This window comes from Bacteroides sp. AM23-12, assembly GCF_003434395.1.
GTDB lineage: Bacteria > Bacteroidota > Bacteroidia > Bacteroidales > Bacteroidaceae > Bacteroides > Bacteroides thetaiotaomicron.
In genome coordinates this window covers 1-115,343 of record NZ_QTLF01000003.1, presented here as the reverse complement: position 1 = coordinate 115,343, position 115,343 = coordinate 1, and the positions used below count along the sequence as shown (strand labels likewise).

Sequence of the window (115,343 nt, the reverse complement as noted above, 5' to 3'; positions counted from 1 at the left end):
TATATTCGTGATCATATAGATGAATATAAAGCATTTATAGCAATGTCTTCTGATTATGTCACCTTTTATTACACTGCATTGTATGCAGGAAGAAAAACAATAGCTATTCCTACAATGCATAATATGGGTATTTCTTTCCGTTCTGTATTAACATCTGCTTTTTCAAATATAGCTTATGTTGGTTTTAATACCGGAGAGGAACAGAGGCTTGCTGAAAATATTCTGGGTAAGGCTTTGGGGGCTCATGGGATATTGAGTGTAGGAATAGAGGAGTCTTTATCCGCAGATTGGGCGATGACAAAAGAAAAGTTTCAATTACCAGAGAAATATTTGTTATATATTGGCCGTATTACTCCTAAAAAGATTCATCGTTTACTTACATATTTTGTGAATTATAAGAAGAAATATTCAGATTCAACATTAAGATTAGTATTGGTAGGTGGGCTGGCTATGAAGCGATTTGAGCATCCCGATGTTATATACACAGGCTTTGTCAGTGATGAAGAGAAAATGTCAATTCTACAGCATGCCGAAATTGTAGTGAATCCTTCTCGTTATGAAAGCCTTTCTTTAATACTTTTAGAGGCTATGAGTCAAAAGAGGCCAATGCTTGTAAACGGACATTGTAAAGTTTTGAAAGAACATTGTTTAAAAAGTGATTTTGCTTCTTTTTATTATATGAATAATCGTGGGTTTAATCAAGCACTTCGCCGGATTGAACAATCGGAAGATTTGAGAGAGGAGATGGGAGAAAAAGGTGCATCTTATGTGGAGAGTAATTATAATTGGTCTCTTATAATGGGAAGATTGAAGTCAGATATTAATTTTATAAAAGAAAATGGGAAAAGATAAGATAGCTTTCGTAGTTGTCCGGTATGGGGCAGATATTAATGGTGGAGCAGAATATCATTGTCGTATGCTGGCAGAAAGATTGGTAGATGATTATGATGTAGAAGTGCTTACTACTTGTGTGAAAGACTATATGAAGGGGGGCAATGATATTGCAGAAGGGGCTGAATATATAAATCGTGTAATGGTACGCCGTTTTAAGGTTGATCCGATTCGGGATATGTCAGAGTCTGAGTATTTGAAGAGAGCTAAACCTGTACGGCGTTTAAGAATGTTTCTTTATCGAATTCGAGGGTTGCGGTTGTTCTCCTATTTTATACCAGTTTGGACTTATTATCGACAAGAAGAACTGGAATCTATGAGGAGATGTGTCTTTTATTCGTCCCAGTTACATCAGTTTATAAAGGAAAATAAGGATGTTTATAAGGCATTTATTGCATTGACAATAGACTATACTCCATTTTATTATACAGCTATTTTAGCGGGAGAGAAAAGTATTGCGATTCCTACAATGCACTATACAAAGATATCTTTTCGTGGAGTGTTGACTGAGGCTTTTTCAAAGTTTGCATATGTTGGATTTAATACGAAAGCAGAACAAAAGTTGGGTGAACGAGTGTTTGGTAAAGCCCTCGGGGCTCATGGGATCATAAGTGTAGGTATTGAACCAATAAAAGCGGCAAATTGGGAAGAAACAAAGAGGAAATATAGGCTTCCTGATAAATATCTGCTTTGTGTCGGTCGTGTGGAGAAAGCCAAGGTCAATGATCTTATAACTTGTTTTTCCAACTATAAGCAGCAATATAAGGAGTCTTCATTAAAGCTGGTGATGGTTGGTGGTATATTTGGAAAAGTTCCTGATGCTGCTGAAGTTATATATACAGGATTTGTCTCTGATGAAGAAAAGATTGCTATTATTCAACATGCTTTTCTTGTAGTTAATCCTTCTCAATATGAGAGTCTGTCTCTAATACTTCTGGAAACGCTGAATCTGGAGATACCGATGCTTGTGAATGGGCGATGTGCTGTACTAAAGGAGCATTGTAAATTAAGCCATGGTGCCGTTGATTATTATATGAATGAACAGCAATTTATTCGTAAATTGAATAAGATAGAGAGTTTTCCCGTATTCAGAGAACAGATGGCGAAAGGTGGAAAACAATATGTGGATAATAATTATAACTGGAATTTGATCTTATCTAGGCTAAAACGGGTTATAGAATTAGTTGCAAAATCAAAACAGAGGAAATAGGTTATTATATAGACTCTCTCTCAAGCAATTATTTATAGGATTTGAGAAATATATTAATTAGCTTTTTGATGAGTTTTCTTGTTTTTCTTTTTTGATGTATTAAAAGGAACAAACAGCATTTACTTTTAAATAATATTGTTTTACTATGGGTGATTTGTCTAATTAAAGGAAGCAGTTTATACAATTCACTATGGGGGTAATTGGGCGATAGAGAGGATATTTCCGTAATAGTTAGTAGGAGCCTTTCTTTTAGAGTTAATGGGGATGTTTGGTTTTTGCTGGTATAATATGCCTCTAACCAATTAAAAAAATCAATTGTGGCTATGGCTTTTCTTTTTTGTGTGGAGATGTTATATGTTGAAGATATATTTACTCCACTATCCCTCCAAAGAACTTTAGCCTTTTCTATCGAGAAAATACCTTTTTCTTCGGCGCATACCAATACTGTTGCATTGTCTGATCTGTATGCAAGATCAAACTTTATAAATCTCCCAGTTTCGTTAAAATGAGATGTCCTAAAAATAAATTCGGGCATTCTAGCGTCTATTTGATAAGTGTATATGAGACGGATAAATTCGGATGCAGATAAAATCTGAGGATATTCATTACAATGTTTTGTGATATTTTCATGTTGATCAATAATATCTATATTGTAGTGGTAGACATCATATATATGATTACATGCGAGCGCTTGATAAAACATTTCTACACAATTTGCCTCCATTATATCGTCATCTGAAAAGAGAATGAAGTACTCTTCATTCTGTATCATGTCTAGGCACCTTTCCCATTGTGAAATAAGATCACTTTTTCCTCGATTGTCGGAAAATTTCTTATATGTAATATTTAGTAGACTGATATATTGGTTGATGATGTCAGGTAGATTTTCCGGGCTGCAATCATCACCTATATATACAGAGAAATTTTTATTTGTCTGTTGCACTAGTGAGTCTAAGGTTCTTTTGAGGTAAGCTCCTTTATATGCTGGAATGATAATAGCTAAGTTCTGATCCATTTATATTAAAATATAATTTATTGCTGCAAAGATACAAATAATTGGCTATAAAAGGTCTTTGAAAGCCAAAAAGGGCTTGAGTAGGATTATGCTTGTTTGGATGGAATATCATTTAGTTGATTAAACGTTGTATCTTATTTGTTTTTTACATTACTTTTGTAAGCCAATATAGTTTGAGATAAATGTGAGTCAATGGTACGTAATATGAATGATATGAATTCTCTATATAGTGTAAGCGTTATTATTCCGGTTCATAATACAGCTCCATATTTGGAACGATGTGTAGAATCTGTGAGAAATCAGACCTTAAAAAATATTGAGATTATCTTGGTTGAGAATAAATCTCAAGATAATTCTCCGGTGCTATGTGATGAATATGCAAGAAGAGATCCAAGAATAAAGGTGCTGCATCTTTCGATAGCTGGGTTATCTATAGCTAGAAATGCCGGGCTTAAAATAGCCTCTGCTCCTTATGTTGGTTTTATTGATAGTGATGATTACATAAGTGAAACAATGTTTCAGGACTTATTGGATGCCATTAGTAGTAGTCAAGCGGAAATGGCTTATTGCAACTTCTGTTATGAATATGAGGATGGGAAAATAGAAACTGTTTATACTGACTCTGGGCATACATGCATACGACAGCCTAAAGAGGTTATTGAGGATATCATATGTGAAAAAGTGAGTAGTTCTTCATGCACAAAGTTATTTAAGAAAGAACTGTTTGCTTCTCTTTTATTTCCCGAAGGAGTTTTTTTTGAGGATCACGCAGTACTTTATAAATGGGTAGCTATGTGTACGAAAGTTGTATGGGTTGATAAAGTCTATTATTATTATTATCAGAGGGATGGAAGCATCTGTCATACTCTCGATATGAATAAGCATTATCACTTTTTTATGGCCGAATATCCGAGATTAGATTTTGTGAAAGAGAAGAGGCTGTTTTCAGAGAAAGAGCGCGGAGCGATTATTAAAATGATTGCTCAAACTTGTTTTTATCACTTTTCAGATTTTATGCAAGAAGCTAAATTTCTAAGGGATAGAAAGCAGATTAAAGATATGAGAGTTCGGATGCGTAAATGGCTCTCTTTACCTTCAGATGAAATAGACAAAAAGTTGTATAAGAGGATAAGAAAGATTACTTATTTCTGGCCAATTTATTATTGGAAACATTATGCTCGTAAAAAAAGAGAGTAAGGAGGGTTGTGTCAAAACGTTGGCACAACCTTATAATTTTTTACTAAGACACTGTCCACAATTTTGTGTAAATGAAAACAGGATTCAGTTGTAATTTCTTCTTATATCTGTATTCTGTTTTCAAAAATAAGCATAAATTGGTTCATAATCAATCCCCAGTTATGAATTGGCTGTGTCCATTTCTTCTCAATCTCCATCAGTGACAGATATACCGTTTTCTTCACGGCATCATCCGAAGGGAATGAAAGTTTTGATTTCGTGTACTTTCTGATTTTTCCGTTGAGATTTTCAATAAGATTTGTGGTATAGATTATTTTTCTGATTTCCAATGGGAACTGGAAGAAAACAGTTAGTTCATCCCAGTTGTTTCTCCATGAAAGTATGGCATAAGGATACTTTCCTCCCCACTTCTTTTCCAGATTGTCAAGCTCTGCTGCAGCCACCTCCTTGTTGGGTGCATTATAGATATTCTTCATATCTGCCGTAAACTCTTTCTTGTCCTTGTAAACGACATATTTACAAGAGTTTCTGATCTGATGTACTACACAGATTTGAGTGGATGATTGAGGGAATACGGTTCGAATGGTGTCCGTAAATCCATTCAAATTGTCGGTACAGGTAATCAGTATATCCTGCACTCCACGTGCTTTTAAATCAGTCAGGACGCCCATCCAGAAAGAAGAACTTTCCGATTTGCCGACCCACATGCCGAGGACTTCTTTCAGACCGTTCTGTTTCAGCCCGACACAAAGATAAACGGTCTTGTTTATGATCTTGCCGTTATCACGTACTTTGAAGACAATACCGTCCATCCAGGTTATCAGATAAACCGGATCCAAAGGACGGTTCTGCCATTCCTGAGCAGCCTGATGTACCTTATTTGTAATGATGGAAATGGCTGATGTTGAGAGCTCTATTTCATAGATCTCACGCATCTCTTCCTCTATGTCAGAAACGCTCATTTCTTTGGCATATAGGGAGATAACAAGCTTTTCTATGGAAAGTCCACGGCTTTCATGTTTTGGAACTGCTATCGGTTCAAACTGACTGTTACGGTCACGCGGAATGGAGATGACAGACTCTCCATGTTCAGTTTGGATTTTCTTCGGATAACTGCCGTTTCGGGAATTGCCGGTGTTATTTCCTGCCACAGAATTCTTCTCATAACCCAAATGGGCATCCATTTCACCCTCAAGCATTTTCTCCAGTACTTGGGCATGTAACTGTTTAAGAAACTTGCTCACATCAGCTTCTGTCTTGAACTGGCTAAGGAACTCCTTGCTTAATACCTCATCAGGCACTACTTGATTCTTTTCTTTCATAATCTTCTTCATTTTGCAAATGTATAAAATAAAAAATACGAGACTCAAACTGGAATCCCGTATTTCCATTTACACAAAATATTTTATAGTGCCTTTACTAATTTCCAATTTAAATTCAGAAGTTTTCTATTTGCATAAAATGGGACAGTACCTATTTCTACTTACTAAATACATAACCTCTATGTCCCCAATACTCATTCTCCCACTTACTTATTTGCATTTGAACTTCTTCCCATGACCAAACATAAAAACGATCATTTAAAAGAGGCGAATACATTTCATAAATAGGTTGTGTATTAGCTTCTGGTTCTGATAATATGTAACCTCTAAGCCCCCAATTCTCATTTTTCCAATCATTTATTTGCCATTGAACTTCATTCCAAGAAAAGGCATAAAACCGATCGTTCATCGTCGGTGCGAACATCTCATAGATAGGTATTGTATTTACTCCAGGTTTTGCTAATATATATCCCTTAAATCCCCAAAATTCATTATTCCATTTATTTATTTGCATTTGAACTTCATCCCAAGAAAAGGCATAAAATCGATCGTCCATCGTCGGTGCGAACATTTCATAAATAGGATTTAATTGTAAAACTGACAACTGACTGTCATTTATATATTTTATCACTGCTTTTTTTACCTGTTCTCTCTTTACTGGATCAGAAATAAATTCATAAATAGGGTATGCTTTATCCCAGTTTATTTTTGTTAAACCAGCATTAGCAGCAGTTACTGATTTTTCCCATGAGTATTTATCAATAGTAGGATAACCTGTTTCTAAATTATATGTTCCACCAACTCCGTCACCGCCTTTGTACTCCAAATGTAAAGTTCGGTTTATGTTCTCCGCACTAGTCGATACATTCTCTATTACTGTTTTATCCACGTCAGCACTCAATCCGATTTTTGCTAATACTCCTTTCAATCCAGCTTTTATAACTTTCGTTTTTTTCTCTTGATCATCTTCCTTTATTATGCTGGAACTATACATGACTCGGAGGACACCCCCAATTGTTATATCTGCTAATACATGTGTTCCATAATCTTTTACGAACTGTTCAGGGGATGTCATGTTAGAAATATCCCTCTTGAATTTGTCAGTCAAGAAATTTGATAACACATCGACACTCTCAGCCAATCGGAGCCATCTCACGTCTTTGCAGATATCCGCACTTGCATAAGAATATTTGGTAGATAATTCATGCCTTGTGAAATTTTCTTTAGAGAAAGAACCTGTAAAACTTAAATTTCCTTTGACTATTGGTATACTATCACAGCTAACAGAGGTATTAACACCTGTTTTTTTTGTAATTTCTTTTATATAGTCATACGAAGTGTAACCATAGTAATATTGGTTCTTTCCGCTAACTTCATTGCTGGTGATGATGCTGTTCTTATCAAACTCACGCAATTTTACAATATCAATTACAGAGTTTCTAATTGAATATTTGTCTAAATAATCACCTGTAACATCATATCCAAAACCCAAAGCATGATCGTCTGTATCAAGTGATCTAGTTGTTAATTCCTTATTCTCATTTTGTGTTTGCTTTGTAGAATCATCAAATTGTTGAATCTCGTCTGAACAAGAAATTAGTAACAAGATAAGGGAAAGAGCGCATAATTTGTTTTTCATAATAAAAGTATTTAATTTATATTTTGCCCAATAAATAACATTCTTTTTATCTCCCCAATAATTAATTTACATCTCTAATCTTAAATAATAATTTGTTTAAAAGAGTTCTGGATGACAATGTACAAAGATAATATTAAATATACAAGAAAAAGGAAAGAAATCAGGGTAATCGTGCCAAATTTTACTGTACTTTCTAAAAGCATTACATCCGACGTATGAATATTTCTTTGTATTCTTGTTTTTCTGATAAATAAGCTAATATGAGACAAAGCAGCGCGGTGTTTCTCCCACCACAGAAGGTATTAGGGGTTTGGGTAAGCGAGTCTGTATTTCTTAATAGGAGGTTGAATATCCAATGAGATTATAGCTATTCCTTTTATATTAAATGATATAAATGTAAAAGATAGAGTTCTTACTATTGATTCCATGAGAGTTTAGTGAAAAATCGTGGAAGAGGAGAGGCATTATTTATTAACTCTAAAAGCCAATCAAAAAAGATGTATAGTGGGTTTTCAAAACGAATAGTAGAGAAATCATAGAAGCAGGCTATGGACATATAGAAATCCACAAGTATATATTTCGAGTCACAGAATATTTGATGGAAGAGAATATCTGGGCATAGAAAAACCTAGGAACTATTATTAGTTTGGAAGTAAGAGGTGAGGTGCAAGGAAAGACACGTTATTACATCAGTGATGAGAAAGAAGAGAGTGCATGAGGGGGCAGTGTAGTCTTAAAACCCCAGTGAAATTGGTATTTGGATGTCACATTCAGAGAGGATTTGTGTAGAGCTAGAATAAGGTGTGTTTCACTTTCTAAAAAAAAGAAATAGTATTGAATATAGCCCCAGAGTAGAAGGATAAGTTGAGTGTCAAGAAGAAACTGTATGTCAGCTATGAGCTATCTCAATAGATTATTGAAGTTCTGATGTAGTTACCTTGAGAGAAGATTATGGTTCAATGGAATATAAAACATATATTTCAATACTAGTATTACATTAGACTTGGAACTAAATAGAAATATGGAATAGAAAAAAGGGATACTTACTTAATATCCCACTAAATATTTTTCTCCTTTTTACTTCCTTTTGTTTCCTTTTATATTGAGCCATTTTTCTAATCTTAATTGCATGAATCTGAGATGGAATCGGCGGACTCTTCTTCGCATACGTGCGGAGACATAACTAGGATTAATGAGTTTTGAATAGTGTCTGGCCTTTTTATACATGCCCAGATGCATATACTTATCGTATAAATCATAATAAAAGCAACTTAGGGATCGTAAGTATGGCTCTGTTAATGGAGTATTAAATTTGTGGATATAAAATGCAGTTATATCAATGGTCGATAATATGAATCTTTCATATTTTTGTATATCATTAGAATGACTTGCTGACTCTTCTAAGACACGGTATACGGTAGTGCTTTCCGGAAGAAATTTTATTTTGTGATAATATGATATCCATAGCCACATAGGATAGTCTCCCATTAGCCAGTTTTTGCTCTTGGGTTCCACCTCTTTCAAGTACTCCATTACTAAGGCACTGCGTATGCAAGATGTAAGGGTTGGAATACAATTTCCGGATAATAACTCTATATAACCATTAAATTCCCGTCCAATAATATCTTCTTCTATTTTGCCTTCCTTTTGGTTATATACCTTGCTGGTAGTATATATCATGCCGTAATCAGGATTGTTTTCTAGAAAATCGATTTGTTTCTGAAGTTTTAATGGGGCAATCCAATAATCGTCTCCTTCGCATATTGCAATATACTTTCCTCTGACTCGTGAGCATTGGTATTTGGCAAAGATATCTTCTTTCTTTGAGTATTTGTTTTCTTTCTGATATATGGGTCTTATGACTTGAGGGTGATTATGCTCGTACTCGCGAATGATATCAGGAGTATTATCAGTGGATGCATCATCATGGATTAGAATTTCAAATGGAAAATTTGTCTTTTGCATTAGAAAACCGTCTAGACACTGGGATATATATAATCCATGATTATATGTGCTACAAATTATACTTACTAATGGAGTATTTGCTATATCTTTCATTCAATATCAACTTTTATGTATCTCTTTCTTCATTAAATACTTCTCATCCCTATCCTCAGCCTCATAAAATCCCATTTTATGATATGCTTGAAGTGCATTGTTATTGTCTTTTCTAACTTCGAGCAATATCTTCTGAATATCGGTAGAAAGATGTTCTATGATATAATTAATTGTTTTTTGAGAGATCCCATGACCTTGATGGTCGGGGTTTACACAGACATAGGGTATATATAAAAATCTCTCTTCTCTATTGTAATAGCCAACAATTAAGGATATAATGTTAGATCCGGAAATAGTATAGTACATAGAGCCGTTATGGTACATTTTCAATATCCATTCATCCAGGTTGGGCATCTGTAACAGAGAAGGAACAAACCAGTTTGCAGAGGATATGATAAAATCTCTGAATTCGGTATATGCTAGAGGTTCTGTATGGATTGTTATGCTCATATTTTAATCAATAATAATATGTACAAACTGGTCCATGTTTTCTATAACATTAAACATTTCTTCTTTCGAAGAATATTTGAGGATAAGTGTCCCCAATGCATCGCCAGCATCACGGAAAGCATGAACATTATCTCCACTTTTCAGTTCTGTTACACAATCTACCAGATTGTTTTTTGCAAAGTTTTCATCAAATGATATTTCTTTAAACCGTCCGGTCTGCTTGCTATGTAACATATAATTAGACCAATATCCCCTTGCAGGTGACATCTCTATTTCGGAACAATCTTCTCCCAAAGCTGCTTTTATCACATATTTAACCATGTTGACTCCTGTTGCCAGTTCCGTAATCTGAGGTATTAAACTGCCACCGCTTCTGGCACCTAACTCCAGTATATACAATTTCCCGTTTTTGCCAAGAATAGCCTCGACATTATATGCGGTTGTCCCCATTTTTAGTTCAGAAATCAGACGCTGTATGTCCTTTTCTAGCTCTGTTATAATTTCAGGTTTCATTTGGAAAGGCCAGCATTCACCAAGTGGGGCGAAATCTTTGACAACTGAAGAACTGTAGTATTCGTTTCCAAAACAGTGGAATTTTAAAATTCCGTCTACGGAAAAGGCATCTCCTGATATCTGATATCCGTCCTTCTCTATGAATTCCTCAATAATAATGCGTTTTTCACGGGAATATGAGAGGGCATCTTCTATAAAGTCTTTTAGTTGATCTACGTTAGTCAGTTTATTGATGCCTTTACTTCCTGATGAATCGACAGGCTTTATCATAACAGGAAGGGTTAAATTCTTGATTTGTTCCAAAGCCTCCGGGTATGAAGAACATCCGACGTATTTGGGAACATTGAAATTATGTTCAGCCAAGTATCGTCTGAATAAGTCTTTCTGAGAAAGAATTTCTACAGAAGTATAGGGGCTGGTAGGCAATCCTAGTTTCTCACAAACATAAGCAGCTGTAGGGGCTGCAGGATCTGAAGCATATGCAACGACGCCATCTACTTGAAGTCTTTTGGCTAACTCGTAAACAGCCTCCTTATCTGTTGTGCTGACATTATAATATTCGTGGGCATACTGATGTCCTGGGTTATTCGGCAAGTAATCGCAGGTGATTACATAATATCCCATTTTTACAGCTTCTTTAATCGCATAGACCTGATATAAAGAGCCTCCTAACATTAAAACTTTTTTCATCTTATAAACTTTCGACAAATCGCTTAAGTCTTTGAATTCCTTCTTTAATTTTATAAATATCTAATGTAAAAGCAATCCGGATAAAATCCTCGCAACAATCACCGTAAGTTATTCCAGGAACCACTGCTACCTGTTCTTTCTCTAAAAGGGCATATGCGAACTCCTCAGATTTTAATCCGGTAGATTTTATATTTAACATTGCATAAAAGGTTCCTTGTGGCGCATCGACTGTTATTGTTTTGATTTTGGCAACTTCTTCCAATAAAACATCTCGGCGGAGAGTGAATTCCTCAATCATACCAGCCGAATATTTCTCCGAATTTCTTAGTGCTTCTATTGCTGCATACTGAGACGGCAATGGAGCACAAGCAGCTATGTTCTCTTGAAACATTGTCATGACTGATATTAATTCTGAAGGTGCAGCTACATAACCCAAACGCCATCCGGTCATACAGAATTCTTTTGATAAACTATTGATAACAACAGTGCGTTCCTTCATCTTGTCGCATGTAACAATACTTTTGAAATGAGCATTATCATAAAGTAGGGTTTTGTATACCTCATCTGTTATTACTATCAAATCATTCTCAATAGCTATCTGTGCTATTTGTTGGATGGAGTCATCAGAAATTATCCGCCCGGAAGGGTTGCTGGGCGTGTTTAAAATAATAGCTTTTGTTTTAGGAGTGATTGCCTTCCTTATGTTTTCTATAGATATCGATAAGTCATTGGTGCTGACAGGAGCTGTGATAATGGGCTCTCCACTACACATACATACCATCTGTACATAGTTTATCCAATATGGAGCTGGTATAATGACTTCATCCCCTCTGTTTAGAATGGCTAGCAGGGTTAAATATAATCCTTCCATTCCCCCAACTGTAACCATAATCTCATTTGCCGGGTTGTATTCTATATTATATTGTAACTTGTATCTGGAAGATATTATTTCTCTTAATTCTAATAATCCGGCATTAGGGGAGTATCTTGTACGACCTTCCAGTATCGCTTTACAGCCAGCTTCTTTTATTTTATCGTGTGGATGTATATCCGGATCTCCCAATGTGAAATCTATAACATTGTCATATTTTTGGGCCAAGTTAAATAGACGCCTTGTTAAGGAAGGGGATATAGAGTTTGTTATTTCTGATAATTGTATCATACTATTTCTTTATAATTTGGAGGATATACTCGACTTCATTTTCACTTAAAGCATGGTGCATTGGCAAGCAGATGACGTTATTGGACATTTGGGTTGCTATTGGCAGATTGTCAGGGTTAGCAGAATCTAATCCGCGATATGTTGAGAATGTACTGATTAGCGGATAGAAATAACGGCGTCCGAATACATTATGTTCCTTCATCTTAAAATAAAGTTCATCACGCGTCATTCCATATTCTTCAGCATTTATGAAAATTGGGAAATAAGAATAATTGTGGCGTACTCCTGGTATATCATTGAAAAAGGTTATCCCTTTAACACCTTGAAGTTCATCTCTATATCTTATGGCTACTTTGCGACGGGAATTGATTGCATGATCTACTTGCTTAAGGTTAAGTAATCCGTATGCAGCGCGTACCTCATCTACTTTACTATTAATACCGGGGGCTACAACTTCAGTTTCACTGGCAAAACCAAAGTTTTTTAGATAGTCGATGCGCTTTTTTGTCTGCTCGTCATGAACGACTAATGCTCCACCTTCCAAAGTATTGTAAACTTTCGTTGCATGAAAACTCAGAGTAGCCATATCTCCAAAGTTTAAAATGCTTTCCCCGTTTATTTCTACTCCAAAAGCATGAGCGGCATCATATATGACTTTTAATCCATATTTATTGGCAATTTCTTGAATCTCTTTCGTTTTACAAGGCTTCCCGTAAACGTGTACAGGCATGATAGCTGTAGTCTTGGGGGTAATGGCTGCTTCTATTTTACTAGGATCCAGATTACAGGTTTCTGGCTCAATGTCTACAAAAACAGGTTTGATTCCATTCCACCAAAGAGAATGTGTTGTTGCTACAAAGCTAAAGGGAGTAGTTATCACTTCACCGGTAATTCTCATTGCTTGTAAAGCGGTTATTAAAGGTAGAGTGCCGTTCGTAAACAAACTGAGATAGGGAACTTTAAGATACTTAGCTAATTCCTCTTCTAGCTTTTGGTGGAAGTTGCCATTATTTGTCAGCATTTTGCTTTCCCATATTTCTTTTAATAAGAAAGTAAAATCTTCCAAAGAAGGCAGTAGGGGGGAAGTCACATATATAGGTTTGTCTATCATTGTAATTATGGATATTATTGGTCTATATAATAGTTGTTTAGGTTAATGACGTTATTGTCTTTGTCTCCATTAAGAACCGGGTGTCAACTCCAATTTAATGATTTAAGACTTAAATTTCACAAAGATAGATAGATTCCAATACTTATCAAAATATATGTTTGGAATTTATCTAACTATTGTTGTATTGGAATTCTATCTGTTGTATCTTTGCATGATAATGAACTTATTTAATGATGCAAAGGTAATGAGACATGCTTTTTTAATTCTGGCCCATAATGAATTTCAAATATTGAAGATACTACTTTCTATGCTTGATGATGGGAGGAATGATATATATCTGCATATTGATAAGAAAGTCGTGCTCGGACCTTTAGAGCAAGATTTATTTCGGCTTGCAAAAGCTCGTCTTTTTGTACTTGAGCAACGTCTTGATGTTAGATGGGGTGATATTAGTGTGGTAAAGGCTGAACTGTTGTTACTTGAGACAGCCAGTATGAAAGGCCCTTATGATTATTATCATTTGTTGTCAGGGGTAGATTTACCGATAAAGTCACAGGACTATATTCATCGTTTCTTCGAGAAAAATAAGGGGTATGAGTTTGTGCCTTACTCTTGTGGTGAGGCTAATTTAAAAGATCTTGAAAGAAAGGTTTTTAAATATCATTTGTTCTGTCGTTATTATAAAATTCCACCTCGTATTTTTAAAAAGCAAGTACAATCTCTTCGAATAAATTTTTTAAAGTTGCAGGATTTCTTCCATTATAACCGACCTAAAGAAATTGAATTTAAAAAGGGTTCCAATTGGGTTAGTATTACGCATGAGTTGCTAACAATTATATTAGCCCAAAAGTCTTTTATTTTAAGGCGTTTTAAAAATGTTTGCTGTGGTGACGAAATATTCCTTCAATCTATATTGTGGAACTCAGAAAGGCGGAGTCATATTTATCCTGGTAGTGAGCAGTTGAATGCCGGACTTCGTGCAATTGATTGGGAACGGGGGAATCCTTATGTTTGGAAAATGGAGGATTTGCAATATTTATTAGAAACAGAGCATTTGTTTGCTCGAAAATTTGATTCGCAGAATATGGATGTTGTGATCAAAATAAGGGAGCTTTTTTCTTGAATGTATAAAGTGATGTGTGGTGGTAACTCATGAAGATGAGTGGAGATATTGCACCTTAGATATCATTCTATGATTTAATCTAATGGAGAAGTAACATTATTTATTTTTGTATATTTAGTTATACTTTTCTTTGCTGGTCTTACATATTATTTATAATATTGTACCGTTTTATAAATCTCCTGTAGGTAGTTGGATCAAAATCAATAAAAGAGTATTGGATGATGTCTGTTTTTAATAAGCGTAGAGAGTTTGTTCGTTTCATATTGGTTGGTGTTCTGGCAACTGCTACTCATTATGGTATTTATTTCTTTTTATGTGTATTGATGTTACCAGCTATTGCATATACTATTGGTTATGCTATTAGCTTTATTCTGAATTTTTACTTGTCTAATGTGTTCACTTTTAACACTAAGCCTACTGTTAGAAAAGGAATAGGATTTGGAATCAGCCATTTTGTCAATTATTTGTTGCATATCGGGCTATTGTCATTATTTATATGGATCGGAGTCCCGGAGAGATGGGCACCTCTTCCTGTGTTTGCATTAGTAGTACCGGTTAATTTCCTTCTTGTTCGTTTTGTTCTAAAATCTAAAAAAATATGAGTAAAGTTAGTGTTTTAATACCTGCATACAACGAGGAACTCTCTCTTCCGGAGCTCTATTCGAAGCTAAAAGAAATGATGGATTCTTATGCAGAATATGAGTGGGAGATTTTGTTTGTTAATGATGGCAGCCATGATAAAACATTGGAAGTTATTAAATTTTTGAGATCACAAGATGAGAGAATTAATTTTGTCGACCTGTCGCGCAATTTTGGAAAAGAAGTAGCAATGTTAGCTGGTTTCGATTATGCTACGGGCGATTGTCTGGTGATTATGGATGCTGACTTGCAACATCCTCCTCACTTAATCCCTGAAATGTTGAAATATTGGGAAGAAGGGTATGATGATGTATACGCAAAGCGAATAACCAGAGGCAAGGAGAGTTTGATGCGTAAATATCTGTCCTTGTTATTCTATAAGTTATTGCAGAAAACGACCCGTGTGGAGATTCTCCCGAATGTCGGTGATTTCAGACTGTTAGATCGTTGTTGTATAAACGCTTTAAAACAGCTGCGTGAGAGCCAAAGATATACTAAAGGTATGTATTGTTGGATTGGATTTCGTAAGAAAGAGATCAAGTTCGAGCAGGAAGATCGTGTTGCCGGTACATCTTCGTTTAACTTTTTCAGCCTTCTGGGTCTGGCTGTGGAAGGGGTGACTTCCTTTACTGTAGCTCCTTTACGCATTTCTACTTTTGCTGGAATTATAGTTTCCCTGGTTGCTTTCATATACATGTGCTTTATCATGTTTAAAACATTGATATGGGGCGAAGTTGTACAGGGTTTCCCTACTCTGATGGTTGTGATTCTTTTTCTAGGTGGGATACAGTTGCTGTCCTTGGGAGTCATAGGGGAGTATATAGGACGTATTTTCAATGAAACAAAGAATCGTCCTACCTACATTGCAAGAGAATATAATGGTGTGAAACAATAGCTAAGATTATGAGTAAAAAAACGGTTCGGATTGGTATTGGCGCATTTCTGTTGATAATAGGAAGTTTATTTTACCTGATGAATATGTACACTCCGATATGTGGAGATGATTATCTTTATTCATTCTATTTGACTCCTGTGGCAGCTAAGTCTTTCTTTGAAGGCACATCGATAGGATTTGAGCAGAAGATATCATCATTTACCGATGTTATTTTTTCGCAATATAATCATTATTTTTATGTGAATGGCCGTACCATTCCTCATATTCTGGAGCAGTCGTTTGCCGGACTTTGGGGGGAGAATTGTTTTAATTTAATCAATGTATTCGCTTTTCTGTTACTTAATATGTTGGTTATATGGATTTCCGGAAAAAGAAATCTGACAAAATTCGGTTACTGGGTTGCTGCAGTTTTCTTTATATGGTTCTTATTGCCTTGCCCGGTTGATCTCTTTTTACTGATGAGTGGTGCTCTCAATTATACTTGGAGCGCCGTTCTTTGTTTGGCTTTTCTGCTTGTTTATACTAAAGTGCGGCAAATGGAAAGGGTGAATTGGGGAGTTGCTTTTCTTCTTTTTTTGCTGGGCGTCATTTCTGGTTGGACACATGAATCTTTGGTTATAGGCATTTCCGGGGCTTTGTTTATTATTTATTGTGTACAATATAATAAGAGGAAGCCTAAATCACCTGAAATAGCTTTGGTTGCCGGCTTTTGGCTTGGGACCTTGTTGTTGTGTTTATCGCCTGCTGCCCGCGGGCGCGCGTCGTTTGATCATCCTTCCATCTGGGAAACCTTCTTATTGATAATCGGTGAGCTTCGGGCATTTTATGTTCTTCTGTTTTTGCTGGTATATACTTTTTTTCGTGAAAAGAGAAACAACAATAATCATACCCTGAGAAAGTTTTTCTATGATAATCAACTTTATTTTTATGTAATCTTAATTGAACTTGTTTTTAGCTTGGTTATAGGATTTCGAAATGTCCGGCAATTGTTTGGAATAGAGTTGTTTTCTGTTGTGATTTTAATCAAGCTGATCAGTGAACAGACTTCATTTAATGCGGTTTGGTGTAGAAGTGTATCAATTGTGGCAGCAAGTGCGATCGTTTTGCATATGGCATTTGTCATTCCATGCGCAAAACGTTCTCATGCGCAATTTCAGGATATAGTGACCACTTATCTCCACTCAGAAGACGGTGTTGTTTCTTTCAGATACGAAGAGTTTCCCTGTTGGGTCGATTCTTATGTCTGGCGATTCGGAGGGTATGCGGATTGGGAAGCTTTTTGTATTTCCGTCTATTATATGGGAGACAAAAAGCCGATGAAAGCTTTGCTGATTGATTAGTATTCATTTGTGATAATAGATGATTGTCAGTTAAGATGTTTTTCGGTAGTAATATTTTTTGCTGTGTATAAAAATTGTAAAAAGAAGTAGGATTTTGCATGTGTTCATATTAATAGCTCTATATTTGTATAATTGAACCTAAACCCTTTTACAGTTTACTTATGGAGCTATTGAAAAGTCATTTTTTTAAAATGAGAAAGGCTTATATTGAGTCGTTTATTATTCTTTTGTTTCTGTCCTGTTGTCCTTTCATTGTTTCTTCCTGTCACGAGGAAGAGAAAGAGGAGATACCTGAATCTCCTTTTGACGAAGAAGATATTCAACACGAACAAGATCTGAATGCTTATTTGGGAAAAAGCTATTCGTGTAAAATTTCTCAGGTCTCAGTAATGGAATCTTCCGTTTGCGTTACTGGTGAATATACCGGTGAAGGCAACTTCTTTTTAGGTGAGATTCCTCCTTATTTGGATATCATAGATGTGAAGAAGGCTCCTTATAAGTTGAAGTTAGAAGATTCATCTTTTGAAATTAAGTTAGAGCGCTATGTAGAAAGGGATGGAGCGTTATATGACCGTCTTTTGTCAAAGTGGGCTATTTATAAAGAGGGAGTAGAAAGAGACCAACTGGTTTCTCATGCGCATCAAGCGGATGAAATTCATGCGTTTCAGAATCTTCCGGCTATCAAACTGACTTCAAAGAAAGGGTTGGGTGGAATTATTCCTAACCAATATATATCGGATTTTACTTCGTTGGGGATAAGCAGTGCTACGATTAATGTTTGTATCACTCAGTTTATGCATCTGACGCCAAGAGCGGGAGATATTGCGCATACTTATGGGGGAAGAACCTATTATATGGATGAAGGTTACCTCAAGACTGTGCTTGACGTTCCTCTTTTAGAAGCAGCCAAACGGAATATTGCTGTTGCTGCCATCATTCTTGTCGAACCGGCAGCTAAATGTGTAGACCCTGACTTGGGGGCATTGTTGCAACATCCGGATTATGAAAGAGGGGTTTATACAATGCCTAATATGACTACTCTGGAATCGGTGAATTGTTATGCGGCGGCATTTGATTTTCTGGCGAAAAGATATTGTACGGCGGACAATCGCTACGGGCGTATAGCTCATTGGATTATGCATAATGAGGTAGACGGCTGTATAGACTGGACAAATATGGGAGTAAAACCTCTTACTGTATTTACGGATACCTATATAAAATCAATGCGTATATGTTATAATATAGTACGCCAATATGATAAGCAGGCAGAGGTTTTGGGCTCCTTTACACATTCCTGGACACAGATAGCGAATGTGGGATGGTGGCTCTATACAAGCAAGGAAATCATTGATTTGTTGAATGTTTATAGTCGGGTAGAAGGGGACTTTCAGTGGGGATTAGCTTATCATAGCTATTCTCAGGATTTGACGAATCCATGTGTTTGGATTGATCCGAACGCAACGTTTTCCATGGATACCCAATTTATTACGTTTAAGAATCTGGAAGTTCTGAGTAAGTGGGCGCTTACCAAAGAAAATAAATATAAAGGGACTATTAAGCGCTCTGTCTGGCTTTCTGAGGCTGGAGTAAATTCTCCTACTTATTCGGATGAAGATTTTCAGAAGCAAGCGGCTAGTTTGGCTTTTGCCTGGAAGAAAATCAATGCATTGGAAGGGATTGATGGGCTACAATGGCATAATTGGTTTGATCATCCGGGAGACGGAGCTTGCTTCGGATTGCGTAAATACTTGGATGAATCTTACAGAGGGGAAGCCAAACCTGTGTGGGAAGTTTATCGAAAAGCAGGCACAAATGAAGAAGATGAATACTTCGAACAATTCTTACCTTTAATTGGAATTCCTGATTGGAATATTATTGAGAATTTTTAATCAACGACATTATTAACTAAAACTGAAATTATGGAAAATTTGAAAGCTTTCTTTACGAGAAGGCCTGAACGCCTGCTAGGGCGATGTGGCATGTTGTTTTTAATGGCATTTTTTGTGATGAACTTGTCTTCCTGTAATGATGACTTTATTGAAGACGATGGGGGAGAAGTTATTCCTCCTGAGGAAATTGTTACCCCGCCTGTTTATATGTTATTGGATGGGCCCTATAAGTCGGGAGTAACGTTAACTCAGAATGAAGACAGTAGTTATACGATAGAAACTACTAATGGTGATCCTTGGGCGACTGCCGGTTTGTTTAAAGAAGATGTTCCCGAAGAATGTAATGTTCTTGAATTTGAATATCAGACGGAAATGGGGATGAGTAACCTTGAACTCTTTTTTGCTGATGCAAAAAATGGGATTGATGCTACTCATAGCATGAGCGCGGGAACCGTTCCTGCTTCTACGGAATGGGCTTCATTCAGCGTTCGTCTAAAGAAATATAGACAGGAGTTTGATTGGGGAAAAGTGAAAGATTATCTGCGTTTGGATTTTGGAGACCAGCCTAATAATATCATACAAATGCGTAATATACGCCTACGTACAATGAATGATGAGGAAAAACAGGCGGAAGAGGACGAGAATAATGAAGCGCTTAATAAAGAGAAGTACGAACAAGGAATTAAAGATTATCTGAATAAAGAATATGATTGCCATGTAACTGATGTGGTGGTAGGAGAGAGTACGATCAGTATTCAAGGTAACTATACGGGAGAAGGTACTTTCTTCTTGGGAGAGATTCCTCCATTTGTGGATATGTTCAAAGTGGAAAAGGTGGGAAATAAAACACCTTTATCAAACGGCTCTTTTAACGTTCAGTTGGATAGATATGTTACTATAGGTGACTATAAGTATGATCGTTTATTGTCTAAGTGGGCTATATACAAAGAAGGAGCTTCCAAGGATGAGATTGTTTCTCATGCCTGCTATGCGAACGTGGATAAAATACACGTAAAACAAAGTGTTGAGGCTATTCCTTTAAAATCTAAGAAGGGGTTGGGAGGATTGATAAACCATGGATTCCTTGCATCTGATTTGGATGCTTTAGATATTGCTAGTGCCACCATCAACATTCCTATCTCTCATTTCATGCATCTTTCTCAACAAGAAGGAGATATTCCGCATACTTACGGTGGCAGGACATATTATTTTAATGAGGGATATATGAAGAGTTCATTTGATGCTGTGTTGGAGCAAACGAGTAAACGTGGAATCTCAGTAGCAGGTATTTTGTTGGTTCCTCCTACTGGGGATGCCGGTACTCTTTTGAAACATCCGGATTTTAATGGTATAGCTCCTTATACAATGCCCAATATGACCACAATAGAGTCTACAAATTGTTACGCTGCAGCACTTGACTTCCTGGCAAAAAGATATAGTGCTCCTAATATGCGCATAGCGCACTGGATTATACATAACGAAGTGGATGGAGGAAGTCATTGGACCAATATGGGTGACAAACCGATTGCCACGTTTATGGACACTTATCTCCGTTCGATGCGTATGTGCTATAATATTGCGCATCAATATGACCAGCACTCGGAAGTCTTTATCTCTTTCTCACATGGATGGAACATCGCTGCCGGTGGCGGTTGGTATAAAGTAAGAGATATGCTCGACTTTATGAATCAATTCAGTGAAAGCGAAGGTGATTTCTTCTGGTCATTGGCGTGTCATAGTTACCCGGCTCAGTTAGGTAACCCGTGCACTTGGGATGATGAACAGGCAACTTATTCTATGGACACGGAATATGTGACCTTGAAAAATTTGGAGGTTTTGGATAAGTGGGTAAGTCTTTCCTCCAATAAATATAAAGGAACAGTGAAACGTTCTGTCTGGCTTTCTGAGGCAGGAACATGTTCTCCAAGTTATAGTGATAATGATTTGCAGGATCAGGCTGCCGGCTTTGCTTATGGCTGGAAGAAGATTAATAATTTGGACGGCATTGATGGAATACAATGGCATAGCTGGTTTGATCATTTGGGAGATGGTGCCTGTTTGGGTTTGCGTAAGTATACCGAAGCGCCTCATAATGGTGAAGCCAAGCCTGTATGGACAACCTATCAAAAAGCGGATACAGATGAAGAAGATGATTATTTTGAACAGTATTTATCTCGAATAGGGATTGATAGTTGGGAAGGAATTATTCAAGATATTCCATAAGCGATATTAGGTAAAAGAGGAAACTCATTTGGGCTTCCTCTTTGGGTGTTGTGACTATATCTAAGTCCGCTATAAAAGAATTTTTTTAGTCTCACGGTCTCACTACTTTTACATAATCGCCAAATAATTAAGATATTATAGAATGAGAGATACTTTTTACAAAGGTATCTCTCATTCTTTTCTCACTGGAATTACTCTATTTTACCCTATCTCTCATTCTATTTTACAACTATTTCCCATAATGTCCTGGACACGGCACATAAATCGGTTGCGTACGAATTCCGATATTCTGCAAAGAACCTTCTTCTTTCAACCTGCGAATATGGCGTGCCGCCATACTGTGTGTGAATTGGCAAAGTGACTGCATATCAGAGCGGGTCAAAACCGTATGCGTAGCGAAGTACCCGGTTAATTTTTTGTCTATTTCTTCCTGGGAGAGGGTAGCCGAGTGGGGTTTATACTTTGAGCGTTGTGCATGCATACCTATAAGCTCACCTTTTAAATCTCTGTCCGCCAGGAAACTGACCGATTTAAACTTCACTTTGTCAGCGTGTGCGGCCATGGAATGTATCGGCTCTGTTGCTTGTAATGTGATCTGAAAATAGCCGACCCCGTCAAGATGTACTCTTTGCCCTTCGCGTAAGTGATTTCCCATGCACCGACTGAGTTCCATTAACATTGCTTCCACTTCGGCCTTGCCAAAGGTAGTTGCCGAGTGAATTTCGGCTGCCAGTCTTTGGGTAGTCACGTGTTGAAAATTCACGACTCTGGGATGATAACTTGTTTCCCCCTCTTCTTCTCCCTGAACGGGATTCTTATAAAATTCGAATTGTACTGCCATCTTAATTGTTGTTTATATATGGTGTTACTTATCTCTTCGGCATTTAAAGCCTTTATCTGCGTGTCATCTTACTGACATCTTCATCGTTCTACCCGGGTGAACCGATCATTGCACCTTCGAGAACGTATCTGTGTACCTGGGTGAACAGGTCGGTTCACCCGGGTAGTATGATGAATAACGTCTTTCAAAGATACGACAATAATAGTTGTAAAACAAGCAATTATAGGATTGTTTGCATGATAATGAATGGTAAAATATATGCGCCTTAAAGTACTTCTAAAAGGAGAAATGTATAGGTCTGAAATTAAATAATGGAAGTTAGAAAGCAGAATGAGAGATAATCAAAAGAAGGTGAGAGACAGGTTAGAAGAGAGTAATTTCAGTGGGGAAATGATGAGAGATACCTCTGTAAAAAGTATCTCTCATTCTATAATATATTAATTATTTGATGATTATGTAAAAGTAGTGAGACCGTGAGACTAAAATATACTTTTTCTTTTCTAGTAGAGGGAGAGGAGATGGGAATGAAACTTATGATCAGAAACTTGTTTACATAGAATGTTTACAGTACTTTTGTGCAAAATATATATTGCCCTACAACGCAAGCAGGACAAACAGCGAAAGAAAAAATGAGAATAACACAAGTGAGAGACGATGGCAAAGTAAATACGATGCGTACGTTGAAGATTGAACAGCTCGTAGAGCAGATGAAAAAGGAAACTAAAGCACAACTGGTCTCTAATATGAGAGAAGTCCTGCCTTATATACTTCCCGGTGATAAAAATGATTATATAGAGAGGGTCCCAAAGATACTTCCGGCGGCAGCATTTGTCAGAAAAAACGGTGTAATGGCGATGGCCGAATATAATGGAATCGTTATGCTTCAGGTCAACGGGTTATCCGGACGTATGGAAGCTGATGAGGTGAAGGAGTGTGTGAAGGAACTGCCTCAGACGTATCTTGCTTTTATCGGTTCTTCAGGAAAGTCTGTAAAGATATGGGTTCGTTTTACGTATCCCGACAATCGTCTGCCTGATAATCGCGAACAGGCGGAAGTCTTTCATGCGCATGCTTATCGTCTGGCTGTGAAATATTACCAGCCCCAACTCCCGTTTGATATCGAATTAAGAGAGCCTTCGCTGGAACAGTATTGCCGATTAACTTTCGACCCGGAGCTGTATTTTAATCCCGAAGCCATGCCTGTTTATCTGAAACAGCCAGCATCTTTGCCGGGGGAAACCACCTATCGAGAGCAGGTACAGGCGCAGGCTTCTCCTTTACAGCGGCTTGTTCCCGGATATGATAGTTACGAAGCACTTTCTGTTCTTTTTGAAGCAGCGTTTGCCCGAGCATTTGCCGAGCAAAAAGGATACCGCCCAGGCGATGATATACACTCATTGCTTGTTTGTCTGGCTGAGCAGTGTTTTCGTGCCGGCATTCCACAAGAAGATACCGTGCGATGGGCACGTGCTCATTATCGTTTACCGAAAGATGAATTCCTGATTCGCGAGACGGTGAAGAACGTGTATGGTACGTGCGAGGGTTTTGCCGATAAAAGTAGTTTGCTGCCGGAGCAATTGTTTGTCATGCAGACAGATGAGTTTATGAAACGCCGCTATGAGTTTCGTTTCAATATGCTGACTTCGAGCGTGGAATACCGTGAGCGGAACAGTTTCAACTTTTATTTTCGCCCCATAGACAAACGGGTGATGGCAAGTATTACGATGAATGCGATGTATGAGGGCATCAAACTTTGGGATAAGGATGTGGTCCGATATCTGAATTCCGATCATGTTCCCGTTTATCACCCTGTCGAGGAATTTCTTTATGATCTTCCCCATTGGGACGGTAAAGACCACATCCGTGACCTGGCTGAAAGAGTTCCTTGTGATAATCCTCATTGGGGACAACTTTTTCGTCGTTGGTTTCTCAGTACAGTGGCGCACTGGCGTGGAGTTGACAAAAATCATGCGAACAGTACTTCACCTATTTTAATCGGTCCGCAGGCTTATCGTAAGTCCACCTTTTGCCGTCTGATTCTGCCTCCTTGTTTGCAGGCGTATTATACGGACAGCATTGACTTTAGCCGTAAAAGGGACGCCGAGTTGTATCTGAATCGTTTTCTTCTCATCAATATGGATGAGTTTGATCAGATAGGTGTCAATCAGCAATCATTCCTTAAACATATTTTGCAAAAACCGGTTGTTAATACCCGTCGCCCGAATGCGTCAGCTGTAGAATCACTTCGGCGGTATGCTTCTTTTATCGGGACGAGTAATCATAAAGACTTACTGACAGACACTTCCGGTAGTCGCCGTTTTATCGGCGTCGAAGTGACGGGAGTGATTGATGTGGTGCGTCCCATTGATTATGAGCAGCTTTATGCACAAGCAATGACGGCGCTTTATAAAAATGAACGGTATTGGTTTGATGAAGAAGAGGAAGCTATTATGACGGAGTCTAATCAGGAGTTTGAGCAATCTCCTGCGATCGAGCAATTGTTTCAGGTATATTATCGGGCGGCAGGCGACGAAGAGGCAGGAGAATGGTTGCTTGCTGCGGATTTGCTACAACGAATACAGAAGGCTAGTAAGATGAAGTTTTCACCTCGGCAAGTATCTTATTTGGGGCGTATTCTGCAAAAGCTGGGAGTGAAATCGTACCGGAGATCTCATGGGGTTTATTATCATGTGGTGCCCATATCTTTTGATAATGAGTAGTGTTGGAGTGAAATAGACGAATAAATGGTCAAGAAGGTGGCTATTATATAATTCGTATTAATTATTAAAAGAAACCTTCAACTGTTAGACAGTTTTATTGTATCTTTGCAGCCTTAACTTATTTTATTTCAAATAATGAAGGAATTTTTGCAACTGATGCGACGTTTTGTGTCGCCATATAAGAAGTATATCGGATGGGCTATTTTGCTGAATATCTTGTCAGCTGTATTCAATGTGTTTTCATTTACTTTGTTAATTCCGATTCTGGACATTTTGTTTAAAACAGGAGAGAATAATAAGGTATATGAGTATATGGAATGGGGAACTGCCGGTTTTAAAGATGTTGCGATAAATAATTTCTATTATTATGTTTCCCAAATGATTCAGGATAATGGTCCTACTACTGCTTTGATTTTTCTGGGACTGTTTTTGGCTTTGATGACTTTATTTAAAACTTCCTGTTATTTTGCATCTTCAGCTGTGATGATTCCATTACGTACAGGAGTTGTCAGGGATATCCGTATCATGGTATATGCGAAGGTAATGCGTTTGCCGATGGGCTTTTTCTCAGAGGAGAGAAAAGGAGATATTATAGCTCGTATGAGTGGTGATGTGGGAGAGGTGGAAAACTCTATTACCAGCTCATTGGACATGCTGATAAAGAGCCCTATCATGATTATATTGTATTTTATAACATTGATTGCTACCAGCTGGAAGTTAACTCTTTTCACCGTTTTGGTATTACCGGCTATGGGCTGGCTGATGGGTAAGGTCGGAAGAAAACTAAAGCGTCAATCACTGGAGGCACAAGGTAAGTGGAGTGATACAATGTCTCAGTTGGAAGAAACATTGGGTGGTTTGCGTATTATCAAAGCGTTTATTGCAGAGGACAGAATGATAAATCGTTTTACGAGGTGCAGTAATGAGCTTCGTGATGCAGTCAACAAAGTTGCTATGCGGCAAGCTTTGGCTCATCCGATGAGTGAGTTCTTGGGAACAATTCTGATTGTATCTGTATTATGGTTTGGTGGTGCTTTGATTTTAGGGCATAATTCGTCATTGACTGCACCGACGTTTATATTTTATATGGTTATTTTGTATAGCGTGATAAATCCGTTGAAAGACTTTGCCAAGGCTGGTTACAATATCCCCAAGGGGCTTGCTTCTATGGAACGCGTGGACAAAATATTGAAGGCTGAGAATAATATTAAAGAAATTCCTAATCCGAAACCATTGACTGGAATGAATGATCGGATTGAGTTTAAAGATATAAGCTTTAGCTATGATGGTAAAAGAGAAGTGCTGAAACATGTGAACTTAACAGTGCCAAAGGGAAAGACAGTTGCTTTGGTAGGACAGTCAGGCTCAGGAAAATCGACGCTCGTAGATTTATTGCCACGTTATCATGATGTGCAAGGAGGAGATATTACCATCGATGGTACAAGTATTAAAGATGTACGTATTGCCGATTTGCGCAGTTTGATTGGCAATGTAAATCAAGAAGCCATTCTTTTTAATGATACATTTTTCAATAATATTGCTTTTGGCGTAGAAAATGCAACTATGGAACAAGTCATAGAGGCTGCTAAGATTGCCAATGCCCATGATTTTATTATGGAAAAGCCGGAAGGATATAATACAAATATCGGTGACCGTGGCGGCAAACTTTCCGGTGGACAGAGACAGCGTGTCAGCATCGCCCGTGCTATTCTGAAGAATCCTCCCATCCTGATTTTGGATGAGGCTACTTCTGCACTGGATACTGAATCGGAACGTTTGGTACAGGAAGCATTGGAAAGATTGATGAAGACGCGTACCACAATTGCAATTGCTCACCGTCTTTCTACTATCAAAAATGCGGATGAGATTTGTGTGCTCTATGAAGGGGAAATCGTAGAGCGTGGACGTCATGAAGAATTATTGGAATTAGATGGTTATTATAAAAGACTAAACGATATGCAAGCATTATAGGCTGTGGTTGCATATTTGCAGCAACTCACAGCAACAAACGTAAACTAGACTAATATTGGAATGATTTTATTAAGTTTTGACATTGAGGAATTTGATGTGCCCAAAGAACATCAGGTGGACATATCAATGGAAGAGCAAATTAAAGTTTCTGTAGAGGGGACTACCCGAATTTTGGATTGCTTGGAACGGAATCAGGTAAAAGCGACCTTTTTCTGTACGGCAAATTTTGCTCTTCATGCTCCTGATATAATAAAGCGCATTCAGGAGGGAGGTCACGAGATTGCTTCTCATGGTTTCTATCATTGGACCTTTAAAGTGGAAGATCTGAAAAGGTCGAAAGATCAGTTGGAGGAAATCACCGGAACCAAAGTTTATGGCTATCGGCAGGCACGCATGATGCCTGTGTCGGAAAAAGCTGTATATGAGGCGGGGTATATATATACTTCTTCCTTGAATCCGACATTTATCCCAGGAAGATATATGCGGCTTTCTACTCCCCGTACTCCTTTTATAAAAGACCGTGTGATGCAAATGCCGGCATCAGTTACTCCTTTGCTGCGTTTCCCTTTATTTTGGCTTTCATGTCATAATTTGCCCGCTTCACTTTATCGTTGGTTGTGTAAATGCACTCATCGGCATGATGGATATTTTGTGACATACTTTCATCCGTGGGAATTTTATCCGTTAAATGAACATCCGGAATGGAAACTGCCATTTATTATAAGGAATCATGCAGGAGAAGGAATGGAAAAAAGGCTGGATGCTTTCATTCGATATTTTAGGAAAAAGAATGTTAGTTTTGGTCGTTTTATAGATTATATAAAACTAAACAAGGATATAATAAAATGAAAAATATAATAAGATTTATACTAAGGTTAGTGCAAAATCCTATTGTATTAGCAATTTTGTGGTTTGGGGTGGCTATCAGGGGATTTTGGGTAAGCTGGACAGAAGGACTTGCAAATAACTACTTGATATTTTCCCGTTCATTTTTTCATGCTTTGGAGCAAACGCCTTTATATGTAGAATATCCTAAAGAATATTTTGATTTATTTCTATATGGCATTCCTTTTACTTTATTGATTGCTCCTTTTTCAATCATGCCAACAATGGTGGGTTCTGCTTTGTGGAGTTTGTGTAATGCTCTTTTATTGTACTTTGCTATAAAGAAGTTAGAATTTGAAAAATGGAAAACTGCCATTATCATTTGGTTGTCATATAATGGCTTATATTTATCTGTTGTGACTCAGCAGTATAATGCAGCAGTAGCCGCTTTCATTCTTTTTACTTTTATTCTTGTCGAGAGAAAAAAAGATTTTTGGGCTGCATTGATGATTGTTTTAGGCACATTAACCAAAATTTATGGGGTTGTGGGGTTGGCTTTTTTCCTTTTCTCTAAAAGAAAATTATATTTTCTGTGGGGAATTCTATTTTGGGCATTCGTTCTATTTGTAGTTCCAATGTTTTATACTTCTCCACAATATGTATTTGATTCTTATAAAGAATGGATTAGTATTCTTGTAGTTAAGGATGATGTTAATGAGTTGAGCTTTTATCAGAATATCTCTTTATTAGGAATGGTTCGAAAGATTACTCATGCTGTTGAATATAGTGATATGTGGCTGATAATTCCTGGAATTGTTTTATTCTTATTACCTTATTTTCGTATTGGACAATACGAGAATAGAAATTTTCGGCTTTCGTTTTTGGCATCAGTTCTGTTATTTATGGTCTTGTTTAGTACGGGAACGGAAGAATGTGGATATGTGGGAGCTCTAATTGGTGTGGGTATATGGTATGTAAGTACGCCAACGTATAAAAAATCGTTTGTGCTGAATACATGCTTATTGCTATTCTGTTTTGCGTTGACGGCAGCGTCTTCAAGCAGTATTCTTTTTTCAAAACATTTCAGGACTGAATACATTACTTCATTTGCACTTAAAGCTCTCCCATGTGCTATTATTTGGTTTAAAATCATCTGGGAACAATTAACTCAGGACTATACATCAAGAACCCCAACTCCTTTTCTACATAAAAAAGATGATAAACGGATTGATGTCATATTGCCCTGTTATAATCCTCATGAAGGATGGGAGCAGCAACTGATTGAAAAACATAAAGAGTTGGAAGGGATGCTGAACGGGTACAATATTCGCTTTATCGTAGTAAATGATGGTTCCAAACACGGATTTACGGAAGAAGCTGTACTTCGTTTGACAAATAACTTACCCAACACTATCATTGTAGACAATAAGATAAATCAAGGGAAAGGAGCTGCTGTTCGTGATGGTATAGCACATTCTGATTCAGAGCTGGCTCTCTATACAGATTATGATTTTCCATATAAGATTGAGTCTGTTTGTCAGGTGATTAAATATCTTGAGGCAGGGTATGATGTAGTTGTAGCAAATCGTAATCATACGTATTATTCACAACTTTCTACCCGTAGAAAGTTGGCGAGTCATGCTTCACGTTTCTTGAACTTTATGCTGTTAGGGCTGACCCACACAGATACGCAGGGGGGATTAAAGGGGTTTAACTGTAAGGGAAAAGCTTTTCTTGCGTCCACTCGTATTAAACAGTTCTTATTTGATACGGAGTTTATATATAAGGCTTCTCTTGATGATACCACCTTCGTCAAAGAAGTTCCTGTAGACTTAAGAAGTGAGGTGATGTTGCCTGATATGAAAAAGGGGGTATTTGTAAATGAACTAAAAAACTTATTGATGATATGTTGGAGAGGTTGAAAGGATATGTGCAGAATCCCGTCTTTCTATTCATCTTGTGGATGGGAGTAGGATTAGCTTGCAGTTTATCATTGATGATGAAGGGGACATATAGCAATTATGTTATATTTAGCCAGTCTTTTTGGCATGCGATATCTTCTTCTCCTTTATATGTAGAATATCTTCAGGAACAGAAGGATTTCTTTCTGTATGGTATTTCTTTCACTGCGTTGATTTCTCCTTTTGCGGTTCTTCCCAGACCGTTGGGGATGATCCTTTGGTGCCTGGTGAATTGTGGTTTCCTTTATTATGCTATCAGCAAGTTAGATTTGAAAAAGTGGCAATTTGCTGTTGTTATATTAGTTTCTGTAAATGACGTTTTTACAGCTGTTTTGTCTCAGCAATATAGCATAGGTATTACCGCTATGATTATATTCTCGTATGTGCTGATCGAGAAAGAAAAGGATTTTTGGGCTGCTTTGATGATTGTGTTAGGGACTATGACCAAACTTTATGGGATAGTCGGACTGGCTTTCTTTTTATTCTCGAAACACAAAATGAAACTCACCGGCGGATTAGTCTTTTGGGCAGTGATCGTTTTTCTGCTTCCCATGCTCTATGCTTCTCCGGAATATGTCGTTCATTCGTATAAAGAATGGTTCGATGTGCTTGTCTATAAGAATGGGCTGAATCAGTTTAGCGTCAATCAAAACATATCTTTGCTGGGTATGTTACATCGGATAACGGGAGCCTCCTTCAGTGATTTATGGATAATCGTTCCCGGAATGATTTTGTTTGCCCTTCCTTATTTACGCATCCGGCAATACGGAAATGAATCTTTCAGATTCTTGTTTCTATCCTCTGCACTTTTGTTTATGGTGCTATTTAGCACCGGCACTGAAACCTATGGCTATCTGACTGCTATGATTGCTGTTGGAATCTGGTATGTAAAGACACCGACAAAAGCTGCTACACCAATATTGAATCTGTCATTGCTTATATTCTGTATTCTACTGACTTCTTTGTCTACTACCGATCTTTTTCCAAGATTCATAAGAGCGGAATATGTGAAACCTTATGCTCTGAAGGCTCTGCCTTGTACTTTGATATGGCTGAAAATAGTGTGGGAACAACTGACTCAGGACTTTGCGCGTCCATCTGACTGAATGAAAATGAAACATCTGAACTGAACTATAAAACTAAAACTACTTACTAATGGAAATTGTAAAATCAGTATTTCAATCGAAGAGTAAACGCTACCAGTTTATTCGTTATTGCACGGTGGGAACGTTGGCCGCCGGAATACATTATGGGGTTTATTATCTGTTGCAGGAATACGAAATGACCAACTTGAATATTGCCTACACGATAGGCTATGTGACGAGTTTTATCTGTAATTTCTTTCTGACTTCTTATTTCACGTTCCGTAGCAACCCTTCTTTGAAAAGGGCTTTGGGATTTGGAGGCAGCCATTTGGTGAACTATCTGATACATATGGGATTGTTCAATTTGTTCCTGTATCTGAATGTAGATCAGGAGATAGCTCCCTTGTGTGTGCTCGCTGTGGCTGTTCCCACTAATTTTCTGATGCTCCGCTTTGTGTTTAAACATAAGAAGGAACAGGCTGCTGATCAAGTCGCAGAATAGACTTTCCGGCTATTATTTTCTGCCGAAATCTGCCGGAATCTCTCCCCACGCCTTGGTTTCCCATTTAAGAATACGGGTAGTGTAAGTGTTCTCTCTGAGCCACTTCTCTGCCCGTTCTATTACTTTAAACAGTTCTTTAGTTTCCTCATTTCGGGGAAGTTTGGTTTTGCATTTTTTCTGTCGCACCCAGCTGATGGCATTCACGCTGTCGCTATAAATGGGCATATCAAATCCTTTCTGTTTCAGCAACGCCAGTCCGTGCACGATGGCCAGAAACTCTCCGATATTGTTTGTACCTTTCATCGGGCCGAAATGAAAAATTTCCTGGCGGCTTGCCACGTGTACTCCCCGATACTCCATCGGACCGGGATTGCCACTGCACGCAGCATCGACTGCCAGACTATTGTCAATGACGGAAGCAGGCAGTGTATCGGAACCGGTTCGGGCAGCTTCCGTTTTTTTCTTCGCATTCTTGCCGATGTAAGCGTAAGGTGACGAGGCCAGTGCACGTTCCGCCTCTTCGCGGGTGTCAAACGATTTGTACTTTGCACCTTCATAACCCTTGATCTGGAGCTGGCAATCCGTCCAGGAAGCATATACTCCCGGCGTCACTCCTTCCCATACTACGTAGAACTTTTCTTTAGCCATTTTCTGATAATGAATGATTATGTCAACAGCATTGACGGTGCGAAGGTACAAATATATTCCGGAATCGAACAAGTTGGCAGAGAAGCTTGTTCTAATTTATAAGGAGTTTAAGAAAATAAAATTAAGAAAGGAGCCATTATGGAAAGAACTTTTAGTGAAGCTTTGAAGAATCGTCGGACTTATTATTCGATTACCGACCAGTCACCTATTCCGGATCAGGAGATAGAATGCATTATCAATCTGGCTGTGAGACACGTGCCGTCGGCATTCAATTCTCAATCTACCCGTGTGGTGCTTCTTCTTGGCAAGTCTCATAAAAAGTTATGGAACATTGTAAAAGATGCGTTGAGGAAGATTGTGCCGGGAGAAGCGTTTGCGAAAACCGAAGAAAAGATTGACAATTCCTTTGCCTGTGGATATGGTACGGTGTTGTTCTTTGAAGATCAGAAGGTGGTGAAGGGGCTTCAGGAAGCTTTCCCGTCTTATCAGGAGAATTTCCCCGGATGGTCATTACAAACCTCGGCGATGCATCAGCTGGCTGTTTGGGTCATGCTTGAAGATGTGGGCTTCGGTGCTTCCTTGCAACATTATAATCCGTTGATTGATGATGAGGTGCGTCGGGCATGGAATTTGCCTGCACATTGGCATCTGATTGCGGAAATGCCGTTTGGAGTGCCCGTCAATAAGCCGGGAGAAAAAGAGTTCCAGCCACTGGAAGAACGGATAAAAGTTTTTAAATAATAGAGAATCATTCTTCATTATTCATTAAATGATTAATTTTGTGAGCAAAATTAATCATTTATGGTTCGTATCTTCCTTACCGGCTATATGGGTGCCGGAAAAACTACTTTGGGCAAGGCTTTTGCCCGCAAACTGAATGTCCCGTTCATTGATCTGGACTGGTATATCGAAGAACGTTTTCATAAAACTGTCGGAGAACTATTCACGGAACGGGGGGAAGCCGGATTTCGTGAGTTGGAAAGAAATATGCTTCATGAGGTAGCTGAGTTTGAGAACGTCGTTATCTCTACAGGCGGGGGAGCACCCTGCTTTTATGACAATATGGAGTTTATGAACCGGACGGGGAAAACCGTTTTCTTGAATGTACATCCCGATGTGCTGTTCAGACGCTTGCGTATTGCCAAGCAGCAACGTCCCATTCTTCAGGGAAAGGAAGATGATGAATTAATGGATTTCATCATTCAGGCGCTTGAAAAGCGTGCACCTTTTTATACGCAGGCGCAATATATCTTTAATGCGGACGAACTGGAAGACCGCTGGCAGATTGAATCGTCTGTGCAACGCCTGCAGGAACTGCTGGAAATATAAATTAAGACCGGTTATATAGACCAATTGAAAGAAATAATATCCAATTAATTGGCAGCCTGTAGATAAATCTGTATTTTTGCCATCCAATTATTTACTAAAAACACTGAATAACAGAAAATGAGAAAGTGGCGTATTGAAGATTCTGAAGAACTCTACAACATTACGGGTTGGGGTACTTCGTACTTTAGTATTAATGACGCAGGTCATGTTGTTGTTACACCGCGGAGAGATGGAGTGACCGTCGACCTGAAGGAACTGGTTGACGAGTTACAATTGCGGGATGTGGCATCTCCCATGCTGTTGCGTTTCCCGGATATTCTGGACAACCGTATTGAAAAGATGTCTTCCTGTTTTAAGCAGGCTGCCGAAGAGTACGGGTATAAAGCCGAGAATTTTATCATCTATCCCATTAAGGTCAACCAGATGCGTCCTGTGGTAGAAGAGATTATCAGCCACGGAAAGAAATTCAATCTCGGACTGGAAGCCGGTTCCAAACCGGAACTTCATGCGGTGATTGCCGTCAATACGGATTCTGACTCATTGATTGTTTGTAACGGCTATAAAGACGAAAGTTATATCGAACTGGCACTCCTTGCCCAAAAGATGGGCAAACGTATCTTCCTCGTAGTAGAGAAGATGAACGAACTGAAACTGATAGCCAAAATGGCGAAGCAGTTGAATGTACAGCCCAATATCGGTATTCGTATTAAACTGGCTTCTTCCGGCAGTGGAAAATGGGAAGAATCGGGCGGTGATGCCAGCAAGTTCGGTCTGACTTCCAGCGAACTGCTCGAAGCGCTTGACTTTATGGAAAGCAAGGGCTTGAAAGATTGCCTGAAACTGATTCATTTCCATATTGGCAGCCAGGTGACGAAGATTCGTCGCATTAAGACGGCTTTGCGCGAAGCTTCTCAATTTTACGTGCAGCTTCACTCTATGGGATTCAATGTGGAGTTTGTGGACATCGGCGGCGGACTGGGCGTTGATTATGACGGAACCCGTTCTTCCAATAGTGAAGGTAGTGTAAACTATTCCATTCAGGAATATGTGAATGACTCCATTTCTACATTGGTAGATGTCAGCGATAAAAACGGCATCCCGCATCCGAACATCATTACCGAGAGCGGACGGGCATTGACGGCTCATCACTCTGTCTTGATCTTCGAGGTGCTCGAAACAGCTACTCTTCCGGAATGGGATGATGAAGAGGAAATCGCTCCGGATGCACATGAGCTTGTGCAGGAACTGTACAGTATTTGGGATTCGTTGAACCAGAATAAGATGCTGGAAGCATGGCATGATGCACAACAGATTCGGGAAGAAGCGCTCGACTTGTTCAGTCATGGTATTGTGGATTTGAAGACCCGTGCTCAGATCGAACGTTTGTATTGGTCCATTACACGGGAAATTAATCAGATCGCCGGAGGCTTGAAACATGCGCCGGATGAATTCCGGGGATTGTCCAAGTTGCTGGCGGATAAATATTTTTGTAATTTCTCATTGTTCCAGTCCTTGCCCGACTCTTGGGCGATTGATCAGATATTTCCGATTATGCCTATTCAGCGGTTGGATGAGAAGCCGGAGCGTTCGGCTACCCTGCAGGATATCACCTGTGATTCGGACGGAAAGATTGCAAATTTCATTTCTACCCGGAATGTAGCTCATTATCTGCCTGTGCATAGTCTGAAGAAAACAGAACCTTACTATCTGGCTGTTTTCCTGGTCGGAGCTTATCAGGAGATTTTGGGAGATATGCATAATCTGTTTGGAGATACGAATGCTGTTCACGTTTCTGTGAATGAAAAGGGATATAATATCGAACAGATTATTGATGGTGAGACAGTAGCGGAAGTGTTGGATTACGTACAATATAATCCTAAAAAACTGGTACGTACCCTTGAAACATGGGTGACCAAGTCTGTAAAAGAAGGAAAGATATCGTTGGAAGAGGGTAAAGAGTTTCTGTCCAACTATCGTTCGGGACTTTACGGCTATACTTACTTAGAATAACCGGCAAGGTGCCGGAGCCGAGTTCTCCATTCGGCAAACTTATTAGAATTGAATAAAAAATGAGGGAAAAACTAACTGTAATTAAGGTGGGTGGAAAAATCGTAGAAGAGGAAGCCACCCTTCTTCAGTTGTTGAATGACTTTGCCGCCATCAGCGGACATAAAGTGCTGGTTCACGGCGGCGGTCGCTCGGCAACAAAGATTGCCGCACAACTAGGTATTGAAAGCAAAATGGTAAATGGTCGTCGTATTACCGATGCGGAAACGTTGAAAGTGGTAACGATGGTGTATGGTGGTCTGGTAAACAAGAATATTGTTGCCGGGTTGCAGGCCCGTGGAGTGAACGCTCTTGGACTGACCGGGGCGGATATGAATGTGATCCGATCGGTAAAGCGTCCGGTGAAAGAGGTTGATTATGGTTTCGTGGGCGATGTGGAGAAGGTAGATGCTTCTTTGCTGGCTGATCTGATTCATAAAGGAGTGGTGCCCGTGATGGCACCGTTGACACACGATGGTCAAGGTAATATGCTGAATACAAATGCGGATACCATTGCCGGAGAGACGGCAAAGGCTTTGTCGGTGCTGTTTGACGTGACGCTGGTGTACTGCTTCGAAAAGAAAGGTGTGCTGCGTGACGAGAATGATGACGATAGTGTGATCCCTGAGATTACCCGTGCCGAATTCGAACAATACGTTGCTGACGGCGTTATTCAAGGTGGCATGATTCCTAAGTTGGAAAATTCTTTTGAAGCAATTAATGCAGGAGTTACAGAAGTTGTAATTACCTTAGCATCAGCGATTAAAGGCAGCGAAGGAACGCGGATAAAAAAATAATTCAAAAAAAGTAATGGGCGTCTGTAACTTTTCGTATCCCAGCCCGTCATTATTATAGAGATGCAAGAGATCAGCTTCCGAAACGATATTTTGCCGTTGAAGGATAAACTCTTTCGACTGGCGCTCAGAATAACCCTGGATAGGGCAGAAGCCGAGGATGTCGTTCAGGACACCATGATAAGAGTGTGGAACAAGCGTGATGAGTGGTCGCAATTTGAATCGGTTGAAGCCTATTGTCTGATAGTGGCAAAGAATCTGGCTATAGACCGGAGCCAGAAGAAAGAAGCTCAGAATGTGGAAATCACCCCCGAAATGGAGGAAGAACCTGATGCAAACAGTCCGTATGACCAGTTGGTTCATGATGAGAAAATGAACATTATCAATAGACTGGTGAACGAACTTCCCGAAAAACAGCGGCTTATCATGCAACTGAGGGACATTGAAGGTGAAAGCTATAAGAAAATTGCAACCCTTCTGAATCTGACAGAGGAACAAGTGAAAGTGAACCTTTTCAGAGCCAGACAAAAGGTAAAACAAAGGTATTTAGAAATTGACGAATATGGATTATAAGGATATAGAACAGCTCCTGGAGCGATATTGGCAATGCGAAACTTCCGTGGAGGAGGAATCTGTGTTGCGCGACTTCTTCACAAAGGAGGAAGTACCCGCTCATTTGCTCCGCTATAAAAACTTGTTTGTTTATCAGCAGGTTCAGCAGGAGGTAGGACTGGGCGAAGACTTTGACGCACGTATTCTGGCACAGGTGGAAACTCCGGTAGTGAAGGCAAAGCGTCTGACACTGACAGGAAGATTCATCCCCCTGTTCAAGGCCGCTGCTGTGATTGCAATCATCCTTTCATTAGGAAATGTAGCGCAACATTCTTTTTCCGGAGATGATGGAAGAGTATTGGCAACGGATACCATTGGTAAACAGGTGACCGCACCGTCGGTAGCTCTGTCAAATGAGCTGAAAGCAGATCAGGCATTGGCTGACAGCCTTGCGAAGATCAACAAGGTGCAGGTTATGAAAGAATAGACATTTTCATTTGCTTTAAACATATAATATAGTTAGTGTGCTTTAATTAAAACAACATCGAAAGCGAAACTGTGAAGTTTTCAATTCTCTCAAATTTTTTATAATGAAACTAACTAAATAAATGGGCTACCGCGAGATGCAGTAGCCCTTTTATGTTTTTGGGATGTTTATGGATTTAGTCTAGTTTGCGGAGCTTCTTGTGAGGGAAATCAATAGCCTGAGGATTTCCTTTGTAAGCGACGTTGCCGCTTCCGCTGACGTGCCCGCCTAGTTTGCCGTTGACGAAGCAGCTGATGTTACCCGAACCTGAGATGCCTGCATATACGTCCGTAGCTTCCAGAGCGACAGCTTTGATGTTGCCGGATCCTGATATGTTGTACTTTGCTGCGTCTGTCATGCCGTCAAGGGTGATGTTGCCCGATCCGGAAATGCTTGCAGAGCAGGTTTTGCTGTCGATTTGTTTGAGTCTGACATCACCCGAACCATGAATTGAGATGGCCAGATGTCCGGTATCGAATGTGCTTCCTCCTAAATTGCCCGAACCGTTAATCGTTACTTTAAGATCTCCCTCGGTGTGAATGCCGTTCGCAAAGAGAATGCCACCCGATCCGTTGAGTGTCAGTCCGTTCAGGTCCGGTGAGAAAACTTTGATCTCTAGTTTGCCCTTGTCGATGATATTGACATTCTTTTTAAATTTTATATTCAATGTTTTTCCGTTTACTTTTGTTTCCAGGAGTTCTACGATATTGTCCGAACCGTAAATCTCGATGCGGGAGGAGGAGTCTTGCTGGTAGATGATGTTGGCACTTCCGGACATGCTGATGTCATTGAAATGTTCCAGATTCTCTTTTTTGGTGATGTAGTTTTTACTGCCTTTCACAATAGGGCCATTAAAACAGGAGGTGGCGGAGAATATCAGAATTATTCCGAGCAGCCATGCAGTCAATGTGTTTCTTTTCATAATTGATAGTTGATTTTAATATGAGTTTATATGGATTAGACGTTGCGAGTTACTATAAAGTTGCATTGAATATCACTTTTTTCGCCACCGGCTTCTTTTTTTATTATTTTTGCAGCATCGGTTAAGGAGGAGAAAATGGATACAGTGATAGAAGATGATGAATTGGGAAGTTTGATAGTACGTGTCAATCCACGTGCCCGCAGTTTGGTGTTTCGTACCAAAAGCGATGCGGTCTACGTTTCGGTACCTCCCGGCACCACGACGAAAGAGGTGAAGCGTGCTATTGAGAATCTTCGTAGTAAGTTGCTGCTTTCCCGTCAGAAGGTTGCCCGTCCGTTGATTGACTTGGACTATAAGATTGATGCCGAGCATTTCAAACTATCTCTCATCTTAGGTGAAAAGGAGCAGTTTCTGGCTAATTCGCGATTGGGTGTCATGCAGATCGTTTGTCCGCCTCAAGCGGATTTTACTGATGAAAATTTACAGAACTGGTTGCGTAAAGTGATTGAAGAATCTTTGAGGCGGAATGCGAAAAGTATTCTTCCTCCTCGTTTGGAGCATCTTTCGGCGCAATGTGGATTGTCTTATGCCAGCGTGAAGATAAACTCCAGCCAGGGACGCTGGGGGAGTTGCTCGGCGAGAAAAAATATAAATCTGTCCTATTATCTTGTCCTGTTGCCTTCCCACCTGATCGACTATGTGCTTCTGCACGAGTTGTGCCATACTCGTGAGATGAATCACGGTGAGCGTTTCTGGGACTTGCTGAACCGGTTCACAGATGGCAAGGCCCTTGCTTTGCGTAAAGAATTGAAGAAGTATCGCACAGAGATATAAGATGCTTGGGATAAGGAACTCCTGATATTAAGCAGACTCTTATTTAGCAAGCTGTTTGATTCCGTCCGTTTCTTTTTCAAACTGATAAGTTCCTCCCTTCTCGCTGAGATCGAAAACGGATGCTATTTCCGTTTTATTGTCTACAATCATCAGTGCGCTTTGTTCTGCAAACCGACCGACCTCTACCGTAAAGGCTTCTTCCTGCATGACTTGATTGGCGATAAGGCTGTCATTGACGAATAGCGAAATGGAATCTCCGGCAAATCCTTTTACCAGGCTGATCGTATAAGTTTCAATATAATGTCGTTCTGCCTGGTTTTCCCGTTGCAGGCGTAAGCTCATATAAATGAAAATAACTACGACAAAAATGACGGCAAAAGCCAGAATGCCATTGCCGACCATAAACTGTTTGTTGGTGTTGAGATGATGTGCCATAGCCGTTGTATTTTTAATTATTGCGGTGTAAAGATACAATTATTTTTTGTATTACTAAGAATTTCATTATCTTAGCAACCAACATCCGTCTGAATTCAGGATTGTATCGGTGTCGTGGAGTGTGTAAACCTAAGTTGAATATATACAATAAAGATTATGGATCATGAAGTGTTTATTAGCTATTCAAGTGCCAATATACAGACGGCACAGGCAATATGTCATGCATTAGAAAGTAACAGGATCAAGTGTTGGATGGCTCCGCGTGACATAAGACCCGGAGCGGAGTATGGTGATATTATTGAAGAAGCTATTGTGACCTGTAAAGTGTTCCTGATTGTCTTTTCTGAAACGTCTCAAATATCCCGCTGGGTGCGTAGTGAACTGAATATTGGCTTTAGCAGCAATAAGCCTATTATACCTTTCCGCATAGATCCTACTGATCTGAAAGGGTCTATGAAACTGATGCTGAATGATAAACACTGGCTGAATGCTTATCCTAATCCGGAAGAGAAGTTTAGTGAGCTGGCTGCGGTCATACTTGATTTGTTGCAACATCCGGCTGTGGATACAATTTCACCTCCCGGCTTTCAACCGGCTTCGAATGTCGCTTCTGCAGACGGTAGTAATGCCGGTGCGCAGGGGTTATTCGGAAAACTGCTCAATCAGCTGTTCGTTAAGCGGAGAGTGAAAGTAACTTCTGATCATGCTGCCGAAATATTCCTGAATGGTGAGAGAAAAGGAAAACTGGATGCTTATGAAACTGGTAACTATTCTGTCAGTGAGGATTTCTATCAGCTGGAAGTTTATAGCTGTGAGTACGGGAAAAAAGTGAAATGTGAATATAGCGGATCTTTTTCCAATTCTTCGACAGTTATTATTTCTGTGGATATGGCTACGGCTGAAAAGCAATATCTGATGAAAGCTAAAAATATAACTTCCGGGCGGATCAATGATTTGGGAATTATCTTCCTGGATGAAGGAAAATTTGAAGATGCCCAGGAGTGTTTCCTGAAAGCTGCAAGTATGGGAGAAGCTGCCGCTGCTTATAATTTAGGAATGATGTACCATTTTGGCAAAGGGGTGGAAATAGATTACGATGTCGCGCGTGAATATTATGAAGAGGCGGTAAAGAGTGACTATCCGTTGGCGCTGAATAATTTGGGCTCAATTTATTATAACGGACATGGAGTGAGAAAAGACATTGCGAAATCGTTCCCATATTTTTGTCGTGCGGCAGAGAGAGGGGTGGAATCCGCTCAGTTTACGGTTGCTACCATGCTGTTTTACGGTCAGGGAGTGGCAGTAGATAAAGCCAAGGCTAAAAAGTGGTTCCAAAAAGCCGCAGCTCAAGGCTGTAAGGATTCTCAAAACTATCTGAATTCCTGGGTTGATGATTAGATATTGGTGTTTGTGCCTGATATACGACTGTTAATTCATACTTTTTTTCTTTAATGTTTTGTAGTCGAATAGATTATTTATATCTTTGCAACCGAAATGGATGAAAGGTGGAGGGGCGATTAAGCTCCTTTTTTTGTTCTTATATAGTTAATAAATGATAGAAAAGAAAACTGTTTGTCAGATTGTTGAAGAGTGGCTGGAAGGAAAAGACTACTTTCTGGTAGAGGTGACCGTGAGCCCGGATGACAAGATCGTGGTCGAAATAGACCACGCAGAAGGAGTTTGGATTGAAGACTGCGTAGAGCTTAGCCGCTTTATCGAGTCGAAACTGAACCGTGAAGAGGAAGATTATGAATTGGAAGTGGGCTCTGCCGGTATCGGACAACCCTTTAAAGTGCTGCAACAGTATTACATCCACATCGGACAAGAGGTGGAAGTAGTGACCAGAGACGGACGTAAACTGGCAGGTATCCTGAAAGATGCCGATGAAGAGAAGTTTACGGTAGGCGTAGAGAAGAAGGTAAAACTCGAAGGTTCCAAGCGTCCGAAGCTGATCGAAGAGGACGAAACCTTCACTTATGAGCAAATAAAATATACTAAATACTTAATTAGCTTTAAATAGTTATGGCCAAAAAAGAAGAAACAATCAGCTTGATTGATACATTTTCGGAATTTAAGGAACTGAAGAATATCGATAGAACGACGATGGTTAGCGTACTTGAAGAGTCGTTCCGTAGCGTAATCGCGAAAATGTTTGGCACCGATGAGAATTACGACGTGATCGTGAACCCGGACAAGGGTGACTTCGAGATATGGCGTAACCGTGAAGTTGTGGCCGATGAAGATTTGACAAACCCCAATATGCAGATTTCGCTGACAGAAGCACAGAAAATCGATGCTTCATACGAAGAAGGCGAAGAAGTGACTGATGAGGTGATCTTTGCCAAGTTCGGACGTCGTGCTATCCTGAATCTTCGCCAGACACTGGCTTCAAAGATTCTGGAACTTGAAAAAGACAGTATTTATAATAAATATATTGATAAAGTAGGTACAATCATCAACGCGGAAGTATACCAGATCTGGAAAAAGGAAATGTTGCTTCTGGACGATGAAGGAAACGAACTGCTGTTGCCTAAGACTGAACAGATCCCGAGCGACTTTTATCGCAAAGGTGAAACAGCCCGTGCAGTGGTTGCCCGCGTAGACAACAAGAACAATAATCCGAAGATTATTTTGTCACGTACTTCTCCCGTTTTCCTGCAACGTCTGTTTGAAATGGAAGTACCTGAAATCAATGATGGTTTGATTACCATTAAAAAGATTGCCCGTATCCCTGGCGAACGTGCCAAGATCGCAGTGGAATCTTATGATGACAGAATCGATCCCGTAGGCGCCTGCGTAGGTGTAAAAGGAAGCCGTATTCATGGGATTGTTCGTGAATTACGCAATGAAAATATCGACGTGATTAATTATACATCGAACATTTCATTGTTTATCCAGCGTGCTTTGAGCCCGGCTAAGATTTCTTCTATCCGTCTGAATGAGGAAGAGAAAAAGGCTGAGGTATTCCTTAAACCGGAAGAGGTATCGCTTGCTATTGGTAAAGGCGGTTTGAATATCAAGCTGGCCAGTATGTTGACTGAGTACACTATCGACGTGTTCCGTGAATTGGATGAGAATGTGGCTGACGAGGATATCTATCTCGACGAGTTCAGAGATGAAATCGACGGATGGGTGATTGATGCAATCAAGGCTATCGGTATCGATACAGCGAAGGCTGTGTTGAATGCGCCTCGCGAGATGTTGATTGAAAAGACGGACCTGGAAGAAGAGACAGTGGACGAGGTAATACGTATTTTGAAATCGGAGTTTGAAGAAGAACCGGCAGCAGAGATGGAGCCTGAGACAGAGGCGGAACCTGAAGCTGAACCAACACAAGAGTAATATGCATTACGATTGAATTTTCTTCGCTCCATTTATTCATTAAATTTTAAATATGACGATAAGGTTAAACAAAGTTACAAGAGATTTGAATGTAGGAATCGCGACGGTAGTTGAGTTCCTGCAAAAGAAAGGGTATACCGTTGAGGCTAATCCTAATACCAAAATTAGTGAGGAGCAGTACGCTGTGCTCGTTAAAGAGTTTAGTACAGACAAGAACCTTAGACTTGAATCGGAGCGTTTCATCCAGGAACGTCAGAATAAGGAACGTAATAAGGCATCGGTATCTATCGAGGGCTTCGAGAAGCAGCAGGAGAAACCGAAGTCGGAAGATGTGATTAAGACAGTCGTACCGGAGGATGCACGTCCTAAGTTTAAACCTGTCGGAAAAATAGATTTGGATAAATTCAGCGGTCGGAGAACAGATAAAGTAGAAAAAGCGCCGGAAAAGAAAGTAGAACCTGTAGTAGAACAACCTGTGGTAAAGCAACCCGTTGCTGAAAAAACAGTCGTTGAGAAACCAGTGGTTGAACCCGAAGTGAAAAAGGAAGAGCCGAAAGTGGAAAAGGTGGAAGTAATTGCACCGAAACCTGCACCGGCATCTGCTCCGGTAGAACAGCCAGTAGTAGCGCCGAAACCTGCAGTGGAGACAAAACCGGTAGAAGTTGAGAAAGTAGTAGTGGAAGAAGTAAAGAAAGAAGAGCCGAAGGTGGTAGAAACTGCACCTGTGAAGGCAGAAGAACGTAAAGTAGAAAGAACGGCAGAAGTAACTGCAACAGTGACAACTCCGACTGAAGAAAATGCGTCGAAAGAAAATGAGGTGTTTAAAATCCGTCAACCGGAACTGGGAGCGAAGATCAATGTCATCGGTCAGATTGACCTGGCTGCATTGAACCAGTCTACCCGTCCTAAGAAGAAATCGAAGGAAGAAAAACGCCGTGAACGCGAAGAAAAAGAAAAAGTTCGTCAGGATCAGAAGAAACTGATGAAGGAAGCTATCATCAAGGAAATCCGTAAAGAGGACAGTAAACAGGCAAAACCGGGCGTAAAAGATAATAATGCCGATGCTGCCAGAAAGAAACGGAATCGTATCAACAAAGAAAAGGTGGATGTCAACAATGTGGCAACTTCCAACTTTGCTGCTCCGAGACCCAATACTCAGACCGGTAAAGGTGGTGGTAACCATCCCCGTCCTCAGGGTCAAGGCCAGGGACAGGGCAATAATAATAACAAGAAGAATAATAATAAGGATCGCTTCAAGAAGCCGGTTATCAAGCAGGAGGTTAGCGAAGAAGATGTAGCAAAGCAGGTAAAAGAAACTTTGGCACGTCTGACAACCAAGGGTAAGAACAAGACTTCTAAGTACCGCAAGGAAAAACGTGAAATGGCTTCCAACCGTATGCAGGAACTGGAAGATCAGGAAATGGCAGAAAGCAAGGTACTGAAGCTGACTGAGTTCGTAACGGCTAACGAGTTGGCTACAATGATGGACGTATCAGTCAATCAGGTTATTGCAACTTGTATGAGTATCGGTATGATGGTTTCCATCAACCAGCGTCTGGATGCGGAAACAATCAATCTGGTAGCCGAAGAGTTTGGTTTCAAGACCGAATATGTAAGTGCGGAAGTGGCACAGGCTATCGTGGAAGAAGAAGATGCTCCGGAAGATTTGCAGCCACGTGCTCCGATCGTAACGGTGATGGGACACGTTGACCACGGTAAGACATCCTTGCTTGACTACATCCGTAAGGCGAATGTAATTGCCGGTGAAGCCGGAGGTATTACACAGCACATCGGTGCTTACAACGTACAGTTGGAAGACGGACGCCGTATTACGTTCCTGGATACTCCGGGACACGAGGCGTTTACTGCTATGCGTGCCCGTGGTGCGAAAGTAACGGATATTGCGATCATTATTGTGGCAGCCGATGATAACGTGATGCCGCAGACGAAGGAAGCGATCAATCATGCGATGGCAGCAGGTGTACCTATTGTATTTGCAATCAATAAGGTAGATAAGCCGACTGCTAATCCGGACAAGATTAAAGAAGAACTGGCTGCAATGAACTATCTCGTGGAAGAATGGGGTGGTAAATATCAGTCACAAGATATCTCTGCCAAGAAAGGTATGGGTGTGGAAGATTTGATGGAAAAAGTATTGCTGGAAGCTGAAATGCTTGATTTGAAGGCAAATCCGAACCGCAATGCAACAGGATCCATCATTGAATCTTCATTGGATAAGGGACGTGGTTATGTAGCTACCGTGCTGGTATCGAATGGTACTTTGAAAGTAGGAGATATCGTATTGGCAGGAACCAGCTACGGACGTGTGAAAGCCATGTTCAACGAACGTAATCAGCGCGTGAAAGAAGCGGGACCGGCCGAACCGGCATTGATTCTGGGACTGAACGGTGCTCCTGCTGCAGGTGATACGTTCCATGTAGTTGAAAGCGATCAGGAAGCCCGTGAGATCACGAACAAACGTGAACAGCTGGCTCGTGAACAAGGCTTGCGTACACAGAAGATCCTGACCTTGGACGAACTTGGCCGTCGTATTGCTTTGGGTAACTTCCAGGAATTGAACATCATCGTCAAGGGTGACGTGGACGGTTCTGTAGAAGCATTGAGCGACTCGTTGATCAAGTTGTCTACTGAACAGATCCAGGTAAATGTGATTCATAAAGGCGTGGGTGCTATCTCCGAATCGGATGTATCATTGGCTGCTGCTTCGGATGCGATTATCGTCGGATTCCAGGTACGTCCTTCGGGTGCTGCCGCTAAGATGGCGGAACAGGAAGGTGTCGATATCCGTAAGTATTCCGTCATCTACGATGCAATCGAAGAGGTGAAGGCCGCTATGGAAGGTATGTTGGCTCCGGAACTGAAAGAACAGATTACAGCTACGATCGAAATTCGCGAAGTGTTCAATATCACGAAAGTGGGACTTGTGGCCGGTGCGGTAGTGAAGACCGGAAAAGTGAAACGAAGCGACAAGGCTCGTCTGATCCGCGATGGTATCGTTATCTTCACCGGAAACATCAATGCACTGAAACGCTTCAAGGACGACGTGAAGGAAGTAGGTACAAACTTCGAGTGCGGTATCAGTCTGGTGAACTGCAACGACATGAAGGTAGGCGATATGATCGAGACATTCGAAGAAATAGAAGTGAAACAGACGTTATAAATTGTACTGAATCGGGAATATACGGAGGCACAGAGTGGATTTACAACTCCGTGCCTCCTTTTTCTTTTAAAAAGAGATAATGACAACGATTGATATAATCATCCTTATTATAATAGGTGCCGGTGTGGTGGCGGGTTTTATGAAAGGCTTTATCCGTCAGCTGGCTTCTATTCTGGGATTGGTCGTCGGTTTGCTGGCAGCAAAGGCTTTGTATGCAACGTTGGCGGAGAAGCTTTGTCCGGCTGTGACGGACTCGATGACGGTTGCACAGGTATTGGCTTTTATTGTCATCTGGATCGCTGTTCCGCTGATATTCACGTTAGTGGCGTCCTTGCTGACGAAAGCGATGGAAGCTATTTCACTGGGGTGGCTGAACCGTTGGCTGGGAAGTGGATTGGGAGCACTCAAATTTCTGTTGCTAACGAGCCTTGTGATCTGTGTGATAGAGTTTATCGATAGCGATAATAAGTTAATTAGTGCAACAAAAAAGAGCGAATCATTGTTATATTATCCTATGGAAACGTTTGCGGGAATCTTTTTCCCTGCTGCTAAGAATATAACGCAACAATATATATTAGATAATAAAGATGCAACAAGAAGAACCCAATAAATATGTAAAGGAACTGACGCAGGAGAAGTACAAATATGGCTTCACCACGGAAGTACACACCGATGTTATTGAGCGTGGACTCAACGAAGATGTAGTCCGTCTGATTTCATCGAAAAAAGATGAACCCGAATGGCTGCTGGAGTTCCGACTGAAAGCGTATCGCCATTGGCTGACGCTGGAAATGCCGACTTGGGCACATCTCCGTATTCCGGAGATCGATTATCAGGCAATTTCGTACTATGCCGATCCGACGAAGAAGAAAGAAGGACCAAAGAGTATGGATGAAGTAGATCCGGAACTGATAAAGACATTCAATAAACTGGGTATTCCCTTGGAAGAACAGATGGCATTGAGCGGAATGGCTGTGGATGCAGTGATGGACTCGGTATCCGTAAAGACTACTTTCAAAGAGACGTTGATGGAGAAAGGCATTATATTCTGCTCCTTTAGTGAAGCGGTACGGGAACATCCGGACCTTGTGAAGAAGTATATGGGCTCGGTAGTAGGCTATCGGGATAACTTCTTCGCTGCTTTGAACTCGGCCGTGTTCTCTGACGGTTCTTTCGTTTATATACCGAAGGGAGTACGCTGTCCGATGGAGCTTTCTACTTATTTCCGTATCAATGCCCGTAACACGGGACAGTTTGAACGTACGCTGATTGTGGCGGACGATGATTCGTATGTATCTTATCTGGAGGGATGTACCGCACCGATGCGTGATGAAAATCAGTTGCATGCGGCTATCGTGGAGATTGTGGTACATGATCGTGCAGAAGTGAAATACAGTACGGTTCAGAACTGGTATCCGGGTGATGCCGAAGGTAAAGGTGGAGTCTATAACTTTGTGACGAAACGCGGCAACTGCAAAGGGGTGGACAGCAAACTGTCCTGGACACAGGTGGAAACTGGTTCGGCTATTACGTGGAAGTACCCTTCCTGCATATTGACAGGCGATAATTCGACGGCTGAGTTTTATTCTGTAGCCGTGACAAATAATTATCAGCAAGCAGATACCGGAACAAAAATGATTCATCTGGGAAAGAATACCCGCAGCACGATTGTCAGCAAAGGTATCTCTGCCGGACATAGCGAGAACTCTTATCGCGGTCTGGTACGTGTAGCTGAAAAAGCCGATAATGCACGCAATTACAGCCAATGTGACTCTTTGCTGCTGGGTGATAAATGTGGTGCGCATACTTTCCCGTATATGGATATCCATAATGAGACGGCCGTGGTGGAGCATGAGGCGACTACCAGCAAGATCAGCGAAGATCAGATATTCTATTGTAATCAGCGGGGAATCCCGACAGAGGATGCTATCGGGCTGATTGTTAACGGATATGCGAAAGAAGTATTAAATAAACTTCCGATGGAGTTTGCGGTGGAAGCACAGAAATTGCTTACTATTTCGTTGGAAGGAAGCGTGGGATAAAAAATAAATAAGCTTATGTTAGAGATAAAAGACCTGCATGCCAGCATTAATGGCAAAGAGATATTGAAAGGTATTAACCTGACGGTGAAACCGGGCGAAGTACATGCGATAATGGGGCCGAACGGTTCCGGAAAGAGTACGCTTTCTTCTGTTTTGGTGGGAAATCCTGCTTTTGAGGTGACAAAAGGTTCGGTCACTTTCTATGGCAAGAATCTGCTGGAGTTGAGTCCGGAAGACCGTAGTCATGAAGGTATTTTCCTTAGTTTCCAGTATCCGGTAGAAATCCCCGGAGTAAGCATGGTGAACTTCATGCGGGCGGCTGTCAATGAACAACGCAAGTATAAAGGTCTGCCTGCGTTGACTGCCAGCGAATTTCTGAAACTGATGCGTGAGAAGCGTGCCGTAGTCGAACTGGACAATAAACTTGCTAACCGTTCGGTGAATGAAGGTTTCTCCGGTGGTGAGAAGAAGCGTAACGAGATCTTCCAGATGGCAATGCTGGAACCGCGTCTGAGCATTCTTGACGAGACAGATTCCGGTTTGGATATTGATGCCCTTCGTATTGTAGCGGAAGGCGTGAATAAGCTCAAGACTCCCGAAACAAGTACGATCGTCATCACTCACTATCAGCGTCTGCTCGATTATATCAAACCGGATATAGTGCACGTACTCTATAAAGGTCGTATTGTGAAAACCGCCGGACCGGAACTAGCCTTGGAACTGGAAGAAAAGGGATACGATTGGATTAAGAAAGAAGTAGGAGAATAACGATGAATGTAGAACAACAATACATAGATCTCTTCTCTCAGACGGAAGCCATGATCTGCAAGCATAGTGCGGAAGTGCTGAATGCACCCCGTGCGGCTGCTTTTGCCGATTTTGAGCGTCTCGGATTCCCGACCCGTAAGATGGAGAAGTATAAATACACGGATATAAGCAAGTATTTCGAGCCCGATTACGGTCTGAACCTTAACCGCCTTCAGATTCCGGTCAATCCGTACGAAGTGTTTAAGTGTGATGTCCCGAATATGAGCACAGCCTTGTATTTTGTGGTAAACGACGCATTTTATAATAAAGCGCTTCCTAAAACTCATTTGCCGGAAGGAGTCATCTTCGGCAGCCTCAAAGAAGTCGCTGCGGAACATCCCGAACTGGTGAAGAAGTACTACGGCAAGCTGGCTGATACCTCCAAGGATGGCGTAACAGCTTTCAATACGACTTTTGCACAGGATGGAGCCATCTTCTATGTTCCGAAGAACGTAATCGTAGAGAAGCCCATCCAGCTGGTGAATATCCTTCGTGCAGATGTTAACTTCATGGTGAACCGTCGCGTGCTGATCATCCTGGAAGATGGAGCGCAGGCACGCCTGTTGATCTGTGATCATGCGATGGATAATGTGAACTTCCTTGCAACGCAGGTGATCGAAGTATTTGCTGGAGAGAATGCGGTATTCGATATGTATGAGCTTGAAGAAACACATACAAGTACGGTTCGTATCAGTAACCTGTACGTGAAGCAGGAAGCAAACAGCAATGTTTTGCTGAATGGCATGACGCTGCACAACGGAACTACCCGTAATACAACGGAAGTTCTGCTAGCCGGCGAAGGGGCTGAGATTAATCTTTGCGGTATGGCAATCGCTGATAAAAACCAGCATGTGGACAATAACACCTCCATTGATCATGCAGTACCGAATTGTACCAGTAATGAATTATTCAAGTACGTGCTTGATGACCAGTCGACCGGTGCTTTTGCCGGACTGGTATTGGTACGTCCTGATGCCCAGCATACAAATTCTCAACAGACCAACCGCAACCTCTGTGCCACACGCGATGCGCGTATGTACACGCAGCCGCAGCTTGAAATCTATGCGGACGATGTGAAATGCTCTCACGGGGCAACTGTGGGGCAGTTGGACGAGAATGCTTTGTTCTATATGCGTGCACGCGGAATAGCGGAGAAAGAAGCACGCTTGCTTCTGATGTTTGCATTCGTCAATGAAGTCATCGATACGATTCGTCTGGATGCACTGAAAGACCGTCTGCACCTGTTGGTAGAAAAACGCTTCCGTGGCGAACTGAACAAGTGCCAGGGATGTGCAATATGTAAATGATGAATAAGTAAAATGGATATTCAAAAGATACGTGAAGACTTTCCGATATTGAGCCGTACGGTGTATGGTAAACCATTGGTTTATTTCGATAACGGTGCGACCACTCAGAAACCTCGTCTGGTGGTGGATGCGCTGGTAGATGAGTATTACTCTGTGAATGCGAATGTGCATCGTGGAGTACATTACCTTTCCCAGCAGGCAACGGAACTGCATGAAGCCTCCCGCGAGACGGTACGGCAGTTTATCAATGCCGGCAGCACGAATGAGGTCGTCTTTACACGGGGTACGACTGAAAGTATCAATTTGCTTGTTTCCAGTTTTGGAGATGAGTTTATGCAGGAAGGCGATGAAGTGATCCTTTCGGTGATGGAGCATCACAGTAATATCGTTCCCTGGCAACTTCTGGCTGCCCGCAAAGGAATTGCCATCAAGGTCATTCCGATGAATGACAAGGGCGAACTGTTGCTGGATGAATATGAAAAGTTATTCACCGAGCGTACAAAGATAGTCAGTGTAGTTCAGGTGTCGAACGTATTGGGAACCGTAAATCCTGTCAAGGAAATGATTGCGACGGCTCATGCGCATGGAGTACCTTTTCTAGTGGATGCTGCACAGTCTATCCCCCACATGAAGGTGGATGTGCAAGACTTGGATGCCGATTTCCTGGTGTTCTCCGCACATAAGGTTTACGGCCCGACAGGTGTCGGTGTGCTTTATGGAAAGGAAGAATGGCTGGACCGTATGCCCCCTTATCAAGGAGGAGGAGAAATGATTCAGCACGTCTCTTTTGAAAAGACTACCTTCAACGAACTGCCTTTCAAGTTTGAAGCCGGTACGCCGGACTACATCGGTACTACCGGACTGGCAAAAGCCCTTGACTATGTTAATGGCATCGGACTCGACCAAATCGCTGCTCATGAACACGAGCTGACAACGTATGCGCTGAAGCGATTGAAGGAAATACCCAATATGCGTATTTTCGGTGAGGCGGCAGATCGGGGAGCGGTGATTTCATTTCTGGTGGGAGATATTCATCATTTCGATTTGGGAACATTGTTAGACCGTTTAGGTATCGCTGTCCGCACGGGGCACCATTGTGCGCAACCGTTGATGCAACGGCTCGGAATCGAAGGTACGGTACGTGCATCATTTGCCATGTACAATACACGATCGGAAGTGGACGCATTAGTGGCTGGGATCGAACGCGTCAGCCAGATGTTCTAAAGATATTAATCGCTATTCCTGCAAGAATAGCGATTTTTTTTATTCTTTAACTAAAAAAGTCTCTTTGAAGTGCAGTGATTTGAAGTTTCCTGCGTCTAATAAGAAAGAATAAAAATCATTTTAGGTATATTAAGTTGGTCGTGAGACCGCGCTTTCTATAAATTCTCTCTCTCTTTAACTCTAATTGGCGGCTATATCGCATTGATTTGCGGTATAGCTGCAATTTTTTTAGGGTGACATTGCAACCTTTTGGGGATATCCTGCGTCTAATAGGATAGTAAACAACTAAAAAAGAAGAAAAAGATCATGTTAGTGACTACAACTCCCATCATTGAGGGAAAACGAATAGTAAAGTACTACGGAATTGTTTCCGGAGAGACAATCATTGGTGCCAATGTATTCCGTGACTTGTTTGCAAGTATTCGGGATATTGTAGGAGGTCGTTCCGGTGCATATGAAGAAGTACTACGTATGGCAAAAGATACAGCTTTGCAGGAGATGCAGGCACAGGCAGCAAAGTTAGGAGCCAATGCAGTGATCGGTGTCGATCTGGATTATGAAACAGTAGGAGGCAGCGGTAGTATGCTGATGGTAACTGCCAACGGAACTGCTGTAACGATTGAAGATTAGTTGATTGTTTTATTGTATGAGAAAGGGGATTCACCACGAACGGTGTTTCCCCTTTTGTTCTTAATGTTTGTGCCATGCCTTTGGCACAGTTGTGCCACTGCGTTGGCACTGCTATGCCAAGCCCTTGGCACAAGCGTGCCAAAGGCTTGGCATGAGTAAGGCAGTAGGAAGTTATCTGCCGTAAGCTCAATCACGCGGCTAAAGGCTTGATTAGTGGTGAAAGCATCTATGCCCACTTTCATCAGATAATCACTGGAATAAGTCTTTTCGTTGGCAGCCAGGCTGGATTTACTATTCGGCATCAGATTGATTTCTTTTACCTTATACATTTTCTTGGCATCCAATCCCTGTAGTTTAACAGGCAATAGTTAGTTTGCGGGCATAAAAAAAGGCTATCTATCCCAGACAGCCAATCTTTTGTTAACCTTAAATCTAATACTATGAAAAACACACTACAAAGATAGGGACTTTTCGGCTATCTCCAAATTTTCGGGGCAAAGTGAGGCGCTTTATAACATGGTTTAATAGAAATAACGGGTTTGTTAACGATTAACGTAATAAGACTAAAAATTAACTAACGAGCTATTGGCCTGATGCTCTTTTGCAGGATTCTCAAAAGACTTTTTTACTTGTTTTACCTTCGTTTCATTGAGAGTTATCGCATCAATCGGCAAGTTGGATTTTTTTTCTCTTTTGCTTGCTTTTTTCGTTTGATTTCCATACTTTTAGCCTCCATAAAACCCTTTAATAATTAATTCTATGGATAGCATTCTTTTCTGGCTGGTTCCGGTCGCTTCAGTGTTAGCCCTCTGTTTTGCTTATTACTTCCATAAGCAGATGATGAAAGAGAGTGAAGGTACTCCCCAAATGATAAAAATAGCCGCTGCGGTACGCAAGGGAGCTATGTCTTATCTGAAACAACAGTACAAGATTGTAGGTTGTGTTTTCCTTGGGCTGGTTATTTTGTTTTCAATTATGGCTTATGGCTTTCATGTTCAGAATGTGTGGGTTCCCATAGCTTTCCTGACGGGTGGTTTCTTCTCCGGTCTTTCCGGTTTCCTGGGTATGAAGACGGCAACCTATGCTTCGGCACGTACGGCGAATGCGGCACGCAATTCATTGAACTCCGGACTGAGAATCGCTTTCCGCAGTGGTGCGGTAATGGGACTCGTTGTAGTCGGACTGGGGTTGCTCGATATATCTTTCTGGTATCTGTTGCTGAACGCGGTGATTCCCGCCGACGCACTGACACCGACTCATAAACTTTGCGTAATCACTACCACGATGCTGACGTTCGGTATGGGAGCTTCCACACAGGCGCTCTTTGCCCGTGTAGGTGGCGGTATATATACAAAAGCTGCCGACGTAGGCGCCGACCTTGTGGGTAAGGTAGAAGCCGGAATTCCCGAAGACGATCCGCGAAACCCTGCCACCATTGCCGATAATGTAGGCGATAACGTAGGCGACGTGGCAGGTATGGGAGCCGACTTGTACGAATCTTATTGCGGTTCTATCCTGGCGACTGCCGCATTGGGTGCTGCCGCCTTTATACATTCGGCAGATACGGTCATGCAGTTCAAAGCAGTTATTGCCCCGATGCTGATTGCTGCGGTAGGTATTCTGCTTTCCATTATCGGCATCTTCTCCGTGCGCACCAAAGAAAATGCGACGGTGAAAGATTTGCTCGGCTCGCTGGCATTCGGAACAAACCTGAGTTCCGTGCTGATTGTGGCTGCTACCTTCTTAATCCTGTGGCTCTTACAGTTGGACAACTGGATTTGGATTTCATGCGCTGTCGTAGTCGGCCTGTTGGTCGGCATTGTGATCGGACGTTCTACCGAATATTATACTTCCCAGTCGTATCGCCCTACTCAGAAACTGAGTGAAAGCGGAAAGACTGGACCTGCCACCGTCATTATCTCCGGTATCGGTCTGGGTATGCTTTCTACGGCTATTCCCGTGATTGCGGTAGTGGTGGGTATCATTGCCTCCTTCCTGCTTGCTTCCGGTTTCGATTTTTCCAACGTGGGTATGGGACTCTACGGTATCGGTATTGCCGCTGTCGGTATGCTGTCCACATTAGGAATCACACTGGCTACGGACGCTTACGGCCCGATTGCTGATAATGCAGGCGGTAATGCGGAAATGGCCGGTCTGGGTGCCGAAGTCCGCAAGCGTACCGATGCGCTCGACTCTTTGGGAAATACAACCGCGGCAACCGGAAAAGGTTTTGCTATCGGTTCCGCTGCATTGACCGGACTGGCTTTGCTGGCATCCTATATCGAAGAAATCCGTATCGGTCTGACCCGTTTGGGGACAGTAGACCTGAGTATGCCGAACGGCGATGTTGTCTCAACCGCCAATGCTACCTTTGTCGATTTCATGAACTATTACGACGTGACGCTGATGAATCCGAAAGTTCTTTCCGGTATGTTCCTCGGTTCGATGATGGCGTTCTTGTTCTGTGGATTGACGATGAATGCGGTCGGCCGCGCAGCCGGACACATGGTAGATGAGGTGCGTCGTCAGTTCCGTGAGATCAAAGGCATTCTGACAGGAGAAGCCGAGCCGGATTATGAACGTTGTGTGGCTATCTCAACCAAGGGTGCGCAGCGCGAAATGGTGATTCCGTCGCTGATTGCTATCCTTGCGCCTATCGCTACCGGATTAATCTTCGGAGTGACCGGAGTACTGGGACTGCTGATCGGCGGTTTGAGCACAGGTTTTGTGCTGGCTATCTTTATGGCCAATGCAGGCGGTGCGTGGGATAATGCGAAGAAATATGTAGAAGAGGGGAACTTTGGAGGCAAAGGCGGTGAAGTGCATAAGGCAACCGTAGTAGGCGATACTGTGGGCGACCCGTTTAAGGATACTTCCGGCCCGAGTCTGAATATTTTAATCAAGCTCATGAGCATGGTAGCCATTGTGATGGCAGGGCTTACCGTCGCCTGGAGTTTGTTTTAACTAAAAGAAGGTTTGTTTATTGAAGAGGGCGATAGCCGGAGATAAGTCCGGTTATCGCCTTCTGATTATATAGAACCGGGTAAACACCTTTTTTGCGCACTTAATCACTTTTTTCCGGCAGATGATCCTGTTTCGGGGCATTTCATGCAAATACTCGCTCAAAGCCATTTTCTCGTCTCTTATTATTTAGATACTTTTGCAAGACGATATATTATAAGTTATAAAGGGGAAATGGAAGAAATCTATCATAATGGCTAAGGGGAAAGGCTGATGTTATCAACGAACAAAATCTGTAAAACGAATGGTAGGGTGATGGTTCCGGTCGTCAAGGCTGTGAACCGATAAAGTATATTGGGGAACAATTGCTTGTTTGTGTGAATGAATGACGGAAAAAGGGGACTTTGAATGAGGTCTCCTTTTTTATTTCCTTTATCTTTGTGGCAAATAAGAAAAAAAGAATAAGTATGCTACTACCTTATTTAAATAAAGACCTGATAGAAGCCGGCTGCGATGAGGCCGGCCGCGGTTGCCTGGCAGGATCAGTGTATGCCGCTGCCGTCATTCTTCCTAAAGATTTCAAGAATGAGCTGCTGAATGATTCGAAGCAACTGACCGAGAAGCAACGCTACGCACTTCGTGAAGTGATAGAGAAAGAAGCGCTGGCATGGGCGGTAGGAGTGGTGTCGCCCGAAGAGATAGACGAGATAAACATTCTCCGTGCCTCCTTTCTGGCGATGCACCGGGCTGTCGATCAGCTCTCTGTCCGTCCTCAGCATTTGCTGATCGACGGAAACCGTTTCAATAAATATCCTGACATTCCTCATACTACCGTGATAAAAGGAGACGGAAAATACCTCTCGATAGCCGCCGCTTCTATACTGGCTAAAACCTACAGAGATGATTATATGAATCGTCTTCACGAAGAATATCCGTTTTATGACTGGAATAAGAATAAAGGATACCCGACTAAAAAACATCGTGCCGCCATCGCCGAACATGGAACGACCCCTTACCACCGAATGACCTTCAATCTGCTTGGTGACGGGCAGTTGAACCTGAATTTCTGATATTGTCTTTTGTTTCACTTTCTACATATTTTTGCAGAATAAGCACGAATTTTCTCCAAATAGCCATGAAAATGTTCGGTTTATGCTAAAAAAGTGTTGACTTGTGCTTTTATTTGTTACTTAAATGCTATATATTTGCATTCGATAACAAGAATTAAAAAAAGATAAAATCATGACAACAAGCAGACTTTATGCATCTAAGAAGTTCATGGGGGCTTTTCTTCTTATGATGGGTTTTGTTTTACCTGCCAATGCGCAGTTTTTACGTACCTCTTATTTTATGGAAGGTACTCATTATCGGCAACAATTGAATCCGGCTCTGATTCCGACTCAGGGGTATTTTAATATTCCGGTATTGGGATCGGTCAATGCTACTGTCGGGTCCACTTCATTGGGTTATCAGGATATTATCGACATTATTGACGATAGCGACAATTTCTACTCTAATCCCGATTTCCTGAGCCGTCTGAAAGATAAAAACAACTTAAATGTAAACGTAAGTACGGAGATTCTTTCTGCCGGATGGTATAAAGGAAAGAACTTCTGGTCATTCAACGTAGGTGTTCGTGCGGATATAGGTGCAAGCCTTACCCGTTCCATGTTTACTTTCCTGAATGAGATGGATGCGCTTGAAGATAACTGGAGAAACAGTAATTACGATATCAGCGGTCAGAAACTGGATATAAACGCTTATGGTGAAGTTGGTTTGGGGTATGCGCGTCAGATCAATAACCGTTTGACAGTCGGTGGTAAGGTGAAAGTATTGCTGGGTATCGGCAATATGAATCTGAAGATTAACAATGTAATGATGAACGCTAAACTTCCGAGTGATGCCCGCATTAGCCAATTGCAGGACCCGAATTATCTGTCCGGATTGGATGCTGCCGGTATCACAAAGCTGAAATCTGAAATTGAAAGCTACCATGCCAATCTGAATGTTGACGCTCATCTGGAAAGTTCTTTCAAAGGATTGGAATTGGTACAAGAAGATGGACAGGACTATATCAGTGACTTTGACTTTGACAGTGGAAAACTGGGTATTGCAGGTTACGGTTTCGGCATTGATTTGGGTGCTTCTTATAAAATTATGGATAACCTGACAGTGTCCGCTTCTGTTCTCGACCTGGGATTTATTTCCTGGACGAAAGGCGCTACTAAGATAGCTTCTGCCAATCCGGAATCAATCAATATGAAAGGAACTAGCTATGTCAACGGTATTGATCCGAATGATATTCCTAATTCTATTACTGCGATTCAGAACAATATTACTCAGCTGCAGGCTGATGCTGACGGATACATGAACCGTGTAAATGGTGGTGATGTACTCGACTATGAAATGTTGCAACTTCAGACAGAGGAAGCACATAAATCACGTAAGTCTAGTCTTGCATCTACAGTTGTGGTAGGAGCAGAATACGGCTTCTTTGAGAACAAGCTCGGAGTAGGTGTATTGTCTACGACTCGTTTCGTACAACCGAAAACGCTGACAGAAGTAACATTCTCCGCAAACTATCGTCCGAAAAGCTGGCTTAACGTTGCGCTCAGCTACTCGGCTATTCAATCTGCCGGTAAGTCATTCGGTCTGGGCTTGAAGTTGGGTCCGGTGTTCCTCGGAACTGACTATATGTTCTTAGGTAAGAACACCAATTCTGTAAGTGGATTTGTTGGCATTTCTGTGCCATTGGGCGGAAAGAAATCCAGTAAAGAAGGATAAAATAATTTCTCTCTCTTAAACATTCTCTTTTTAATATTCTCTATCGAATAAAAAACGTATTGTGTGCAGCCTGTCATCGCCGACCTTGAATTCAGGTCTTAAGAATGACAGGCTGCTTTTTTATGTCTCTGACGTAAAGGGAGATTTAGAACTGCTTGAATTGCAGTCGCTTGAATTAGAACCACTTGATTTTCCGGAATACGATAAACGCTAATGTCGACAGCACGACAGAGCACAGGATAATCAGTGCAAAGGCATACGGCATCTCTTCCAGATGGATATCCACATTCATTCCGTAGAAACTGGCTATCAATGTCGGGATCATCAGTGTAATGGAAAGGCTGGTCATGCGTTTCATGATGGCATTCACGTTGTTGGAGATGATGGAGGCAAAGGCGTCCATCGTTCCGGTGAGGATATCGCTGTAGATATTCACGGTATTAAATGCCTGTTTCAACTCGATAATCACGTCTTCCACCAGTTCCTTGTCCAGAAAGTCGGTGTCCTGAAAGATACTTTGCAGCTTTCCGATCATTACTTCATTTCCTCGGATGGAGGTGTTGAAGTAAACGAGTGTTTTTTGCAGTCTCATCAGACGGAGCAGGTCTTCGTTGCGGATACTGCGTTCCAGTTCTTTTTCGGCGGCGCTGATATCCAGATTTATCTGTTTCAGATATTTCAGAAACCATACGGCAGACGAATAAATCAGCCGGAGAATCAGATCGAGTTTGTTGCGGACTTCGATTCCCTTTCGGCGGGTGTGTTCGATGAAGTCCGGTAGCAGGTCTGTATTGTGGTAGCAGACTGATACAATGATTTCATTGTTGGTGATGATGCCGATGGGTACGGTGCCGAAGGGAAGACTTTCGTTCTGACCGTTTTGCATCGGGATGCGCAGAATCGTCAATAGCCAGTTGCCTTCCGTGTCGGTTCGCGGACGTTCGTCCGTATCGGCTATATCGTTCAGAAATGATTCGGGTACGTTCAGGGTTTTAGTCAGAAACTCAAAGTCATCGTTGTCCGGGCATACTACATTTACCCAGCAGTTAGGAAGCCATTGCGGTTTTTCCACAAAGCCAGCTTCACAATAAAGATATGTTCTCATCTTATTGCCTCCTTTCGTTTGTTTACACGAGCAGAGGCATCAGTTTTCAATGACTCTGATCGCTTTAATTAATACTATAAGTGCACGTTCGCGGGTTTGAATCGTCCATTTTTCTATGATTTAATTTAAAAGCGATACAAAAGTACGGAAAATTAACCGAGGTTCCGTCTTTTGCATCGCTTTTTTTAGATTTTCTTGTTGTTTATGGTCTTTCAGCATGCGGGGAGTTCATTGGTTGGCTATGGTAAAATCACTTGTAAGATAGTGCTAAAGTTCCCGTTAGCTCCTTACATAGTAGACTTTCCTTATAAGGAAAGTTGGGATAAGGTGCCGACATTGTTAGTTGTTCACGGCCGTGGTAAGAGTTGCTCACGGTCGTGGTAAACGCTGCTCACGGATGTGATCAGGTCTTGTCACGGCCGTGAACAGGTAAAGATGTCGGTAGCTTAATGGAAGTATAAAGGCATGATGAGCTAAAAGCATTGGTAGCTTATGGTATTTGTTGTATAAGGACAAGGCTCGGATGAGGCGTGATAGGTAATAAGTAACAGGTAATAAGTAATAGGTAATAAGATGGGGAGGAAGTGACAGGTAATAAGTCGTGAAATAGGGGTAAAGTGACAATAAAAAGCATGATTTACGGCTATTATCACCTTATTATCACCCTATTGTCACCAGCTATTATCACCCGAAGTGTGTTTATTATCAGTTTGTTATCTTCGAAAGGTGATAAGTGACAATAGAAAAGCATTTATTTCTAGAGAGTATTTGTCATGCTGAACTTGTCGAAGCATCTCCTCTTAGTATAAACTGAAGAAGAGATGCTTCGCTATCAATGTGTTCCACTTAGGTTCAGCCGGGATTACTGAGCATTTTCTCCCTGTCCGGCAGATTCGGAAACGGGGAAGTGCTCCTCCAAATACTTTCTGATTCTATGCGTCCCCAGTTCTTCCTTGGAGATACTGCCGTCTTTTAGCACAAGTTCATAGTGCGGAATGCCGTTGAAGCGGAAAAGTTGGCGCAGATAATTGAACTCTGAGTCGGTGACATAATAGCTGGCTTCTCCTTTCAGATTCTTTTCCACGTATTGCTTATATGCACCGGCTGGTGAGTCTTTCTGTCCGGTGATATAGATGAACTCGAACTCCGGATGATCTTTGTATTTTTTGCGCAGGTCTGCCGTCGCTTCTATTCCTGCGCGACAAGGTCCGCAGGTCGTTGCCCAGAAGTCTACGAACAAGACTTTGCCCGGATGATTCTTAATAATGTTGCGGAAAACGTTGGTGGCTTTGCCTTCCGGAAGTTGATAGGAATTGACTTTTTCCTTCGGATGCGTTTTGGCGAACAGATATTCGGCCTCTTCTGCCAATTGTGGGTGAGTGAGCTTTTGCTTGATACTGTCCACATACTCACGGGCAATGGAACGTGTCTTGATATTCTGCAGGCTGAAACCCAGGTTGCGGACTTTGGCTATTTGCCAAAGCAAAGGATCGGGCACATCATATAGCCGGGCAAGAATGCTGTCTTTCTTATGACCGGTTTTTTGTTCCATCGAGATAAAGTTTCTGTCCATGTCTTGCTCTGACTGCTTGTTTTTATACTGCTTGTCGATGTACTCCAGGACCAGTTTTTCTTCTTTTTCGTATAAGCCTTTCACCTTGTCATTCTCTTCTTGAAGTTCTTTTAAGGGGATTCTGACGGTTGTTCCTGCCAGTTTCTCCTGTTTCAGTCTGATTGCCTCCTGTTCTGCATTCAGTTTTACTCCTTTCTCTTTAAGGAAAGCGAGAAGCGATTCTTCCGGATACGTGTAAGAGATGGTATCCTTTGCTTTCGGTGCATGATAATTATAGGCTGTTCTGAAGGCGTCCATATATTCAAACCGGTTGATAAAAGAGCTGGCATTGGCATCGGCGAGCACTGTTTCATCATTCAGCGGCATCTTCTTCAAGAAGTCGTAATAAGAATCTTCTTCTTTCACTTTCAAGGCTTGGTTGGCTGTATCCTGCTTCGCATAATAATCTCTGCTCATCAGAAAGTCGAAGAATAAGCCTCCTGCCTGCAGGTCTGCCTTATTCTTGATCAGACGGGCAGCCTTTGCCGATGGGCGGCAAATCTGAATAAGTGAATCGGCTGTATGCTCCCATCGGGCGACAATCGGCTTCATGTGCTCCTGATATTGGCTGGGAGTCAGTTTGTTGCGCGCGTTGGATAAATCATCGTAACGGTAGGGGATCAGCGACTTGAATTCCTTCAGCAGATAGGAGAGGGAAGCCGACGGGCCCATGTAGGCTGTGTTCTTGATCGGGAAATAATAGTCGCGTGCACGGCTGCGTGCCAGCAATGCTTCCCAGTCGATATACATGGTAAGCGTCTGTCCGGGCTCGATATAGAATGGAATCCAGTTGTTGTCAAGCGTGACCGACTGTTCTACAGGATGCTTGATGACAAACTTGCACAGGAAGCTGCCGTCTTCGTCTATCTGAATCACAGTCGGGTAGTCCTGGCGGGTGATATGGTTGGATAGATAGATGAGTCCGGTGTCAAATCCCAGCCGGCGGTCATAGCCATCGATATACCCTTGCAGACAGGTGGTATCTGTGTGGAAGAACTGCTGAAAGCCTGTGTCGGCAGCGATTGTCTTGGTAGCTCCCCTTTGCCGGGTATACAGCTGATTCTTTTCTCCATTCACTTGTATCTGGCAGCTTCCGTCTTTCTGCGGAGTCACCAGCAGGGTGCGTATGTCTCCATTCTGCTTGTCCTTGACGGTGATTTCCACCCGCTTCCCTTTCTTACGGATGTTTTCGTTGGTAAATATCCGGTTGTCCATAATCGTAACAGAATCGTAGATGCCGTATTCCCAGGCGTTTAAATCATCTGCCTTGAACCAGTTTCCCTTGATTGCCGCCAACGGCGAAACGTTTTTGCCGGAGGACGGTACTAAAGATATGTCATACGTATTTCCTTCCGTATCGCTCGGACTAAGGAGATGGATGACCTGCGTCTCTTCCGGCAGGGCTTCGAAAACGAGCACATAGTCCATCTCGCCCGAATCGGGCATATACACTTCTTTATTGAGCTCAATGCCTTCCGCACTCTTGAACTGATATTTCTTGCCGGTGGCTGCATCTTCCAGATAACTGTCTCCTTCTTCCTTTATCCACCAGTGCGGACGGAAGATGGCGTGAATATAAACACGCGTGCCATCGGGCGTGCGTTCTATACGGGTGATGTTACCAATACTTCCCGAACGGGCTTTGAATGGCGGATTGTCGACGGTTTGTGCTGTGAGCATACCCGACAGCATGAGCATCATGCAGAGTAGAATCGTTTTCATAATATTAAATTTTGAATAAATGCGTTTAGTAGTTCCCTATACAAAGAAAGAAAAATATCCATCGCTCCCTCTCTTTTTCCCCTTTAACTTAACATAGATTAAACGTTTACGTAATCATCTTTTTTGTACCTTTGCACCCGAAAATCAGAGTGATAATTTAAATATTGAAATATTATGAGTAAGAAAGCCCTTTTAATGATCCTCGATGGTTGGGGACTAGGCGACCAAAAGAAAGACGACGTAATCTTCAACACTCCCACTCCTTACTGGGATTATCTGATGAACAATTATCCTCATTCCCAACTTCAGGCAAGTGGTGAGAACGTAGGTTTGCCCGACGGACAGATGGGTAACTCGGAAGTAGGTCACCTCAACATTGGTGCCGGACGTGTGGTTTATCAGGATTTGGTGAAAATCAACCGCGCATGTGCTGACAACAGCATCCTGCAGAACCCCGAAATCGTTTCTGCTTTCTCTTACGCGAAAGAAAACGGAAAGAGCGTTCATTTCATGGGACTGACTTCCAACGGTGGCGTACACAGCTCAATGGTTCATCTTTTCAAACTTTGCGACATCTCCAAAGAATACGGCATCGACAATACATTCATCCACTGCTTCATGGACGGTCGTGACACTGACCCGAAGAGTGGCAAGGGATTTATCGAAGAACTTTCTGCACACTGCGAGAAATCGGCAGGCAAGATCGCTTCTATCATCGGACGTTATTATGCTATGGACCGTGACAAACGTTGGGAACGTGTGAAGGAAGCCTATGACCTGCTGGTAAACGGCCAGGGTAAGAAAGCTACCGATATGGTTCAGGCTATGCAGGAATCTTACGATGAAGGTGTAACGGACGAATTCATCAAGCCGATTGTAAACGCCAACTGCGACGGAACCATCAAAGAAGGTGATGTCGTTATCTTCTTCAACTACCGTAACGACCGCGCCAAAGAACTGACTGTCGTACTGACTCAGCAAGATATGCCGGAAGCAGGTATGCATACGATTCCGGGACTGCAATATTACTGCATGACTCCGTATGATGCATCCTTCAAAGGTGTTCACATCCTGTTCGACAAGGAAAACGTTGCCAACACACTGGGCGAATACATCGCTTCCAAAGGACTTAACCAGCTCCATATCGCTGAAACAGAGAAATATGCTCACGTTACTTTCTTCTTCAACGGCGGTCGTGAAACTCCGTTCGACAACGAAGACCGTATCCTTGTTCCATCTCCGAAAGTAGCCACTTACGACCTGAAACCGGAAATGAGCGCTTACGAAGTGAAGGATAAACTGGTAGACGCTATCAACGAAAACAAATATGATTTCATCGTGGTGAACTTCGCTAACGGTGACATGGTTGGTCATACCGGTATCTACGAAGCAATCGAGAAGGCTGTTGTGGCTGTAGACGCTTGCGTGAAAGACGTGATCGAAGCTGCTAAAGCACAAGGTTACGAAGCTATCATCATCGCCGACCACGGTAACGCTGATCATGCCTTGAACGAAGACGGCACTCCGAATACGGCTCACTCTCTGAACCCGGTTCCTTGTGTGTACGTAACAGAAAACAAAGCTGCGAAAGTAGAAGACGGTCGCCTGGCTGATGTGGCTCCGACTATCCTGAAAATCATGGGTCTGGAAGCTCCGGCTGATATGAACGGTCAGATTTTGATTAAGTAATTTAGAATGCTATAACCAAAGGGGCGGGGGGATACTCCGCCCTTTTTGTCTCACATAAGTTTTATGATTCAGATAGAAGATGTAGTAGTGAGCTTCGATGTCCTTCGGGAAAAATTCCTTTGCAATCTGGACGCCTGCAAGGGCGAATGTTGCATTGAAGGGGATGCAGGGGCACCTGTGGAATTGGATGAAGTGGAAAAGCTGGAAGAGGTTCTGCCGATAATATGGGAGGAACTGTCGCCGGAAGCGCGTGCTGTCATTGAGAAGCAAGGAGTCGTATACACGGATCAGGAAGGTGATCTGGTGACTTCTATTGTTAATAATAAGGATTGCGTCTTTACTTGCTATGACGAGAAAGGATGTTGTTACTGTGCCATCGAAAAGGCTTATCGGGATGGCAAGACAGACTTTTACAAACCAGTATCATGCCATCTCTATCCCATTCGGATTGGAGATTACGGACCTTATAAGGCGGTGAACTATCATCGTTGGGATGTGTGTAAGGCGGCTGTGTTGCTGGGGAAAAAAGAAAACGTAGCTGTCTACCAATTCTTGAAAGAACCTCTGATCCGTAAATTCGGCGAGAAGTGGTACCAGGAACTGGAAGTCGCAGTGAAGGAATTAAAGGCGCATGATATGATCTGATATTTCTTTCATTTCCTCGACTCTTTGCGTTTGGATCGTATCAGAAGAAATAACAGGCAGATCATAGCTACGATAATGCAAGCCGGAGTAATCCATGCCTCCGGATGGATAATAATTAGGAACAGGCAAGTGACAATCACACAGGATGCCAGGATTCTGAGATAGAGTCTGATCTTGGCAAATACAGGATTTGGGGTAGTCGTTTTCATAAGTGTCCTCCTTCATTTTCGGCAAGATAGTGATTTTGACCGGAAAAAGATTTAACTGTTAGGTTTTATTAAGACATAGAAAAGCGCCGGCACGGAGGATTTTCCTTCGCTTGCCGACGCTTCTTCGTTGTAAGATGTGAGGTTGGTTTATAAAAACGTAATATTAAAATTATGTATCGATATTCGCATATGTTGCATTCTCTTCGATAAACTCGCGGCGCGGACCTACGTCTTCACCCATTAGCATGGAGAAGATGTAATCGGCTTCAGCGGCATTATCGATGTTTACTTGCTTCAGCATACGGTTGTCGGGATCCATAGTTGTTTCCCACAACTGCTGGGCGTTCATTTCACCCAAACCTTTGTAACGCTGTGTATGAACCGCATTTTCCAGACCACCGCCATAGGTATCGATAAACTTCTGGCGTTGCGCGTCTGTCCAGCAATACTCTTCTACTTTACCCTTTTTGCAGAGGTAGAGCGGGGGAGTAGCGATGTACAGATAACCGTTCTGAATAATCTGCGGCATATAACGGAAGAAGAATGTCATGATCAGTGTGTCGATGTGAGAACCATCGACGTCGGCATCGGTCATGATGATAATCTTGTGATAGCGCAGCTTTTCGATGTTAGCCTCTTTGCTGTCGTCTTCTGTTCCGATAGTGACACCCAGTGCCGTATATATATTGCGGATTTCATCGCTTTCCAGTGCTTTGTGATACATCGCTTTTTCGACGTTCAGAATCTTACCGCGTAGCGGAAGGATGGCCTGGAACATACGGTTACGTCCTTGCTTGGCAGTACCACCTGCCGAGTCTCCCTCGACGAGGAACAATTCGCATTTTGAGGGGTCTTTATCCGAACAGTCGGCCAGTTTACCCGGCAGACCGCCTCCGGACATCGGAGATTTGCGTTGTACCATTTCACGGGCTTTTCTTGCTGCGTGGCGTGCTGTGGCAGCCAGAATCACCTTGTCTACAATTGTTTTTGCCTCCTTTGGATGTTCTTCCAGATAGTAGGCCAGTACTTCACCGACAGCCTGGTCTACGGCACCCATTACTTCGTTGTTACCCAACTTCGTTTTGGTCTGTCCTTCGAACTGTGGTTCGGCTACTTTAACGGAAATAACGGCAGTCAGACCTTCGCGGAAGTCGTCTCCCGAGATTTCAACTTTCACCTTTTCCAGCATCTTGCTGTCTTCGGCGTACTTCTTCAGCGTACGGGTCAGTGCACGGCGGAAACCGGCAAGATGCGTACCTCCTTCGATTGTATTGATATTATTGACATAGGAATGTACATTTTCGGAGAATCCTGTATTGTACATGATGGCTATTTCAATAGGTATTCCCTGCTTCTCAGAGTTCAGATAGATAACGTCGTTGATCAAGTGTTCACGTGAAGACTCGATGAAGCGTACAAACTCTCTCAGCCCTTCTTCGGAATAGAATACTTCACTCTTGAAGCTGCCGTCTTCTTCATTCACTACCCGACGGTCGGTCAGTGAAATGCGGAGACCTGCATTCAGGTATGCCAACTCACGCAGACGTGAAGCCAGTATTTTATAATCATACACCGTTTCGGTAAAGATTGTATCATCCGGCCAAAATTGTTGGCGGGTTCCTGTAATATCCGATACCCCCACTTCTTTCACAGAATAAAGCGGCTTACCGATTTCATATTCCTGCTGATAGATTTTACCATTGCGGAATACCTGTGTAGTCATGTGTGTTGACAGTGCATTTACGCAAGACATACCTACACCGTGCAAACCTCCGGAAACTTTATACGACCCTTTGTCGAACTTACCTCCGGCGTGCAGAACGGTCATCGCTACTTCCAGTGCCGACTTCTTTTCTTTTTCATGATAGTCGACCGGAATACCACGTCCGTTGTCCTGTACGGTGATTGAATTATCTTCGTTGATTGTCACTTCGATGTGGTCGCAATACCCGGCCAGTGCCTCGTCAATGGAGTTATCAACGATTTCGTATACCAAGTGGTGAAGTCCCTTTATACTGATGTCACCGATGTACATCGCAGGGCGTTTTCTCACTGCTTCAAGACCTTCCAATACCTGGATGCTATCCGCAGAATAAGACCCGTTATTGGGAGTGATTTGTTCTTCGCTCATAATTGCCTTTCTAAGTTATAATAACAGAGCAAATATAGTGAAAATTGTCGAGTTGGCGAAGTTTCGGAGGTGAAAAATGTAGAATAAAAGCGGAATTAGTGAATGGGAAAGTAATCTGATATTCAGTGGTTTATAAACACAAAAGGCCGAACTTAAAAGTTCAGCCTGAATGCTATATAGAATTGTTGTTTTTCTATTATTAAGCGAGCTTGTTGATGTAAAGAGCCAGCTTAGATTTCAGATTGTTAGCTTTGTTTTTGTGGATAACATTTGTTTTAGCTAACTTGTCCAACATCTTAGTGATGCCAGGATACATTGCAACAGCTTCTGTTTTGTCAGTAGTTGCACGAAGTTTTCTAACAGCATTTCTCATGGTCTTACCATAATATCTGTTATGAAGTCTTCTTGTCTCTTCTTGTCTGATTCTCTTCAGTGATGATTTGTGATTTGCCATTTCGACTAATCTATTTTTTTAGTTCTTTATTCTTTTTACTTGTAGCCCGTGGGGGAATCGAACCCCCCTTTCAAGAATGAAAATCTTGCGTCCTAACCGATAGACGAACGGGCCATCCTGTTGTTGCATTTCTGCTTTTTGCTCTCTCGAATCAGTGTTTGTTTCTCGATTGCGGATGCAAAGGTAGGAACTTTTTTGAAACTGACAAACAATTCATGAAAAAAATATGTAGTTTTTTCTCTTTTTTTCTGTGGGGTGGGGTGATAGTGCTTGATTTTCAGTAAAATATGAGATTACGATTTTTCGAAAAAAATATCTCCGTCTATAAGACTATGAATAATGTGCTATATTTATACCTTATTATATATAAGGATTTATGGACTTCCATTCTTATTGTTACATTGATTTTGAAAAAACGATGTATTTGCGACTTTTCTTGTAATCGGATGATTGTTTTAACGACTAAAGGAGTATGCTTGTGAACTATCAGAAACAGTAGAGCGTTTATAGATATACGGATATAAACAAACGTATCATTTGTCATGTATGCAAATGACAGTGATAGTCTTTTATTGAATGAGTAAAAGCGCACCCATCCTCGCTTGAACGGGTGCACCAACACAAACAAAACAAACAATTAATAAAACAGTCCTTCAATGAAGTGCCGTTTTATAAGGAAATTTAGCATGTTGTGGGAAACTAAACATGCGAATAAAGGGTATAAAATACCACTCGGATACTTCACAGTAGCCTTTTCTGTAGAACATCTCACCTAAATTCCGTACGCATACAATCAGTCATGTGTTCCTAAAACTCCAGTTCTGAGTCATTCAGCCTTACGGTCCATCCGTTTACCATTATTCTCGGGCATATCTTCGGAATCCCCATATCCGATGACTGTATGAAGAATAAAAGGGTGTATGAATCCTGCCTGTCAAGATATTCCTGATCGCCCATCTCATCGCCGGTATGACTGTGGATTTTGGATAACAGTAGATACTGGGTGAGCGGAAGACGCAGAATTTCCTGTCCGCTGGGTACATGCTTTATGGTCAATGTGGTCTGATCTCCTTTCATGATGCGCAATGTGTTCAACCGGGCATGGATGACAGGGGTTTCTTCTTCATCGAGTATACTGACTTCCTGCCGGTATGGACGATAGTAAACCGGCTCCGTCCCCAACGGAGTGTTGGTATGATCCATCACACCATTGGCAGCCTCCAATGTGAAAGTGAAATCTTCCTGATTCAGCAGGTTGTTGCCATTCTGAAGGATGCATGAGAAATAATTGGTGTTTTTGACTAAGGGAGCATCCAATACCTGATAGTCATTACTGATAGTTATATTTTCAAGGCTACCGTAGAAGAGGCCGTTCAATTTCCCGTTCATCTGTTTTTCACTGTTGCATATCAATGAAAGGAGCAATGATTTCCGTTCCGTCTGACCGGTTTTGAGATAAGGGAACCGGTATTGACGGTCGGAGGCTCCTCCCCACAAGAGCAGATGATAGCTCCCTTCGGGAAACGGCACTCTTACCATACAGTAGCCTTGATGTAATGCGATACTGTCTACGTCCAGTCTGTCCACATACTTGTTGTTCTTGTCGAAAGCAAAAATGGTGATGTCGCCTACTTGCGAGGAAGCGGCATCCACATCTAGTATATTATAGGTATACGAGATTTTCAACCAGGTCCCGGTAGGGCAGTCTGACAGATCGTCGTTCACCCAGTTGCAGGATGAGAACAGCATGACGATGCAGATAATATGTAGTAAAAATGGACGCATTGGTAATAAATTTAGTTCAAAGTGGCCGATACTTATTCAAGTTCTACATCTTGGTTACGTACGGCCCACGGAAAAACATCGATGTTGATGTTCAGTTCTGCTTTGTATTCATCCGGTTGTTCCGGTTCGATAAATGGTTCGCCGCTGCCCAGGCCTGCTACTTTATTGACTGACAGTCTGTATATATTGTTGCGTACGATACCAAATTCCATGACTCCCATTTCGGTGTCGTTGTTGTTGTCTTCATGCTTGATCCAGTAGTTGTAGTAGCATGCGTAGTTTTCGGTTTTCTTGAAACGCTTGATGCTGTATTTGGCAAGCTCTTCTGTTGTCGAGTTGTCGGTAATGTCTCCGGGCAGGTTGTTGAGTGCCAGTTTTCTGATTGCATTTACGCTGGTGTAGAAGTTGTAGTTGAAGTAGAACAGGTTGGTCGGCCAGTTGGACGGGTTGCTTACTGTTTCTCCGCTTTCGTTGAATACGCGGTCGGTGGCAATGTCGAGACTTGCTTTGAACATCACTCCTGTGGTATAGGCATTTAGCTGGGCGGGACGGAACATACAGTTCTCCAGACAGTAGATGCGTGACCAGCTATTTGCCGGAGCCATGCCTGCCCAATTGCTGTCGTCAATGTTAAGCTGTACCAATGCCTGTGCAAAGAAACCGTCCTCATTCTTGAAGTCTTTGGCACCTTCTACGGTTTTCTTGAAGAAGTAAGGGTCTATTACATAACCGTCGTTATCGTTGATGTTGCCGAAGTTCTCATCAGTGTATGAGTCCGGTTCCTGAAGGCTGGTCAGCACGGCTGTATGGCGGAAAGTGTAGAATTCGGTTGCCAGGTTCAACATTCTGAAGTTATTGAGTTTGACCGTACAGTAAGTTTTTCCGGCCGGGTCTTTCAGGGGGAAAGTCTCCTGTGTCTGTGTCACTTCAATTTTGGCAACGACACGTTCCAGGCTAATGGAAATGTCGGTTACTTTGTCGGAATCTGTGGGTTTGCTTACTTCGACATTCAGATTTGCGGCACCACGGTTGGTCATTACGAATCCTCTCTCGGGTACACTTGGAATCTTTCCTGCGCTGTATGTCACTTTGTCGATAGCTCCGAGGAATTTGTCCTGTGTTGCAATGTCCGCTGTGATTGCTTCACCATTGGCGATGGCGAATACGTTGTAAGTTCCCGGTTTCATTGTGATTTTGTTGGCGGTGTAGTGTATTTTTTGTCCGCTTGTCCCTGCCAGTGTGATGTTTTCAAGAGGCTGGGACTCAACGAAAGTTTTAGTGGCTGAGTCAAAGAAGTAGACCGTAAGGGTTTTTACCGCATATTCTTCTTTCGAGCCTTCTTCGGTTACACCCGATGATTCGGCACTCCGGCTGGCGGGAACATTCGGGATTTCAAGGAACAGGGCTACGTTGCCGTTCGAGTCCGACTGCGTTTTGTCGGGGATTGCTACATCTGCATCATTGATGCAACTGTACTGTGTGGCTGCTGTAAACAGAAGCATTGCCATTAGTTTTGTAAATTGTTTCATCTTACCATTGATTTTAATTAAACATTTATTTAAGCTCTAATATTTGTTTCAGATTGTTGTCAGCTTGTGACAGTCCGGCAGCTTTGGCCTGTTTGAAGAGTGTTTCCGCTTCTTCATAATTCTCTTGAAGAAGGTGCAGGACACCTTTTGCCAATGCTGTTTCCGGTACTTCCGGTGCTTTCTCCAAATAATGTGTGGCGGACTGCACGTCTCTTTGCATCAGAGCGATGCAAGCTGCGTTCAGGTTGGCGACAGGATTATCTGGGAATAATTGTACGGCAGTCATGAAGATTTTGTTGTATGCTTCGCTTCCCGGCGTACAGGTGAGTGCGAGGCGGAACATCTCTTCAAGACTTAGGTTCTTGGGATTAGTGGCGAAAACATTTCGTGATTCTTCTACGCTGAAAGGACGTACACGATATTCGATGGTATAATCGGAATGTCTGAGCAGCGTGAACCAGTGTTCCAGCACAAAGCGATAGAATGCCGGAAATTGTTTTTTCAACTTCTCTTCCTTGCGGTCGGGGTGCAGGTTGCCTGTCACGATTTTCATGACTGCCTCCTTCCGCTGAAAGGTTGTATCAGTGAGAAGGGCTTCGAACCCTTCCCAGTCTTCGGGAGTATGAGAAGTATGAATATCCGTTGGGTTGAACGTGTATAACCGGCACACATATTCCTTCAATGCCTGTGTGCGTTCGCGGGATAACCTTTCGTTAAGCTGATAAGGGCCGTCGGGAGATGCATAGCCGTGTATGCTGATATGTGTGATGGTTACATTCGAATCATTTCTGATGGCGTCTATGGTTTGAATGATCTTATTCAGTTCCGTCGCATTGTTGCTGTATGTTTCGTGTATGATGACGTCATTTACGGGAAAGTCGATGAATGCGCATCCTTTCTCAGTTCTGGTTTTCAGCCCTTCCACTTGTGGGGTGAGAAATACGAGTTGCGGAACAGGTATCGGTTGCGGATGCAGGCGGGCGATACAAGTGAAGGCTTCTTCGCCGGAGATGCCACAACCGCAACTTTTCTCTATCAGGGAGAGTGTAGCATGATTCATCCACTTCTCGAAAGGAACGGATTGCAGATAATGTATGCTTTGCCTGCTTCCGTTCTTTCTTTGCAGCGAACGGGCTTCTTTCTCTTTTTTGCCCGTTTCGCGCATGAATATGATTTGCTGTTTCCGGCTATTGATATAGATGGAAGGCAGTTCCAGCCAGTGTTCCAAGCTGTCGGTGACAACGGGTACGAGAATCAGCGATTCGTTGGGCGAAAGGTCGCGGGTGATTTCTACCGAAATAGAAACCACCAGTTCTTCCCCTGCCTTGTGAAGGCTGGAAGCGGTAGCCCGGATCGTTCCGTTAGCTTCTTCTACGGTCGTTTGCGCCTGTAGCGATAGAGATGCTATGACGGCAATGATAAAAACTCCTCCCAGTTTCATAGTCGTACTAATAATGGATCTATATTTAAACACAGCCTGTTCACCAAGGATAGATATGAGATATAATTCCGTATTGCTGAAGTTCTTCCAATATCCTCATATCTTTCAATGTCTTTCCTCTGCCACCATGTCCCAAGTGGTAGACCCTCCACGGGGTAGACCGGTGTTTGCGTGCTATCTCCATGTAGACGTGTCTCCGTTTGGAGAACCAGACTTTCCATAATTTTTTCATCTTTCTTTCTTCTTCTTTAAAATAGGTAGATTAAACTTATAGAGGCCTTGCTAGGTCCTACGTAATGATATTTTCCTTCTTCTCTTAGCTTTGCGCATTTGTCTACGCAGTTGTATTGCCTGTAATGGATAAATTCGTATCCTACTCCTACACTTGTTTCTATGTTCCAGTGGTCATTCAGCATCCAGTGATATCCGCAGCTGATGCCTCCGCCTGCCAGCCAGCCTTCGTACCGGTGGCGTTTCAGTTGGGAGAATATGCCGAAAGGCAGTTTCTTACCTCCGATGTTGAATTGGGCACCGTTCAGATACCCTCCCCAGAAAAGACCGTTATACTTCTGGCAAGTCCAGTATTTGTATTCGGGTTGCAGGAGCCAGTAACGGTTGACATATTCTTCGTTCCGCTTCCACGGTCGCAGGCTTCCGGTAAGCTCGACTGTGCTCTTGTTTCCTATGGCATACGAAATTCCCCCTCCGAAAGCTCCGTCTATGGCAGAAAGCGCATTCACCCTGACAGCTACTTTCTGCGAGTAAGCGTCCAGGCATCCAAGTAATAAGAGCAGGAATATGAAACGTTTCATTGTATCCGTTGATTAAGGGCGTTTATTGTTTTCAAAAAATGCATTCAGATTATATGCAGCTTCCTCGGAGCCTTCGGCCTTGGCGGCTTTCAGCATTCGGATGCCTTCGTAGGTGTTTCCGGACATTAGTTCGTATACTCCGCGGCAGTTTTTGTAGGCCAGACTGTCGTGAAGAGCCATTGAAAGGAACTTACCTGCCGATTTGACGTCTCCCTGTTCAATGGCGGCAGCTGCTGCATTCAGGTTGGCAACCGGATGTACGGGATATAGCTTGACGCTAATATTGATAATCTTGTAAAACCGGACTTTGTCTTCCGTATAAGACAGGGCGACTGTGTATAGTTCGCGGAGAGACAGCATCTGCGGGTTGATCTCCGCTATCATTTTCGCCTCTTCAAGGCTAAAATTCAGTTCCTTCTGATTTCGTGCGTCCACATCATCCGTTTCGGGCGAGACGTAAGTACCTTTGTATTTCATTTTGCTGCTGGCTACCGGACTCGTAGGACGTTCATTGACAGCAGGAAGAGAAACGACCTCTTGTGTAGCCGTACCGGAAGGAACTATTGCGCCGGAAGATGCTGCTATGTTCTCTTGGGTTATGACGATTGTATCTTTCAGAGACTGTTCACCTTCCGGACGGACAATAGTTCTTTTAAGTGTCAGTGTTGCATTGTTCATCCAATCCTCTGCCGGCAATGAAGTCCGGTAGGAAATGGTGCGGGAGTGGTCCTCGTCAATGCCGGCAATCAGATAAGCTTTCGCATCCTCTTCTTTCCGGTCATTCTTATTGCGTAAAATCTGATTGCGCAGATATAGTTTCTGTTTCTGCTTACCGTTCAGTTGTATGTGCGGCAGTGATACTCTTTTCTCCTGGCTGGTCAGCACGGGTGTCAGCATAAAGGCACTCTTGGAATCCATGTCCTCTATATGGACTGAAATATCCATGGACAGAAACAGTGAATCTGCACGGACGCCGAAGAAGTGGGGTACGATATCCAGCTTAACGTTCTGTGCCGGTAGCAAGTTGCATATCAATAAACTGAAAAAGATGAATGCTTTCGTTTTCATGTTATGTTGTGATTTAATTGATTTACTGAATGAAATACACGAGTGATATTCCTATCTGCGTGGGTCCCCAGTAGTTGCAGTGGGATTTTTCGATAAAGGCAGCGCCTTCGGGCTGCCCATAGCGTTTGTAGTTGAGGTGGGCATATCCCAGTGAAAGTCCCGCTTCCAGGTTCCATTGCGGACTGATCATCCATTGATAACCATAGGAGATGCCAAAGCCCGCCAGATTGCCTTGATACCGGTTGTTGGCAATCTGCCTGTTTTCGATACCCAGCATTTTACCATTTCCGAATCCCCAAGGGAGCATTCCGCCAAAGTTGAATAGAGCATAGTGAAGTTGAAAACCGATGTAACTTCCCATAAACACTCCGTCAAACCATTTGCGGTACTCCGGTTGGAGCATGAAATGCTTCATCTTTTTGTTTCCTCCGAAGTTCCAGGGATTGTAGTTGACAGAGAGATTAAGCGTGTGCGTATCATCGCATCTTATCTCTCCCCCTATATTGAAAGTGGTTGTGAGGTCATAGAGCAGATTACTCTTGACGGCTATCTTCTGCCCGTATAGACTGGAGGCGGGCAAAAGACAGGTAAGGAAGATACTTGCCAACAAACATTTCAAGACTGCCTTGAGTCCCTTTATGCTGGCGGCTGTAGATGTCCTTTTTCTATTTCTATCAGGTTTGTGTGTCATAATCTTTTGTTTATGTGTTTCTGTTACTTCTTAGGTAACGGAAATCCGGTCTTATGACCGGTATGTGGAGGGGAAAGAAGTAAAAAAAGGCAGCGGTCTTTGAGTGCTAAAGCGTATTTATAGGTTTCCGGCTGAAAAATAGTCCGGCAGACACAATAGCGGTCTGGAACATGAAACAGATATAATTCATGCTCCTGTATTCTTTTTTATTTTTTTTGAAAGAAAGGAAGTGAAATAATGTATAATTAATTTGGAATGTGATGTTCTTTTTCTATATCTTTGCGCTGTATTTATTTCCGTTACCTAAGAAGTAATAGATAAGGTAATTTGTTTATATTCAATAGCTTGTCTCTCAGTGCTTGTTCGCAACGTAGTTCTCTACGTAAAAACAATTCAATTTATTTGCTTCTGTCCGTTTTTCCAGTCCAAAGCCTTTCAGGTAAGTTTGCGTGGTCTTTATTGATTTATGTCCCAATGATTCGCTGATCATTTCGATGGGGATTCCCTGATATTTGGCGCTCGTTGCCCAGGAATGCCGGATGGTGTATGAGGTGACAGGCGATTTGATGCGTAATTCTCTGGAAAGACTCTTCAATTGATTGTTGAATCGTCTGAGAGCCGACTGATACTCTTTATATCCTGCCTCTCCTTTCCGCTTTTTATCTCCTTTCATGATGTCGAACAGGTAATCCGGACAATCCTCTCCGGAAGATTCATTGTTGCGCAATCCGTTGATTGCCTTCTTGGCGGTCTCCAGTATTTCGACGCTCATGGGAGTACCGGTCTTTATACGGTTATATCTCAGTACTCCGTGTACCAATGCCGATTTTTCCAGATGTGCGAAGTCGGCAAACGGCATACCGCAGAGCTGAAACATCAGTCGTGCTATCGCTTGTGTGCGACGCAGATGGCTGGACTTGGGAACTTTGTAGAGCAACATATGCAGTTCGTTGATGGGCAGTGCCTTCTTCTGCCGGACATCTACTCCGGTGAATACGTCACGAAACAGTCGGGGGATGAAACGGGCCGTACCCGCTTCGACACCGCGGTTGTAGATACTGCGCAGCATACGCATATAAGTCGATACGGTGTTCGGTTTCAATCCGCAGTCATAAAGATACTGACCGTACCGTCGCAGGCTATCGCGGTTGATTTGTCCGAATGCGACTTCGGGAGTATCACAAAACTTGGCAAATGACAGAATTGCATTTTTGTATACATGTGCCGTCGAGTAACGGCCCTCTTCTTGTAGATTCCGGATGTATGCTTTTGCGCATCCGGTAAAGCTGTTTTTATTACTTTTTCTTTTCATACTCTTGTCTATATTTACTTGTTCTTCAGGGAGTATAACAAAAATAGCAATCTTTTTTGTTGTTAACGCCTCTAAAAAGGTCCCGATTGCCAGACATTTTTTTGTAGTTTTGTTCCGGAATGATAAAAAGAGGAGTGCACTATGCTGCAAAAGACGAAAGGAATAGTTCTACATACGCTTAAATATAATGATACTTCTATCATTGTAGATATGTACACGGAGTTATCCGGGCGGACTTCTTTTCTCGTTCCCGTACCCCGTTCGCGCAAGGCGGCAGTCAAGTCAGTACTCTTTCAGCCTTTGGCTTTCATTGAGTTTGAGGCGGATTATCGTCCGAATGCTACTCTCTATCGGGTAAAAGAGGCGAAGTCTTTTTATCCTTTTACCTCCATTCCTTATGACCCGTACAAGTCTTCAATGGCACTTTTTTTGGCAGAGTTTCTGTATCGTGCTATCCGTGAAGAGGCTGAAAACCGTCCGTTGTTCGCTTATTTGCAGCATTCTGTCATTTGGCTGGACGAATGTCGCGAAGGGTTTGCCAATTTCCATCTGGTTTTTCTGATGCGTCTTTCCCGTTTTTTGGGGTTGTATCCGAATCTGGAAGATTATCACACCGGTGATTACTTTGATTTGCTGAATGCCTGTTTCACTTCCACTCGTCCGCAGTTGCATTCTTCTTATATTAATCCCGAAGAGGCTGGACGTCTTCGCCAGTTGATGCGCATGAATTATGAGACGATGCACTTATTTGGCATGAGCCGTGCAGAACGCACTCGCTGCCTGACGATTATGAATGATTATTATCGTTTGCATCTGCCGGATTTTCCTGCATTAAAGTCGCTGGATGTGCTGAAAGAATTGTTTGATTAGCTGTTTATACTTCTTCCACTCTCACCAGTTTCCAGCCTTGGAATACTAATGCGATACTCTTTAATTCTGTGGTCCCTTTGTCTTGATGAATCCATTCGCTTGCTGCATACTGTTTCAGTTGTATTTTGGCATTAGATAGCAATTTTTCTATCTCGGTGTCAGAAGCATCCCGTTTTGCATATTTCACTTCGATACAGTAACTGTATACCATGTCGGGAAGTTGCAGTAGACGAGGTTGCAGAAAGATATCCGCATATCCTTTGTTGCTTTCATATTCGGGACGGGCAATATAATAATGTGTCAATCCGAGGTAAGCCAAAATAAAGGTTTTTACATAAGCTTCACCTTCTATGAAGTCGCGAACACTGCTTTGGGCATTCAAGCGGTCGGCAATGTATGTGAAGCAATTTTCCCATTCTCCTTTGTATGCCATTCGTTTCATTCGGTCCACCAGCTTATCTGTCTCCAGATATAAGTCGGCGGAATCTTTGTAGATGTCTGCCATGTAACCGTAAAGTTGTTCGCGCACTGCCCAGTTGGGGACGCTCAGTATGGGCTCACCCATTTCCATTCCGCTGATGGTTAGCATGCCGTAATAGTAGAGCAGGCTTTTAAAGTTTTCCGGTTTGATAATGTCTTCGGCTGGGAAACTATTTGCAATGATTCCGGTAGTAGAACCTTTTTCTACAATCTCTTGTACAACGCTTGCATTTTCACCGAAAGTTTTGTCTACGTGGATGAGGTGGCGCAGCTTGTTGTAGTCAGTGCGAATATTAGCATCGAGCATGTTGTCAGGGATGTCCTTATTCAGCATATAATGATTCATGAAATAGAGCACCATATCTGAATTGTACATAAACGGTTCCTTTAGTGCTTTCATGGCGAAACAGTAATTGTCGTACCATGGTTTCATGATGGTTATTAATTCATCTGTAGTGTGCGGTAGTTCCCGGTAACTTTTGTAATAATCGATCAGAGTGCGTACTTCTTGTTCATTAAATCCCATCATATTATTAAAGATAGGTGAACTGCTATAATTATCCGCAATGTTGAATCCGCTGGTAAGGTCGTCCATTGTTACGGGGCTTACGCCTGTAAGAAAGATGCGCTCGATCACTGAACTTGAATAGTCTTTTACCACTTTAAGGAAACTACGGAAGAATCCGCTGCCATGAGTGATGCTGCGATAACGTTCATTGCCATAATCTACCAGAATATTGTTGGCAAAGTTATCGTACTCATCGAGGATAAGATATATCTTTTGTCCCTTGTTTTGAGCGCTTTGGCACAGTGATCCCAATAAGGCATCTCCTGTTTTTAATTCATGTAGCTTTTCAGCGGCTTCTTTTCCTAACAGATGAGCATTTCGTTCTGCAAATCCATCCATTACGATTTTGCAATAGGTGTTGAATGTTTCTTCCAAACGATCCATATTGGCGGCTACACTACTGAAATTGAGTGTAAGCACCAGATATTTGTTGCGATCAGGCGTAGGATGCTTGCCTATATAAAGATTACCAAAGATTTTCTCGAATTTATCTTTTTGGTTAATGTCGTAGTATAAACCGAGCATGTTTAGGAAAAGGCTTTTTCCGAAACGTCGAGGACGGACAAAGAAGAAGAAGGAGGTCACTTTTTCTACTTTGGCGATATATTGTGTTTTGTCTACATAGTAATAGTTTTCAAGAATGATTCTCTCGAAGTCCGTCATCCCATAAGGTATTTTCTTTATTGCTGCATCCATAATTGCTCCCTCTTTAATGTTGAGAACAAAAATAGTTTATTTTCCTTTATGTGGCAACTAAAACAGGGTAGATAATAACTCTCTTCTAAAAATATATATTACTTTTGTCGCCAACGAAATGACTAGAGAACAAGCAACATGAAAACAATCGTAAACTTAACGGCATATCTTCTTATTTTTCTAGTTCTTTATGGGTGTAACGATGATGTATTCGTCGATGACTTCCGGACTTCCGATTCCGAATTTACTTTGGACGGGAATGGTGATGAGGTAACTATTCGTTTTGCATCCTCCAATTGGGATTTGGTTTGGATGTATACTTACGATAGTGACTTTACCCATCAATATGAAGTTTATGATGCCGACGATAATCTGATAATGAAAAACCAGGATGCCTACCTGAAAGGATTAGGTAAGATTGTATGCAATGAAAAACTGACCGATTTCATCATTCAACGCAGTAACCCCAAAGAACTAAAGATTACAGTGGGCGAAAACGTCCGTAACGACTATTTTAGATTCATGCTTGTAGTGAGCAATGACTATGAATCACAAGAAATATATGTTGAAATTACTCCGTCGGACAGATATGTGTTCGATCATATCACTTATTCTTTAAATGCGTATTCTCATGAATGGAGACTGGAAGAAACAAAGAGTTTTATACAATCTAATAATTCAGATACTCCCTCCCCATGCCTGTTATTCCCTTACAAGGACGCCCACCATGAAGTGGTGTTCAAAAGCGATGATCCTGAGGCTTTTCGGCTATTGGGAGGAGATAATCCGACAGTAGAGATACCAAGCATGGAAAACGAATGGTTGGGAATGAACGGTGTACAGGCGCAATATACGTCTGAGCAGCAAGCACTGCCTTTGCCTTTCCCTGATACGGAGAAGAAGGAGATTTCTATCCCGCCTAAAACTACTCAACGTATCACCATGCTGTTAGAATGTGAGTGGTTCGAAACGGAGTACACCCTTTATATTGTTCACCCTAAGAATGGGAGACAGCGCACTATAACCGGTACGTTGCAAAGTAAAATGCCCGGAAAATGTTACATAGCACGCGAGAATATCAAATGATTAGAAATATGAATACCAGACGGTCTCTGTATATAATCTGCTTGCTGCTGTTCTCGGCAGTCGGCTGCAAATTGGATGCTCAGACAGTAGTGAAACCTGTCAGGCAACAGAATGACAGCACCAGTCATACCCTCATCCATCAGATAGGTTTTGACGTTCGTCCGGGCTATGTAGCTCCGACAAACAGTTTCCTTGAAGGCGATAATGCACAACGGCAGAAAATTGATCGGTCACTTTCCCTGCACTTGAAGTATGCTTTCCAGTTCAGCAAAGATTCCTATTTGGGGAGGTTGTATCCTCATGCTTATCAAGGCATCGGTGTTTCGCATAATACATTTTATAATTCCGCTGAACTGGGAAATCCGGTGGCGGTATATGCTTTTCAAGGGGCGCCTATTGTACGACTTTCATCCCGTTTGTCGTTGGATTATGAGTGGAATTTCGGTGCTTCTTTCGGTTGGAAACAATATGATGAACACAGCAATTGGTACAATGACGCTATCGGTTCTAAAATCAATGCGTATATCAATTTGGGCTTTGTCTTGAACTGGCAGTTTTATCCACAGTGGAAACTTGCAGCGGGTGTGGACTTCACTCATTTCTCCAATGGAAATACGCGTTATCCCAATGGAGGTCTCAATACTATCGGAGGGAGAGTCGGCATTGTACGTACCTTTAATGCCGAAGATAAGGCGTCCGGAGCAATTGCTCCCAAACGCCTTTACATAAAGCCACACGTCAGCTATGACTTGTTGGTATACGGCGCCACTCGCAAAAGAGGATTCGTTAAAGAAGGGATACCCACTTTGGTTCCCGGTTCGTTCGGAATCGTTGGTCTCAATTTTGCCCCGATGTATAATTTTAATAACTATTTCCGGGCAGGACTTTCTGTGGATGCGCAATTTGACGAGAGTGCCAATATTAAGGACTATAAGCTAGTAGGAACTTATGGGGACGATATAAAGTTTCACCGTCCTCCATTCCGCGAACAATTTGCGGTAGGGTTGTCTCTTCGCGCAGAACTGGTGATGCCTATTTTCTCCATCAATGCCGGTATCGGACGAAATATGATATATAGTGGCGATGATACGGAAGGTTTCTATCAAATATTGGCTCTCAAAACTTATGTTACCCGCCATTTGTTTCTGCATGTGGGATATCAGTTGAGTAAGTTTAAAGACCCCAATAATTTAATGTTGGGGATTGGATATAGATTTCACGATAAGCGGTGAAACAGTGGTCTCCGTTTGTCTCTTGATTACTCTTTCTGTTGATAAATTTATTTTCTTAATTGGATGTTGAAATTATATTTGAAGGAACATAATATGTATCCTGATATTTGTTGGGCGCGATATTCATAGAAACTGTCTGCTGTTACATTTCGGATATAGTGTTTCTTTTGTTTTAATATATCAGCCCAATAGAATGATAGTTCTGCCGATTTGTTTTCTAAGAATAGCCATGTAATGCCTAAATTCCATAGCAACTCAGTTTTATTATTTTTATCAATGGCTGTACCATTGCGATATGTATAACTTATATTATTGGAAATCTGAAGATCTTTGGGTAGATTAACAAATCCATTTACTATTATCTTATAATCTCTTGAATAGACTTTACTGTTTTGTAATGAATTTTGGGATTGACTGAAATAATGCTCACCTGTTAACTCCATATTCCCCCATTGCGGACGATAAGCCAAACGAAGTTTACTTGATATATTAATATCATGTGTTTGGCTATGGTTAGATTCAATATTGTCAGAACTGGTAATCAATGAAACCTGGTTTCTGTATATCGCGTTTTCATTAAGGTTTAAACTGAAATCGCCAAAGGTTTTGTTCCATTGCAAATAAATATTGCTATTCCAGTTTCCGTTAATGTTTATTGGATAGGATTCTCGTTTTCCTGTCGTAGCATCAAATGTGTTTTTTTGTGCGATATCGTTTGTAATACTTTGGTAACTGATGGAAGAATAAATACCTGAAGTTGTACTCATACTTAAGCCGATGGAGTGGGTAAAAGATTGCTTTAAGTTGGGATTACCTTTTATAACGTTGAGTGGATTACTTGTGTTTAAGACAGGTAAAAGAATTGTCAAGGGAGGCTGATTTGTCATTCCGTTATAATTAAATGATATACTGAATTTATTTTTATTCCATGTTGTTGATATTGAAGATAGAAAGTCTGATGAATGAATAATCGTATCGGTACTTACTACCCCTGTCTTTTGATGTATGTTTCGTAGTAATGGTGAATATGTTATGTTCGCATTTATATTCCACTGCTGTGAGTTGTAAAATAGTTGGAGACCTATATTGTGAATATAAGTTTTGCTTTTGCTATTATTACTCAAACTGTCTATATAATTTTGTCTGTAATCCAAAGGAACCTGATTAATTGCTGTTGCAGAGGATTCTCGGTTTGATAAATCAAACGTATTTCGTTTAGAATCTTCTTTTTTGACGTCAATTCCATATGAATATGTCAATATAAAATCTTCCTTTATAGAATGTGTTAAAGATAAAGAAGTATTCAATGTCTTATTACTTAATGGAGATTCAATGTATTGGCTTTTATTTGAAGGGGATTCCATATCGGTATTCACTGTTGTTTGGTAATAATGTATATTTGAATTAGTAAAATCCTCGTTTCTGCTTTTTTTAGGATTATGCAGCATATTAAAGTTTAGCCTTAAATGTTTGCTTATATCACGGTAAATGAAGATTTGCCAGTTGTAACTTTGGTTCTTATTTCTTGATAGCAAATCATATATGCTGGAGTTTATCTTATATTTTTCTGGAATCTTACTATAATCTTCGTTGGTGGAGTTTATGGGGTGGTTTAGGGTAACTGTGTTATTATTAGCAATAGTATTAAAATAGTCTTTGTTGTATGTGATATCAAATAAGAAATATGTCTTTTTATCAGGTTCCCATTCTATACCCAAGGATGAATATAATGAGTTGTTTTTATTCACATTTTCTATTTCTCCTAATGAGTAAAGGTTCTCACTTGGCAAATACTGCTCTGTGTAGTTCTTGGATTGTTCTCCACTTTTGTTGTAGTTATAATTAATATTGCCAGATATATTAAGTTTGTCACTAAATTTGTGTCGTACATTCATACCTAATGAGTGCGAAATATTATTTTTATAGAGAGAGTTTAAATCTTTATTTGTAGTTTGTAACAATAGAGATAAGTTATCTCCATTTTCTTTAAAATAATTGGCTTGACCTTCAAAGTCCTTCTTTCTATGGGTGCCATAGCCGGCTTTGATTGAACTTAATAAAGAGTTATTGAATTCATCCTTTGTCTGTAAGTCTAAGATATAATATTCTTCGTTCGTGCGCCTAAATGTTTTGTTGTCTTGCTTATTGTATATTCTTATTTTACTTATAAACTTTGCGGGTAAGTTATTTAAAGCCATTTGCGTGTCTTTATTGAAAAAAGTCTCACCATTTACATTTATTTCCTGAATGATTTTTCCATTATATGATAGTTTCCCATTCTCTGCATCATATAATATACCAGGTATTTTTTTAACGAGTTCTTGCAGATAGGCATTTTGTGGAAGCATATATACTGCTGTATTAATAATCGTAGTATCTTTTTTATGCTGCATTTCCGCTTGCTTAGCTGATATGGTTATTTCGCTTAATGATGTAATTGTATCCGCCAGAATGATGTCACCCAATTGTATGGGGGATGTTTTTTTTAGTTCATAATACTGTGTACGCATGCCAGTATATGATACCTTTAATAGATACCCAGTATTTTCTTTAATTGGATATTCAATCCTGAAATCTCCATTTTTATTGGTAGTATTACCCTTAACAAATGCAGAATCTGGTAAGTTTAATATAACTATTGAAGCGTATGGCAGAACTATCTTATGTACGTTATTCTCAATTGCATAGACATGCCCAGAAACAATGCGTGTATTGTTTTGTTGAGCATATACTGATATCGTCATGCAGCATATAAAATACAAAGTTAGTTTAGCGGTGCGGGTTTGCATTTATTCGTATATTCTTTGATGCAATATTACAATAAAAAAAGTGTAATTCAATAAGGGAGCGATAGAAAAGCTACCGCTCCCTACAGTTAATTCATGGAGCAATTTGTACTAGTACACTGTTTTACTTTGTTACCTTGACGGTTGAGCCGGAACTAACACCCTGTTCTGTACATTTTCTTCCCATATCAAGGAGCTGACCTCTGGAGTTATAATACTTGTAATTCTTATAAGTGCCAGTAACTTGTGCAGCTCTTGCCCATTCATATGCTAGGGCTTCGAAGGTCATATTCATTGTTTGAACATTGACCTGCATGGTACCGCTATGATTTCCATCACCTGTTTGGTTATTAAATCCTACCCACATCATAGCTTTGGGCTTTACGTCTTGATCGACTTTCTCAGATTTAACTTCTTTAGCTGCCGCATTATTATTTGCTGCGAATGAATTAGCAGCAAAAATAGCTATAGCTGCTAACATACTGAACATAACAAATCTTGTTTTCATTTTTTTGTTAATTTAAAATGTTTGTATAAACTAGTAGGTGGCCTCCTTACTTTTCATTTATTTTCTTGTGTTCAACTGTATTTTTCGATAATAAGCAAAGTATGTAGTGTCCTCATTTATAACTTCAAACTATATCTTTTAAAGAATCAGTCTACCCTCTCCAACTCTATTGTCGCTATTTTATCTTTATCAGGACTAGCTTCATTTTGTATAAGAGTTATGTGATTTTTGGTACAACTTTTAATTACCCAAGGAGCCCCGGCAAGTTGAAACGCAATATCATTAAATGTAATATAGCTCCCTTCTATCGTGTAGGTAATATCAAATTGATCATAATCTTCCCAAATCACTTTTCCTTTTTGGGTATCTACGAATTGTATACCGATACCTCTATTTTTCAAACTCCATGTGGCACAATGTCCGGTGCCACGCCATGAAGTTTGATAGAGAGCTTCGGGAGTGAGTTGCCCCACTTGTTCCTGCTCTTCATTGTCTTGATCATCACAAGCTATAAAGCAAAAAGTCACCAAAAACAAAGCGAAGAGCATCAATAAAGAAGACTGTTTTATATTATATTTCATGCCTAATTAAGTTTTTCAGATTTTTCAAATTTTTCAAATAGTTCATATATTAACATGATTCCCTATTTTTACATACACAAGCATCTGTATCCAACTCTTTACAATCCTATAATTGTATACAAATTAGCCAGTGTTGCCATTGAGATTCTTTTCTCAGTTAGATTTGAAACCCAAGTACTCAAGCCATATACTTCTAGCATACTTTCATCCCCATCGTCTGCAAGAAAGGAAAAACAAAGTTTAGTAGTTGGGTCATATAAATATTCCATATTAGTTGTTTCATTATAATACTTATAAAATCCATTCTCATTAAAATTTTCCAGTACTATACATAGTGGGGAACGAAACATAGGATTTAAACGTTTAGTTGTATTATAGCTTATCTGAATATCGGAACTAAAGTATTTGGATTTTTCCTCTGCTATTGCTTTCGCTTTTTCAAGAAAAACATTGTTGTCTTCATTCTGTTTTAATTCTGCATCCGTAGCATTACCATTACTTAACACAATCTGATCACCTTGCCTTGTTACCAAGACAGCAGCAACCTCATACAAATTATCTCCTGAAGTTGATGTTTTCTTTAATATCCTTGTAATCATAATAGACGGGGTATAAAGTCTCGTAACTGGAAGAAGAATGTTCTTGGATGTATCATCAAAGCGTCGCTGAAAGTTTCTCTCTAATACGAAATCAGACATTGGGAATAACCCTTCTTGTGTTAAATCAATTACAGTATGATTTTTTGAATCGTTAAGTGATTTTCTCCAAGACTGCAAATCAATATTAATATCTTTGAGTGACATTGTAGTATTTATCGCACTCTCTTCATTCTGAATACCGCCCAAAGTTTTTACTCGTAAAAAAATATCTTGCTTCTTGTAAACTGTTGAATCAAAATTTCCATTTTTTCCATTAAATCCAAATGAAGCATTAAGCGAATCACCTTCATATGTAAGTGAAGCCGTAATACTAGTATCCAATGATTTAGTCCGTTGCTCAACATTAGTACTTGATGCTGCATTTCCCATATATTGAGCAAAAGCTCTCCCACCAGTATAATAACCAACGACAACAAGATCTCCATATGAATTAATGACAGAGGATATAGTAGAAGTATATAAATTGTTAATGAAGGATCTTCTTAAAAACTGTCTAGCATAAACTTTTGTTGAGCCACTTGAATTTAAGAGCATAAATTTGCCATGTGCAAATAATATATTCATTTCTCCATAAGTCTGCTCCATCGTTTCATTAATAAATGTTCTAAAGGTTTCGACTGTGGTTCTCTTTTTTCCAATAGAAAATAATCCTAAATTTAAAGAAAATCCAGTTTTAATCGTTTTGCTTTCAGTTGAAAAATGTGTGTAATCATCAAAGTTATAGTATGTATAAGACGATTGGTCATTCCAATTAGGGTATTTTTCATCTACATATGACTCATCATAGGCTTTTATAGCTTCAATATTAAGAATGGAATGTGTGAAATTATCAAAATCACTTGGGATATAATTTCCATTGTATAATTTATAACCATAGCCTAGGAATTTATCAGACGAACCAATTGTTGCATTATTTCTTGTTAGCCCTTCTTCAAAAGTAGGTGCTTTAGTAACAACCTCTGGAAGGTTGGGATTGCGCTTTTGTATAACAACATCACCTTCTGAATTTTCAGCTTCGATTGCGGACATTTGCGATGTAGGCAAATCTAAGTTGTCTGAACAAGCTATAAAAAACGGAATGACAGCAGATAATATTATTATATAAAAAAATGTTTTCATGATATTTGTTTTTTTATTAATTATCTGTTTTCTAATAGTTTTCTTCTGTATTCATCGTTTGGGGTTACTACAATTTTATCAGCTTTAGCTTTTGACGTAGTGTGAATTATCCCATTCCAAGTACCCTTAAATTTGACTTCTCTTTCGTTGACTTCTCCTGGCTTCTTATAAACCATAGTGATTGTATAGTCAGCCTTAACGCTATATTTCTTTAAATATGTGGTCACTTTTACTAATGATGGCTCATTGACTGTTATAGGGATCTTGACAGATAGTCTTTTGGGTATTTCATACATTGTAGAAAAATAAGGTGCTTTAGGCATAAATACTGTTGTGTCAACTGCTTCTCCAGTACTAAAGTTGCTGGGTTTTATAAATTGGCCAGCTATAATAGCAGGACGGAAAAATAATTGATTAGGCTTAGACATTGGAATTTTCAAAGATCCTTTTTCTGAATAGGTTGAAGTATCTTTTACGTCTTTCACTGCTGTAATCGTAATATTAGAAGGTCCTAAAACTGGCTCTGTTTGTCCGTTCGACTCTATTTCAACAGGGTCTAACAGTGTTACGACAGCTGATTCACTATCAAATGCAATCTCTTTTACATCAAATCCATTCACAAACTCTAATAGAAACTCTTGCTGTGGCTGTTTACTATATTTGGCATATCCTAGCTGTCCGTTGCTTTTGGCCTCCATCGAGTAGCAAAAAGAGCTCCAAGGGTTATTAGGATCTGTCATTCCAAAATATGTCTGATTTTCAATTGCAAAATATCCTTTATATGAGGATGGTATAAGATCCCAGCTCCCTGTACTAATATCATCCGTGTCCCATACAACAACAAGTTTATTATCAGGATTACTGTTATATTGGCCACAAACTAACGGTCTTTTATAAGCATCTGAATAAATTAAATATGGTATGCCACTACTAGAAGGCAGTATTCTTAAATAGAACTTAGAATCATTACTTGATGAAAGGTATAATTCTTTTCTTAATCCTTGGGTTGCAAAATAAGGCCGGTCGGTAGTTCCGCCTCCACGAACTTTTAAAGAAAAAGGCAATTCTCTAATAGCCCACATATTTGAAGAGTAATACTCATCCATTTCAGGATAATATAAATTGGCTCTTGTCTGTGGCTTTTTTAATGAATCTGTGTTAGAAAAAAGGCATATTGAATCATTTGATGTAATTGATTTCGAACCAACCATGGCCTCTGCCATTTGGGGAGAATTATCCAGAGCCTCTAAATTTTGTTCACAAGAAACAAAACCTATGGTCATTGTTCCCATAATCAATTGGCTTAAGCCCACAATAAAATAATTTAATTTTCTCATAAGAATATATTTTAATGGTTAAGTTGTAAATGAACAATAAAGTTCACGTAAATTATTGTCATTATATGTGTTGATGTCTACTCGATTTCAAACTCTCCAATGAGAGTCACATCTTTTTCTATATAGAGAAGTTCATATTGCCCCGTCTCGAAGCCACTCACATCTATTTGATAGATTTCCAGGTTATCAGGAGTTGTCATATCTTGAAACACAATGTTTCCATTCTTGTCTTTAACCTGAAACGTGACTGGCTCGTTCGGTTTTTCAAAAAACTGCACTTCGATGTTATGACCTTCGAGAACTGCTTCTATGGGTATAAAAACAACTGACTTCTGGCGTTCACTCCATCCTTTAAAAACTAAAATTTTGCTTTTGTGTGTTGATAAAATATTGGCTTCCATCGTTATGAATGAAAGGGCAATTAATAATAATGTAATACTTAGCTTTCTCATATCTTTAAATGTTTTCTGCAAAGTTATTAAAATATGAGGGACTAAGTATGAGAACTACTAGTTTTGATATGGACAGGCGGTGCCTGATAATCAGTCACTTACGATTTAGATATGTACTATGAACATGACATCGGTAATATCTCTATAAAATATGGATATTAATGCATATTCTTAATCAAATATTCATATAATGAAGAATTAGTCGGGAATGTGATATTGAGTTTCAGTTTAAGTCTGGAACGCTTTTTACTTACGGAATTGGGGGCAATATTTAATAGTTTTGCTTCTGTATTGGTATCGAATCCAAAAAGGTACAAACAGCAATATTGAAAATCTTCTTCCGGTAAGTTCGGACCTAAGCTATATATATAATTATAAAGTTCAGGATATATGGTTGTTATTTCATTTGTAATGGCTTTCCATCGTTTTTCCGTTATGAGCGATTTATTATTTCCCGGTATGTTTTGATTCCCCAATTTTGTTAGTTCTTTGTATAGAGGTGAATCTATAAGTAATTTATTTTGTAGTTTTCTATAATTGGCAGATAAACGAACGATGTCTTCTTGCAGCTGATCATAATTTTCGTCTTTTTCTTTGAATGTATTTAATAAACTTCGTTTCTTTTCAAGCTCAAGAGAAAGTGTGTATAGGTTTAACTTCATCTTATCTAATTCTTTTTGCTGTTTTAAGATTTTCTCTTTTGCTTGTTTTCTGTATAATAAATAACCTATAACTATTAACAGCAGAGCTGCAATGCAGATAACAGAAACTATGATGTAGTTCTGTTGCTTCATTTTTAGGTTATCTACTTCTTTGCTGATTTTCAGGTGATTATATTTATGTTCTATGTTCAGTATCTTAGACTGGATGTTGCTATATACCGTAGAATCTAATATATTAGTATAGTCTTCCAGATAAGTGAGTGCTTGCTCATATTTTTTTTCTGACTTGTATATCTGGTAATATAGATATTTAATACTATAAGTATAAGTAGGATCATCTTGTGGAATCTTTTGCAGGAGTTCTTTTGCCTGATTTAAAGAGTCAGATGCTATGTATAAGCTAATTAATGCCATGTAATTAGGCATTTTTTCTCTTCCTTCCAACGCTTTGTAGAAGAACTTTTTAGCTTTATCGTATTTGTTATGCATTACATATATGTTGCCCAGAGTGTTTTCGATTGAAGCTTTTACATCTTTATCCTCTGAAGTCTCGGTGATAGAATCTGCCATAAGCAGAATTTCAAGGGCACGGGATATTGAATCAGTGCATGCGTATTCACGCCCCATATCTCTTAGAGCACAAGCGTAGCTATCAGTGTTATTTTCTTTTTTGAAATTGTCGGCAGCCATTTCGTATTTTTTGATAGCTTCTGTTCGCATGGCTTTCTCTCTATATAAGTCGCCTATATAGCTATATGTATACCCAACTAAATTATAGAGTTTGTTCTTTTCTCCAATCTCTAACGCTTTAGTATATATAGACATTGCTTTGTCATAATCCCCGTCATTTGCATAGGAACGTCCTAAATAAATTAAGATTTGTACTTGTTCATTGGATTTACCGTAGGATGAATACCAAGTGTTAGCTCGCTCGAATTGATAAGATGGCAATAGGGTATTAAAGATTTCGTCAGTGACTTTGGCCGATAGCATGCACCAGCGTGCAAAGGTTTTATCATCCAGTTGTTCCGGAGATGCTATGTTTTCCAGTATGCTTGATGCGCTATCAGGATTTACTTCTATGATTTTTTCAACCTCATCCAGTTGTTTGTCCAAAGTGGATTGTTGTTTGCTGCACCCTACTAATAAGAATGTAGATAGAATAGTTATCAATGTACTGCTTTTCATCTGTTTGTCGTAATTTAGTTCGTTATAGATACTATTCAAAAAGAATGTTTTGCCTGTCGTCAAAGCAGGAATGTTATCTTCCTATTGTTACAAAAGTAAGAATTTAATTTATATAATGCCATTTATTATGTTTTTATTCTTGTAACTTGATGTCAAATAGGTAATTTCATAAATCAAGAAGTTATTGTTTACCGCTCTTTTAGATGCAAATGATCCTATATTCTCCTGTCTTTCAATTGGTATTATCATATTATCTCACCGATATCTTCATCGTTCTACCCGGGTGATATGATCATCGCACTTAGGTGAACTGATCGTGTCACAGTAGTAGACAGTTCGTCCTACCCGGGTGGAACGATGAAGATGTCGGTAAGAAAACATGCAGATGTAGGTATCAAAAGAGAAGGATATAGGTAGCAGTATAACATGTAAAGCCCTAAAAACAATGAGAGATACCCTTGAAGTGAATGAGAGATACGTGAAAAATAGCTGTTTGAATGAAGAAAAGAGTGAGAGATACCTGTTTGAAAAGGATCTCTCACTCTTTATATTGCTGATTATCTACGGCTTATCTTAATGGAATGAGACCGTGAGACCAAAAAGTTTTTTTTATTTCTGGGGAGGAGGTGTGGAGAGTTATCCCAACAACTCTTTTACTTTTGCAGAAATAGCACGGCCTTCTGCCAGTCCTGCCAACTTCTTGGAGGCAACTCCCATCACCTTACCCATATCTTTTCCGCTGGTAGCACCTGTTTCGGCAATGATTTCCTTCAATGCAGCTTCCAGTTCTTCAGCAGTCATTTGTTTGGGCAAATAAGCTTCCATTACGGCAACTTGTGCCAGTTCTCCGTCAGCCAGATCCTGACGTCCCTGTCCGATATAGATTTCGGCAGAGTCCTTACCTTGTTTCACCAGTTTCTGAATGATTTTCAAGGCTGCTTCGTCTGTCAGTGTATCGTTGGCTCCCGGAGCTGTTTTAGCTTCGATGAAGAATTTCTTTATGTTTCTTAAAGTCTCCAAGGCAACTTTATCTTTTGCCTTCATTGCGTTTTTAATGTCTTCGCTGACTTTGTCAAATAAATCCATGATGATATTTATATTTTAATTATTTACAATTTGTAATAGCAAGGGGAAGAACCATCTAGAAAGTGATTACCCCGTCATTGTCCGTAGCCTCTTCCATGGCAACTTCCTCTTCAAGAGCCGCTTTCGTCTTGATCTTCAACAGCTTCGTTTTATCGCGCGTGTAAGTAGGAGATTCCTCTATCATGGCGATGATGTCGTCGTTGTCCAAATCTTCGGTATTGAAGATATAGATATGGCGACGGCTGCGCAGGCTTTTCTTTCCGATGCCGGCACTTTCACCGTATGCCTTGCGGATACGCTCTTTATTCTTCTCCTTCTCTTCTTCAAGCTGCAACTGGCGTTCTTCTTCCTCCTGGCTGCGGGCTTCGTGCAGTGTGTCCATACCGGGCACGTCTTCCACACCAAATCCGGTGGCGAGTACGGTGATCTTTACCTTGGTGTCCAAAGAGTTGTCTACGGCGACACCCCAAATTACTTCCACACCTTCGCGGAACTTGCTCATGAACTCGTGTATCTCGTTCATTTCTTCCATCATCAGTTCGGACGTGGGACAGAAGGATACGTTCAACATCACCTTTTTAGCGTTGAAGATGTCGTTGTTGTTCAGCAACGGAGAGTGGAGGGCATCGTCGATAGCTTTGGTGACACGGTTCTCGCCTTCTCCGAATCCGGTACTCATGATGGCTACACCACCGTCTTTCAGGATGGTCTTCACATCGGCAAAGTCCAGATTCACCGTACCACGCATGGTGATTATCTCGGCGATACTCTTTGCAGCGATGGAAAGCGTATCATCGGCCTTGCCGAAAGCATTCATGAAGGTAAGGTCGGCATATATTTCGCGCAGGCGCTCGTTGTTGATGACCAGCAGGGCATCTACGTGCTGGGCGATACGTTCGACGCCGTCCAGTGCCTGAATGATTTTCTTTTCTCCTTCGAAAATAAATGGAATGGTGACAATACCTACTGTCAGAATATCCATCTCCTTCGCAATGCGGGCGATGACAGGGGCGGCTCCGGTTCCAGTTCCTCCTCCCATTCCGGCAGTGATGAATACCATCTTGGTGCCGTCGTTCAGCTGTTCTTTGATATCGTCAATACTTTCTTCGGCGGCGTCGCGTGCCCGTTCGGGACGGTTGCCGGCTCCAAGTCCTTGTGTGATGCTACGGCCCAGTTGCAGTTTCACCGGAACGGGTGACTCGGCCAATGCCTGGTTGTCCGTGTTGCAGAGAACGAACGTTACGTCATGTATGCCTTCCCGGTACATGTGGTTCACAGCGTTACCGCCACCGCCACCTACACCAATTACTTTGATGATTTTCGGTGAGTCGGTCGGGAAATCGAATTGTACTATCTCGTCCATATTATTGAATTTTGAATTTATTTCATATCATCGTCAGAGAAGATTTCCTTGGTCAGGGAGTCGATCTTGCGTTGAATCCAGCTGGGACCGGCTTCTCTCTTGCGTCTTTCTTTCTCTTCTTTCTCCTTCTGCTTGCGGAGTCTTTCAGCTTCCTTGGCGGCTGCCCGTGCTTCTTTCTCTTCCTCTTCTTTCTTGAGGCGTGCCAGTCGGGCTTGCTCTTTCAGTTCCTGATCGTCCTCAAACATGTCTACGGTCTTGTGAATTTCCGGCTCCGGTCGGGGAGTGGCGGGAGTGACCGGTATCTGGGGAGCGGTTTCTATCAGGCAGCAGTTCTGATTGCCTTCGAACAGAAGTCCGAACAGGGTGTTCTGCGAACCGTCCTTCTTCAGTATATTGCTGGGAGCGTGAACGGTGTTGCGAGGCAGTTTCGCCATTCTCATCTTTTCTATCTTCGAGCGTCTGCGAAGCATTTCTTCCAGATTCTTCAGGTTGGCGGCTCCACCTGTGAGGATGATGCCGGCCAGCAGTTTGTCTTCGTAGCCGGAGATTTGAATCTGGTTCCATACGTTAGCGATGATTTCCTCGGCACGTGCCTCGATGATGTTGTTGAGCTTGCTCAGTTCGACTGTGCGGCTTTCATCTTCGAGCTTGCAGGTGGCGGGCTCTTCGCTTTCGTCTTCTTCGTATAGGGCGTCTCCGTAAGTTTTCTTCAGACGTTCCGCTTCTTCTTCCTCCATTTGCAGGGTGGTGATGTCGCGGGTGATGCTGTTTCCTCCCAGCGGCAGCACTGTCAGGAAGCGGAGAATGTTGTTTTTATAAACCGAAATAGTGGTGGTATCAGCTCCGAAGTCGATGAGTGCGCAGCCCGAACGGCGTTCGCTCTCGGTCAGCACGGCATTGGCTGTTACCAGTGGCGCGATCAGTTGGTCGGCAATATCGATCTTTGCCTGCTGGAAGCAGTGTTCCAGATTCTTCCGTACGGAAGAGCGGGCGACGATATTGAGGAAACGTCCTTCGATGTGGCTTCCTACCAGTCCCACCGGATTGGCTTGCAGATTATTGCCGACTTTGTATTCTTGCGGCGCTACGTCCAGTATATCCATATCGACTACCGGAATCGCTACGTTCTCATCGCCGATAGCGTTTACCAGCTCTTCCGAGATAATCGCTTCTTCTTCGAGGTCGCGACTTACTACGTTGCGGACTGTGCGGAGGGATTGTCCGCCAATGCCTACGTATACCTTGGCGATTGAGTTTTTCAACTCACCTTCCAGTCTGTTGATGATAGAAGTCAGGCTTTGTGCTGTCTTGTCCAGATTGAAGATCACTCCTTTGCGGATAAACGTTGAAGAGTCTTCCTGGGCGTATGCCAGTACCTGCATACTTCCGTCACTGTTCTTTCTTCCGGCCACACCGGTTATCTTCGATGAACCAAGTTCAATAGCGGCGATAAATTCTGTTGTTGCCATCTCTTTATTTATAATTTAATTATTTTCAACTTTCTATTTTGAGAACTTCATCCCATCACCTGTTACCTATTACCTGTTACCTATTACCTGTTACCTATTACCTGTTACCTATTACCTGTTACCTATTACTCTCTCTCTTCGTACAGATAATCTGGTTGCTGAATTCAAGACTGATGCGTGAATATTTGTTCCAGCCTACCTGATTGAGTCCTTTTTGGTAGAATTCTTTCAGGCGTGCCAGTTTGTTTTCAAAGTTTTCAAGTTTGCCGAGATAGACGAGGTGGTCGCCTACACGAGGTACCAGTTCGATGTTGCGGTCGGGCAACACATGGATTTGTTCTATCTGGGCGTCCCAGAACTTATTGTTTTGCAAAAATACACCAAACTTATATAAATCCTTCATTGCAAACGACTTTTCTACGTTTCCGGTGACAATTGCCCGATGTGCGACGCATTTTGCTTCCGGCGGCATGACGGTTCCTTTATTATCAAGGTAATAATTCTCTCCGTTGGCACTCATGATGCGTAATATCGGTATACGTTGTGTCACTTCTACGCAGACTTTGCCGCTGGGTGTTTTGTAGCATTCCGCTTCGTCGATCAGCGGATGCTTGCTCAGTTCCCGTTCCAGCGACTTGGTAGAGATGCGCTCCATCTTTTTCCCGATAGGGTAGATACCTTTATGCTGGAGGATGCCTTTCACTTCTTCTTTGGTGATGAAGCCGGCATAAGTGGTATCCTTGATGACCAGTTCTACGTCACGGCAGGTCTGGTCGGCAGGCTTGCGGTTGAAAGCGGTGATGGCTATGCCGAGGTAGGCGATAAGCATCAACATGACGATAGATAGAAGGATTCTCTTTACCATAGTTTTTATTTAATTGAGAATTGAAAATTGAAAATGAAGAATTGAGAATTGGCTGCGCGACTGTATGATGTAGCGTAGAAATTCTTAGTTCTTCGTTCTTCGCTCTTCGTTCTTCATTTTTTCCAGTTCTTTCTTTATTTCGGGGACATAATTGTCTATGTCTCCGGCTCCCAGAGTTATTAATACTTCAATGTTTTTATCTTTCAGAATGTTCAGTATTTCTTCCTTTTTGCACATACTTTTTTCGATGCCCGGACGGAGGTTGTCGTATATCAGCTTGCTGGTGACACCGGGGATCGGTGTCTCACGAGCCGGATAGATGTCTACCAGAATGACTTCGTCCAGTAGCGACAGGCTATCGGCAAAGTCCTGATAGAAGTCGCGGGTACGGGTGTACAGGTGCGGCTGGAAGATGGCTGTGATCTTCTTGTCTTTATAGAGTTCGCGGATAGACAGCACGCTCTGTTTGATTTCAGAGGGATGATGGGCGTAGTCGCTCAGAAAGACTACCTGGTCATTCTTGATCTTGAAATCGAACCGGCGGTCTACACCGCGGAAGCTGTTCATTCCTTGTCTGATCTCTTCGTCGGTCACTCCGTTGAGGTGGGCGAGTGCCATGGCGGCTACACCATTCTCGATGTTGATGCTTACCGGAACTCCCAGTTGGATATTGTTGATACGTGTGTCGGGGGCAACGAAGTCGATGAAGATTTCACCGTTTCCGATGCGGATATTCTCGGCGTGGAAGTCTCCTTCGTCACGCGAATAGGTATAGACACGGACTCCGGCCTGTACTTTCGGTTGTAGTGAGATACCTTTTCGGATAATCAGTGCACCGCCCGGCTGGATCAGTGTTGTATAATGTTCGAAGCTTTCGAGGTATGCCTTTTCTGTTCCGTAGATGTCCAGATGATCGGGGTCTGTGGCAGTGATGACAGACATATAAGGGGACAGCCAATGGAAAGAGCGGTCGAACTCGTCTGCTTCGATGACGGTATAAGGGCTTTTCTGAGAGAGTAGCAGATTGGTGCCGTAATTCTTGGAGATGCCTCCGAGGAAAGCGGTACATTCTATGTGCGATTGGTGGAATAGGTGGGCGGTCATGGTAGAAGTGGTTGTCTTGCCATGAGTGCCGGCTACACACAGACCTTTGCTGGAATGAGTGATCGTTCCCAGTACTTGCGCGCGTTTTTGTATTTCGAATCCGTTGTTGCGGAAATAAACCAATTCTTCGTGTTCCTGCGGAACGGCGGGAGTCAATACGACTAAAGTGCTTTCTTTGTCTTTGCAGGCTTCCGGAATCAGTCGGACGTTTTCTTCGTAATGTATTTGTGCGCCTTCGGCGATGAGGTTTTCAGTCAATGGAGTCGGGGTGCGGTCGTATCCGGCTACCACTTTTCCTTTGGAAAGGAAATAGCGGACAAGCGCACTCATACCGATGCCTCCGGCACCGACAAAGTAGACTGATTTGATCGTTTCAATATTCATTTCTTTATACTGTTTCTTTTTATAATTCTTGTTCCAAGTAACATTTCAAGTTTTAATCAGAGTCGGTACTACCTTTAATTGGGGATGCCCCCAAAAGTCGGTAGTATTTTCATTCTCCTCCTTCTGGAAGGAGGAGATTGGAGATTCTACTGACTTTTTAGTCAATCCTAATTGGGATAGTTGCGATTTTTGCATTCCCTCAACTAGTTTTCTGCTTCTGCCAGCTTGATTACTTCCTGCGCGATGATTCGTGCAGAGTCGGGCAAAGCCAACTTGGCTATATTCTCACTTAGTTCTTTCAGTTTCCGGTCGTCAGCTACTGTGTTCAGGGCTACGTCCATCAACTTTGCTTCTGCTTCGCTGTCTTTTACGTAGATGGCGGCTTGTTTGTCTACCAGTGCCAGTGCATTCTTGGTCTGATGATCTTCTGCCACATTGGGCGAAGGAACCAGAACCACAGGCTTGTGCAACAGACAAAACTCTGAAATAGAACCGGCTCCCGCACGTGAAATCACTAGGTCGGAAGCTGCGTAAGCGGCTGCCATATCCTTGATGAAGTCCGTCACGTACAGATTTGGAAGTTCTCCTGCTGCCCGTAAGGCTTCTGTCACCTGCGGATAGTAATATTTTCCGGTCTGCCAGATGAACTGTATATCGTTGTTTTCTTTTATTGTAGCTAAGGCTGCAGTCAGCGTATTGTTAATGGTACGTGCGCCAAGGCTACCGCCTACAATCAGAATTGTCTTCTTATCCGGCTGCAGATTAAAGGAACGTAGTGCCGCGCCTTTTTCCGGCATATCCTTCGTCAGATTCTGGCGAACGGGATTTCCGGTCATTATAATCTTATCGGCAGGAAAGAACTTTTCCATTCCATCATAAGCGACACAAATAGTCTTTGCTTTTTGTGCCAGCAACTTGTTGGTGACTCCGGCATACGAGTTCTGTTCCTGAATCAGAGTCGGCACTCCCATCATTCCGGCAGTTTTGAGTGTCGGTCCGCTGGCGTATCCTCCTACGCCTACCGCTACTTGCGGGCGGAAGTTTTTGATGATGCTGCGCGCTTTCCATTGGCTGCGTGCCAGTTTGATCAGTACGGATACGTTTTTCCATAAATGTTTGCGGTCGAAACCGGCTATCGGTAGCCCGATAATCTTATAGCCTGCATCGGGAACCCGCTGCATCTCCATACGGCCCTCGGCTCCCACAAATAAGATTTTCGCGTCCGGTCGCAGCTCTATTATAGCGTTGGCGATAGATACGGCAGGGAAGATATGTCCTCCTGTGCCTCCACCGCTGATGATAATTCTAAGTTCTTTCTCCATAATAATCCTTTTTTCTATCCGTTCATCTTCATTTACTGCTATCATGTTCATCCTCAAACTTGGCATCGCTATTCAGAATCTGTGCAGTGGGTTCGGCGGCGGCTTGTGCTTCCGAAGTAGCTGTTTCGGCTTCTATCTGCATCTGAATCTGTGCATCATGCGCTTTCTGTTCTTCCAAATGAGCGGTATATCGGCTCACGCTTAATATCATTCCGATATAAGCACAGTTGATCAATGTACTTGTACCTCCCTTGCTGACCAAAGGCAGAGGCTGTCCTGTTACGGGGAACAGTCCCACGGCAACCATCATATTCAGTATCGCCTGCGATACCAGCAGCAAAGCGATACCCATGACAAGGAAGGCGGGGAAGGTCCGTTCGCATTTTTGCGCGATACGTCCGGCCCGCATCAGCAGACAGAGATAGAGGAATACGACAAATATACCTCCTATCAATCCCATTTCTTCGATGACAATCGCAAAGATAAAGTCGGAGAATGCCTGACTGAGGAAGTCACGCTGTATGGAATTTCCCGGTCCTTTGCCCACTACGTGACTGGTAGCGATGGCAATACGGGCATGGGCGATCTGTGCGTCTTTGTCTATATCGAATTTGGCTGCGGGCACTTCGTCTTTATCGAAGAAACCTTTGATACGGTTCTGCCAAGTCTCCAGACGGTGAAGTCCGGGAGTGCTGTGCAGCGTTTTGGCAGGGATGGCAACTACTGTACCTACACCGAGTGCGACAATCAGCACAAGTCCTCCTGCCAGCAGAAGGAGTTTCTTTGCCGCCACCCGCCCGATGAACATCATCATGAATACGACGCCGAACAGCAACATGGCTGTCGACAGGTTTTCCGGAGCAATCAGTACGAGAACCAGTCCGGTAAGGATCATGATGTATTTAAAGGCATTGGGGTTGGCTCCTTCTTCATCCTGTCTCTTGGACAGGATGAACGAAACGGCAATGATGACAGCCATCTTTGCCAGTTCCGAAGGCTGGAATTGCAGTCCCATAAAGGTCATCCAGCGGGCTGCCCCATTGACACGGTCGCCTGTAATGATACCCATCAGCGTGACGAATGCCAGTAGAACGAGGGAAATCGGATACAGGAAGACGGGGAATACCTGGAACCATTTGTAGGGGACGTTATGCAGAAATACCACTACTACGGCACCTACCATCAGGATGATAGAATGCTGTGTTATCGGTCCCCAGTGGTCGCCGCTTTTGTACGTCAGCGTCGATGCTGCCGAAAACACCTCGATAATCGAGATGAGGCAGAGACAGAGGAAGATAATCCAGATTACCTTGTCGCCTTTAAATATGCTCTTTAATAAATCCATTTTATAATTCTCTTACATATTTCTTAAACTGATCGCCGCGGTCTTCGTAACTCTTGAAGAGGTCGAATGAGGCGCAGCAGGGGCTTAACAATACGGTTTCTCCTTTCTTTGCCAGTTTGTAGGCTGCTTCTACTGCATCCTTCATTCCGGTCTGCACATCGGCTACGGGCAGTCCGAAACGGTCGAAAAAGTCGTGCAACTTTTCGTTGTGCAGTCCCAGATAAACCAGTGCCGAGCACTTTTCACGTACCAGGTCTTCTATTTCCGTATAGTCGTTGCCTTTGTCTTTGCCGCCCAGTATCAGTACTGTCTTGGTGGTCATGCTTTGCAGGGCATACCAGCAAGAGTTGACATTGGTCGCTTTTGAGTCATTGATGAAGTCGATACCACGTACGCGCGCCACTTTCTCCAGGCGATGTTCCACTCCCTTGAAGTCGGAGAGCGCCTTGCGGATATTTTCTTTAGTGATACCTGCCAGGTTTGCCGAGATACCGGCAGCCAGCGAGTTGTAAAGATTGTGCTGTCCGGTCAGTGCCAGTTCCTCCTGTTCCATGTTGAAGGCGATGGGCTCGGTTATCTTCACTTCGTGGTCTTCTACGTATGCGATGGCTCCGTCTTCCTTCACGGCTGCGAAAGGATACAGATGAGCTTTCAGACCGTGCTTTGCCAGTTCCTGTTTGATGATCGGGTCATCGTTCCAGAAGATGAAAGCGTCGTCCGTTGTCTGGTTCTGCGTAATACGGAATTTGGCATCGATGTAGTTCTGCATACAATGGTCGTATCGGTCCAAATGGTCCGGAGTGATATTCATCAGTACGGCGATATTGGCACGGAAGTTATACATATTGTCCAGTTGGAAAGAGCTGAGTTCGATGATATAATAGTCATGATGCTCTTCGGCTACTTGCAAAGCCAGACTCTTGCCGATATTTCCGGCCAGTCCTACATTCAGATCTGCACTCTTAAAGATGTGGTAGATCAGGGAAGTAGTCGTTGTCTTTCCGTTAGAACCGGTGATGCAGATCATTTTTGCATCGGTATAGCGTCCGGCAAACTCGATTTCGGAGATAACCGGTGTGCCTTGGGCTTTCAGTTTCAGGATCAGCGGGGCGTCATTCGGGATACCGGGGCTTTTAATCACTTCATCGGCATTCAGAATGAGTTCTTCGGTATGATGTCCTTCCTCCCAGGCAATATGGTGGCTGTCCAGAAGTTCCTTATACTTATCCTTGATAGCGGACATATCCGAAACAAATGTTTCAAATCCTTTTACTTTGGCGAGTACGGCTGCACCAGCGCCGCTTTCACCGGCTCCTAAAATTACAATTCTTTTCATTTACAATAATGTGCTTTTGCTGTCCGACAGGCAGACTCTTCTCTCTTCCTTTTCATCTTTTCTTTTTCGCTCGTCGGCTGCGCACATCTTTTTAAAGTTAATAATCGGGTTAATACTCTCAACTATATTAATGTTACAAATATCCTGCATTGGGCAGTCTGTTTGTTCTCATCGTATTTTTAATGTAATAATCGTTATCGCTGCCAGTACAATCGTTACAATCCAGAAACGGACGGTAATCTTTGATTCGTGAAATAGCTGGTCGGGCTTCGTGAACTTCACCGTACATCCCGGTTCTACCAGACTCATCGAAGTACGGAAATGATCGTGTATCGGAGTTCGTTTGAACAACCGCTGTTTTACTCCCTTCCGCTTACCTATCTTATAGTAGAAGCGTTGCAGTATGACTGACAGATTCTCTACCAGAAATACACCGCAGAGAATCGGTATCAGCAATTCTTTGTGGATGATAATGGCAAATACGGCAATGATACCACCGATAGTCAGGCTGCCTGTGTCTCCCATGAATACTTGTGCCGGATAGGCGTTGTACCATAAGAAACCGATCAATGCACCGATAAAGGCACAAATGTAGATTACCAGTTCTTCCGATCCCGGAATGTACATGATATTCAGATAGCTGGCAAATTCGATGTGTGACGATACGTACGCCAGTATTCCCAGCGTGGCACCGATAATGGCGGAGTTTCCGGCTGCCATACCGTCCATGCCGTCATTCAGGTTAGCCCCGTTCGAAACGGCGGTTACAACGAAGATCGTAATGATCACGAACAGGAACCATCCGGCTGTCTGTGCATGTTCGCCCATAAAGCCCACCAGGTCGGCATAATCTAAGTTGTTACTTTTAAAGAAAGGAATAGTGGTTTGGGTAGATTTTAAATCATTGGTTCCGTGAATCACTTCCATTTCCTGTCCCGGTGTATGAACCTCGATGTTCTCGCGGATAACTACATCCGGACTCAGATACAGGGTTAAGCCTACAATCAGCCCCAGACCCACCTGACCGATGATTTTGAACTTACCGTGCAAGCCTTCCTTGTCTTTCTTGAATATTTTGATATAGTCGTCGGCAAAACCGAGTGATCCCAGCCATACAGTGGTGATCAGCATCAATATCATGTATATATTATCCAGCTTACCCAATAGCAGGCAAGGTATAAGGATGGCTACAATGATGATGACACCTCCCATGCTTGGTACGCCTACTTTGTTGACACCGAACGGGTCGGTCTTGGCGTCACGCTGTGTTTCCGTGATTTGCTTCTTTTTAAGCAGATTGATGAATTTGTCTCCCCATATACTCGATATAAGCAATGCGAGGATAACAGCCATCAAAGCACGGAATGAGGTGTAACCGAACATTCCCGCTCCGGGAAAATTAAGCTTGTGCAGCCATTCAAACAGATAGTATAACATCTCTTTTCTATTTACAATTTATAGCCTGCAATTTACAGTTTCTCATTGTTGCCCCACGCTTGATAAGATGCTGTCTATTGCAAATAATTATATGTTGTCAATTAAATATTTCCTTCAAAACTTCCTTGTCGTCAAAGTGGTGTTTCACTCCTTTGATTTCCTGATAGTTTTCGTGCCCTTTTCCGGCAACGAGTATCACGTCTCCTTTTTCTGCAAGCATGCAAGCCGTGCGGATCGCTTCTTTCCGGTCGGCGATGCTGAGCGTTTTTTTCATATCTTCCGCATCCAGTCCGGCAAGCATATCGTTGATAATCTCCTGTGGCTCTTCAAAACGCGGATTGTCCGATGTGATAATCACCCGGTCACTGGCTTTCGCTGCTTCCTTTGCCATGATGGGGCGTTTCCCCTTATCGCGGTTGCCGCCGGCACCTACTACGGTGATCACTTTTCCTTTGCCTTCGAGTACTCCATGAATGGCGTTCAATACATTCACCAACGCGTCCGGAGTATGTGCATAGTCAACGATGGCCGTTACCCCTTTCGGAGAACGGATGGCATCGAAACGTCCGGCTACCGGATGGAGCGTACTGAGCGCAAGAAGTACATCTTCCTCTTTTTTGCCCAATAATACGGCTGCTCCAAATACCGCCAACAGATTGGATGCATTGAACTTGCCGATAAACTGAACGGCCAGCTCATGATTATTGAAATCGAGCAGCATTCCTTCAAAATGGGATTCTATGACCCGGCCTTTGAAGTCGCTGAGGCTTCTTAATGAATAGGTGTAGACCTTGGAACGTGTATTTTGTGTCATCACCAGCCCGTTCTTATCGTCAAGGTTGGTGAGGCTGAAAGCGTTTTTAGGCATATCGTCAAAGAACTTTTTCTTTGCCTTCAGATAGTTCTCTACCGTTTTGTGATAATCCAGATGATCGCGCGTCAGATTCGTGAAGATACCTCCCGCAAACTTTAATCCGCTGATACGTTTTTGAGCGATGGAATGTGAACTGACTTCCATAAAGACGTACTTGCATCCTTCGTCCGCCATTTGCCCCAACAAGCGGTTGAGCGTGATAGGGTCGGGGGTGGTATGTTCTGTCGGAATCGGCTGATCGTCGATATAGTTGCAGACAGTAGAGATTAATCCCACTTTATATCCGAAGTAGCGGAATGTATTATATAATAAGGTGGCGATGGTTGTCTTGCCATTTGTTCCCGTCACACCGACCAGTTCGAATTGTGAAGTCGGATTACCGTAGAATGTCGTTGCAATCTTTCCTACTGCATCTTCGCTGTCTTTCACTTGGATATAAGTGATTCCTGCTACGGGTTCCTCCGGTATATCTTCGCAGAGGATGGCAGTCGCTCCCTTCTGAATGGCAGCGGGGATATAGGCGTGACCATCGGTCTGCGTGCCGCGCATCGCCATAAACAGCTGTCCGGCTTCTACCAGACGGGAGTCAATGTTGACTCCGGTGATCTCTATCCTTGAATCTCCGGTCACTTGCACCGGCTGGATTGCTTTCAGTAACTCGTTTAATAACATATCTGTCCTACTTAATTTAATTCTTAATGCAACGTAAGCGTAATCGTCTGCCCTTTTCTTGCAACACTGCCGTTGGCTATCGACTGGCTTTTTACTTTCCCGACTCCCACCAGATTGACTTTCAATCCTTTGCTTTCCAATAGATAAACAGCATCTTTCGCTCCCATGCCTACGACGCTTGGCACGAAGTTCTGCATGATACCCCGGCTTTCAAGAACTACCGCCTGAGGGGCGGGATGGGTGCTTCCCCATACTTCTTTTCCCGAATCGGTGATTTTTCCCTGTATCTTTATATTCAGTTCTTCCAGTACCCGTTGCGTTTCCCTCATTTCTCCTGCCTTAACGTTCGGGATGACTACCGTATTCGTATCAATGGCACTTGTGAGTGGCAAGCGCAGGTCTTTGGCATACACTCTTTCTGCGATCTTGCTGAATACGCTACCTGCCATCAAACCTCCCGAAGCGGGCAAACCGGGTTTCTGGATCGAAACAATCATACTGTACTTCGGCTCTTCCGATGGGAAGTATCCGCAGAAGCTGACGAGATAATTGGTTCTTCCTGTCTTGTAGCCGGCTGCTCCCTGCGAAACCTGTGCTGTTCCGGTCTTACCGGACACATGGAACTGCTTGCTTCCTGCCGGTTTGGCAAGTCCTTCACCTACCACTTTCCGCAGGATTTCCCGTATTTGTGCCAGCGTCTTGTCCGAACAGATCTTGGGATTGATGATTTCCGTCGGATATTCCTTTATCACTTCTCCGTCTCTGACGGCGGCTTTTACAAACTTCGGACGTATGGATACTCCGTTATTGGCTATTGCATTATAGAATGTCAGAATATTGATCGGTGGAACCTGCGTTTCATAGCCGATGCTCATCCATGGCAAAGTCGTTTTTGAAAAATAGCGTTCTTTCGGACCACGAATATTCGGCTTTCCTTCTCCGGATATTTGCAGGTGGAGTGGCTGGTCGATGCTCATCCGTTTCAGTCCGTCCACAAACTTCTGCGGGTTGCTTCCGTAAAAGTTCTCGATGATGCTGGAAGTTCCGACATTGGACGATACTCCCAAAATCTCGGTAACAGTCAGTTTGCCGTATCCGCCTCGATGCCAGTTGTGGTCTTTCATGACACGGCCATGCATCGGCTTTTGTCCGTTGCCGGTGTCTACGATATAGTCCGGAGTGATTTTTCCGTCTTCCAGAGCTACCATGATAGAGGCTGTCTTGAAGGTAGAACCCGGTTCGAGCATATCGCTGATTGCATTGTTGCGTACTTCATAATATTCACCGTCTCTGCCTTGCGTCATATTGACGATGGCTTTTACTTCTCCGGTTGCAACTTCCATCAATACGACTACACCCACGGTGGCGTTCAGCTCTTTCAGCTTGTCTACCAATGCTTTTTCGCAAATATCCTGCATACCTACATCGATGGTAGTGATCAGGTCGCAACCGTCGATCGGGGCGACATCGACAATGTTCAGGTATTTGTTCATCACCTTTTGGCGGTGAGTTAGCCCGTCACGTCCTTTCAGAATCGTATCGAACGCGAGTTCTATACCATTCTTTGCTCCTTGGGCTGTATCGGCATATACATCTCCCAGGGTACGGGCTGCCAATGAGCCGAAAGGTTTCTTACGCTGATTATATGCCAACTCCTTGAATCCTCCCTTATAGCGGTTCAGACAGAAGACAGGCAGACGTTTCACCTCTTTATATTGTATATAAGAGATACGCTTCGGGTAGATCAGGTAGTTACGGCTTTTGGCCTGACGTCCTTTTTGAAGGTGTGCCTTGAATTGTGCCGCACTTTTGTCGGGGAATATCTTATGCAGTCCGATGCAAATCGAATCCATATTGGCTTTGAGGATGGAATCCCGACGTGCCTGATCCTTCTTTCTTCTTTTTTCGTCCTTTTCACCGGACATAAAGTCCATGTAGATTCTGTATTCAGGCAGTGAACTTGCCATCAGTTTACCGTCAGAAGAAATAATGTTTCCGCGGTTAGGTTTCACCGTCACGTTTTCTTTTACGAAACGATCGGCTACATCCTGCCAGTACTGCCGTTCGGCAAACATGGTCACGCCTGCCTTGACGACAATTGCTACTCCTATCAGTGCCATGATCAGAATGACAAAGAAGTAACGGGTCATTATATTTTTCTTATTTACTGCCACAGTGCTTATTCTCTTTTAAGACTCTCCACTTACACCTTATTTAATAAGGTAAGGCGGGTTGGTAGAGGTCTGCAAATCACTTTCCTTGTTTGATATATACTCTTCGATGCGTGACTGACGGCTTTTCTCCATCAACTCCGAACTACGGGTCAGTGCATCGTATTTAATGTCGATTAATTCTTTCTTCAACCGGTCTATCTCAATCTGTTGTTGCTGGCTCGCATAGCGGTTATGGATATAGAAGATGACGAATACCATAATCAGTACCAACAGCTTCGTCTGCCGGCGGAAAAAGTCTGTGGCGAGGATATCTCCTCCCAGAATACTTTTCAATGAGGTGCGTTTTTTCTTTTTGCCCTCTTCTGCTTTTTTGTTTACTGCTTCTTCTTCCATATCTGAGATTATTTCTTCTCTGCAATTCGTAATTTAGCACTTCTCGACCGTGGATTTCTTTCTATCTCCGCTTCGTCGGGGACAATCACTTTATTGTTGACCAACCGGAACGGAGTTTGCAGATTTCCAAAGAAGTCGGTTTCCGCTTTCCCTTCTACGTTTCCTGTTTTCATTATATTCTTCACCATGCGGTCTTCCAGTGAGTGATACGTGATCACTACAAGGCGTCCCCCCGGTTTGAGCGCTTCGGTGGCTGCTGCCAGCATTTCTTTCAGCGCTTCCATTTCCTGATTCACTTCGATACGGAGTGCCTGAAATACTTTCGCCAGTTCTTTTTTCTCCCGTTCGCGTCCGAAAAGCGGCTTGATGATTTCCAGAAACTCGCCGATGGTCCGGATAGACTGTCCGTTTCTGGCTTTCACGATGACGGATGCCAGTTTGCGGCTGTTTTTCAATTCACCGTACAGATAGAAAATGTTCGCGAGCCGTTCTTCTTCGTATGTGTTGATGATGTCGGCTGCGGTGAGTCCTGCACGTTTGTTCATACGCATATCCAGCGCTCCGTCAAAACGGAATGAGAAGCCACGCTCGCTGTCGTCGAAATGGTGGGAGGACACGCCGAGGTCGGCGAGGATTGCGTCCACCTGTTCGATGTCATGATACCGCAGGAAATTCTGCAAATAGCGGAAGTTGCTGCGTACAAAGGTGAAGTGGGGATCATTGACGATATTCCGTTCGGCATCCTCGTCCTGATCGAATCCCAGCAGGCGCCCGCCTTCTCCAAGGCGTGAAAGAATCTCGCGCGAATGCCCTGCTCCTCCGAAGGTAACGTCTACATACGTTCCGTCCGGATGAATATTCATTCCGTCAACGCTTTCCTTTAGCAGTACGGGTACGTGGTATGTCAACTCATCTTTCTCCATCTTGTCTATTTTCATCGTTCATAATCTCTTCTAATGCTGCACCGAACTCTTCGGGGGACATGAACGGTTGTTCTGCCCGTTCTTTGGCCCAAATCTCTATCTTGTTGTCGATACCGATAAAGCGTATATCTCCACGGATATTACAAATCTGTAAGTAACGCTTCGGGATCAGTATGCGTCCGTTGCTGTCGGGCGTAACTACTTCGACGTCACTCACAAACTGTCTGAAAATGAGCTGGTGTTTGCTATTCCATTTGTTCAGCCTGCTTCGGAGCTCATTCAGCTCCTCGTTCCACACGCTCTCGGGGTACAGTGTCAGGCAGTCCTGAAATACGTCTTTACGCATAATAAGTCTCTCTTCGGAAGCAGCTTGCAGTTGCTTCCTGAAAGTAGCGGGGATGAACACTCTTCCTTTGGCGTCCGCCCTGACTTCAATATTGCCTAAAAAACGTATCATTTACCTTATTATAATAAGAGAGTGTAAAAGTAGGAAATTCCCCACAATTCCCCACAATTTTCCATAAAAATCTTTTAGATAAGTTTTCAACCGATTGTTAAATGCTTATTTACTTGAAAAAGATGCGGTTTGGGAAATGCTTTATTAGTGGGCGAAAACGGAAAGATGCGGCGCTTTTTTGTTTGTATTGAGGAAGAATCTTTTTTTTATCGAAAGAGAGGCTTTCTTTCTTTGCGAGGGAGGTTTGTACGACACCCGGGTCTCGGTATGTATGACACCCGGGTGTCAGGACGTACAACACCCGGGTGTCAGTATGCTCGACATCCGGGTGTCATATAGGAGGGATTAGTAAAAAAGGCAGAAGGTATGGTAACTCTTCTGCCTTAAACTAACACAATTAAAAATCTGCACTAAAAATATCTAACTTGGAATTGATAAATAATATAGTTAAAGGTTTAGCGAAAGTCTTTCAGTTCTTCCTGCAATTTCTGGCGGGTGAAGAAGATACGGCTCTTCACGGTGCCCAGCGGGAGGTTCAGCTTTTCAGCGATTTCGCGGTACTTGAAGCCGGAAACGTGCATAGCGAACGGAACTCTATATTCTTTCGGGAGCGCGTTGACTACCCGATGCATTTCTTTCAGGTCGTACGTTCTTTCCGTACTTTCAAAGCCGGTGTCTTGTGGCAGGTTCAGATGATAAAGATTATCGGTCTGATCGATGAATGTCTGGTCGCGAACTACTTTACGGTAGTTGTTGATAAAGATATTGCGCATGATGGTATACATCCATCCTTTGAAATTTGTGTCGGGCATATATTTATCCTCATTGTCTAATGCTTTGAGTGATGTCTCCTGCAACAAATCGTTTGCTTCTTCGCGGTCGGTTGTCAGTTTGTATGCGAAGCGGAGTAACTCATCCTGTACTCCTACTAAATCTTTTCTGAAGCTTAAACTTTTCATATACGTTGCTTTTAAAAAGTGAATATTCGTTTGTATTTTTCGATGGTGCAAGTTTACGGCATTTCTGATAATGAGATAGGGTATGAACCGACAAAATTTAGGGGAAAAACTATCCGCGGATAGTTTTTAGGTGGTATTTGATAGTTTTTGGGTGTTCTTTTTTCAAGTTGCAAACTTAAATCCTGCATTTTCTGGCAAATTATTGCGATTAATAAAAAAGAACCGTTAATTTTGTGGCATCATTTTTATTTGAAAAGAATGACTGATGACTCTTTATTTTTAATCGATGTCGATAAGATACTTCGGACGAAAGCTCCGAAGCAATATAAGTACATCCCTAAGTTTGTGGTTTCTTATCTGAAGAAAATAGTTCATCAGGACGAGATTAATGTGTTCCTGAATGAATCGAAAGATAAACTGGGAGTGGATTTCCTTGAAGCATGCATGGAGTTCCTTGATGCGAAAGTGGAGGTGAAAGGTATAGAGAACCTGCCGAAAGAAGGATTGTATACCTTTGTGTCCAATCACCCGCTGGGAGGACAGGATGGAGTGGCTCTAGGCTATGTGCTGGGGCGCCATTATGACGGGAAAGTAAAGTATCTGGTGAATGACCTGCTGATGAACCTTCGCGGTTTGGCCCCACTTTGTGTTCCTATCAATAAGACAGGAAAGCAGGCAAAGGACTTTCCCAAGATGGTGGAAGCCGGGTTCCAGTCCGACGACCAGATGATCATGTTTCCTGCGGGACTTTGCTCGCGGCGTCAGAACGGAGTGATCCGTGATCTGGAATGGAAGAAGACATTCATTATAAAAAGCATACAGGCGAAGCGGGACGTAGTTCCCGTTCATTTTGGTGGCAGAAACTCTGATTTCTTCTACAATCTGGCGAATGTTTGTAAGGCACTGGGTATTAAATTCAATATTGCTATGCTGTATCTGGCGGACGAGATGTTTAAGAACCGCCACAAAACCTTTACTGTCACTTTTGGAAAACCGATTCCCTGGCAGACTTTCGATAAATCGAAGACTCCTGCGCAGTGGGCGGAGTATGTGAAGGACATTGTATATAAACTGTAACTGATAGAACACTATAACAAGAATATGGAAGAGATTATTAAACCGGTGAGCAAAGAACTGCTGAAAGCAGAGTTGACGGAAGATAGACGCTTGCGAATGACCAATAAAAGTAATAATCAGATTTATATTATTACCCATCAGAATGCACCTAATGTGATGCGTGAAATTGGTCGTTTAAGAGAAATTGCCTTTCGTGCTGCGGGTGGAGGAACGGGCCTGTCGATGGATATCGACGAATACGACACGATGGAACACCCATATAAGCAGTTGATCGTATGGAATCCGGAGGCGGAAGAAATATTAGGTGGTTACCGGTATTTGCTTGGAACGGATGTGCGCTTTGACGAAGCGGGGGCTCCGATTCTGGCTACTTCTCACATGTTTCATTTCTCGGATGCGTTTATAAAGGAATATCTGCCTCAGACCATTGAGTTGGGACGCTCTTTTGTGACGCTGGAATATCAGTCTACACGTGCCGGCAGTAAAGGTCTGTTTGCGTTGGATAATCTGTGGGACGGATTGGGAGCGCTGACAGTGGTGATGCCGAATGTGAAGTACTTCTTTGGCAAGGTGACTATGTATCCCAGCTATCATCGTCGTGGACGCGACATGATTCTGTACTTCCTTAAGAAGCATTTTAATGATCGGGAAGAGCTGGTAACACCGATGGAACCGCTGATTCTGGAAACTTCCGACGAGGAACTGAGAACGTTGTTCTGCAAGGATACCTTTAAAGAGGATTATAAGATATTGAATACGGAGATTCGCAAGCTGGGTTATAATATCCCGCCGCTGGTCAATGCCTATATGAGTTTAAGCCCTACCATGCGTATGTTCGGGACGGCTATCAACTATGAGTTTGGTGACGTGGAAGAGACCGGTATCCTGATTGCTGTAGATGAAATCCTTGAAGACAAGCGAATCCGGCACATCCAGACGTTTATAGAAAGTCATCCGGATGCGCTGAAAATGCCTTGTGAGAGCGAAGGGGTGTTTACTCCTAAGGTAGTTACACCGCAGGAAGGCTGTTGCCATTAATTTTCCGGTAAAGATCGAGTGCGAAGACATCGGTCATTCCAGATATATAATCAAGTACCGCCTGTATTCTTTCGTAGAGTACGGGCGATTTTATATTGTATTGGTCGGAAACACGGTTGGTTAAAAGCTCGGAGTAAGCTTTTTCTTTTCCCGGTAAGGTGACGGCATCTACCATCAATTCCAGCAAAGTGCTGATGATACGGAAGCCTGCCAGCTCGATGTCCAGTACATCTTGCGAACGATAAATTCTTTTCAGTGATATTTCCGCACAATGATTGTAAGCGGCTGCCGGACCTTCGGCGATGTGCTTGATGAGCGCTCCTTCGAAAGTTCCTGCCAGTATTTCCTGCTCGTATTCCAGAAAGACACGGGTGCACTCGCGTACTAACAGACCGATAACAGAAGAACGCAGATAGGCTATCTGTTCATTGATATCATTGACTATTTGGAAAGTACTTCGGAGACGGGATTGCCGGTCTTCGGAGAAAAACGCCATCAACAGTTTCTTGGTCTCGTCTGTAGTGATAATCTTTAGTTTATGGGCGTCTTCGATATCCATCATCTGATAACAGATGTCATCTGCTGCTTCTACCAGATACACTAGCGGGTGTCGCGCATACTTTAACGGTTGTTCGCTAAGCTGGATGAGTCCCAGCTCGGTTGCGATTTTGCGGTAGCTTTCTTCCTCACTGACAAAGAAGCCGAACTTGGATTTTTTGCCTGCAAGGCTCGATGAAAAGGGGTATTTTACGATGGAGGCAAGCGTTGAATATGTTAAGACGAATCCTCCTCTGCGGCGTCCTTCGAACTGGTGAGTGAGGATGCGGAAAGCGTTCGCATTTCCTTCGAAATGTGTCAAATCTTCCCATTCCATCGGAGAAAGTTGCTCTCCGTCCGGCTGCTTTTCCTGTAGCCTTTGTCCTTTTCCTTCTGAAAAGAACGTAGAGATAGCCCGTTCGCCGGAATGCCCGAAAGGCGGATTGCCTAAGTCATGTGCCAGGCAGGCGGCCGATACGATTGAGCCGATTTCCGGCAGGAAGGAACTTTCCAGTTCCGGTTGGCGTTCCAGGATTGCTTTGGCTACATCGTTGCCCAAAGACCGTCCTACGCAAGATACTTCGAGGCTGTGCGTCAGTCGGTTGTGTACGAAAATACTACCGGGCAGCGGGAATACCTGTGTTTTGTTCTGCAGGCGGCGGAACGGTGCGGAAAATATGAGGCGGTCATAGTCCCGTTGGAACTCGGAACGGTTCTCTTGCCGTTCTTCGTGAAACTCTTCCATTCCGAAGCGTTTGGCTGATATTAGTTGCTTCCAATTCATCATTTTATTTACTATTTGGCTGATTACAATTTGCAAATTGGTTGTTACCACATTATTTAACTGCAAACTTAACTAATTTTCAGTTCAAAATGTGTATTTTCGCCCGTTAAATAGTAAATGTGCATTTATGAACGTTCAAGTTATCAATAAATCGAAGCATCCGCTTCCGGCTTACGCCACTGAGTTATCTGCAGGAATGGATATCCGTGCTAATCTTTCTGAACCTATCACATTGGCGCCATTGCAGCGTTGTCTGGTGCCGACAGGAATCTATATTGCTCTTCCACAAGGATTTGAAGCTCAGGTTCGTCCCCGTAGCGGACTGGCCATTAAAAAGGGTATTACCGTGCTCAACTCTCCGGGAACGATTGATGCGGACTATCGTGGAGAAGTCTGCATTATTCTGGTCAACCTTTCCTCCGAACCTTTTGTGATCGAGGACGGGGAACGTATCGCCCAGATGGTGATCGCCAGACATGAGCAGGCGGTATGGCAGGAAGTGGAAGTGCTGGATGAAACAGAACGCGGAGCAGGGGGCTTCGGACATACAGGACGAGGATAAGTACCATAAAAAGAGAAAATGAACAAGAAAAATAGTATATGGCTTTTGGTTGCTGTATGGACATTGGTTTCGTGCGGAACGGTGAAAAGTACAAGGGAAAAGCCAGCTGTCGCTTTGGCGCAGTCTTCATTAACGCCCGAACAGCAGCGGAAATATGATTATTTCTTTCTGGAAGCTATGCGCCTGAAAGAAAAGAAGGATTATGCGTCCGCTTTCGGATTATTGCAGCATTGTCTGGATATTCATCCGAATGCGGCTTCTGCGCTTTATGAGGTTTCGCAGTATTATATGTTCCTTCGTCAGGTGCCGCAAGGGCAAGAGGCGCTGGAAAAGGCTGTGGCGAATGCGCCGGATAACTACTGGTATAGTCAGGGACTGGCATCTTTGTATCAGCAACAGAACGAACTGGATAAGGCTGTCACCCTGCTGGAACAGATGGTGGTACGTTTTCCTGCCAAGCAGGACCCGCTTTTCAACCTTTTGGACCTGTATGGCCGACAAGAAAAGTATGATGAAGTCATCTCTACTTTAAACCGTCTGGAAAAGCGTATGGGTAAGAATGAACAGTTGTCCATGGAGAAGTTTCGTATCTACCTCCAGATGAAGGATGACAAGAAAGCATTTCAGGAAATAGAAAGTCTGGTGCAGGAATATCCGATGGACATGCGTTATCAAGTCATCTTGGGAGACGTATATCTTCAGAATGGCAAGAAACAGGAGGCTTATGACGTTTATCAGAAGGTGCTGGCGGCGGAACCCGATAATCCGATGGCTATCTTCTCGATGGCTTCTTACTATAAACAGACAGGGCAGGAAGAACTCTACCAACAGCAGTTGGATACACTGTTGCTGAATAAGAAGGTGACTCCTGATACCAAAGTGGGCGTCATGCGTCAGATGATTGTGGAAAATGAACAGGCCGATAAGGACAGTACGCAGATCATCGCTTTGTTTGACCGGATCATGAAGCAGGAACAGGATGATCCTCAGATTCCGATGCTTTATGCGCAATATCTGTTGTCCAAGAATATGGAGTCGGAGTCAGTCCCCGTCTTGGAACAGGTGGTTGACCTGGACCCTACCAATAAAGCTGCCCGTATGATGCTGATCGGTGCTGCGGTAAAAAAAGAAGATTATAAGCAGATTATCAAAGTCTGCGAGCCGGGTATTGAAGCGACTCCGGATGCGCTGGAATTTTATTATTATCTGGCTGTTGCCTATAATCAGGCGGAGAAACCGGATAGTGTGATAAGCATCTGCAAGAGAGCGCTGGAACATACGACGGCTGACAGTAAGAAAGAAATCGTCTCGGATTTCTACTCTATTCTGGGAGATATGTATCATACGCAGAAGCAGATGAAGGAGGCTTATGCTGCCTATGACTCGGCGCTGGTCTACAATCCGTCCAACATTGGCGCACTGAACAACTATGCCTATTACCTGTCAGTAGAGCGTCGTGATCTGGATAAAGCGGAAGAAATGAGCTATAAGACCGTAAAGGCAGAGCCAAACAATGCCACTTATCTGGATACGTATGCCTGGATTCTCTTTGAAAAGGGGAACTATGCGGAAGCTCGTATTTACATCGATAACGCCATGAAAAGTGAGGGCGGCGATAAGAGTGATGTGATTGTAGAACATTGCGGAGATATCTATTATATGACCGGAGATGTGGACGGCGCGCTTACCTACTGGAAGAAAGCACTGGAAATGGGCAGTGAGTCGAAAACATTGAAACAGAAAATAGAAAAGAAAAAATACATTGCAGAATGAAAAGAATCGCTTATTTTTTGTTGATTGCAGTCGTATTGGTAGGTTGTAAGAGTTCAAAGCGTCTGACGGCGACAAAGGTGCCGGAAGTAGCTGCTTCCGAAGCAGCTATTCCCAGCTATCTGGCTTCCAGACTTCAGCTGACGATTCCGGGTAAAGGCGGAAGTATGTCGGTGGGCGGTACCATGAAGATGAAGAGCCGTGAACGGGTACAGATTTCCTTGCTGATGCCTATTCTCCGTACGGAATTGGCACGCATCGAGGTGACTCCTACTGAAGTATTATTCGTCGACCGGATGAACAAGCGGTTTGTACGCGCAACCAAAAAAGAGCTGAAAGAAATATTATCGAAGAACGTAGAGTTCTCCCAATTGGAGAAATTGCTGACTGACGCTTCTAAACCCGGAGGAAAAACTGAACTATCCGGGAAAGACCTGGGAATCCCCAAACTGGAGAAAGCGAAAGTACAACTCTATGATTTTTCGACCAAAGAACTTTCGATCACTCCGACAGAAGTTACTTCCAGATACCGTCAGGTCTCTTTGGAAGAATTAATGAAAATGCTGGTAGCTTTATTATGATAAAACGTCTCTTTGTAATTCTGGTAAGCAGCCTTTGGCTGGCGATTCCGCTTTCTGCTCAATCGAACAAGCTGATTCGTGAGCTGGAAGGTAAGCGCGGTGCTTTGCAGAAGCAGATCGCCGAGACGGAGTCGATTTTACAGAATACAAAGAAGGACGTAGGCAGTCAGTTGAACGGACTGGCGGCACTGACGGGACAGATTGAAGAACGAAAACGGTATATCCTTGCGATCAATAACGATGTGGAGACTATCGAACGCGAATTAGTGTCATTGAACCGCCAGCTGAATAGTCTTGAAAAAGACCTGAAAGAGAAAAAGAAGAAGTACGAAGCATCTGTCCAGTACCTCTATAAGAATAAATCGATTGAAGAGAAACTGATGTTTATCTTCTCCGCCAAGAACCTGGGACAAACGTATCGTCGTATGCGTTATGTGCGTGAATATGCCACCTACCAGCGTCTGCAGGGAGAGGAAATATTAAAGAAGCAGGAGCAGATACGGAAGAAAAAAGCAGAACGTCAGCAAGTGAAAGCCGCCAAAGAGGGACTGCTGAAAGAACGTGAGAACGAAAAGGCGAAACTGGAAGCTCAGGAGAAAGAGAAGCGCACACTGGTGGCTAATCTGCAAAAGAAACAGAAAGGTCTGCAAAGCGAAGTGAACAAGAAGAGACGGGAAGCCAATCAACTGAATGCCCGTATCGACCGGTTGATCGCAGAAGAAATAGAACGTGCCCGCAAACGTGCCGCGGAAGAAGCCCGCCGCGA

The 115,343-nt window shown here is 42.2% G+C and carries 96 protein-coding genes, 1 tRNA gene and 1 pseudogene (1 of these 98 running past the window's edge); 46 read left to right on the top strand and 52 right to left on the bottom strand.

Annotation, left to right across the window (positions count from 1 at the left end):
- Positions 1–852, top strand: partial view of a glycosyltransferase family 4 protein gene (locus DW640_RS04345; RefSeq protein WP_055229099.1) — the 3' portion only. The gene continues 408 nt to the left of window position 1, outside the view; the window shows 852 of its 1,260 coding nt (coding positions 409–1,260); its start codon lies off the left edge, out of view; its stop codon occupies positions 850–852.
- A complete protein-coding gene (locus DW640_RS04340) occupies positions 839–2,101 on the top strand; it encodes a glycosyltransferase (RefSeq protein ID WP_008767573.1) in 1,263 nt (420 codons plus the stop codon). Before DW640_RS04345 ends, DW640_RS04340 begins: the two co-directional genes overlap by 14 nt.
- 28 nt (positions 2,102–2,129) lie before the next feature.
- On the opposite strand, the gene DW640_RS04335 is transcribed toward DW640_RS04340, so the two are convergent.
- Positions 2,130–3,116 (bottom strand): glycosyltransferase family 2 protein, encoded by a 987-nt coding sequence (locus DW640_RS04335; RefSeq protein WP_008767574.1) that lies wholly within the window; start codon positions 3,114–3,116, stop codon positions 2,130–2,132.
- A 192-nt stretch (positions 3,117–3,308) separates the two neighbouring features.
- On the opposite strand from DW640_RS04335, the gene DW640_RS04330 reads away from it, so the two are divergent.
- Positions 3,309–4,313: a glycosyltransferase family 2 protein gene (locus tag DW640_RS04330; protein WP_008767575.1), complete on the top strand. Its 1,005-nt coding sequence runs from the start codon at positions 3,309–3,311 to the stop codon at positions 4,311–4,313.
- Positions 4,314–4,414: 101 nt separating this feature from the next.
- Here DW640_RS04330 and DW640_RS04325 read toward each other — a convergent pair whose 3' ends face one another.
- The 7 genes from DW640_RS04325 to DW640_RS04295 form a co-directional block, all read right to left on the bottom strand.
- A complete protein-coding gene (locus DW640_RS04325; protein WP_055229098.1) occupies positions 4,415–5,647 on the bottom strand; it encodes an IS256 family transposase in 1,233 nt (410 codons plus the stop codon).
- 145 nt (positions 5,648–5,792) lie between these two features.
- Positions 5,793–7,274: an MAC/perforin domain-containing protein gene (locus tag DW640_RS04320; RefSeq protein WP_008767576.1), complete on the bottom strand. Its 1,482-nt coding sequence runs from the start codon at positions 7,272–7,274 to the stop codon at positions 5,793–5,795.
- 1,077 nt (positions 7,275–8,351) lie between these two features.
- Positions 8,352–9,332: a glycosyltransferase gene (locus tag DW640_RS04315; RefSeq protein ID WP_055229097.1), complete on the bottom strand. Its 981-nt coding sequence runs from the start codon at positions 9,330–9,332 to the stop codon at positions 8,352–8,354.
- 6 nt (positions 9,333–9,338) lie between these two features.
- Positions 9,339–9,782, bottom strand: coding sequence for an N-acetyltransferase (locus DW640_RS04310; RefSeq protein ID WP_055229096.1), 444 nt, complete (start codon positions 9,780–9,782; stop codon positions 9,339–9,341).
- A gap of 3 nt (positions 9,783–9,785) precedes the next feature.
- Positions 9,786–10,985: an acetyl-CoA carboxylase biotin carboxylase subunit family protein gene (locus tag DW640_RS04305; RefSeq protein WP_225664871.1), complete on the bottom strand. Its 1,200-nt coding sequence runs from the start codon at positions 10,983–10,985 to the stop codon at positions 9,786–9,788.
- 1 nt (position 10,986) lies between these two features.
- Complete coding sequence (locus DW640_RS04300; protein ID WP_048695980.1) at positions 10,987–12,147, bottom strand: pyridoxal phosphate-dependent aminotransferase; 1,161 nt, start codon at positions 12,145–12,147, stop codon at positions 10,987–10,989.
- 1 nt (position 12,148) lies between these two features.
- On the bottom strand, positions 12,149–13,258 hold the full coding sequence (locus tag DW640_RS04295; RefSeq protein WP_048695985.1) for a DegT/DnrJ/EryC1/StrS aminotransferase family protein: 1,110 nt from the start codon (positions 13,256–13,258) through the stop codon (positions 12,149–12,151).
- A 154-nt stretch (positions 13,259–13,412) separates the two neighbouring features.
- On the opposite strand from DW640_RS04295, the gene DW640_RS04290 reads away from it, so the two are divergent.
- The 6 genes from DW640_RS04290 to DW640_RS04265 all read left to right on the top strand — a co-directional run bounded on the left by DW640_RS04290 (position 13,413) and on the right by DW640_RS04265 (position 21,367).
- On the top strand, positions 13,413–14,381 hold the full coding sequence (locus DW640_RS04290) for a beta-1,6-N-acetylglucosaminyltransferase (RefSeq protein WP_055229095.1): 969 nt from the start codon (positions 13,413–13,415) through the stop codon (positions 14,379–14,381).
- A gap of 221 nt (positions 14,382–14,602) precedes the next feature.
- Positions 14,603–14,983 (top strand): GtrA family protein, encoded by a 381-nt coding sequence (locus DW640_RS04285; protein ID WP_048697973.1) that lies wholly within the window; start codon positions 14,603–14,605, stop codon positions 14,981–14,983.
- A complete protein-coding gene (locus tag DW640_RS04280) occupies positions 14,980–15,915 on the top strand; it encodes a glycosyltransferase family 2 protein (protein WP_048697960.1) in 936 nt (311 codons plus the stop codon). The genes DW640_RS04285 and DW640_RS04280 overlap by 4 nt, the downstream gene beginning before the upstream one ends.
- A gap of 8 nt (positions 15,916–15,923) precedes the next feature.
- Positions 15,924–17,255, top strand: coding sequence for a DUF6056 family protein (locus DW640_RS04275; protein ID WP_011108804.1), 1,332 nt, complete (start codon positions 15,924–15,926; stop codon positions 17,253–17,255).
- A 191-nt stretch (positions 17,256–17,446) separates the two neighbouring features.
- Positions 17,447–19,144: a DUF5722 domain-containing protein gene (locus tag DW640_RS04270; protein ID WP_061473287.1), complete on the top strand. Its 1,698-nt coding sequence runs from the start codon at positions 17,447–17,449 to the stop codon at positions 19,142–19,144.
- A 30-nt stretch (positions 19,145–19,174) separates the two neighbouring features.
- Positions 19,175–21,367 (top strand): DUF5722 domain-containing protein, encoded by a 2,193-nt coding sequence (locus tag DW640_RS04265; RefSeq protein ID WP_117577438.1) that lies wholly within the window; start codon positions 19,175–19,177, stop codon positions 21,365–21,367.
- Positions 21,368–21,596: 229 nt separating this feature from the next.
- Here DW640_RS04265 and DW640_RS04260 read toward each other — a convergent pair whose 3' ends face one another.
- Positions 21,597–22,208 carry an HU family DNA-binding protein gene (locus DW640_RS04260; protein ID WP_054959935.1) on the bottom strand — a complete coding sequence of 204 codons (612 nt, stop codon included), beginning with the start codon at positions 22,206–22,208 and terminating at the stop codon, positions 21,597–21,599.
- Positions 22,209–22,837: 629 nt separating this feature from the next.
- Between DW640_RS04260 and DW640_RS04255 the strand changes: the two genes are divergently transcribed.
- The 6 genes from DW640_RS04255 to DW640_RS04230 all read left to right on the top strand — a co-directional run bounded on the left by DW640_RS04255 (position 22,838) and on the right by DW640_RS04230 (position 31,272).
- Positions 22,838–24,928 carry a BT4734/BF3469 family protein gene (locus tag DW640_RS04255; RefSeq protein ID WP_074857722.1) on the top strand — a complete coding sequence of 697 codons (2,091 nt, stop codon included), beginning with the start codon at positions 22,838–22,840 and terminating at the stop codon, positions 24,926–24,928.
- A gap of 135 nt (positions 24,929–25,063) precedes the next feature.
- On the top strand, positions 25,064–26,899 hold the full coding sequence (locus DW640_RS04250) for an ABC transporter ATP-binding protein (RefSeq protein WP_008763650.1): 1,836 nt from the start codon (positions 25,064–25,066) through the stop codon (positions 26,897–26,899).
- A gap of 60 nt (positions 26,900–26,959) precedes the next feature.
- Positions 26,960–27,748 carry a polysaccharide deacetylase family protein gene (locus tag DW640_RS04245; protein WP_074857724.1) on the top strand — a complete coding sequence of 263 codons (789 nt, stop codon included), beginning with the start codon at positions 26,960–26,962 and terminating at the stop codon, positions 27,746–27,748.
- On the top strand, positions 27,745–29,646 hold the full coding sequence (locus tag DW640_RS04240; RefSeq protein ID WP_074857727.1) for a glycosyltransferase 87 family protein: 1,902 nt from the start codon (positions 27,745–27,747) through the stop codon (positions 29,644–29,646). Before DW640_RS04245 ends, DW640_RS04240 begins: the two co-directional genes overlap by 4 nt.
- A complete protein-coding gene (locus DW640_RS04235; protein ID WP_074857729.1) occupies positions 29,631–30,791 on the top strand; it encodes a glycosyltransferase family 87 protein in 1,161 nt (386 codons plus the stop codon). The genes DW640_RS04240 and DW640_RS04235 overlap by 16 nt, the downstream gene beginning before the upstream one ends.
- Positions 30,792–30,840: 49 nt before the next feature.
- Entirely contained in the window at positions 30,841–31,272 is a 432-nt protein-coding gene (locus DW640_RS04230; protein ID WP_048698591.1) for a GtrA family protein, read from the top strand.
- 12 nt (positions 31,273–31,284) lie between these two features.
- Here the strand turns inward: DW640_RS04230 and DW640_RS04225 are convergent, their stop codons facing one another.
- On the bottom strand, positions 31,285–31,920 hold the full coding sequence (locus DW640_RS04225) for a viroplasmin family protein (RefSeq protein WP_055301000.1): 636 nt from the start codon (positions 31,918–31,920) through the stop codon (positions 31,285–31,287).
- A 138-nt stretch (positions 31,921–32,058) separates the two neighbouring features.
- Between DW640_RS04225 and DW640_RS04220 the strand changes: the two genes are divergently transcribed.
- From DW640_RS04220 to DW640_RS04195, 6 genes are all read left to right on the top strand, one after another.
- Positions 32,059–32,661 carry a nitroreductase family protein gene (locus DW640_RS04220; RefSeq protein ID WP_008767596.1) on the top strand — a complete coding sequence of 201 codons (603 nt, stop codon included), beginning with the start codon at positions 32,059–32,061 and terminating at the stop codon, positions 32,659–32,661.
- A gap of 60 nt (positions 32,662–32,721) precedes the next feature.
- A complete protein-coding gene (locus DW640_RS04215; protein ID WP_022471656.1) occupies positions 32,722–33,249 on the top strand; it encodes a shikimate kinase in 528 nt (175 codons plus the stop codon).
- Between the two features lie 117 nt (positions 33,250–33,366).
- Positions 33,367–35,259 (top strand): biosynthetic arginine decarboxylase, encoded by a 1,893-nt coding sequence (gene speA / locus DW640_RS04210; protein ID WP_008767598.1) that lies wholly within the window; start codon positions 33,367–33,369, stop codon positions 35,257–35,259.
- A 59-nt stretch (positions 35,260–35,318) separates the two neighbouring features.
- On the top strand, positions 35,319–36,092 hold the full coding sequence (argB, locus tag DW640_RS04205) for an acetylglutamate kinase (RefSeq protein WP_117577436.1): 774 nt from the start codon (positions 35,319–35,321) through the stop codon (positions 36,090–36,092).
- Between the two features lie 60 nt (positions 36,093–36,152).
- Positions 36,153–36,662, top strand: a complete 510-nt coding sequence (locus tag DW640_RS04200; protein ID WP_008763658.1) for an RNA polymerase sigma factor — start codon at positions 36,153–36,155, stop codon at positions 36,660–36,662.
- Positions 36,652–37,128 carry a hypothetical protein gene (locus tag DW640_RS04195; RefSeq protein ID WP_054958860.1) on the top strand — a complete coding sequence of 159 codons (477 nt, stop codon included), beginning with the start codon at positions 36,652–36,654 and terminating at the stop codon, positions 37,126–37,128. Before DW640_RS04200 ends, DW640_RS04195 begins: the two co-directional genes overlap by 11 nt.
- Before the next feature lie 175 nt (positions 37,129–37,303).
- Here DW640_RS04195 and DW640_RS04190 read toward each other — a convergent pair whose 3' ends face one another.
- The gene (locus DW640_RS04190; protein ID WP_016269328.1) at positions 37,304–38,089 is read right to left on the bottom strand and encodes a head GIN domain-containing protein; all 786 of its coding nucleotides are present in this window, start codon (positions 38,087–38,089) and stop codon (positions 37,304–37,306) included.
- 135 nt (positions 38,090–38,224) lie between these two features.
- On the opposite strand from DW640_RS04190, the gene DW640_RS04185 reads away from it, so the two are divergent.
- Positions 38,225–38,923 (top strand): SprT family zinc-dependent metalloprotease, encoded by a 699-nt coding sequence (locus tag DW640_RS04185; RefSeq protein WP_008767602.1) that lies wholly within the window; start codon positions 38,225–38,227, stop codon positions 38,921–38,923.
- Between the two features lie 39 nt (positions 38,924–38,962).
- On the opposite strand, the gene DW640_RS04180 is transcribed toward DW640_RS04185, so the two are convergent.
- Positions 38,963–39,358: a hypothetical protein gene (locus tag DW640_RS04180; RefSeq protein WP_008763662.1), complete on the bottom strand. Its 396-nt coding sequence runs from the start codon at positions 39,356–39,358 to the stop codon at positions 38,963–38,965.
- A 156-nt stretch (positions 39,359–39,514) separates the two neighbouring features.
- Here DW640_RS04180 and DW640_RS04175 point away from each other — a divergent pair, with 156 nt between their 5' ends.
- From DW640_RS04175 to DW640_RS04130, 10 genes are all read left to right on the top strand, one after another.
- Positions 39,515–40,756: a toll/interleukin-1 receptor domain-containing protein gene (locus tag DW640_RS04175; RefSeq protein WP_117577434.1), complete on the top strand. Its 1,242-nt coding sequence runs from the start codon at positions 39,515–39,517 to the stop codon at positions 40,754–40,756.
- Positions 40,757–40,910: 154 nt separating this feature from the next.
- Complete coding sequence (gene rimP, locus DW640_RS04170; protein WP_008763664.1) at positions 40,911–41,378, top strand: ribosome assembly cofactor RimP; 468 nt, start codon at positions 40,911–40,913, stop codon at positions 41,376–41,378.
- A gap of 2 nt (positions 41,379–41,380) precedes the next feature.
- The gene (nusA, locus tag DW640_RS04165) at positions 41,381–42,700 is read left to right on the top strand and encodes a transcription termination factor NusA (protein ID WP_008763665.1); all 1,320 of its coding nucleotides are present in this window, start codon (positions 41,381–41,383) and stop codon (positions 42,698–42,700) included.
- A 52-nt stretch (positions 42,701–42,752) separates the two neighbouring features.
- Positions 42,753–45,881, top strand: coding sequence for a translation initiation factor IF-2 (gene infB / locus DW640_RS04160; protein ID WP_016269329.1), 3,129 nt, complete (start codon positions 42,753–42,755; stop codon positions 45,879–45,881).
- A 79-nt stretch (positions 45,882–45,960) separates the two neighbouring features.
- On the top strand, positions 45,961–46,491 hold the full coding sequence (locus DW640_RS04155; RefSeq protein ID WP_008767606.1) for a CvpA family protein: 531 nt from the start codon (positions 45,961–45,963) through the stop codon (positions 46,489–46,491).
- A complete protein-coding gene (gene sufB, locus DW640_RS04150; RefSeq protein ID WP_008767607.1) occupies positions 46,469–47,923 on the top strand; it encodes a Fe-S cluster assembly protein SufB in 1,455 nt (484 codons plus the stop codon). The genes DW640_RS04155 and sufB overlap by 23 nt, the downstream gene beginning before the upstream one ends.
- 15 nt (positions 47,924–47,938) lie before the next feature.
- Positions 47,939–48,691 (top strand): Fe-S cluster assembly ATPase SufC, encoded by a 753-nt coding sequence (gene sufC / locus DW640_RS04145; protein WP_008763669.1) that lies wholly within the window; start codon positions 47,939–47,941, stop codon positions 48,689–48,691.
- A gap of 2 nt (positions 48,692–48,693) precedes the next feature.
- On the top strand, positions 48,694–50,037 hold the full coding sequence (gene sufD / locus DW640_RS04140; protein WP_048698608.1) for a Fe-S cluster assembly protein SufD: 1,344 nt from the start codon (positions 48,694–48,696) through the stop codon (positions 50,035–50,037).
- 12 nt (positions 50,038–50,049) lie between these two features.
- Positions 50,050–51,261, top strand: a complete 1,212-nt coding sequence (locus DW640_RS04135; protein WP_048698610.1) for a cysteine desulfurase — start codon at positions 50,050–50,052, stop codon at positions 51,259–51,261.
- A 306-nt stretch (positions 51,262–51,567) separates the two neighbouring features.
- Positions 51,568–51,891 carry a heavy metal-binding domain-containing protein gene (locus tag DW640_RS04130; protein ID WP_008767610.1) on the top strand — a complete coding sequence of 108 codons (324 nt, stop codon included), beginning with the start codon at positions 51,568–51,570 and terminating at the stop codon, positions 51,889–51,891.
- Positions 51,892–52,064: 173 nt separating this feature from the next.
- Here the strand turns inward: DW640_RS04130 and DW640_RS23920 are convergent.
- Positions 52,065–52,259, bottom strand: a pseudogene (locus tag DW640_RS23920) (GH36 C-terminal domain-containing protein); the annotation flags it as partial.
- A 391-nt stretch (positions 52,260–52,650) separates the two neighbouring features.
- On the opposite strand from DW640_RS23920, the gene DW640_RS04120 reads away from it, so the two are divergent.
- The 3 genes from DW640_RS04120 to DW640_RS04110 all read left to right on the top strand — a co-directional run bounded on the left by DW640_RS04120 (position 52,651) and on the right by DW640_RS04110 (position 57,636).
- Positions 52,651–54,855, top strand: a complete 2,205-nt coding sequence (locus tag DW640_RS04120; RefSeq protein ID WP_008767612.1) for a sodium-translocating pyrophosphatase — start codon at positions 52,651–52,653, stop codon at positions 54,853–54,855.
- Positions 54,856–55,319: 464 nt separating this feature from the next.
- Positions 55,320–55,922 (top strand): ribonuclease HII, encoded by a 603-nt coding sequence (locus DW640_RS04115; RefSeq protein ID WP_008763678.1) that lies wholly within the window; start codon positions 55,320–55,322, stop codon positions 55,920–55,922.
- A 172-nt stretch (positions 55,923–56,094) separates the two neighbouring features.
- On the top strand, positions 56,095–57,636 hold the full coding sequence (locus tag DW640_RS04110) for a DUF5723 family protein (RefSeq protein WP_055229086.1): 1,542 nt from the start codon (positions 56,095–56,097) through the stop codon (positions 57,634–57,636).
- A 175-nt stretch (positions 57,637–57,811) separates the two neighbouring features.
- Here the strand turns inward: DW640_RS04110 and DW640_RS04105 are convergent, their stop codons facing one another.
- Both DW640_RS04105 and DW640_RS04090 read right to left on the bottom strand, forming a co-directional pair.
- A complete protein-coding gene (locus tag DW640_RS04105; RefSeq protein WP_008763680.1) occupies positions 57,812–58,741 on the bottom strand; it encodes a magnesium transporter CorA family protein in 930 nt (309 codons plus the stop codon).
- An 862-nt stretch (positions 58,742–59,603) separates the two neighbouring features.
- Positions 59,604–62,075 carry a TlpA disulfide reductase family protein gene (locus DW640_RS04090; protein WP_117577432.1) on the bottom strand — a complete coding sequence of 824 codons (2,472 nt, stop codon included), beginning with the start codon at positions 62,073–62,075 and terminating at the stop codon, positions 59,604–59,606.
- Between the two features lie 174 nt (positions 62,076–62,249).
- On the opposite strand from DW640_RS04090, the gene gpmI reads away from it, so the two are divergent.
- On the top strand, positions 62,250–63,764 hold the full coding sequence (gene gpmI, locus DW640_RS04085; RefSeq protein ID WP_048696489.1) for a 2,3-bisphosphoglycerate-independent phosphoglycerate mutase: 1,515 nt from the start codon (positions 62,250–62,252) through the stop codon (positions 63,762–63,764).
- Between the two features lie 63 nt (positions 63,765–63,827).
- Positions 63,828–64,409: a DUF3109 family protein gene (locus DW640_RS04080; protein WP_008763683.1), complete on the top strand. Its 582-nt coding sequence runs from the start codon at positions 63,828–63,830 to the stop codon at positions 64,407–64,409.
- 8 nt (positions 64,410–64,417) lie between these two features.
- On the opposite strand, the gene DW640_RS04075 is transcribed toward DW640_RS04080, so the two are convergent.
- The 12 genes from DW640_RS04075 to DW640_RS04020 all read right to left on the bottom strand — a co-directional run bounded on the left by DW640_RS04075 (position 64,418) and on the right by DW640_RS04020 (position 75,841).
- On the bottom strand, positions 64,418–64,618 hold the full coding sequence (locus DW640_RS04075) for a hypothetical protein (RefSeq protein WP_032850788.1): 201 nt from the start codon (positions 64,616–64,618) through the stop codon (positions 64,418–64,420).
- Between the two features lie 169 nt (positions 64,619–64,787).
- Positions 64,788–66,749: a DNA topoisomerase (ATP-hydrolyzing) subunit B gene (gene gyrB, locus DW640_RS04070; protein ID WP_008763685.1), complete on the bottom strand. Its 1,962-nt coding sequence runs from the start codon at positions 66,747–66,749 to the stop codon at positions 64,788–64,790.
- A gap of 199 nt (positions 66,750–66,948) precedes the next feature.
- Positions 66,949–67,203, bottom strand: coding sequence for a 30S ribosomal protein S20 (gene rpsT / locus DW640_RS04065; protein WP_008763686.1), 255 nt, complete (start codon positions 67,201–67,203; stop codon positions 66,949–66,951).
- 42 nt (positions 67,204–67,245) lie between these two features.
- Positions 67,246–67,317 (bottom strand) — tRNA-Glu (locus tag DW640_RS04060).
- Between the two features lie 693 nt (positions 67,318–68,010).
- Positions 68,011–68,988 carry a FimB/Mfa2 family fimbrial subunit gene (locus DW640_RS04055; RefSeq protein WP_022471640.1) on the bottom strand — a complete coding sequence of 326 codons (978 nt, stop codon included), beginning with the start codon at positions 68,986–68,988 and terminating at the stop codon, positions 68,011–68,013.
- A 32-nt stretch (positions 68,989–69,020) separates the two neighbouring features.
- The gene (locus DW640_RS04050; RefSeq protein ID WP_048696485.1) at positions 69,021–70,517 is read right to left on the bottom strand and encodes an Mfa1 family fimbria major subunit; all 1,497 of its coding nucleotides are present in this window, start codon (positions 70,515–70,517) and stop codon (positions 69,021–69,023) included.
- Positions 70,518–70,542: 25 nt separating this feature from the next.
- Entirely contained in the window at positions 70,543–71,958 is a 1,416-nt protein-coding gene (locus DW640_RS04045; RefSeq protein ID WP_117577430.1) for a DUF3868 domain-containing protein, read from the bottom strand.
- A 40-nt stretch (positions 71,959–71,998) separates the two neighbouring features.
- Entirely contained in the window at positions 71,999–72,190 is a 192-nt protein-coding gene (locus tag DW640_RS04040; RefSeq protein ID WP_117577428.1) for a hypothetical protein, read from the bottom strand.
- A 16-nt stretch (positions 72,191–72,206) separates the two neighbouring features.
- Entirely contained in the window at positions 72,207–72,770 is a 564-nt protein-coding gene (locus DW640_RS04035) for a DUF3575 domain-containing protein (protein WP_117577426.1), read from the bottom strand.
- 12 nt (positions 72,771–72,782) lie between these two features.
- Positions 72,783–73,838, bottom strand: coding sequence for a DUF3868 domain-containing protein (locus DW640_RS04030; protein ID WP_117577424.1), 1,056 nt, complete (start codon positions 73,836–73,838; stop codon positions 72,783–72,785).
- 22 nt (positions 73,839–73,860) lie between these two features.
- The gene (locus tag DW640_RS04025) at positions 73,861–74,529 is read right to left on the bottom strand and encodes a DUF3575 domain-containing protein (RefSeq protein ID WP_117577422.1); all 669 of its coding nucleotides are present in this window, start codon (positions 74,527–74,529) and stop codon (positions 73,861–73,863) included.
- A gap of 352 nt (positions 74,530–74,881) precedes the next feature.
- Entirely contained in the window at positions 74,882–75,841 is a 960-nt protein-coding gene (locus tag DW640_RS04020; protein WP_117577420.1) for a tyrosine-type DNA invertase cluster 3b, read from the bottom strand.
- Positions 75,842–75,982: 141 nt separating this feature from the next.
- Between DW640_RS04020 and recO the strand changes: the two genes are divergently transcribed.
- Positions 75,983–76,711 carry a DNA repair protein RecO gene (recO, locus tag DW640_RS04015; RefSeq protein ID WP_117577419.1) on the top strand — a complete coding sequence of 243 codons (729 nt, stop codon included), beginning with the start codon at positions 75,983–75,985 and terminating at the stop codon, positions 76,709–76,711.
- 4 nt (positions 76,712–76,715) lie between these two features.
- Here recO and DW640_RS04010 read toward each other — a convergent pair whose 3' ends face one another.
- Positions 76,716–78,455, bottom strand: coding sequence for an ATP-binding protein (locus DW640_RS04010; protein WP_117577417.1), 1,740 nt, complete (start codon positions 78,453–78,455; stop codon positions 76,716–76,718).
- A gap of 138 nt (positions 78,456–78,593) precedes the next feature.
- Here DW640_RS04010 and DW640_RS04005 point away from each other — a divergent pair, with 138 nt between their 5' ends.
- Positions 78,594–79,541 carry a hypothetical protein gene (locus DW640_RS04005; protein ID WP_117577415.1) on the top strand — a complete coding sequence of 316 codons (948 nt, stop codon included), beginning with the start codon at positions 78,594–78,596 and terminating at the stop codon, positions 79,539–79,541.
- Positions 79,538–80,773 carry an acyloxyacyl hydrolase gene (locus DW640_RS04000; protein WP_117577413.1) on the top strand — a complete coding sequence of 412 codons (1,236 nt, stop codon included), beginning with the start codon at positions 79,538–79,540 and terminating at the stop codon, positions 80,771–80,773. Before DW640_RS04005 ends, DW640_RS04000 begins: the two co-directional genes overlap by 4 nt.
- A 47-nt stretch (positions 80,774–80,820) precedes the next feature.
- Here DW640_RS04000 and DW640_RS03995 read toward each other — a convergent pair whose 3' ends face one another.
- The 23 genes from DW640_RS03995 to DW640_RS03890 form a co-directional block, all read right to left on the bottom strand.
- A complete protein-coding gene (locus DW640_RS03995; RefSeq protein WP_158562587.1) occupies positions 80,821–83,517 on the bottom strand; it encodes an outer membrane beta-barrel protein in 2,697 nt (898 codons plus the stop codon).
- Between the two features lie 166 nt (positions 83,518–83,683).
- Positions 83,684–84,067 carry a hypothetical protein gene (locus tag DW640_RS03990; RefSeq protein WP_129654932.1) on the bottom strand — a complete coding sequence of 128 codons (384 nt, stop codon included), beginning with the start codon at positions 84,065–84,067 and terminating at the stop codon, positions 83,684–83,686.
- 146 nt (positions 84,068–84,213) lie between these two features.
- A complete protein-coding gene (locus tag DW640_RS03985) occupies positions 84,214–84,615 on the bottom strand; it encodes a hypothetical protein (protein WP_170848639.1) in 402 nt (133 codons plus the stop codon).
- A gap of 131 nt (positions 84,616–84,746) precedes the next feature.
- Positions 84,747–86,426 carry an MAC/perforin domain-containing protein gene (locus tag DW640_RS03980; protein WP_074857810.1) on the bottom strand — a complete coding sequence of 560 codons (1,680 nt, stop codon included), beginning with the start codon at positions 86,424–86,426 and terminating at the stop codon, positions 84,747–84,749.
- A gap of 20 nt (positions 86,427–86,446) precedes the next feature.
- Positions 86,447–87,763 (bottom strand): hypothetical protein, encoded by a 1,317-nt coding sequence (locus DW640_RS03975; RefSeq protein WP_074857812.1) that lies wholly within the window; start codon positions 87,761–87,763, stop codon positions 86,447–86,449.
- Between the two features lie 77 nt (positions 87,764–87,840).
- A complete protein-coding gene (locus tag DW640_RS03970; protein ID WP_165360398.1) occupies positions 87,841–88,215 on the bottom strand; it encodes a DUF3244 domain-containing protein in 375 nt (124 codons plus the stop codon).
- A gap of 158 nt (positions 88,216–88,373) precedes the next feature.
- The gene (locus DW640_RS03965) at positions 88,374–90,065 is read right to left on the bottom strand and encodes a tetratricopeptide repeat protein (RefSeq protein ID WP_074857876.1); all 1,692 of its coding nucleotides are present in this window, start codon (positions 90,063–90,065) and stop codon (positions 88,374–88,376) included.
- Between the two features lie 636 nt (positions 90,066–90,701).
- On the bottom strand, positions 90,702–91,151 hold the full coding sequence (locus tag DW640_RS03960) for a GatB/YqeY domain-containing protein (RefSeq protein ID WP_008763705.1): 450 nt from the start codon (positions 91,149–91,151) through the stop codon (positions 90,702–90,704).
- Between the two features lie 55 nt (positions 91,152–91,206).
- Positions 91,207–92,514 (bottom strand): cell division protein FtsZ, encoded by a 1,308-nt coding sequence (ftsZ, locus tag DW640_RS03955; protein WP_008763706.1) that lies wholly within the window; start codon positions 92,512–92,514, stop codon positions 91,207–91,209.
- A gap of 17 nt (positions 92,515–92,531) precedes the next feature.
- Entirely contained in the window at positions 92,532–93,983 is a 1,452-nt protein-coding gene (ftsA, locus tag DW640_RS03950; protein ID WP_008767639.1) for a cell division protein FtsA, read from the bottom strand.
- A gap of 118 nt (positions 93,984–94,101) precedes the next feature.
- Positions 94,102–94,848 carry a cell division protein FtsQ/DivIB gene (locus tag DW640_RS03945; RefSeq protein WP_008763709.1) on the bottom strand — a complete coding sequence of 249 codons (747 nt, stop codon included), beginning with the start codon at positions 94,846–94,848 and terminating at the stop codon, positions 94,102–94,104.
- Between the two features lie 84 nt (positions 94,849–94,932).
- A complete protein-coding gene (gene murC, locus DW640_RS03940; RefSeq protein WP_008763710.1) occupies positions 94,933–96,336 on the bottom strand; it encodes a UDP-N-acetylmuramate--L-alanine ligase in 1,404 nt (467 codons plus the stop codon).
- A 45-nt stretch (positions 96,337–96,381) separates the two neighbouring features.
- Complete coding sequence (locus tag DW640_RS23520) at positions 96,382–96,531, bottom strand: hypothetical protein (protein WP_158562586.1); 150 nt, start codon at positions 96,529–96,531, stop codon at positions 96,382–96,384.
- 8 nt (positions 96,532–96,539) lie between these two features.
- The gene (gene murG / locus DW640_RS03935) at positions 96,540–97,658 is read right to left on the bottom strand and encodes an undecaprenyldiphospho-muramoylpentapeptide beta-N-acetylglucosaminyltransferase (RefSeq protein WP_016269376.1); all 1,119 of its coding nucleotides are present in this window, start codon (positions 97,656–97,658) and stop codon (positions 96,540–96,542) included.
- A gap of 28 nt (positions 97,659–97,686) precedes the next feature.
- Positions 97,687–99,003, bottom strand: a complete 1,317-nt coding sequence (locus DW640_RS03930; RefSeq protein ID WP_117577411.1) for an FtsW/RodA/SpoVE family cell cycle protein — start codon at positions 99,001–99,003, stop codon at positions 97,687–97,689.
- A gap of 1 nt (position 99,004) precedes the next feature.
- Complete coding sequence (murD, locus tag DW640_RS03925; RefSeq protein WP_048696462.1) at positions 99,005–100,339, bottom strand: UDP-N-acetylmuramoyl-L-alanine--D-glutamate ligase; 1,335 nt, start codon at positions 100,337–100,339, stop codon at positions 99,005–99,007.
- A 168-nt stretch (positions 100,340–100,507) separates the two neighbouring features.
- Positions 100,508–101,776 (bottom strand): phospho-N-acetylmuramoyl-pentapeptide-transferase, encoded by a 1,269-nt coding sequence (gene mraY / locus DW640_RS03920; protein ID WP_008763716.1) that lies wholly within the window; start codon positions 101,774–101,776, stop codon positions 100,508–100,510.
- 97 nt (positions 101,777–101,873) lie between these two features.
- Positions 101,874–103,322, bottom strand: coding sequence for a UDP-N-acetylmuramoyl-L-alanyl-D-glutamate--2,6-diaminopimelate ligase (locus tag DW640_RS03915; protein ID WP_011108839.1), 1,449 nt, complete (start codon positions 103,320–103,322; stop codon positions 101,874–101,876).
- 23 nt (positions 103,323–103,345) lie between these two features.
- Entirely contained in the window at positions 103,346–105,472 is a 2,127-nt protein-coding gene (locus tag DW640_RS03910; protein ID WP_011108840.1) for a penicillin-binding protein, read from the bottom strand.
- A 60-nt stretch (positions 105,473–105,532) separates the two neighbouring features.
- Positions 105,533–105,889, bottom strand: a complete 357-nt coding sequence (locus DW640_RS03905; protein ID WP_048696456.1) for an FtsL-like putative cell division protein — start codon at positions 105,887–105,889, stop codon at positions 105,533–105,535.
- Positions 105,890–105,897: 8 nt separating this feature from the next.
- Entirely contained in the window at positions 105,898–106,812 is a 915-nt protein-coding gene (gene rsmH / locus DW640_RS03900; protein WP_074857879.1) for a 16S rRNA (cytosine(1402)-N(4))-methyltransferase RsmH, read from the bottom strand.
- On the bottom strand, positions 106,799–107,269 hold the full coding sequence (gene mraZ / locus DW640_RS03895; protein WP_008763721.1) for a division/cell wall cluster transcriptional repressor MraZ: 471 nt from the start codon (positions 107,267–107,269) through the stop codon (positions 106,799–106,801). The genes rsmH and mraZ overlap by 14 nt, the downstream gene beginning before the upstream one ends.
- Positions 107,270–107,724: 455 nt before the next feature.
- Entirely contained in the window at positions 107,725–108,228 is a 504-nt protein-coding gene (locus DW640_RS03890; RefSeq protein ID WP_008763722.1) for an RNA polymerase sigma factor, read from the bottom strand.
- Between the two features lie 258 nt (positions 108,229–108,486).
- On the opposite strand from DW640_RS03890, the gene DW640_RS03885 reads away from it, so the two are divergent.
- Both DW640_RS03885 and DW640_RS03880 read left to right on the top strand, forming a co-directional pair.
- Positions 108,487–109,305, top strand: a complete 819-nt coding sequence (locus DW640_RS03885; protein WP_011108841.1) for a 1-acyl-sn-glycerol-3-phosphate acyltransferase — start codon at positions 108,487–108,489, stop codon at positions 109,303–109,305.
- Positions 109,306–109,329: 24 nt separating this feature from the next.
- Positions 109,330–110,343 carry a GNAT family N-acetyltransferase gene (locus DW640_RS03880; protein WP_008763724.1) on the top strand — a complete coding sequence of 338 codons (1,014 nt, stop codon included), beginning with the start codon at positions 109,330–109,332 and terminating at the stop codon, positions 110,341–110,343.
- Here DW640_RS03880 and DW640_RS03875 read toward each other — a convergent pair.
- Positions 110,315–111,667, bottom strand: a complete 1,353-nt coding sequence (locus DW640_RS03875; RefSeq protein ID WP_117577502.1) for a deoxyguanosinetriphosphate triphosphohydrolase — start codon at positions 111,665–111,667, stop codon at positions 110,315–110,317. The two genes, DW640_RS03880 and DW640_RS03875, sit on opposite strands and share 29 nt — an antisense overlap.
- A 124-nt stretch (positions 111,668–111,791) precedes the next feature.
- On the opposite strand from DW640_RS03875, the gene dut reads away from it, so the two are divergent.
- The 4 genes from dut to DW640_RS03855 all read left to right on the top strand — a co-directional run.
- Positions 111,792–112,226: a dUTP diphosphatase gene (gene dut, locus DW640_RS03870; protein ID WP_008767650.1), complete on the top strand. Its 435-nt coding sequence runs from the start codon at positions 111,792–111,794 to the stop codon at positions 112,224–112,226.
- A gap of 18 nt (positions 112,227–112,244) precedes the next feature.
- Entirely contained in the window at positions 112,245–113,999 is a 1,755-nt protein-coding gene (locus DW640_RS03865; protein WP_008763727.1) for a lipopolysaccharide assembly protein LapB, read from the top strand.
- Positions 113,996–114,577, top strand: coding sequence for a DUF4292 domain-containing protein (locus DW640_RS03860; RefSeq protein ID WP_117577409.1), 582 nt, complete (start codon positions 113,996–113,998; stop codon positions 114,575–114,577). The genes DW640_RS03865 and DW640_RS03860 overlap by 4 nt, the downstream gene beginning before the upstream one ends.
- On the top strand, positions 114,574–115,343 hold a 770-nt coding region (locus DW640_RS03855; RefSeq protein ID WP_370448812.1), incomplete at its 3' end, for a murein hydrolase activator EnvC. The genes DW640_RS03860 and DW640_RS03855, both read left to right, overlap by 4 nt.

What these genes read in the sequence shown, in the direction of transcription:
- DW640_RS04340 (WP_008767573.1), top strand. Translation starts at nt 839, where the DNA reads ATGGGAAAAGATAAGATAGCTTTCGTAGTTGTCCGGTATGGGGCAGAT.
- DW640_RS04335 (WP_008767574.1), bottom strand. Translation starts at nt 3,116, where the DNA reads ATGGATCAGAACTTAGCTATTATCATTCCAGCATATAAAGGAGCTTAC.
- DW640_RS04330 (WP_008767575.1), top strand. Translation starts at nt 3,309, where the DNA reads ATGGTACGTAATATGAATGATATGAATTCTCTATATAGTGTAAGCGTT.
- DW640_RS04325 (WP_055229098.1), bottom strand. Translation starts at nt 5,647, where the DNA reads ATGAAGAAGATTATGAAAGAAAAGAATCAAGTAGTGCCTGATGAGGTA.
- DW640_RS04320 (WP_008767576.1), bottom strand. Translation starts at nt 7,274, where the DNA reads ATGAAAAACAAATTATGCGCTCTTTCCCTTATCTTGTTACTAATTTCT.
- DW640_RS04315 (WP_055229097.1), bottom strand. Translation starts at nt 9,332, where the DNA reads ATGAAAGATATAGCAAATACTCCATTAGTAAGTATAATTTGTAGCACA.
- DW640_RS04310 (WP_055229096.1), bottom strand. Translation starts at nt 9,782, where the DNA reads ATGAGCATAACAATCCATACAGAACCTCTAGCATATACCGAATTCAGA.
- DW640_RS04305 (WP_225664871.1), bottom strand. Translation starts at nt 10,985, where the DNA reads ATGAAAAAAGTTTTAATGTTAGGAGGCTCTTTATATCAGGTCTATGCG.
- DW640_RS04300 (WP_048695980.1), bottom strand. Translation starts at nt 12,147, where the DNA reads ATGATACAATTATCAGAAATAACAAACTCTATATCCCCTTCCTTAACA.
- DW640_RS04295 (WP_048695985.1), bottom strand. Translation starts at nt 13,258, where the DNA reads ATGATAGACAAACCTATATATGTGACTTCCCCCCTACTGCCTTCTTTG.
- DW640_RS04290 (WP_055229095.1), top strand. Translation starts at nt 13,413, where the DNA reads ATGTTTGGAATTTATCTAACTATTGTTGTATTGGAATTCTATCTGTTG.
- DW640_RS04285 (WP_048697973.1), top strand. Translation starts at nt 14,603, where the DNA reads ATGTCTGTTTTTAATAAGCGTAGAGAGTTTGTTCGTTTCATATTGGTT.
- DW640_RS04280 (WP_048697960.1), top strand. Translation starts at nt 14,980, where the DNA reads ATGAGTAAAGTTAGTGTTTTAATACCTGCATACAACGAGGAACTCTCT.
- DW640_RS04275 (WP_011108804.1), top strand. Translation starts at nt 15,924, where the DNA reads ATGAGTAAAAAAACGGTTCGGATTGGTATTGGCGCATTTCTGTTGATA.
- DW640_RS04270 (WP_061473287.1), top strand. Translation starts at nt 17,447, where the DNA reads ATGAGAAAGGCTTATATTGAGTCGTTTATTATTCTTTTGTTTCTGTCC.
- DW640_RS04265 (WP_117577438.1), top strand. Translation starts at nt 19,175, where the DNA reads ATGGAAAATTTGAAAGCTTTCTTTACGAGAAGGCCTGAACGCCTGCTA.
- DW640_RS04260 (WP_054959935.1), bottom strand. Translation starts at nt 22,208, where the DNA reads ATGGCAGTACAATTCGAATTTTATAAGAATCCCGTTCAGGGAGAAGAA.
- DW640_RS04255 (WP_074857722.1), top strand. Translation starts at nt 22,838, where the DNA reads ATGAGAATAACACAAGTGAGAGACGATGGCAAAGTAAATACGATGCGT.
- DW640_RS04250 (WP_008763650.1), top strand. Translation starts at nt 25,064, where the DNA reads ATGAAGGAATTTTTGCAACTGATGCGACGTTTTGTGTCGCCATATAAG.
- DW640_RS04245 (WP_074857724.1), top strand. Translation starts at nt 26,960, where the DNA reads ATGATTTTATTAAGTTTTGACATTGAGGAATTTGATGTGCCCAAAGAA.
- DW640_RS04240 (WP_074857727.1), top strand. Translation starts at nt 27,745, where the DNA reads ATGAAAAATATAATAAGATTTATACTAAGGTTAGTGCAAAATCCTATT.
- DW640_RS04235 (WP_074857729.1), top strand. Translation starts at nt 29,631, where the DNA reads ATGTTGGAGAGGTTGAAAGGATATGTGCAGAATCCCGTCTTTCTATTC.
- DW640_RS04230 (WP_048698591.1), top strand. Translation starts at nt 30,841, where the DNA reads ATGGAAATTGTAAAATCAGTATTTCAATCGAAGAGTAAACGCTACCAG.
- DW640_RS04225 (WP_055301000.1), bottom strand. Translation starts at nt 31,920, where the DNA reads ATGGCTAAAGAAAAGTTCTACGTAGTATGGGAAGGAGTGACGCCGGGA.
- DW640_RS04220 (WP_008767596.1), top strand. Translation starts at nt 32,059, where the DNA reads ATGGAAAGAACTTTTAGTGAAGCTTTGAAGAATCGTCGGACTTATTAT.
- DW640_RS04215 (WP_022471656.1), top strand. Translation starts at nt 32,722, where the DNA reads ATGGTTCGTATCTTCCTTACCGGCTATATGGGTGCCGGAAAAACTACT.
- speA (WP_008767598.1), top strand. Translation starts at nt 33,367, where the DNA reads ATGAGAAAGTGGCGTATTGAAGATTCTGAAGAACTCTACAACATTACG.
- argB (WP_117577436.1), top strand. Translation starts at nt 35,319, where the DNA reads ATGAGGGAAAAACTAACTGTAATTAAGGTGGGTGGAAAAATCGTAGAA.
- DW640_RS04200 (WP_008763658.1), top strand. Translation starts at nt 36,153, where the DNA reads ATGCAAGAGATCAGCTTCCGAAACGATATTTTGCCGTTGAAGGATAAA.
- DW640_RS04195 (WP_054958860.1), top strand. Translation starts at nt 36,652, where the DNA reads ATGGATTATAAGGATATAGAACAGCTCCTGGAGCGATATTGGCAATGC.
- DW640_RS04190 (WP_016269328.1), bottom strand. Translation starts at nt 38,089, where the DNA reads ATGAAAAGAAACACATTGACTGCATGGCTGCTCGGAATAATTCTGATA.
- DW640_RS04185 (WP_008767602.1), top strand. Translation starts at nt 38,225, where the DNA reads ATGGATACAGTGATAGAAGATGATGAATTGGGAAGTTTGATAGTACGT.
- DW640_RS04180 (WP_008763662.1), bottom strand. Translation starts at nt 39,358, where the DNA reads ATGGCACATCATCTCAACACCAACAAACAGTTTATGGTCGGCAATGGC.
- DW640_RS04175 (WP_117577434.1), top strand. Translation starts at nt 39,515, where the DNA reads ATGGATCATGAAGTGTTTATTAGCTATTCAAGTGCCAATATACAGACG.
- rimP (WP_008763664.1), top strand. Translation starts at nt 40,911, where the DNA reads ATGATAGAAAAGAAAACTGTTTGTCAGATTGTTGAAGAGTGGCTGGAA.
- nusA (WP_008763665.1), top strand. Translation starts at nt 41,381, where the DNA reads ATGGCCAAAAAAGAAGAAACAATCAGCTTGATTGATACATTTTCGGAA.
- infB (WP_016269329.1), top strand. Translation starts at nt 42,753, where the DNA reads ATGACGATAAGGTTAAACAAAGTTACAAGAGATTTGAATGTAGGAATC.
- DW640_RS04155 (WP_008767606.1), top strand. Translation starts at nt 45,961, where the DNA reads ATGACAACGATTGATATAATCATCCTTATTATAATAGGTGCCGGTGTG.
- sufB (WP_008767607.1), top strand. Translation starts at nt 46,469, where the DNA reads ATGCAACAAGAAGAACCCAATAAATATGTAAAGGAACTGACGCAGGAG.
- sufC (WP_008763669.1), top strand. Translation starts at nt 47,939, where the DNA reads ATGTTAGAGATAAAAGACCTGCATGCCAGCATTAATGGCAAAGAGATA.
- sufD (WP_048698608.1), top strand. Translation starts at nt 48,694, where the DNA reads ATGAATGTAGAACAACAATACATAGATCTCTTCTCTCAGACGGAAGCC.
- DW640_RS04135 (WP_048698610.1), top strand. Translation starts at nt 50,050, where the DNA reads ATGGATATTCAAAAGATACGTGAAGACTTTCCGATATTGAGCCGTACG.
- DW640_RS04130 (WP_008767610.1), top strand. Translation starts at nt 51,568, where the DNA reads ATGTTAGTGACTACAACTCCCATCATTGAGGGAAAACGAATAGTAAAG.
- DW640_RS04120 (WP_008767612.1), top strand. Translation starts at nt 52,651, where the DNA reads ATGGATAGCATTCTTTTCTGGCTGGTTCCGGTCGCTTCAGTGTTAGCC.
- DW640_RS04115 (WP_008763678.1), top strand. Translation starts at nt 55,320, where the DNA reads ATGCTACTACCTTATTTAAATAAAGACCTGATAGAAGCCGGCTGCGAT.
- DW640_RS04110 (WP_055229086.1), top strand. Translation starts at nt 56,095, where the DNA reads ATGACAACAAGCAGACTTTATGCATCTAAGAAGTTCATGGGGGCTTTT.
- DW640_RS04105 (WP_008763680.1), bottom strand. Translation starts at nt 58,741, where the DNA reads ATGAGAACATATCTTTATTGTGAAGCTGGCTTTGTGGAAAAACCGCAA.
- DW640_RS04090 (WP_117577432.1), bottom strand. Translation starts at nt 62,075, where the DNA reads ATGAAAACGATTCTACTCTGCATGATGCTCATGCTGTCGGGTATGCTC.
- gpmI (WP_048696489.1), top strand. Translation starts at nt 62,250, where the DNA reads ATGAGTAAGAAAGCCCTTTTAATGATCCTCGATGGTTGGGGACTAGGC.
- DW640_RS04080 (WP_008763683.1), top strand. Translation starts at nt 63,828, where the DNA reads ATGATTCAGATAGAAGATGTAGTAGTGAGCTTCGATGTCCTTCGGGAA.
- DW640_RS04075 (WP_032850788.1), bottom strand. Translation starts at nt 64,618, where the DNA reads ATGAAAACGACTACCCCAAATCCTGTATTTGCCAAGATCAGACTCTAT.
- gyrB (WP_008763685.1), bottom strand. Translation starts at nt 66,749, where the DNA reads ATGAGCGAAGAACAAATCACTCCCAATAACGGGTCTTATTCTGCGGAT.
- rpsT (WP_008763686.1), bottom strand. Translation starts at nt 67,203, where the DNA reads ATGGCAAATCACAAATCATCACTGAAGAGAATCAGACAAGAAGAGACA.
- DW640_RS04055 (WP_022471640.1), bottom strand. Translation starts at nt 68,988, where the DNA reads ATGCGTCCATTTTTACTACATATTATCTGCATCGTCATGCTGTTCTCA.
- DW640_RS04050 (WP_048696485.1), bottom strand. Translation starts at nt 70,517, where the DNA reads ATGAAACAATTTACAAAACTAATGGCAATGCTTCTGTTTACAGCAGCC.
- DW640_RS04045 (WP_117577430.1), bottom strand. Translation starts at nt 71,958, where the DNA reads ATGAAACTGGGAGGAGTTTTTATCATTGCCGTCATAGCATCTCTATCG.
- DW640_RS04040 (WP_117577428.1), bottom strand. Translation starts at nt 72,190, where the DNA reads ATGAAAAAATTATGGAAAGTCTGGTTCTCCAAACGGAGACACGTCTAC.
- DW640_RS04035 (WP_117577426.1), bottom strand. Translation starts at nt 72,770, where the DNA reads ATGAAACGTTTCATATTCCTGCTCTTATTACTTGGATGCCTGGACGCT.
- DW640_RS04030 (WP_117577424.1), bottom strand. Translation starts at nt 73,838, where the DNA reads ATGAAAACGAAAGCATTCATCTTTTTCAGTTTATTGATATGCAACTTG.
- DW640_RS04025 (WP_117577422.1), bottom strand. Translation starts at nt 74,529, where the DNA reads ATGACACACAAACCTGATAGAAATAGAAAAAGGACATCTACAGCCGCC.
- DW640_RS04020 (WP_117577420.1), bottom strand. Translation starts at nt 75,841, where the DNA reads ATGAAAAGAAAAAGTAATAAAAACAGCTTTACCGGATGCGCAAAAGCA.
- recO (WP_117577419.1), top strand. Translation starts at nt 75,983, where the DNA reads ATGCTGCAAAAGACGAAAGGAATAGTTCTACATACGCTTAAATATAAT.
- DW640_RS04010 (WP_117577417.1), bottom strand. Translation starts at nt 78,455, where the DNA reads ATGGATGCAGCAATAAAGAAAATACCTTATGGGATGACGGACTTCGAG.
- DW640_RS04005 (WP_117577415.1), top strand. Translation starts at nt 78,594, where the DNA reads ATGAAAACAATCGTAAACTTAACGGCATATCTTCTTATTTTTCTAGTT.
- DW640_RS04000 (WP_117577413.1), top strand. Translation starts at nt 79,538, where the DNA reads ATGATTAGAAATATGAATACCAGACGGTCTCTGTATATAATCTGCTTG.
- DW640_RS03995 (WP_158562587.1), bottom strand. Translation starts at nt 83,517, where the DNA reads ATGACGATATCAGTATATGCTCAACAAAACAATACACGCATTGTTTCT.
- DW640_RS03990 (WP_129654932.1), bottom strand. Translation starts at nt 84,067, where the DNA reads ATGAAAACAAGATTTGTTATGTTCAGTATGTTAGCAGCTATAGCTATT.
- DW640_RS03985 (WP_170848639.1), bottom strand. Translation starts at nt 84,615, where the DNA reads ATGCTCTTCGCTTTGTTTTTGGTGACTTTTTGCTTTATAGCTTGTGAT.
- DW640_RS03980 (WP_074857810.1), bottom strand. Translation starts at nt 86,426, where the DNA reads ATGAAAACATTTTTTTATATAATAATATTATCTGCTGTCATTCCGTTT.
- DW640_RS03975 (WP_074857812.1), bottom strand. Translation starts at nt 87,763, where the DNA reads ATGAGAAAATTAAATTATTTTATTGTGGGCTTAAGCCAATTGATTATG.
- DW640_RS03970 (WP_165360398.1), bottom strand. Translation starts at nt 88,215, where the DNA reads ATGAGAAAGCTAAGTATTACATTATTATTAATTGCCCTTTCATTCATA.
- DW640_RS03965 (WP_074857876.1), bottom strand. Translation starts at nt 90,065, where the DNA reads ATGAAAAGCAGTACATTGATAACTATTCTATCTACATTCTTATTAGTA.
- DW640_RS03960 (WP_008763705.1), bottom strand. Translation starts at nt 91,151, where the DNA reads ATGGATTTATTTGACAAAGTCAGCGAAGACATTAAAAACGCAATGAAG.
- ftsZ (WP_008763706.1), bottom strand. Translation starts at nt 92,514, where the DNA reads ATGGACGAGATAGTACAATTCGATTTCCCGACCGACTCACCGAAAATC.
- ftsA (WP_008767639.1), bottom strand. Translation starts at nt 93,983, where the DNA reads ATGGCAACAACAGAATTTATCGCCGCTATTGAACTTGGTTCATCGAAG.
- DW640_RS03945 (WP_008763709.1), bottom strand. Translation starts at nt 94,848, where the DNA reads ATGGTAAAGAGAATCCTTCTATCTATCGTCATGTTGATGCTTATCGCC.
- murC (WP_008763710.1), bottom strand. Translation starts at nt 96,336, where the DNA reads ATGAATATTGAAACGATCAAATCAGTCTACTTTGTCGGTGCCGGAGGC.
- DW640_RS23520 (WP_158562586.1), bottom strand. Translation starts at nt 96,531, where the DNA reads ATGCAAAAATCGCAACTATCCCAATTAGGATTGACTAAAAAGTCAGTA.
- murG (WP_016269376.1), bottom strand. Translation starts at nt 97,658, where the DNA reads ATGGAGAAAGAACTTAGAATTATCATCAGCGGTGGAGGCACAGGAGGA.
- DW640_RS03930 (WP_117577411.1), bottom strand. Translation starts at nt 99,003, where the DNA reads ATGGATTTATTAAAGAGCATATTTAAAGGCGACAAGGTAATCTGGATT.
- murD (WP_048696462.1), bottom strand. Translation starts at nt 100,339, where the DNA reads ATGAAAAGAATTGTAATTTTAGGAGCCGGTGAAAGCGGCGCTGGTGCA.
- mraY (WP_008763716.1), bottom strand. Translation starts at nt 101,776, where the DNA reads ATGTTATACTATCTGTTTGAATGGCTGCACAAGCTTAATTTTCCCGGA.
- DW640_RS03915 (WP_011108839.1), bottom strand. Translation starts at nt 103,322, where the DNA reads ATGTTATTAAACGAGTTACTGAAAGCAATCCAGCCGGTGCAAGTGACC.
- DW640_RS03910 (WP_011108840.1), bottom strand. Translation starts at nt 105,472, where the DNA reads ATGACCCGTTACTTCTTTGTCATTCTGATCATGGCACTGATAGGAGTA.
- DW640_RS03905 (WP_048696456.1), bottom strand. Translation starts at nt 105,889, where the DNA reads ATGGAAGAAGAAGCAGTAAACAAAAAAGCAGAAGAGGGCAAAAAGAAA.
- rsmH (WP_074857879.1), bottom strand. Translation starts at nt 106,812, where the DNA reads ATGGAGAAAGATGAGTTGACATACCACGTACCCGTACTGCTAAAGGAA.
- mraZ (WP_008763721.1), bottom strand. Translation starts at nt 107,269, where the DNA reads ATGATACGTTTTTTAGGCAATATTGAAGTCAGGGCGGACGCCAAAGGA.
- DW640_RS03890 (WP_008763722.1), bottom strand. Translation starts at nt 108,228, where the DNA reads ATGAAAAGTTTAAGCTTCAGAAAAGATTTAGTAGGAGTACAGGATGAG.
- DW640_RS03885 (WP_011108841.1), top strand. Translation starts at nt 108,487, where the DNA reads ATGACTGATGACTCTTTATTTTTAATCGATGTCGATAAGATACTTCGG.
- DW640_RS03880 (WP_008763724.1), top strand. Translation starts at nt 109,330, where the DNA reads ATGGAAGAGATTATTAAACCGGTGAGCAAAGAACTGCTGAAAGCAGAG.
- DW640_RS03875 (WP_117577502.1), bottom strand. Translation starts at nt 111,667, where the DNA reads ATGATGAATTGGAAGCAACTAATATCAGCCAAACGCTTCGGAATGGAA.
- dut (WP_008767650.1), top strand. Translation starts at nt 111,792, where the DNA reads ATGAACGTTCAAGTTATCAATAAATCGAAGCATCCGCTTCCGGCTTAC.
- DW640_RS03865 (WP_008763727.1), top strand. Translation starts at nt 112,245, where the DNA reads ATGAACAAGAAAAATAGTATATGGCTTTTGGTTGCTGTATGGACATTG.
- DW640_RS03860 (WP_117577409.1), top strand. Translation starts at nt 113,996, where the DNA reads ATGAAAAGAATCGCTTATTTTTTGTTGATTGCAGTCGTATTGGTAGGT.